101 protein-coding genes, 2 tRNA genes, 1 riboswitch and 1 other annotated feature (1 of these 105 cut by a window edge) are annotated in these 115,343 nt (G+C 62.2%); of the genes, 49 read left to right on the top strand and 54 right to left on the bottom strand.

The features are described 5' to 3' along the window. Positions 1–453, bottom strand: the 5' portion of a protein-coding gene (locus BM045_RS17255; protein ID WP_092185482.1) for an N-formylglutamate amidohydrolase. 318 nt of this gene lie to the left of the window's left edge; the window shows 453 of its 771 coding nt (coding positions 1–453); its start codon is at positions 451–453; its stop codon lies off the left edge, out of view. Positions 454–682: 229 nt separating this feature from the next. Continuing rightward, a complete protein-coding gene (gene ppk2, locus BM045_RS17250; protein ID WP_244523039.1) occupies positions 683–1,540 on the bottom strand; it encodes a polyphosphate kinase 2 in 858 nt (285 codons plus the stop codon). A 90-nt stretch (positions 1,541–1,630) separates the two neighbouring features. Between ppk2 and BM045_RS17245 the strand changes: the two genes are divergently transcribed. Next, on the top strand, positions 1,631–2,914 hold the full coding sequence (locus tag BM045_RS17245; protein ID WP_092185480.1) for an ATP-binding protein: 1,284 nt from the start codon (positions 1,631–1,633) through the stop codon (positions 2,912–2,914). Between the two features lie 202 nt (positions 2,915–3,116). On the opposite strand, the gene BM045_RS17240 is transcribed toward BM045_RS17245, so the two are convergent. After that, positions 3,117–3,701 carry a GcrA family cell cycle regulator gene (locus BM045_RS17240; RefSeq protein WP_092185565.1) on the bottom strand — a complete coding sequence of 195 codons (585 nt, stop codon included), beginning with the start codon at positions 3,699–3,701 and terminating at the stop codon, positions 3,117–3,119. A 363-nt stretch (positions 3,702–4,064) separates the two neighbouring features. On the opposite strand from BM045_RS17240, the gene BM045_RS17235 reads away from it, so the two are divergent. The 6 genes from BM045_RS17235 to BM045_RS17210 all read left to right on the top strand — a co-directional run bounded on the left by BM045_RS17235 (position 4,065) and on the right by BM045_RS17210 (position 11,352). Beyond that, entirely contained in the window at positions 4,065–5,270 is a 1,206-nt protein-coding gene (locus BM045_RS17235) for an aspartate aminotransferase family protein (RefSeq protein ID WP_092185478.1), read from the top strand. 120 nt (positions 5,271–5,390) lie between these two features. Further along, positions 5,391–6,323, top strand: coding sequence for an ornithine carbamoyltransferase (gene argF, locus BM045_RS17230; protein ID WP_092185476.1), 933 nt, complete (start codon positions 5,391–5,393; stop codon positions 6,321–6,323). A gap of 116 nt (positions 6,324–6,439) precedes the next feature. Continuing rightward, on the top strand, positions 6,440–7,462 hold the full coding sequence (locus tag BM045_RS17225; protein ID WP_244523038.1) for an Hsp33 family molecular chaperone: 1,023 nt from the start codon (positions 6,440–6,442) through the stop codon (positions 7,460–7,462). Positions 7,463–7,598: 136 nt separating this feature from the next. Beyond that, on the top strand, positions 7,599–8,309 hold the full coding sequence (locus BM045_RS17220; protein ID WP_170848561.1) for a helix-turn-helix transcriptional regulator: 711 nt from the start codon (positions 7,599–7,601) through the stop codon (positions 8,307–8,309). Positions 8,310–8,527: 218 nt separating this feature from the next. Next, on the top strand, positions 8,528–10,372 hold the full coding sequence (locus BM045_RS17215) for a glycosyltransferase family 2 protein (RefSeq protein ID WP_092185470.1): 1,845 nt from the start codon (positions 8,528–8,530) through the stop codon (positions 10,370–10,372). A gap of 92 nt (positions 10,373–10,464) precedes the next feature. After that, positions 10,465–11,352, top strand: coding sequence for a siderophore-interacting protein (locus BM045_RS17210; RefSeq protein WP_092185468.1), 888 nt, complete (start codon positions 10,465–10,467; stop codon positions 11,350–11,352). Here the strand turns inward: BM045_RS17210 and BM045_RS17205 are convergent, their stop codons facing one another. Together BM045_RS17205 and BM045_RS17200 are read right to left on the bottom strand one after the other, a co-directional pair. After that, on the bottom strand, positions 11,353–13,251 hold the full coding sequence (locus BM045_RS17205) for a diguanylate cyclase (protein ID WP_139198830.1): 1,899 nt from the start codon (positions 13,249–13,251) through the stop codon (positions 11,353–11,355). It lies immediately after the preceding gene. Positions 13,252–13,366: 115 nt separating this feature from the next. Beyond that, complete coding sequence (locus tag BM045_RS17200) at positions 13,367–14,989, bottom strand: ABC-F family ATP-binding cassette domain-containing protein (RefSeq protein ID WP_092185464.1); 1,623 nt, start codon at positions 14,987–14,989, stop codon at positions 13,367–13,369. Positions 14,990–15,258: 269 nt separating this feature from the next. Between BM045_RS17200 and ytfQ the strand changes: the two genes are divergently transcribed. The 10 genes from ytfQ (at position 15,259) to mce (ending at position 29,276) form a co-directional block, all read left to right on the top strand. Beyond that, positions 15,259–16,185 carry a galactofuranose ABC transporter, galactofuranose-binding protein YtfQ gene (ytfQ, locus tag BM045_RS17195; RefSeq protein WP_280139486.1) on the top strand — a complete coding sequence of 309 codons (927 nt, stop codon included), beginning with the start codon at positions 15,259–15,261 and terminating at the stop codon, positions 16,183–16,185. Between the two features lie 258 nt (positions 16,186–16,443). Further along, on the top strand, positions 16,444–17,961 hold the full coding sequence (locus tag BM045_RS17190) for a sugar ABC transporter ATP-binding protein (protein ID WP_092185462.1): 1,518 nt from the start codon (positions 16,444–16,446) through the stop codon (positions 17,959–17,961). Beyond that, entirely contained in the window at positions 17,958–18,962 is a 1,005-nt protein-coding gene (locus BM045_RS17185) for an ABC transporter permease (protein ID WP_092185460.1), read from the top strand. Before BM045_RS17190 ends, BM045_RS17185 begins: the two co-directional genes overlap by 4 nt. Further along, positions 18,959–19,936 (top strand): galactofuranose ABC transporter, permease protein YjfF, encoded by a 978-nt coding sequence (yjfF, locus tag BM045_RS17180; protein ID WP_092185458.1) that lies wholly within the window; start codon positions 18,959–18,961, stop codon positions 19,934–19,936. The genes BM045_RS17185 and yjfF overlap by 4 nt, the downstream gene beginning before the upstream one ends. Before the next feature lies 1 nt (position 19,937). Beyond that, positions 19,938–20,678 (top strand): FadR/GntR family transcriptional regulator, encoded by a 741-nt coding sequence (locus BM045_RS17175; RefSeq protein ID WP_092185456.1) that lies wholly within the window; start codon positions 19,938–19,940, stop codon positions 20,676–20,678. A 48-nt stretch (positions 20,679–20,726) separates the two neighbouring features. Next, on the top strand, positions 20,727–23,126 hold the full coding sequence (treY, locus tag BM045_RS17170) for a malto-oligosyltrehalose synthase (protein WP_092185454.1): 2,400 nt from the start codon (positions 20,727–20,729) through the stop codon (positions 23,124–23,126). 69 nt (positions 23,127–23,195) lie between these two features. Next, entirely contained in the window at positions 23,196–24,728 is a 1,533-nt protein-coding gene (locus BM045_RS17165) for an acyl-CoA carboxylase subunit beta (RefSeq protein WP_092185452.1), read from the top strand. Positions 24,729–24,739: 11 nt separating this feature from the next. Beyond that, positions 24,740–26,755, top strand: a complete 2,016-nt coding sequence (locus tag BM045_RS17160) for an acetyl-CoA carboxylase biotin carboxylase subunit (RefSeq protein ID WP_092185450.1) — start codon at positions 24,740–24,742, stop codon at positions 26,753–26,755. Further along, a complete protein-coding gene (gene scpA / locus BM045_RS17155) occupies positions 26,752–28,869 on the top strand; it encodes a methylmalonyl-CoA mutase (protein ID WP_210185037.1) in 2,118 nt (705 codons plus the stop codon). The genes BM045_RS17160 and scpA overlap by 4 nt, the downstream gene beginning before the upstream one ends. Further along, complete coding sequence (gene mce / locus BM045_RS17150) at positions 28,866–29,276, top strand: methylmalonyl-CoA epimerase (RefSeq protein WP_092185446.1); 411 nt, start codon at positions 28,866–28,868, stop codon at positions 29,274–29,276. The genes scpA and mce overlap by 4 nt, the downstream gene beginning before the upstream one ends. Here the strand turns inward: mce and BM045_RS17145 are convergent. The 5 genes from BM045_RS17145 to BM045_RS17120 all read right to left on the bottom strand — a co-directional run bounded on the left by BM045_RS17145 (position 29,273) and on the right by BM045_RS17120 (position 36,317). Beyond that, positions 29,273–31,903 carry an AAA family ATPase gene (locus BM045_RS17145; RefSeq protein ID WP_092185445.1) on the bottom strand — a complete coding sequence of 877 codons (2,631 nt, stop codon included), beginning with the start codon at positions 31,901–31,903 and terminating at the stop codon, positions 29,273–29,275. The two genes, mce and BM045_RS17145, sit on opposite strands and share 4 nt — an antisense overlap. Further along, complete coding sequence (locus tag BM045_RS17140; RefSeq protein WP_092185443.1) at positions 31,900–33,024, bottom strand: metallophosphoesterase family protein; 1,125 nt, start codon at positions 33,022–33,024, stop codon at positions 31,900–31,902. Before BM045_RS17140 ends, BM045_RS17145 begins: the two co-directional genes overlap by 4 nt. Before the next feature lie 56 nt (positions 33,025–33,080). Beyond that, positions 33,081–33,677 carry a DUF6969 family protein gene (locus tag BM045_RS17135; RefSeq protein ID WP_092185441.1) on the bottom strand — a complete coding sequence of 199 codons (597 nt, stop codon included), beginning with the start codon at positions 33,675–33,677 and terminating at the stop codon, positions 33,081–33,083. 437 nt (positions 33,678–34,114) lie between these two features. Next, a complete protein-coding gene (locus BM045_RS17125; RefSeq protein ID WP_092185439.1) occupies positions 34,115–35,326 on the bottom strand; it encodes a YeeE/YedE family protein in 1,212 nt (403 codons plus the stop codon). Positions 35,327–35,399: 73 nt separating this feature from the next. Continuing rightward, positions 35,400–36,317: a sulfurtransferase gene (locus BM045_RS17120; RefSeq protein ID WP_092185561.1), complete on the bottom strand. Its 918-nt coding sequence runs from the start codon at positions 36,315–36,317 to the stop codon at positions 35,400–35,402. A gap of 217 nt (positions 36,318–36,534) precedes the next feature. Here BM045_RS17120 and BM045_RS17115 point away from each other — a divergent pair, with 217 nt between their 5' ends. Both BM045_RS17115 and BM045_RS17110 read left to right on the top strand, forming a co-directional pair. Next, complete coding sequence (locus tag BM045_RS17115) at positions 36,535–36,945, top strand: TlpA family protein disulfide reductase (protein ID WP_092185437.1); 411 nt, start codon at positions 36,535–36,537, stop codon at positions 36,943–36,945. A gap of 5 nt (positions 36,946–36,950) precedes the next feature. Next, positions 36,951–37,673 (top strand): cytochrome c biogenesis CcdA family protein, encoded by a 723-nt coding sequence (locus BM045_RS17110; RefSeq protein ID WP_092185435.1) that lies wholly within the window; start codon positions 36,951–36,953, stop codon positions 37,671–37,673. 11 nt (positions 37,674–37,684) lie between these two features. Here BM045_RS17110 and BM045_RS17105 read toward each other — a convergent pair whose 3' ends face one another. The 5 genes from BM045_RS17105 to BM045_RS17085 all read right to left on the bottom strand — a co-directional run bounded on the left by BM045_RS17105 (position 37,685) and on the right by BM045_RS17085 (position 45,002). Further along, a complete protein-coding gene (locus BM045_RS17105) occupies positions 37,685–38,512 on the bottom strand; it encodes a carbohydrate ABC transporter permease (RefSeq protein ID WP_092185559.1) in 828 nt (275 codons plus the stop codon). Positions 38,513–38,574: 62 nt separating this feature from the next. Then, positions 38,575–39,453: a carbohydrate ABC transporter permease gene (locus BM045_RS17100; RefSeq protein WP_092185433.1), complete on the bottom strand. Its 879-nt coding sequence runs from the start codon at positions 39,451–39,453 to the stop codon at positions 38,575–38,577. Positions 39,454–39,512: 59 nt separating this feature from the next. After that, positions 39,513–40,790, bottom strand: coding sequence for a type 2 periplasmic-binding domain-containing protein (locus tag BM045_RS17095; RefSeq protein ID WP_092185431.1), 1,278 nt, complete (start codon positions 40,788–40,790; stop codon positions 39,513–39,515). Positions 40,791–40,962: 172 nt separating this feature from the next. Beyond that, complete coding sequence (gene ugpC / locus BM045_RS17090; RefSeq protein ID WP_092185429.1) at positions 40,963–42,048, bottom strand: ABC transporter ATP-binding protein; 1,086 nt, start codon at positions 42,046–42,048, stop codon at positions 40,963–40,965. Between the two features lie 164 nt (positions 42,049–42,212). Further along, complete coding sequence (locus BM045_RS17085) at positions 42,213–45,002, bottom strand: sugar-binding domain-containing protein (protein ID WP_092185427.1); 2,790 nt, start codon at positions 45,000–45,002, stop codon at positions 42,213–42,215. Between the two features lie 140 nt (positions 45,003–45,142). Here BM045_RS17085 and BM045_RS17080 point away from each other — a divergent pair, with 140 nt between their 5' ends. After that, positions 45,143–46,165: a LacI family DNA-binding transcriptional regulator gene (locus tag BM045_RS17080; protein WP_139198829.1), complete on the top strand. Its 1,023-nt coding sequence runs from the start codon at positions 45,143–45,145 to the stop codon at positions 46,163–46,165. Positions 46,166–46,168: 3 nt separating this feature from the next. On the opposite strand, the gene BM045_RS17075 is transcribed toward BM045_RS17080, so the two are convergent. Continuing rightward, on the bottom strand, positions 46,169–47,176 hold the full coding sequence (locus BM045_RS17075) for a LacI family DNA-binding transcriptional regulator (protein WP_092185423.1): 1,008 nt from the start codon (positions 47,174–47,176) through the stop codon (positions 46,169–46,171). A gap of 180 nt (positions 47,177–47,356) precedes the next feature. Next, positions 47,357–47,412 (top strand) — a sequence feature (sul1 is cis-regulatory element that is thought to sense ions involved in sulfur or methionine metabolism; They are found in Alphaproteobacteria). A gap of 61 nt (positions 47,413–47,473) precedes the next feature. Here BM045_RS17075 and BM045_RS17070 point away from each other — a divergent pair. Beyond that, entirely contained in the window at positions 47,474–48,934 is a 1,461-nt protein-coding gene (locus tag BM045_RS17070) for a SulP family inorganic anion transporter (protein ID WP_092185421.1), read from the top strand. Positions 48,935–48,936: 2 nt separating this feature from the next. On the opposite strand, the gene BM045_RS17065 is transcribed toward BM045_RS17070, so the two are convergent. The 3 genes from BM045_RS17065 to BM045_RS17055 all read right to left on the bottom strand — a co-directional run bounded on the left by BM045_RS17065 (position 48,937) and on the right by BM045_RS17055 (position 51,517). Continuing rightward, positions 48,937–50,166 carry a flavin-containing monooxygenase gene (locus BM045_RS17065; protein WP_092185419.1) on the bottom strand — a complete coding sequence of 410 codons (1,230 nt, stop codon included), beginning with the start codon at positions 50,164–50,166 and terminating at the stop codon, positions 48,937–48,939. A 260-nt stretch (positions 50,167–50,426) separates the two neighbouring features. Then, a complete protein-coding gene (locus BM045_RS17060; RefSeq protein WP_092185417.1) occupies positions 50,427–51,098 on the bottom strand; it encodes a DUF1028 domain-containing protein in 672 nt (223 codons plus the stop codon). A gap of 5 nt (positions 51,099–51,103) precedes the next feature. After that, positions 51,104–51,517, bottom strand: coding sequence for a RidA family protein (locus tag BM045_RS17055; protein ID WP_092185415.1), 414 nt, complete (start codon positions 51,515–51,517; stop codon positions 51,104–51,106). Between the two features lie 201 nt (positions 51,518–51,718). On the opposite strand from BM045_RS17055, the gene argE reads away from it, so the two are divergent. From argE to BM045_RS17025, 6 genes are all read left to right on the top strand, one after another. After that, a complete protein-coding gene (argE, locus tag BM045_RS17050) occupies positions 51,719–52,879 on the top strand; it encodes an acetylornithine deacetylase (RefSeq protein ID WP_092185413.1) in 1,161 nt (386 codons plus the stop codon). A 178-nt stretch (positions 52,880–53,057) separates the two neighbouring features. Next, positions 53,058–55,433, top strand: coding sequence for a beta-glucosidase (locus tag BM045_RS17045; RefSeq protein WP_244523037.1), 2,376 nt, complete (start codon positions 53,058–53,060; stop codon positions 55,431–55,433). A gap of 122 nt (positions 55,434–55,555) precedes the next feature. Beyond that, positions 55,556–56,623, top strand: a complete 1,068-nt coding sequence (locus BM045_RS17040; protein WP_092185411.1) for an ABC transporter substrate-binding protein — start codon at positions 55,556–55,558, stop codon at positions 56,621–56,623. 59 nt (positions 56,624–56,682) lie between these two features. Further along, the gene (locus tag BM045_RS17035) at positions 56,683–58,452 is read left to right on the top strand and encodes an ABC transporter permease subunit (protein WP_244523036.1); all 1,770 of its coding nucleotides are present in this window, start codon (positions 56,683–56,685) and stop codon (positions 58,450–58,452) included. A 30-nt stretch (positions 58,453–58,482) separates the two neighbouring features. After that, entirely contained in the window at positions 58,483–59,544 is a 1,062-nt protein-coding gene (locus BM045_RS17030; protein WP_348271258.1) for an ABC transporter ATP-binding protein, read from the top strand. A 124-nt stretch (positions 59,545–59,668) separates the two neighbouring features. Beyond that, entirely contained in the window at positions 59,669–60,601 is a 933-nt protein-coding gene (locus tag BM045_RS17025; protein ID WP_092185407.1) for a LysR substrate-binding domain-containing protein, read from the top strand. 15 nt (positions 60,602–60,616) lie between these two features. Here BM045_RS17025 and BM045_RS17020 read toward each other — a convergent pair whose 3' ends face one another. The 3 genes from BM045_RS17020 to BM045_RS18995 form a co-directional block, all read right to left on the bottom strand. Next, entirely contained in the window at positions 60,617–61,141 is a 525-nt protein-coding gene (locus BM045_RS17020; RefSeq protein ID WP_092185405.1) for a hypothetical protein, read from the bottom strand. A gap of 26 nt (positions 61,142–61,167) precedes the next feature. After that, a complete protein-coding gene (locus BM045_RS17015; RefSeq protein ID WP_092185403.1) occupies positions 61,168–61,926 on the bottom strand; it encodes a hypothetical protein in 759 nt (252 codons plus the stop codon). 248 nt (positions 61,927–62,174) lie between these two features. Continuing rightward, entirely contained in the window at positions 62,175–62,519 is a 345-nt protein-coding gene (locus BM045_RS18995) for an SH3 domain-containing protein (RefSeq protein WP_170848560.1), read from the bottom strand. A gap of 181 nt (positions 62,520–62,700) precedes the next feature. Here BM045_RS18995 and BM045_RS17005 point away from each other — a divergent pair, with 181 nt between their 5' ends. Together BM045_RS17005 and BM045_RS17000 are read left to right on the top strand one after the other, a co-directional pair. Beyond that, a complete protein-coding gene (locus BM045_RS17005; RefSeq protein WP_244523035.1) occupies positions 62,701–63,384 on the top strand; it encodes a Crp/Fnr family transcriptional regulator in 684 nt (227 codons plus the stop codon). Next, positions 63,384–65,204 carry an adenylate/guanylate cyclase domain-containing protein gene (locus tag BM045_RS17000; RefSeq protein ID WP_092185399.1) on the top strand — a complete coding sequence of 607 codons (1,821 nt, stop codon included), beginning with the start codon at positions 63,384–63,386 and terminating at the stop codon, positions 65,202–65,204. The genes BM045_RS17005 and BM045_RS17000 overlap by 1 nt, the downstream gene beginning before the upstream one ends. Here BM045_RS17000 and BM045_RS16995 read toward each other — a convergent pair. After that, positions 65,194–65,832 (bottom strand): FecR family protein, encoded by a 639-nt coding sequence (locus tag BM045_RS16995; RefSeq protein WP_170848559.1) that lies wholly within the window; start codon positions 65,830–65,832, stop codon positions 65,194–65,196. The genes BM045_RS17000 and BM045_RS16995 overlap by 11 nt on opposite strands. Positions 65,833–65,995: 163 nt before the next feature. On the opposite strand from BM045_RS16995, the gene BM045_RS18990 reads away from it, so the two are divergent. Beyond that, a complete protein-coding gene (locus BM045_RS18990) occupies positions 65,996–66,298 on the top strand; it encodes an SH3 domain-containing protein (protein WP_170848558.1) in 303 nt (100 codons plus the stop codon). Between the two features lie 50 nt (positions 66,299–66,348). Then, on the top strand, positions 66,349–67,326 hold the full coding sequence (locus tag BM045_RS16985) for a tetratricopeptide repeat protein (protein ID WP_092185395.1): 978 nt from the start codon (positions 66,349–66,351) through the stop codon (positions 67,324–67,326). A gap of 35 nt (positions 67,327–67,361) precedes the next feature. On the opposite strand, the gene BM045_RS16980 is transcribed toward BM045_RS16985, so the two are convergent. The 3 genes from BM045_RS16980 to BM045_RS16970 all read right to left on the bottom strand — a co-directional run bounded on the left by BM045_RS16980 (position 67,362) and on the right by BM045_RS16970 (position 68,797). Next, the gene (locus BM045_RS16980) at positions 67,362–68,261 is read right to left on the bottom strand and encodes a tetratricopeptide repeat protein (RefSeq protein WP_092185393.1); all 900 of its coding nucleotides are present in this window, start codon (positions 68,259–68,261) and stop codon (positions 67,362–67,364) included. A 24-nt stretch (positions 68,262–68,285) separates the two neighbouring features. Continuing rightward, entirely contained in the window at positions 68,286–68,507 is a 222-nt protein-coding gene (locus BM045_RS16975; protein WP_092185391.1) for a hypothetical protein, read from the bottom strand. 216 nt (positions 68,508–68,723) lie between these two features. After that, positions 68,724–68,797: transfer RNA gene (locus BM045_RS16970), tRNA-Gly, on the bottom strand. Positions 68,798–69,670: 873 nt separating this feature from the next. Between BM045_RS16970 and BM045_RS16965 the strand changes: the two genes are divergently transcribed. After that, positions 69,671–70,798, top strand: a complete 1,128-nt coding sequence (locus tag BM045_RS16965) for an SGNH/GDSL hydrolase family protein (RefSeq protein WP_139198828.1) — start codon at positions 69,671–69,673, stop codon at positions 70,796–70,798. Further along, complete coding sequence (locus BM045_RS16960; protein WP_092185388.1) at positions 70,795–71,607, top strand: GDSL-type esterase/lipase family protein; 813 nt, start codon at positions 70,795–70,797, stop codon at positions 71,605–71,607. Before BM045_RS16965 ends, BM045_RS16960 begins: the two co-directional genes overlap by 4 nt. Positions 71,608–71,852: 245 nt before the next feature. Here BM045_RS16960 and BM045_RS16955 read toward each other — a convergent pair whose 3' ends face one another. The 13 genes from BM045_RS16955 to BM045_RS19210 form a co-directional block, all read right to left on the bottom strand. Further along, positions 71,853–72,152, bottom strand: a complete 300-nt coding sequence (locus BM045_RS16955) for a hypothetical protein (RefSeq protein ID WP_092185386.1) — start codon at positions 72,150–72,152, stop codon at positions 71,853–71,855. A 6-nt stretch (positions 72,153–72,158) separates the two neighbouring features. Continuing rightward, positions 72,159–72,758 (bottom strand): LbetaH domain-containing protein, encoded by a 600-nt coding sequence (locus BM045_RS16950; protein ID WP_139198827.1) that lies wholly within the window; start codon positions 72,756–72,758, stop codon positions 72,159–72,161. A gap of 25 nt (positions 72,759–72,783) precedes the next feature. Continuing rightward, positions 72,784–73,875: a glycosyltransferase gene (locus tag BM045_RS16945; RefSeq protein ID WP_092185384.1), complete on the bottom strand. Its 1,092-nt coding sequence runs from the start codon at positions 73,873–73,875 to the stop codon at positions 72,784–72,786. A gap of 3 nt (positions 73,876–73,878) precedes the next feature. Beyond that, positions 73,879–74,424 (bottom strand): acyltransferase, encoded by a 546-nt coding sequence (locus BM045_RS16940; RefSeq protein ID WP_092185382.1) that lies wholly within the window; start codon positions 74,422–74,424, stop codon positions 73,879–73,881. A 2-nt stretch (positions 74,425–74,426) separates the two neighbouring features. Further along, the gene (locus BM045_RS16935) at positions 74,427–75,488 is read right to left on the bottom strand and encodes a glycosyltransferase (protein ID WP_092185380.1); all 1,062 of its coding nucleotides are present in this window, start codon (positions 75,486–75,488) and stop codon (positions 74,427–74,429) included. A gap of 3 nt (positions 75,489–75,491) precedes the next feature. Next, positions 75,492–76,010, bottom strand: coding sequence for an acyltransferase (locus tag BM045_RS16930; RefSeq protein WP_092185547.1), 519 nt, complete (start codon positions 76,008–76,010; stop codon positions 75,492–75,494). A gap of 2 nt (positions 76,011–76,012) precedes the next feature. Next, entirely contained in the window at positions 76,013–77,464 is a 1,452-nt protein-coding gene (gene wzy, locus BM045_RS16925; protein ID WP_092185378.1) for an O-antigen polysaccharide polymerase Wzy, read from the bottom strand. Then, positions 77,461–78,954 (bottom strand): oligosaccharide flippase family protein, encoded by a 1,494-nt coding sequence (locus BM045_RS16920; protein ID WP_092185376.1) that lies wholly within the window; start codon positions 78,952–78,954, stop codon positions 77,461–77,463. The genes wzy and BM045_RS16920 overlap by 4 nt, the downstream gene beginning before the upstream one ends. A 92-nt stretch (positions 78,955–79,046) precedes the next feature. Further along, positions 79,047–80,303, bottom strand: a complete 1,257-nt coding sequence (locus tag BM045_RS16915) for a WcaI family glycosyltransferase (RefSeq protein WP_092185373.1) — start codon at positions 80,301–80,303, stop codon at positions 79,047–79,049. Then, positions 80,300–81,250, bottom strand: coding sequence for a GDP-L-fucose synthase (locus BM045_RS16910; protein ID WP_092185371.1), 951 nt, complete (start codon positions 81,248–81,250; stop codon positions 80,300–80,302). Before BM045_RS16910 ends, BM045_RS16915 begins: the two co-directional genes overlap by 4 nt. 51 nt (positions 81,251–81,301) lie before the next feature. After that, positions 81,302–82,423 (bottom strand): GDP-mannose 4,6-dehydratase, encoded by a 1,122-nt coding sequence (gene gmd, locus BM045_RS16905; RefSeq protein ID WP_092185369.1) that lies wholly within the window; start codon positions 82,421–82,423, stop codon positions 81,302–81,304. A gap of 212 nt (positions 82,424–82,635) precedes the next feature. Beyond that, positions 82,636–83,754, bottom strand: a complete 1,119-nt coding sequence (locus BM045_RS16900) for a tyrosine-type recombinase/integrase (protein WP_092185367.1) — start codon at positions 83,752–83,754, stop codon at positions 82,636–82,638. Continuing rightward, positions 83,747–83,968: an XRE family transcriptional regulator gene (locus tag BM045_RS19210; protein ID WP_244523045.1), complete on the bottom strand. Its 222-nt coding sequence runs from the start codon at positions 83,966–83,968 to the stop codon at positions 83,747–83,749. Before BM045_RS19210 ends, BM045_RS16900 begins: the two co-directional genes overlap by 8 nt. A gap of 229 nt (positions 83,969–84,197) precedes the next feature. Between BM045_RS19210 and BM045_RS16890 the strand changes: the two genes are divergently transcribed. The 3 genes from BM045_RS16890 to BM045_RS16880 all read left to right on the top strand — a co-directional run bounded on the left by BM045_RS16890 (position 84,198) and on the right by BM045_RS16880 (position 87,492). Further along, a complete protein-coding gene (locus BM045_RS16890; RefSeq protein ID WP_092185365.1) occupies positions 84,198–84,506 on the top strand; it encodes a DUF2293 domain-containing protein in 309 nt (102 codons plus the stop codon). 1,875 nt (positions 84,507–86,381) lie between these two features. Further along, positions 86,382–86,648, top strand: a complete 267-nt coding sequence (locus BM045_RS16885) for a hypothetical protein (protein WP_139198826.1) — start codon at positions 86,382–86,384, stop codon at positions 86,646–86,648. A gap of 76 nt (positions 86,649–86,724) precedes the next feature. After that, complete coding sequence (locus tag BM045_RS16880; RefSeq protein WP_092185361.1) at positions 86,725–87,492, top strand: hypothetical protein; 768 nt, start codon at positions 86,725–86,727, stop codon at positions 87,490–87,492. A gap of 19 nt (positions 87,493–87,511) precedes the next feature. Here the strand turns inward: BM045_RS16880 and BM045_RS16875 are convergent, their stop codons facing one another. From BM045_RS16875 to BM045_RS16850, 6 genes are all read right to left on the bottom strand, one after another. Then, a complete protein-coding gene (locus tag BM045_RS16875) occupies positions 87,512–88,228 on the bottom strand; it encodes a hypothetical protein (protein WP_092185359.1) in 717 nt (238 codons plus the stop codon). Further along, entirely contained in the window at positions 88,228–88,452 is a 225-nt protein-coding gene (locus BM045_RS16870; RefSeq protein WP_092185357.1) for a hypothetical protein, read from the bottom strand. The genes BM045_RS16875 and BM045_RS16870 overlap by 1 nt, the downstream gene beginning before the upstream one ends. An 88-nt stretch (positions 88,453–88,540) precedes the next feature. Continuing rightward, positions 88,541–88,942, bottom strand: coding sequence for a helix-turn-helix transcriptional regulator (locus BM045_RS16865; RefSeq protein ID WP_092185355.1), 402 nt, complete (start codon positions 88,940–88,942; stop codon positions 88,541–88,543). A gap of 264 nt (positions 88,943–89,206) precedes the next feature. Continuing rightward, positions 89,207–89,731, bottom strand: coding sequence for a hypothetical protein (locus BM045_RS16860; protein WP_139198825.1), 525 nt, complete (start codon positions 89,729–89,731; stop codon positions 89,207–89,209). Positions 89,732–90,071: 340 nt separating this feature from the next. After that, positions 90,072–90,147, bottom strand: a tRNA-Phe gene (locus BM045_RS16855). A gap of 240 nt (positions 90,148–90,387) precedes the next feature. Continuing rightward, positions 90,388–91,500, bottom strand: coding sequence for a 2'-deoxycytidine 5'-triphosphate deaminase (locus tag BM045_RS16850; RefSeq protein WP_092185351.1), 1,113 nt, complete (start codon positions 91,498–91,500; stop codon positions 90,388–90,390). Positions 91,501–91,576: 76 nt separating this feature from the next. After that, a riboswitch (SAM riboswitch) is annotated at positions 91,577–91,652 on the top strand. A gap of 40 nt (positions 91,653–91,692) precedes the next feature. Here BM045_RS16850 and metZ point away from each other — a divergent pair. Both metZ and BM045_RS16840 read left to right on the top strand, forming a co-directional pair. Beyond that, positions 91,693–92,901, top strand: coding sequence for an O-succinylhomoserine sulfhydrylase (gene metZ, locus BM045_RS16845; protein ID WP_092185349.1), 1,209 nt, complete (start codon positions 91,693–91,695; stop codon positions 92,899–92,901). Continuing rightward, complete coding sequence (locus BM045_RS16840; protein ID WP_092185347.1) at positions 92,901–93,734, top strand: transporter substrate-binding domain-containing protein; 834 nt, start codon at positions 92,901–92,903, stop codon at positions 93,732–93,734. The genes metZ and BM045_RS16840 overlap by 1 nt, the downstream gene beginning before the upstream one ends. Positions 93,735–93,814: 80 nt before the next feature. Here BM045_RS16840 and BM045_RS16835 read toward each other — a convergent pair whose 3' ends face one another. Further along, a complete protein-coding gene (locus BM045_RS16835) occupies positions 93,815–94,228 on the bottom strand; it encodes a tellurite resistance TerB family protein (protein WP_092185543.1) in 414 nt (137 codons plus the stop codon). 136 nt (positions 94,229–94,364) lie between these two features. Here BM045_RS16835 and BM045_RS16830 point away from each other — a divergent pair, with 136 nt between their 5' ends. Continuing rightward, entirely contained in the window at positions 94,365–96,008 is a 1,644-nt protein-coding gene (locus BM045_RS16830) for a lysine--tRNA ligase (RefSeq protein WP_244523034.1), read from the top strand. Here BM045_RS16830 and aac(6') read toward each other — a convergent pair. Beyond that, positions 96,005–96,451, bottom strand: coding sequence for an aminoglycoside 6'-N-acetyltransferase (gene aac(6'), locus BM045_RS16825; protein ID WP_092185539.1), 447 nt, complete (start codon positions 96,449–96,451; stop codon positions 96,005–96,007). The genes BM045_RS16830 and aac(6') overlap by 4 nt on opposite strands. Further along, positions 96,448–97,083 carry a S24 family peptidase gene (locus BM045_RS16820; protein WP_092185345.1) on the bottom strand — a complete coding sequence of 212 codons (636 nt, stop codon included), beginning with the start codon at positions 97,081–97,083 and terminating at the stop codon, positions 96,448–96,450. The genes aac(6') and BM045_RS16820 overlap by 4 nt, the downstream gene beginning before the upstream one ends. Before the next feature lie 131 nt (positions 97,084–97,214). On the opposite strand from BM045_RS16820, the gene BM045_RS16815 reads away from it, so the two are divergent. Both BM045_RS16815 and BM045_RS16810 read left to right on the top strand, forming a co-directional pair. Then, entirely contained in the window at positions 97,215–97,571 is a 357-nt protein-coding gene (locus BM045_RS16815; protein ID WP_092185343.1) for a DUF952 domain-containing protein, read from the top strand. Beyond that, positions 97,568–98,680, top strand: coding sequence for a quinone-dependent dihydroorotate dehydrogenase (locus tag BM045_RS16810; protein WP_092185341.1), 1,113 nt, complete (start codon positions 97,568–97,570; stop codon positions 98,678–98,680). The genes BM045_RS16815 and BM045_RS16810 overlap by 4 nt, the downstream gene beginning before the upstream one ends. On the opposite strand, the gene BM045_RS16805 is transcribed toward BM045_RS16810, so the two are convergent. Continuing rightward, positions 98,677–99,348 (bottom strand): response regulator, encoded by a 672-nt coding sequence (locus BM045_RS16805; protein ID WP_092185339.1) that lies wholly within the window; start codon positions 99,346–99,348, stop codon positions 98,677–98,679. The two genes, BM045_RS16810 and BM045_RS16805, sit on opposite strands and share 4 nt — an antisense overlap. A gap of 212 nt (positions 99,349–99,560) precedes the next feature. On the opposite strand from BM045_RS16805, the gene BM045_RS16800 reads away from it, so the two are divergent. From BM045_RS16800 to BM045_RS16785, 4 genes are all read left to right on the top strand, one after another. After that, positions 99,561–103,142, top strand: coding sequence for an SEL1-like repeat protein (locus BM045_RS16800; RefSeq protein ID WP_092185337.1), 3,582 nt, complete (start codon positions 99,561–99,563; stop codon positions 103,140–103,142). A 143-nt stretch (positions 103,143–103,285) separates the two neighbouring features. Next, positions 103,286–104,212, top strand: coding sequence for a sulfite exporter TauE/SafE family protein (locus BM045_RS16795; protein WP_092185335.1), 927 nt, complete (start codon positions 103,286–103,288; stop codon positions 104,210–104,212). A gap of 68 nt (positions 104,213–104,280) precedes the next feature. After that, positions 104,281–105,003 carry a TIGR02186 family protein gene (locus BM045_RS16790; RefSeq protein ID WP_092185333.1) on the top strand — a complete coding sequence of 241 codons (723 nt, stop codon included), beginning with the start codon at positions 104,281–104,283 and terminating at the stop codon, positions 105,001–105,003. Between the two features lie 135 nt (positions 105,004–105,138). Then, a complete protein-coding gene (locus BM045_RS16785) occupies positions 105,139–106,431 on the top strand; it encodes a rhodanese-like domain-containing protein (RefSeq protein ID WP_170848556.1) in 1,293 nt (430 codons plus the stop codon). 15 nt (positions 106,432–106,446) lie between these two features. On the opposite strand, the gene pdeM is transcribed toward BM045_RS16785, so the two are convergent. Both pdeM and BM045_RS16775 read right to left on the bottom strand, forming a co-directional pair. Then, a complete protein-coding gene (gene pdeM / locus BM045_RS16780; protein WP_092185329.1) occupies positions 106,447–107,154 on the bottom strand; it encodes a ligase-associated DNA damage response endonuclease PdeM in 708 nt (235 codons plus the stop codon). After that, positions 107,135–109,624 (bottom strand): ligase-associated DNA damage response DEXH box helicase, encoded by a 2,490-nt coding sequence (locus BM045_RS16775; RefSeq protein WP_244523033.1) that lies wholly within the window; start codon positions 109,622–109,624, stop codon positions 107,135–107,137. Before BM045_RS16775 ends, pdeM begins: the two co-directional genes overlap by 20 nt. A gap of 88 nt (positions 109,625–109,712) precedes the next feature. Between BM045_RS16775 and BM045_RS16770 the strand changes: the two genes are divergently transcribed. Further along, positions 109,713–110,003 carry a DUF6460 domain-containing protein gene (locus tag BM045_RS16770; RefSeq protein ID WP_092185325.1) on the top strand — a complete coding sequence of 97 codons (291 nt, stop codon included), beginning with the start codon at positions 109,713–109,715 and terminating at the stop codon, positions 110,001–110,003. Continuing rightward, entirely contained in the window at positions 110,003–110,671 is a 669-nt protein-coding gene (locus tag BM045_RS16765) for a nucleoside/nucleotide kinase family protein (RefSeq protein WP_092185323.1), read from the top strand. The genes BM045_RS16770 and BM045_RS16765 overlap by 1 nt, the downstream gene beginning before the upstream one ends. Positions 110,672–110,673: 2 nt before the next feature. Here BM045_RS16765 and BM045_RS16760 read toward each other — a convergent pair whose 3' ends face one another. After that, positions 110,674–112,296, bottom strand: coding sequence for a hybrid sensor histidine kinase/response regulator (locus tag BM045_RS16760; RefSeq protein WP_092185321.1), 1,623 nt, complete (start codon positions 112,294–112,296; stop codon positions 110,674–110,676). 173 nt (positions 112,297–112,469) lie between these two features. Between BM045_RS16760 and mscL the strand changes: the two genes are divergently transcribed. Beyond that, complete coding sequence (gene mscL / locus BM045_RS16755; protein WP_092185319.1) at positions 112,470–112,907, top strand: large conductance mechanosensitive channel protein MscL; 438 nt, start codon at positions 112,470–112,472, stop codon at positions 112,905–112,907. 228 nt (positions 112,908–113,135) lie between these two features. After that, positions 113,136–113,768, top strand: a complete 633-nt coding sequence (locus BM045_RS16750; protein ID WP_170848555.1) for a response regulator transcription factor — start codon at positions 113,136–113,138, stop codon at positions 113,766–113,768. Between the two features lie 12 nt (positions 113,769–113,780). Here BM045_RS16750 and BM045_RS16745 read toward each other — a convergent pair whose 3' ends face one another. Together BM045_RS16745 and BM045_RS16740 are read right to left on the bottom strand one after the other, a co-directional pair. Next, a complete protein-coding gene (locus BM045_RS16745; RefSeq protein WP_092185317.1) occupies positions 113,781–114,584 on the bottom strand; it encodes a hypothetical protein in 804 nt (267 codons plus the stop codon). Positions 114,585–114,595: 11 nt separating this feature from the next. Then, complete coding sequence (locus BM045_RS16740) at positions 114,596–115,159, bottom strand: hypothetical protein (RefSeq protein ID WP_092185316.1); 564 nt, start codon at positions 115,157–115,159, stop codon at positions 114,596–114,598. Positions 115,160–115,343 lie beyond the last annotated feature (184 nt).

Raw genomic sequence — 115,343 nt, 5'->3', positions numbered from 1 at the left:
CGGGGTGAAGGAATGCATGCAGACCAGGATCGTCTCGCGGCCGGCATGGCGGCGCGCCTCGAGCAGCGTCTCGATGGAGGCGTGATAGGGGCGATGGAAGCGGTCGATGCGGTACTGCCGCTCGTCACCATCGAGATTTTCATTGGCGGCAATGCGCGTGGCCTCCGACAGCGTCCAGATCAGGTCCGGCGCGTCATGGGCGCGATTGCAGTCGATGATCAGCCGGGAAACGGTCGATTGCACCAGGGGCGCATCGAGCAGTTCCGACAGGGTGCGGCTCACGGCCAGTGCGCCGGGGTCCCAGGCAATGTGGCTGAGGCGCTCGATCTGGTTGAGGCCGAGGTCGCCATATTTGGCGGGAATCCGGTTGCTGGCATGGTCGCAGACAATGACGAAGGGCGATTGCCCCCGCGCATTGGAAACCAGCACCGCCTTTTGACCGCTAACGTCCAACTTGGCCCCTGCGCAGCAATTGTCGCTTTTGTAACAGTAGTTTCACATTGGCATGGGGTGTCAATGGGGAGGTGGCGAAGACGAGTCTTTGTCGGGATACCCCCACCTACCCTCCCCCTGATAGGGGGAGGAACCGATCCAGTTTGAGGCACATTTTGCCCAACCACCGCGCGGATTCCTCCCCCTTTTCAGGGGGAGGCTAGGTGGGGGTATTCTTGCTTGCCGCCGATCACTCCGCCTTCTGCAGCTTCATAAAATCCGCCGCACTCAGCGTAATTTTCGGATCGATCTCGCCAATGGCCTTGCCGTCCTTGCCCGCAAACTCCAGCCGATCCAGCACGGTCTGGATGACGTTAATCCGGCCGCGGCGCTTATCATTGGCGCGGATTACCGTCCAGGGCGCATGCGGCTTGTCGGTGCGTTTCAGCATCTCGTCGCGCGCTTCGCTATAGGCGTCCCACTTGTTGAGCGCCTCGAGGTCGATCGGCGACAGCTTCCAGACTTTCAGCGGATCATGCCGCCGGTCGTGGAAGCGCTTGAGCTGCATTTCCTGGCCGATCGACAGCCAGAATTTGAACAGATGGATGCCGTCCTTGGTGATGCGCTTTTCGAATTCCGGCGCCTCTTCGAGGAAATGCTCGGTCTGCTCGGGCGTACAGAAGCCCATAACGCGCTCGACGCCGGCGCGGTTATACCAGGAGCGGTCGAACAGCACGGTTTCCCCGGCCGCCGGCATCCAGTCGACATAGCGCTGGAAATACCATTGCGTGCTTTCCCGATCGTTGGGCTTGGGCAGGGCGGCGATCAGATTGTAGCGGGGATTGAGGTTTTCCAGATAGGTCTTGATCGTGCCGCCCTTGCCGGCGGCATCGCGCCCCTCGAACACCACCATGATGCGCTCGCCGCTCTTGGCGAGATGAGCCTGCAGCAGCACCAATTGCTTTTGCAAAGCCAGCATATGGGCTTCATAGATGTCGCTATCGAGCTTATCCTCATAAGGGTAGCCGCCCGAAGCCATGGCGTGTTTCTTGATCGCCTTGGGCAGTTCGGGATTGTCGAGGTCAAAGCCGTCGAGAGGGTCGGTCACTGGTGTCGCTCCATTGTCATCTTCACCGTGCTATGAAGGCGCCCTTGCGCGCAAGGGGCGTCGCAACTGGCTGATTCACAGAAAAAAAACATGGACGAGCCGCAGTTCCAGCAGCCGATATCCCCTTTTGCGGTGGCTGCTGCGCGCCTGGTCGCCCAGGCCGGTCTTCTGTCAGGCCTGTTCGGCGTCTTTGCGGCGCTGGTGCTGTTTGGTGAATTGAGCCCCATTGCCGCTGTGGTCAGTTTCCTGGTCGTGCTGGCAGGCGTCTCCATGCTTCCGTCGCCGACCATCACCGTGACGCGCACTGTCGAAATCGCCCCGCCGCCGCCGGTCAATGACGATATCGCAGTGTTTGCCGTCGCCGATGCGCTGGCCGATCCCTGTCTTGTGCTCGATCGCCGCAGCGTCGTGCTGCATGCCAATGCCGCAGCCGGTCGGCAGTTCCCCTCGGTAACGCGTGGCAATCCGCTGACCTTTGCCATGCGCAATCCGCAACTGGTCGAGGCCGTCGATCACGCCATGCGCTCGGGCACGGTGCGGACCATCGAACTGCATGAGACCATACCGTCCGAGACCTGGGAGAAGGTCGTGCTGTCGCCGCTGCGCCATCGCGGCGAGGACTGGCTGGGCGACGAGGATCGCCAATTGCTGGTGACCTTCCAGAGCCTCACCGAACTCAAACGCGTCGATGCGCTGCGCAGCGACTTCATCGCCAATGCCAGCCATGAAATGCGCACGCCTTTGGCCTCGCTGATGGGCTTTATCGACACGCTGCTCGGCCCGGCGGCCAAGGACACGGCAGCGCGCGAGAAATTCCTTCTCATCATGCGCGGCCAGGCCGAGCGGATGAGCAAACTGATCGACGATATGCTGAGCCTTTCGCGCATTGAAATGCACCAGCATGTGCGCCCCACCGGCCGTATCGAACTGGCGGGCCTGCTGCGCGAAGTGCGCGAGGGCCTGTCGGTCCAGGCCAAGGCGGCTGATCTTGAAATCCGCATGACGCTGTTCGACGGCCCCAGCACCACGACCGGCGATCGCGGGCAGATGTATGAAGTCTTCGAAAACCTCGTCGAAAACGCCATCAAATACGGCGCCGGCGGCAAGACCATCGAGATCGACCTGGCCCCCTCCAGCCGCCCCGGCTACCAGCATCAGGTGACCGTGGTCGACCACGGCCCCGGCGTCGAGCCCGAACACGTGCCGCGGCTGACCGAACGCTTCTATCGCATCGACGCCGACGCCAGCCGCAAGAAAAAAGGCACCGGCCTCGGCTTGGCCATCGTCAAGCACATCGTCAACCGCCATCGCGGCCAACTGGCGATCAAGAGCAAGCCGGGCGAGGGCATGCGGGTGGATGTGTTCTTGCCGTAAGGCTTGAGCCTATGGCACTTTTGTTTGAGTGCCCCTCCTAACTCTCGGCTGTCACCCATCACCCCCACCTCACTCCCTCCCCACAAGGGGGAGGGAAGTCCGTCCCGTGCCTGTGGCAAGATCTGAGATAACCGCGACTCTGTCCAAAACAAAAAAGGGCGCCTCGCGGGCGCCCTTTTCTGATTCCGATGCTGCCGTAAAATCAGCGGCGCTTCTTGTCGACCTGGTGATAGGCGCGACGGGAGTGGAAATCGCAGTAGGGGCCGCTTTCGAGGCTGTGCTGGCCGCAGAAGTAGAAATCCTTGGTCAGCGGGTCGCCGATCGGCCACTTGCAGGTGGCTTCGGTGAGCTGCAGCAGGTTGAGGCGCTTGTCCTCGGGGATGAACAGCTCGGCTGCGGCGGGGGCCACATAGAGCTCGGCATCCATCTGCGGGTCCATGGCCAGCGCGGTGGCGCCGATCGACTGTGGCCGCGAGGCCTGCATGGTCGGACGCGCCATTTTGGCCGCGCCACCCGACATCGACGCGGACGACGAGACGCCGGCCGAAGGGCTGGCGACGCGGCGCGGGGCCGGGCGTGCTGCCGGACGGGCGCGGGGTGCCGAATTGGTGGGCTTGGCCCGGGCTGAAAGCTTGAGGCGGTGAACCTTGCCGATCACGGCATTGCGGGTCACGCCTTCGCCGAGTTCGCCGGCAATCTGGCTGGCGCTGAGCCCTTCCATCCAGAGCTTCTTAAGGGTCTCGACGCGCTCGTCAGTCCAGCCCGCCGGTTGTGCTCCTGAAACCATCGTCAAAACAGAATCCTTCATTGCGCCGCCAAATGGCCATGGCAGCCGTCAAACGCTAGGCGTCGTATGCTTGATGGGTCCGCCACACGAGATGTCGTGTTTCCCAATAACTGAGAGGATACGCTATCGGTGGAATCAGGATCAAGAGTCGGGGGCGACTTTCCCCGTATATTCACTGGTTAAAATTGCCTTAACGACTTGCTGAGTCAAATCAGGCACTTGCCCCGTGATCATTGACTTATATCGCAAAAACGGCCTTACTCAGGCAGGTAAACGCGCTGCGCAACGAGCGCGTTTTTGATTTTTGTGGCGCTATTGTCACGTTCACCCGCCACGCTGTTTTCAGCCCCTATAGATAAGGAAATGACCATGTCTGCGCTCTACGGCACCTATGCCCGGTCCGATCTCGCTTTCGAGCGGGGCGAAGGCATGCGCCTGTATGACCAGCAGGGCCGAGATTATCTCGATTTCCATTCCGGCATTGCCGTCAACGCGCTCGGCCATGGCGACGCGCATATCGTCTCGGCGCTGAAATCTGCCGCCGACAAGGTCTGGCACACCAGTAACGTCTTCACCATTCCCGAGCAGGAGCGGCTGGGCCAGCGGCTTGTCGATGCGACCTTTGCCGATAGCGTGTTTTTCACCAATTCCGGCGCCGAGGCGCTCGAATGCGCCATCAAGACCGCGCGGCATTATTTCTGGGCCAAGGGCGAAGTCGATCGCTACGAGATCATTGCCTTTACCGGCTCTTTCCATGGCCGCACCATGGGCACGATCGCGGCCGGCGGTAACCCCAGCTATCTCGAAGGCTTTGGCCCGCCGATGCAGGGCTTCAAGCATACCGCGCCCGGCGACCTCGAAGCCGTCAAGGCGCTGATCGGCAAGCAGACCTGCGCCATTCTGATCGAAACCGTGCAGGGCGAGGGCGGCGTGACAGCGATGACGCCTGAATTCATGCAGGGCCTGCGCGCGCTCTGTGACGAACATGGCATGCTGCTAATCCTTGACGAAGTGCAATGCGGCTATGGCCGCACCGGCCGCTTCTTTGCTTTCGAATGGAGTGGCATCACCCCCGATATCGTTGCAGTGGCCAAGGCCATCGGCGGCGGCTTTCCGCTCGGCGCCTGCCTCGCCAAGGGCGATGTCGCCGCCTCCATGGTCCCCGGCACGCATGGTTCGACCTATGGCGGCAATCCGCTGGCCACGGCCGTCGGCAACGCTGTGCTGGATCGCATCCTGGCACCCGGCTTCATCGATCACGTCAACCAGATGGGCCAGAAGCTCGCCTGGCACCTGCAGCAGCTGGCGCAGAAATATCCTGACTATGTGCTGGAACTGCGCGGCAAGGGTCTCCTCGCCGGCATCAAGATCACCCCGCCGGTGCGCGATTTCGTGTCGCGGCTGCGCGACGACCACCGCCTGCTGGCCATTGGCGCCGGTGACAATGTGCTGCGGCTGATCCCGCCGCTGATCGTCACCGAAGCCGATATCGAGGAAGCCGTCGCCAAACTCGGCGCGGCCTTCGAGGCGATCGAGGCCGAGACGGCTTCGGTTCCAGCGGTCGACTGACATGGCTTTGAGCGTGCGTTATTTCGGGCGCCGACGACGCGGTCTGTTCCCTCCGCCCCGGTAGGGTGGCAGGCTATTTTAGCACGCATCATTCCATAGCGTCACAAAGGAACCCGGATCATGACTTCGACCGGCACCCCACGGCATTTTCTATCGATCGACGACTTCGACTACACCACCCTGCGCGGCATGCTCGACACGGCTGCATCGCTGAAAGCGCGTCTCAAGGACGGCGACCGGCCGCAGCCGCTCAAGGACAAGGTCCTGGCGATGATCTTCGAGCGCCAGTCGACCCGCACCCGCGTGTCCTTCGACGTCGGCATGCGCCAACTCGGCGGCGAGACCATCATGCTCTCCGGCCAGGAAATGCAGCTGTCGCGTGAAGAGACGCTGGAAGACACCGCCAAGGTGATGAGCCGCTATGTCGATGCCATCATGATCCGTATCCTCAGCCATGCCGACCTGCTCGAACTGGCTGAAGGCGCCACCGTGCCGGTGATCAACGGCCTGACCCGCCGGGCGCATCCCTGCCAGATCATGGCCGACCTCCAGACCTTCGAAGAGCACCGCGGCAATATCAAGGGTGCCAAGGTGGCCTGGGTTGGCGACAGCAACAATGTGCTGCACTCCTGGGTCAATGCCGCCGAAGTGTTCGGTTGCGACCTGACCATTGCCGTGCCCGATGAATATAGCCCCGAGAAGGACCTGATGCTGGACATCCAGCGCGCCGGTTCGCGGGTCAAACTGATCGAAGATCCGCGCGAGGCCGTGGAAGGCGCCGATCTCGTCATCACCGATACCTGGGTGTCGATGGGCGACGTCGATGCCGCCGAGCGCCGCCGGGTCTTGAAACCCTATCAGGTCAACACCAATTTGATGGCCTTGGCGGATAAAAACGCCCTCTTCATGCACTGCCTACCCGCCCATCGCGGCGACGAGGTGACCGACGAGGTAATCGACGGTCCCCAGTCGGTGGTGTTCGACGAGGCCGAAAATCGCCTGCATGCCCAAAAAGCCATCCTGTGCTGGGCCTTCGGCGTCGACGTGAATTAGACGTTTCGACTGCAGCTGCTGTGATACCATTGCTGCGTCGCTTCCCTTGAGGGGAGGCGACGCAGTAGTCTTTCCGGCGCCCGAAGGATCGGCCCACCGAAAGCCACGTGACCACAATGACGACGGATAGCACGACCATGACCGAGAACCTGATGAATGCCCTCGGGCTCGACCGGCCGGAAAGCGGCGATGATACCGTCGTGCCGTTTACGCTGGACAAGCTCGATACCCGCGGCCGCAGCGTGCGGCTGGGCGAGGCGCTCGATACGATTCTGTCCCGCCACAATTATCCCGCCCCCGTCGCGCGCCTGCTCGGCGAAGCGGTGGTTCTGGCCGCGCTGATCGGCTCCTCGCTCAAATTCGAGGGCAAGTTCATCATGCAGACCCAGACCGATGGTCCGGTGAACCTGATCGTCGTCGATTTCGACGCGCCCGATGGCTTGCGCGGCTATGCCCGTTTCGACCGCGAAGCGCTGGTCAAGGCCGCCGAAGAGGGTCGCACCAGGCCCAGCCAATTGCTCGGCAAGGGGCATCTGGCCATGACCATCGACCAGGGCCCGCACACCGAGCGCTACCAGGGTATTGTCGCGCTGGAAGGCAATTCGCTCGAAGAGGTCGCGCATACCTATTTCATGCAGTCCGAGCAAATCCCGACCCAGGTGCGCCTGGCCGTCGCCGAGTTCACCAAGAAGGGCGATCATCGCCCGCATTGGCGCGCCGGTGGCGTGTTGATCCAGCATCTGCCCGAGCACGGCATCTCGCATATGAAGGACCTGCCGGGGGACGGCAATTTCGACAATCCCAATACCGCCGACCCCGATTTCATCGAGGCGGATGGCTGGAACGAGGCCAAGGTGCATCTGTCGACGCTCGACGATCTCGAACTGGCCGATCCGGACCTGACCTCCGAACGCCTGCTGTTCCGGCTCTATCACGAGACCGGGGTGCGGGTGTTCGCGCCCATGCCGATGGTCGAGCGCTGCTCCTGCTCGGCCGATCGCATCGAAGACATGCTGGGCACCAATTTCACTGCCGAAGACCGCGAGGAAATGGCTGTCGACGGCGAGATCGAAGTTGTCTGCGAGTTCTGCTCGACCGCCTATCACTTCAATCCGCATCAATTTGACGCCAAGCACTAGCGACATTGCTGTCGTGCTGAAACGGTCGCCATCGGGCGGCCGTTTCAGTTTAAAGTACGAATCCGTACATTGGCGCCCTTGCATGTGACGCCGAAATTGACCAGTGGTGGGATATGAAATCTGGTGGGGGGACAAGGTGAACGCCAATCTTAAAGCGATCATCGAAACGATCCAGCAGCAGACCAGCACGCGCGGTATTCTGGAAATTTTTCAGGACGCTATCGGCAGTTACGGCTTCCGCAGCTTTTTCATTTCCGGCCTGCCCGACGCCAATATGGATATCAGCGACGCCGTCCTGCTGTTTGGCGGCAATATCGCCTGGTACGAGCACTACGTCAAAATGGGCTATATGCGCTACGACTACATAGCGCGCCACTGCATGACCACCAGCATGCCCTTCGACTGGGATGAAGCGCCTTACGATCCGGTCACCGAGCCTGAAATGCACAAGCTCAAGATCGAGGCCGCAGAGCACGGCCTGACCGGTGGGCTTTGCATTCCCATCCATATCGAAGGCGCGCTTGAAGGCGGGGTGTCCCTCGTCGGTGATCCGAAGGGCCTCGACGAGCAGCAGCGGCTCGAACTGCATATGCTGGCGCTCTACACCTATGGCCAGTTGCGCTATCTCAACCGCCAGCCCGAACCGGACCGCATCATCACCGAGCGCGAGGGCGAAGTGCTCAAATGGGTGGCGGCGGGCAAGACTGCGTCGGAGATCGCCGAAATCACCGGCTTGAGCGCACGGACAATCAACCAGCATTGCGAGAATGCGCAGAAGCGTCTCGGCACCAGTAATCGCGTGCAGACTGTCGTCGAAGCTGTCCGTCGCAAGCTTATCGTCCTCTGAAACAACAAAATACAATTACTTCCCAATAAGTAATTATACGAATAAGGTATAGCGTGCCTTGTTGGGCAGTATCGTTGTTGTTGAGGGGCAATATGATGACTGTGCTTGGCTTTGCTGCGTTCGTGTATGGTGCTAACTGTCGGTCGTTTCATAATATTTTCTGCAAGACTTCATCAGGATCGACTGCGCCGGATTTATGCTGACGCGGGAGCGGTCCGATGTCGCACGCACTCGATCTGGTCAAGGCCATCCTGGCAGGCGCTCCCGAAGAAAGGGCGCTGAACGTCCTCGAAACAGCGCTGCTGCGCGAGGTCGATGTCCTGCTCTATTGCGCCACCGCGCTGGGCATGCACCCGACGGTGGTGATGCAGCGCGCCGCGGCGTGGGCCGGTTACAGCTTCTATGACCGCGTGCCCGATAGCCTGCAGGGTGAGATGGAGCCGACCCGGCTCGAAGGGCTGGCGTCGGTGCGGCTGCTGCGCCTGCGACTGCCCGATTGCGAAATGGCGTTCACGGCGCCCGATTTCTTCGACCTGATCCGGCTCAGGAAGCGCCTGCTCAGCAAGCCCCATCTGCGCCATCTGGTCTGCATCGTCCCCGAGGCGGCCCTGCGCGATTACCTCGTTACCGCGGCCAGCCCGGCGCTGATCGATGCAGCGCGACAAAACCTGGCGCGGCGCTGGCCCTTCGCCACGGCGCAACTCGAACTGACCAGGCCGGCGCGGCAAAGCTTCGTCGCCGCCATCATCCTGCTGGTCGCGTTGGTGCTGACGGCACCGCATTTCGCCCAGCTTCTGCTTCTGCCGGTGACCATGGTGCTGCTGCTGGCTCCGGCGGCAATCCGTCTGGCCGCAGCCTTTGAACCGCTGCCTGCGCCGACAAGGCTGGTGCGGCCGGTTGATGAAGAGCTGCCGGTCTATTCCGTGCTGATCCCGCTGCGTAACGAGGCCGCCATGGTCAGCCAGCTGTTTGCGGCGATGCGGGCGCTGGACTATCCGGAAGACCGATTGGACATTAAATTTGTCGTCGAAGCCGCCTCGCTTGATACCATTGCCGCCGTGCGGCGGCATCTGGGCGAGCCGCGCTTCTCGCTGGTCAGCGTGCCCGATGCGGCGCCGCGCACCAAGCCCAAGGCGCTCGATTTTGCCCTGCCGCTGTGCCTGGGCGAACATGTCGTGGTGTTTGACGCCGAAGACATTCCCGACCCCGACCAGCTCTGGAAAGCCGCCGTGCGCTTTCGCGATGCGCCGGAGCTGGTCTGCCTGCAGGCGCAATTGGTGATCGACAATGGCCGCGCCAGTTGGCTGACGGCGCAATTTGCCGGCGAATATGCCGGCCTGTTCTCGGTGCTCTTGCCGGCCCTGGCGCGCTGGCGCCTACCCATGCCGCTCGGCGGTACCTCCAACCACTTTCGCCTTGAGGCTTTGCGTCAGCTGGGTGGTTGGGACGCCTTCAACGTCACCGAAGATGCCGACCTCGGCACGCGGTTGGCACGGCGGCGGCTACGCGTGGATGTGCTGGAATCGCACACACTCGAACATGCGCCGACCAAACTGGCACCTTGGCTCGGCCAGCGCACGCGCTGGATGAAGGGCTGGATGCAGACCTTTATCGTGCACAATCGTGATCCCGGCACCTTGCTGAAGGAAATGGGCTGGCCGGGCTTTCTCGCCTTCCAGACGCTGGTGCTGGGGATGATCGTCGCCCCGGTATTGCATTGCGCCTTCCTCGCGACACTCACCTGGCGCATCGCCGCCGGAGCCGGCCTGGTCGATGGCTCGCTATGGACCGTCTTCTATCTCGCCATGCTGGCCCTGGGTTATGGCAGCGCGCTGGCCATGACGGTCAGAGGACTGACCCGGCTGGGCCATCTCCATCTGCTGTCGCGGCAGGTCTTCCTGCCGCTCTATTGGCTGCTGATTGGTCTCGCCACGCTGCGGGCTCTGCGCGAACTGGTGTACAAGCCCTTCTACTGGTTCAAGACTCCGCACCAGCCAGCCGTGCCTGCTCTGGCGGCCAGGCGCATCGCCGGCCGGCGGCTCGGCTGGCTGCGCGGCTCATAACTTGACTAAACCGGTCAGGAAATATAGCACGCAGCAATAGGCCGGGCTGCCCGTTACCGGCCCTGCCATCGTGTCTGCGCAGCGGAGTTAGCATGAGCCGGATGTTCCACGAAGCCAGGGTGCTGTCGCGTCAGCAACTGACCCCGGGCATGCTGCGGCTGACCTTGGGCGGGGCAGGGCTCTCCGAGCTCACCACCACCGGCATCGGCGACGAATATCTGCGGCTGTTCTTCCCCAATGAAAAGACCGGCAAGCTGCACCTGCCGGTGATCACCGACAATGGCCGCTGGACCTATCCCGACGGACAGGACGCCATCCGCTGCTCGACCTATACCGTGCGCCGCTACCGCGCCGACCCGGTCGAGATCGACGTGGATTTCGTCATTCACGAGGGTGGCCTGGCCTGCGCCTGGGCGCTGGATGCCAAGGTCGGCGACACGGTCACCATCAACCGCCCGCGTGGACTCTATAGCCGCCCGGCGGATGCGCTCTGGCAATTGCTGGTCTGCGATGCCACCGGTCTGCCGGCCCTGTCGCGCATTCTCGAACAGACCCCGCGCCACATCGAAAGCCGAATGTTTGTCGAAGTGGCGTCTGCCGAAGACGAGCTGGTGCTGCCGCATCATCCGGCAGCCAAAGTGACCTGGCTGCACAAGAGCGGCAACGGCGTGGCGCCGAGCCGCATGGGCGAAGTGGTCGGCGCGGTGCCGCTGCCCAGGACGCCCGGCTATATCTGGGTGGCCGGTGAGCAGAAGGTGGTGCGGTCAATTCGCAAATTCGTCCGCCAGGAGCTGCGATTGCCGCCCGAGCGCTACGAGCTGGTCGGCTACTGGACCGCCAATGGCGCCGATTGGGATGCCAAATGGGCGGCGCTAGATCCAGCCATCAAGGCGCAGATCGCTGCCGGCTGGAATTCGGGACGCGACGCGGAAGTGGTGCGCGACGAATATGAGGACGTGCTGGAAAAGTTCGGCCTCTAGCTAATCGGCATATTTGCTCTGCTTGGCGCGCACCCGCGTGCCATAGACCCGGTCGCGGCCCGCAGCCTTGGCGCTATACAGCGCTTCGTCGGCGGTCTGGATCAGCTCGCCCACACTGCGATGCAGGTTGTCGGGCATGTAAGTGGCCACGCCAACGCTGGCGGTGAGAATGCCGCGCTCGGTGCCCTTGTGCGGCAGGCGGGCATCGGCCAGCGACTTGCGGAACATCTCGGCCACGAGATAAGCGCCGTCCTCGTCGGTGCCAGGAAGGATGGCGGCAAATTCTTCGCCGCCATAGCGCACCGCCATGTCGGCCGAACGCTTGAGGCTTTTCTGCAGGTGCTTGGCCACCAGCTTGAGGCATTCATCGCCCGACGGATGGCCATATTCGTCATTATAGGCCTTGAAACGATCGACATCGATCAGCAGCAGGCTCATCGGTGTGCCCGCACGCGCGCTGCGCGTGATCTCGGCATCCATGGCATTGTCGAAAGCGCGGCGGTTGAGCAGGCCGGTCAGGCTGTCGGTGCGCACCAGATGCTTGAGCTGGTCGGTAGCCGATTGCAGCTCGACCTCGGCCTGCTTGATGCGGGTCACATCGGTCACCACCACCAAGGTCTTGCCCTCGGTGGTTGGTCGCGTGCGGACCTGCAGCCAGCGGCCATCGAACAGGTTGACCTCTTCCTCGCTCTCGCGATGCAGGTTCTCGACAATCCGCTCGATCCAGCCGTCCGGCGATTGCCTGGGGGCGCTGACCTGCTCGCCGCTCTCGATCACCGCTTCGAGGATATCGCGCATATGCGCGCCGGGCCGGCGCAGCTCGCCAGTGTAAGGAAAGCAGGCGCGATACTGCTCGTTGCAAAATTCGATGCGGCCTTCGCTGTCGAACATGGCCAGGCCATCGCTCATTTCGGTCAGGGCATAGGAGAGCGTATTGCGGCTGTCGATCAGGTCCTGGCGCAATTGCTTGTCGTCGGTGATGTCGCGCGTCACCCCGGCAATGCCGATCATCTCGCCGCTGGCATTGAGCAGGGGCACTTTGGCCGTGGTGAACCAGCGCATGCGGCCCTGGTTATCGGGCAGGTTTTCCTCGCGCTCGAGTTGCGGCTCGCCAGTGGCAATGATCTGCTGTTCGAGGTCGAACAGGGTCTGGGCGCGCTCGGGCGTCGTCAGGTCGAAATCGGTCTTGCCGATCATGTCCTGCGGATTGGCAAAGCCGTTGAAGGCTGCGACGGCCCGGTTGACCACGGCAAAGCGGCTGTGGCGATCCTTGACATAGGTATAGTCCGGCGCCTGGTTCATCGCGGCCAGCAGCAGGTCGCGCTCGGCCGCCAGCCGCCGCGCCTGCATCACCACGAGGCCGCCGATGATGGTGCCGATCAGGTTCAACAGGCCGGTGGGCAGGATGTAATTGACGAAACTATCGAGCCGCGACGGCGCCGGCACGGCAAAGATGACGGAGCCGATCATCAGCGCCACGGCGAGCCCGAGTGTCAGCACCTGCCGGGCCGACGTATCGCGCCGGCGAAACAGCAGGCGCCAGATCAGGCCGAGCATGATGGAGCCAGCCATCAGCAGCAGGCCGGCAATCATGCCCGCGCCGGCCATATGCACGCGCCAGCTCATCGCCAATGCACTGGTGAGGAGGGCCGCCAGCGGGCCGCCACAGAAGGCGGCAATGGCCAGCAGCGACAGGCGCAGGTCGATGAAATAGCCATTGTCGATTTCGGCGGCCATCAGCATGGAGGCAATGGCGCCCAGACCCATGGCGAGACCAAACAGGGCACTGCGGACGACGCCGGGCACGCTGCGCAGCCAGTAGCGCGCATGCCCCCATCCGAGCACGAACAGAGCAACGACGGCGAGGTTGCCGGCCAGCATCTGCCACGGTGACGTCACGATGCCTCCATAGGCCAGTCAGGGAGAGATCCCCCTTAGGGTATACCACCTAAGAGTTTGTCATTCCTGAATCGCCCACGGGCATTGCCACCCATTGCGGCAACACTTGGCTCAGCTAGCTGCGGAGGCCAGGCGCTTCCTGCCCGGTCGACTGCACATATTCGGTATAGCCGCCGCCATAGACATGCACGCCCTCGGGCGTCAGCTCCAGCACGCGATTGCTGAGCGCCGCGAGGAAATGGCGATCATGGCTGACGAACAGCATGGTGCCCTCATAGGCGCTGAGCGCGGTGATCAGCATTTCCTTGGTGGCGATGTCGAGATGGTTGGTCGGCTCGTCGAGCACCAGAAAGTTCGGCGGATCGAACAGCATCATGGCCATGACCAGCCGCGCCTTTTCGCCACCCGACAGCACGCGGCACTTCTTCTCGATATCGTCGCCGGTGAAGCCGAAGGCCCCCGCCAACGCCCGCAGCGGCGCCTGGCCCGCCTGCGGGAACGAGCTCTCAAGCTGCTGGAATACCGTCAGATCGCCTTCCAGCACGTCCATTGCATGCTGGGCGAAATAGGCCATCTTGACCGAAGGCCCGCGGCTCACCGTGCCGGCATCGGGATCGGCCGTGCCGGTCACCAGCTTGAGCAGCGTCGACTTGCCGGCGCCATTGACGCCCATGATGCACCAGCGCTCCTTGCGCCGCACATGAAAGTCCAGCCCGTCATAGATCGACCGGCTGCCATAGCTCTTGGACACACCCTTGAGCAGGGCAACATCCTCGCCCGAACGCGGCGCCTGGCGGAATTCGAATTCCACCGTCTGGCGGCGCTTGGGCGGCTCGACGCGGTCGATCTTGTCGAGCTTCTTCACCCGGCTCTGCACCTGCGCGGCATGGCTGGCGCGCGCCTTGAAGCGGGCGATGAAGTCCAGCTCCTTGGCCAGCATCGCCTGCTGCCGCTCGAACTGCGCCTGCTGGTTCTTCTCGGCAATGGCGCGCTGCTGCTGGTAGAATTCGTAGTTGCCCGAATAGGTGGTCAATGAACCCGCGTCGATCTCGACGATCTTGGTGCAGATGCGGTTCATGAATTCGCGGTCATGGCTGGTCATGAACAGCGCGCCGGAATAATTCTGCAGGAAGTCTTCCAGCCAGATCAGGCTTTCGAGGTCGAGATGGTTGCTCGGCTCGTCGAGCAGCAGCGCATCGGGGCGCATGAGCAGGATGCGGGCCAAGGCCACGCGCATCTTCCAGCCGCCCGACAGCTTGCCAACATCGCCGTCCATCATCTCCTGCGAGAAGCCGAGGCCATCCAGCACTTCGCGGGCGCGGCCATCCAGCGAATAGCCGTCGAGCTCCTCGAACTGGTGCTGCACCTCGCCATAGCGCTCGATGATGGCGTCCATTTCGTCGGCCTTGTCGGGATCGCCCATGTCGGCTTCGAGCGCCCGCATTTCGGTGATCAGCGCCGAGACCGGGCCGGCGCCATCCATCACTTCGGCCACGACGCTGCGGCCTTCCATTTCGCCGACATCCTGGCTGAAATAGCCAATGGTCAAGCCGCGCTCCATCGAGACCTGGCCTTCGTCGGGCTGCTCCTCGCCAGTGATCATGCGGAACAAGGTGGTCTTGCCGGCGCCATTGGGACCGACCAGACCGATCTTTTCGCCCTTCTGCAACACGGCCGATGCGTCGATGAAGACGATCTGCTTGCCGTTCTGTTTGCCGATGCTTTCGAGACGGATCATGCGCGTAAAACCCTTTGCGCCAACGGGGCGCCATTTGCCCGCCCCTAAAGCATCCGGGGCGCGAAGGCGCAAGCGCTGCGGCGACACAGGACCTATGCTTTCACCCAAGAGGGAGCGCCGTACGGCGCCGTTTTTCGCTATTTACATATAATAGTACTTTATGTAGCGTCCCCTTATTGCCGACGGTGAACACGCCGCGGCGATCACATTGGGAGGACATCGTGACCATCATTTCCAAGCTTGCCATCGCGGCAAGCCTCGCTACCGCTTTGACATCTGTCGCCGTAGCCCAGGACAATCTCAACGGCCTCGTCGTGGGCTTTTCCCAGATCGGTTCGGAATCCGGCTGGCGCGCTGCCGAAACCTCGGTGACCAAGCAGCAGGCCGAGGAACGCGGCATCGACCTCAAGTTTGCCGATGCCCAGCAGAAGCAGGAAAACCAGATCAAGGCGATCCGCGGCTTCATCGCCCAGGGCGTCGACGCCATCCTCGTGGCCCCCGTGGTCGCCACCGGCTGGGAAGACGTGCTCACCGAAGCCAAGGAAGCCGAAATCCCCGTCATGCTGCTCGACCGCGGCGTTGATGCGCCGGAAGACCTTTATCTGACTTCGGTCGCCTCCGATCAGGTGCTCGAAGGCCGCGTGGCCGGCGAATGGCTGGTCAAGGAAGTCGGCGATGCCGATTGCAAGATCGTCGAGCTGCAGGGCACCGTCGGCTCGACCCCGGCGATCAACCGCAAGCAGGGTTTCGAAGAAGCCATTGCCGGCCATGCCAACCTGACCATCGCCCGCAGCCAGACCGGTGATTTCACCCGCGCCAAGGGCAAGGAAGTCATGGAAGGCTTCATCAAGGCCGAAAACGGCGGCGCCGATATCTGCGCGGTCTATGCCCACAATGACGACATGGCCGTAGGCGCCATCCAGGCCATCAAGGACGCCGGTCTCAAGCCCGGCACCGACATCAAGGTGGTTTCGATCGACGGCGTGCCGGATATCTTTGCCGCCATGGTCGCCGGCGAAGCCAATGCCACCGTGGAACTGACCCCCAACATGGCCGGTCCCGCCTTCGATGCCCTCTCGGCCTTCCTCGCCGATGGCACCGCACCCGAAAAGTTCATCATCACCGAGTCCAAGCTCTATACCCCGGCCGACAATCCGCAGGGCGAATACGACACCCGCAAGGGCCTGGGCTACTAAGACTCGGACGATAACCACCTCTCCCAACGGAGGGCTGGGGAGGGGTAGTTTGGCGTCCACCAAACCACCCCTCCCTCGATCCTCACTTAAGGGAAGTGACAGTTTATCTGAGATGCTTTCGCACCCACGATGTCATCCCGGCCTTGAGCCGGGATCCATCCCGAGATCGTGCCACAGCCGCAAGGTGGTTCGATCTGGCGGCAGGGTGACATCGTGGGTGTGGGGCCATCAGTTAGAAAAGACGACAGGGAGTTAGGCATGGCCGATGATCACTACGTGCTCGAAGCACGCGGCGTGATGAAGATTTTCGGCAATCATGTCGCGCTCGACAACGTCGATTTCGGCCTCAAAGCCGGCGAAGTGCATGCCCTGCTCGGCGAAAATGGCGCCGGCAAATCCACCCTGATCAAAATCCTGACCGGTGCCTACCAGCCCGATGGCGGCGGCATCTATGTCGATGGCCAGCAAGTCTCGCTCGACAATCCCCTCCATGCCCAGACCTTCGGCATCGGCACGGTCTATCAGGAGGTCAATCTGCTGCCCAATCGCTCGGTGGCGGAAAACCTCTTCCTCGGTCACCAGCCGCTACGCTGGGGCTTTGTCGACTTCCGCAAGATGGAGGCCGACGCCAAGACCATCCTCGCCAAATATGACCTGCATATCGATCCATCCAGCGAACTCGGCACCCATTCGGTCGCCGTGCAGCAGATCGTCGCGATCGCCCGCGCCGTGCAGCTCTCGGGCAAGGTGCTGATCCTTGACGAACCCACGGCCAGCCTTGATCGCAACGAGGTCGAACGCCTGTTCGAAGTGGTGCGCGGCCTCAAGGCGCGCGGCCTTGCCATCATCTTCATCACCCATTTCCTCGACCAGGTCTTTGCCATTTCCGACCGCGTCACCGTGCTGCGCAACGGCAAGCTGATCGACACCCGCCCACTTGATGCCTTGAGCCGCACCGACGTGGTGCGCCTGATGCTGGGCAAGGACATTGCCTTTTCCGGCGCCACTGATGTCGAGCCCAGCGAGACGCCCAACGAAGTGCTGCTCACCTTCAAGGGCTATGGCCGCAAGCGCAGCGTGCTGCCGTTTGACCTGACCATCCACAAGGGCGAAGTGGTCGGCGTCGCGGGCCTGCTCGGCTCGGGGCGCACCGAAGTCGCTCGCATCATGTTCGGCGCCGATCCGGCCGATCAGGGCACCGTCTCGGTCAATGGCCAGCCCAGCGCCATCCGCAAGACCACCGACGCCATCAAGCATGGCTTCGGCTTCTGCCCCGAGGACCGCAAGGCCGAAGGCATTCTCGGCGACCTATCGGTGCGCGAAAACATCGTCATCGCGCTGCAGGGCAAGCTCGGCTGGTTCAAGGCGCTCAACCGCGACGAACAGCTCGAGATTGCCGGGCGCTTTGGCGAGGCCATGGATATCCGTGCCGCCTCGCTCGACATGCCGGTGAAACTCCTCTCCGGCGGCAACCAGCAGAAGGTCATCCTGTCGCGCTGGCTGGCCACCGATCCGGCCTTTCTCATTCTCGACGAGCCGACCCGCGGCATCGACGTCGGCGCCCATGCCGAAATCGTCCGCACCATCAACCGCCTGCGCGACGAGGGCATGGCCATGCTGGTCATTTCCTCCGAGCTCGACGAAGTGGTGGCCTATTCCTCCCGTATCGTCGTGATGCGCGACCGCGAAATGGTCGCCGAACTGCGCGGCAAGAACATCAATCCCGGCGTCATCGTCCAGGCGATCGCCAATAACCCCGACGAGGCTGTCGCATGAAGCGGCTCCATCTCGAACGCCTCGCCAATCCGCAGCTGCTGGCTCTAGCCGCCGTGCTGCTGATCAACTGGGCGCTGTTCCCCAATTTCTTCCGTATCACCTGGCAGGACGGGAGGCTGTTCGGCAGCGCCATCGACGTGCTCAACCGCGGCGCGCCGGTGGCTATCCTCGCCATCGGCATGACCGGCGTCATCGCCACCAAGGGCGTCGATCTTTCGGTCGGCGCCATCATGGCAGTCTGCGGCGCGGTGGCGGCGACCATGGTCGTGGCCGGTTATCCGACCCCGGTGGCCGTCATCGCCGCGCTTGCCGTGGGCCTGGCCTGCGGATTGTGGAACGGCTTTCTCGTCGCCGTGCTGGATATCCAGCCGATCATCGCCACCCTCGTCCTGATGGTGGCCGGTCGCGGCATCGCCCAGCTGATCACCGAGGGCTATATCGTCACCTTCAACGATCCCGCCCTGATCTTTATCGGCACCGGCTCGGTGCTGGGCTTTCCCATGGCGGCAGTGATCGCCCTGGTGCTGATGATCCTCGTGACCCTCGTGGTCAAGCGCACCGCCATTGGCCTGTTCATCCAGGCCATCGGCGTCAATCGCGCCGCCGCCTCGCTGGCCGGCATCCATAGCCGCATGCTGCTGATGCTGGTCTATGCCACCAGTGGCTTCTGCGCCGCCATTGCCGGCATTATCGTCGCTGCCGATATTCGCGGCGCCGATGCCAACAATTCCGGCCTCTGGCTCGAACTCGACGCCATCCTCGCCGTGGTCATCGGCGGCACTTCGCTGCTCGGCGGAAAGTTCTCCATCCCGCTGGCCGTGGTCGGCGCCATCATCATCCAGGCGATGAACACCGGCATTCTGGTCTCGGGCTTCCGGCCCGAATTCAACCTCATCGTCAAGGCCGGCATGATCATCCTGATCCTCATGCTGCAAAGCCCGCTGCTCGGCCACGCCGCCGGCTTCTTCAAGCGCGACAACAAGCGGGTGGTCTCCAAATGAAGCGTAGTCTCCGCCCGCTGGCCGCCACTGCCGTCATCTTCATCATCGCCTATGCGCTGAGTGTCTTCCAGTTTCCGGGCATGCTCTCGACCCGCGTGCTCGGCAATTTCCTCACCGACAATGCCTTCCTCGGCATTGCCGCCGTCGGCATGACCTTCGTCATCATCTCGGGCGGCATCGACCTCTCGGTCGGCGCGGTGATCGGCTTCACCGGCGTCTTGGTGGCCGTTTTGATCTCCTGGCTGGGCTTTCACCCGCTGGTCGCCTTCGTCATCGCGCTCGGAGTCGCGGCCCTGTTTGGCGCGGCCATGGGCCTGACCATCCATTATTTGCAGGTGCCGAGCTTCATCGTGACGCTGGCCGGCATGTTCCTCGCCCGCGGCGGTGCCTCGGTCATCACCCAGGATTCCGTGCCGATCAACCACGAGTTCTACGGCATGATTTCCGACCTGATCATCCGCCTGCCCGGCGGTGGCCGGCTCAGCTTCATCGGCCTGCTGATGGTCTTCATTTTCCTCGTCGGCGCTCTGCTGGCGCACCGCACCCGCTTTGGTTCCTATGTCTATGCCCTGGGCGGCAATCCCATCTCGGCCTCGCTGATGGGCGTGCCCGTGGCGCGCACCACGGTGCAGATTTACATGCTGTCGAGCACACTTGCCGCATTGTCGGGCATCGTCTTTTCGCTCTACACCTCGGCCGGTTATCCGCTGGCGGCGGTGGGCGTCGAGCTCGATGCCATCAGCGCGGTGGTGATCGGCGGAACCCTGCTTACCGGCGGCTATGGCTTCGTGCTCGGCACTTTCGTCGGCGTCATGCTGCTGGGCCTCGTACAGACCTACATCATCTTCGACGGCACGCTGTCGAGCTGGTGGACCAAGATCGTCATCGGCGTGCTGCTCTTCCTGTTCATCGTCCTGCAACGCATCATTTTTGCCGCCTCCGCCCCCGGAGAAGAGAAGCCCGAGAAAGCCTAGTATGATCGAAGCCGGCAGCCTTATTCGCTCCCTTTCCGGGCGACCCGCTGCGCGCAATTTCCATACCTTCGTGATCAACGAAATCGGTCTGGGCATTGTCACCGGCAAGTTTGCCGTCGGCTCGATCCTGGCCAGCGACGCGGTGATGATGGAGACCTATGGCGTCTCCCGCACCGTGCTGCGCGAGGCGCTAAAAACCCTCGAAGCCAAAGGCCTGGTCGAAGCCCGTCCCAAGGTCGGCACCCGCGTCTCGCCCACCAGCCGCTGGAGCCTGTTTGATCCGCAAGTTCTCTCCTGGCACTATTACGCCAAGCCCGACCGGCGCTTTTACGAAAGCCTGTTCGACACCCGCCGGGCCCTCGAAACCCGCGCGGCGGCCTTGGCAGCACAGCGCCGCACGGCGGAAAACATCCGCGTCATGAAATATTGGCTGCACCAGATGGACTCGGCCAATGGCGATCTGGAAAACCACGGCATTGCCGCGCTGGAAATCCACCGCACCCTGGCCGACACATCGGGCAATCCGATGATGCGCTCGGTCACCGGCATTGTCGAACTGACGCTGGCCCTGGCGCTGCGCGAGTCCGGCAAGGCCGGCGCTGAACCCTATCTGCGCGCCTCGCTCGACACGCTGACCTCGCTGGTCCAGGCGATCGGCGAGCTGGATTCCAACGCGGCGACGCGCTGTGTCGAACAGGTCATCGATCTCGATCAGGCTTGTGCGATGATGGCGCTAAGCTAGCAAACCAGCCCTGCCGGAACGAAGCGCCGCGCCTGTCGTTGCGCTGGCATGTCCAGCACCCCAAGCTTCCGCGCCACCTATCGTCTCCAGCTCAACCGGGATTTCACCTTCGCCCATGCAGAGGCGCTGATCCCCTATCTCAGCGATCTCGGCATCAGCCACGTCTACCTCTCGCCCATCCTGATGGCGCGACCGGGCAGCACGCATGGCTATGACACGGTGGACCATGCAAGGATCAATCCAGAGCTCGGCAATCTGGCTGCATTCCGTAGTCTTGCAGCACGAATGCAGGCTGCAAACATGGGTTTGCTTGTCGATTTCGTCCCCAATCACATGGGCGTCGGCGGCGCGCATAATGGGCTTTGGCTCGACGTGCTCAAGCACGGTCAGGACAGCAAATATGCCGAGTGGTTCGACATCGACTGGAGCAGAAAGCTGCTCGTCCCCTTCCTCGGTAAGACCTATGCCGAAGCCTTGGCCGCCGGCGACATCGTGCTCAAATCCGACAGCGACGGCTTCGCCATCTGGGCCAACGACAACGAAAAACTGCCCCTCCGCCCCGAAGATGAGCGGACTTTGAACGATCATTACGGCACCCCGGAAGCCGCCATCGCGGCCCTCACAGGCTCCGCTCTCGACGCCCTGATCCAACGCCAGCATTGGCGCCTGGCCCATCACGCTGTGGCCGCCGACGAGATCAACTACCGGCGTTTTTTCATCAATTCCGACCTCGGCGGCATTCGCATCGACCGTCCGGATGTGTTCGATCATGCGCATCAACTGATCTTCCAGCTGGTCGAGGAAGGCCTGATCCAGGGCCTGCGCATCGATCATGTCGACGGCCTGCTCGATCCCAAGGGCTATGTCGAAACCCTGCAGGCCAAGACGCCCAGGCCGATCTATCTGCTGATCGAGAAAATCCTCGCGCCTCATGAGCGCCTGCGGCCCGATTGGCCGGTCGATGGTACCACCGGCTATGAATTCGGCGCCCAACTGACCCGATTGCTGGTGCCCGCGACAGCCGAGACGGCGCTCAGCGCGACCTACGAAGACTTCGTCGGTCCGGTGCTGGCGCCGCAGGATCAGGAATATCTCTGCAAACTCAGGGTGATGGACAATGAATTGGCGGCCGAACTGTCGGCGCTCGCCAAGCATCTGTCGGCCGTGGCCTGGTCGCATGGCGAAACGCACGACCTCACCGAAAACGGCCTGCGCAAGGCGATCCGCGAAGTCATCGCCCATCTGACCGTCTATCGCACCTATATCGACGACAGCGGCGCCACGCCCCGCGATCGCCGTGAAATCGGCCTCGCGCTCGCCAAGGCCCGCCGCGCCAAGCCGCATTTCACCCCGGCGCTGTTCGACTTCATCGAGGAATTGCTCGGTGGTCATCTTGGCGCCGAATATGACCCGCGGCTGATCCGCACCGCCATTGGCAAATTCCAGCAATATTCCGGTCCGGTCATGGCCAAGGGACTGGAAGACACGGCGCTCTATCGCCACCACCGCCTGATCGCGCTCAACGAAGTCGGCGCCCATCCCGAGCGTTTCTCCATCAGCGTCGCCGCCTTCCAAGACGCCAACCAGCGGCGCCTTGCCGATAGCCCCGACGCCATGCTGACTACTTCCACGCATGACACCAAGCGCGGTGAAGACCTGCGCGCCATTGTCGGCGCCATTGCTGAGCATCCGGCGGAGTGGGACCGCGCCGTCAAAGCCTGGCGCGACATGTTGCCGGCCGAAGCCATCCACGCCAATGACCTCTACCTGTTTTTCCAGCTCCTGCTCGGCGGCTGGCCGGCCTTTGGCGAACCCGAAGACTTTGCCACCCGCATCAAGGGCGCCATGGAAAAATCCCTGCGCGAGGCCCGCGAGCACACGGACTGGGGCGTCAACAACACCGGTTACGAAAGCCGCGTCGCCGACTTCATCGATGCGGCGCTAAGCAATTCCGCCTTCATGGCCCGCTTCCAGCAGGACCGCGAACCCTTCCTCGCAACCGGCCTGCGCAAGGGCCTGGTTCAGGCTGCGCTCAAGCTGACCGTGCCGGGCATGCCCGATACCTATCGCGGCGCCGAGGACTGGGAGCAAAGCTTCGTCGACCCCGACAACCGCCGCCCGGTGGATTTCGTCGCATTGGCGCAGCGCCTTGCTAATCCGCAGGGCTCGCGCGACGACAAGCTGATCCTGACGCAAAAACTGCTGCAGCTCCGCCAGCGCTTCCCGGACCTCTTCGCCCGCGGCAGCTGCCAACCGCTCGACGCCGCCCCCGGCACGATCGCTTTCCAGCGAGAATATGGCGGCAACGCCCTGCTGGTCGTGGCCAATCTGGCGGCCAACGGTCCCATGACTCTGCCGCCAAACCTTGGCGACTGGACCGATGTACTGGCCGATACCAATGGCTCTGACGCACTGCGCACGCTGTTTGTCGGATACCGCCAGAACTAACGCTTTGGCACCTTGGAATATGCGCGCTGGTGTGGTCGGATCGCTGCCGACCACCGGACAAGTATTGCCATGCAGAAAATCATCGCCGAACTCGAAGACAAGCGCGCCCAGGCGCGGCTCGGCGGTGGCCAGAAACGCATCGACACCCAGCATGGCAAAGGCAAGCTGACGGCGCGAGAACGGCTCGACGTGCTGCTCGATCCAGGTTCTTTCGAAGAATACGACATGTTCGTCACCCATCGCGCGGTGGATTTCGGCATGGCCGATACCATCATCCCCGGCGATGGCGTCGTCACCGGCTGGGGCACGATCGAAGGCCGGCTGGTCTACGTGTTTTCGCAAGATTTCACCGTGTTCGGCGGCTCGCTCAGCGAAACCCATGCCAAGAAAATCTGCAAGATCATGGACCTGGCGCTGCAGAATGGCGCGCCGGTGATCGGGCTCAATGATAGCGGGGGCGCCCGCATCCAGGAGGGCGTCGCCTCGCTTGGCGGCTATGCCGATGTGTTCTGGCGCAATGTGCAGGCCTCCGGCGCCGTGCCGCAGATTTCTGTAATCATGGGCCCCTGCGCCGGCGGAGCGGTCTATTCGCCCGCGATGACCGACTTCATCTATATGGTCAAAGACACGAGCTACATGTTCGTCACCGGGCCGGATGTGGTGAAGACAGTCACCAATGAAAGCGTCACCCAGGAAGAACTCGGGGGCGCCTCGACGCACACGAAAATCTCCTCAGTGGCCGATGCCGCCTTCGACAATGACATCGAGACCCTGCTCGAAGTGCGGCGCCTGTTCGCCTATCTGCCGCTGGCCGCCGGGCAGAAGCCGCCGCGCCTGCCGACGCTTGATCCGGTCGACCGCCGCGATGACAGCCTCGACACCATCATCCCCGACAGCGCCAGCAAGCCCTATGACATGCGCGAGGTGGTGGAAAAGGTGGCCGACGAGGGCGAGTTCCTCGAAATCCAGAAGGACCACGCCGGCAATATCCTCTGCGGCTTTATCCGGCTCGACGGCCACACCGTCGGCGTCGTCGCCAACCAGCCGCTGGTGCTGGCCGGCTGTCTCGACATCAATGCCTCAAAGAAAGCCGCGCGCTTCATCCGCTTCTGCGACAGCTTTGAAATCCCCATCCTGACCTTTGTCGACGTGCCCGGCTTCCTGCCCGGCGTGGCGCAGGAATATGGCGGTATCATCAAGCATGGCGCCAAGCTGCTGTTCGCCTATGCCGAAGCCACCGTGCCGCTAGTCACCGTCATCACGCGCAAGGCCTATGGCGGCGCCTATGACGTGATGGCGAGCAAGCATATCAAGGCCGACGTCAACTACGCCTGGCCCTCGGCCGAAATCGCCGTGATGGGGGCCAAGGGCGCCACGGAAATCCTCTACCGCTCCGAACTGGGCGACAAGGACAAGATCGCCCAGCGCACCGCCGATTACGAAGCGCGGTTTGCCAATCCCTTTGTCGCGGCGGAGCGCGGCTTCATCGACGACGTGATCATGCCGCATGGCACGCGGCGCCGGGTGATCCGGGCGTTCTCGACGCTGCGCCACAAGAGCGTGCAAATGCCCAAGAAGAAGCACGACAATATTCCGCTGTGAGGAGAGATAGCGTGATCACCAAACTCCTCATCGCCAATCGCGGCGAGATTGCCTGTCGAGTCATCAAGACGGCCAGGAAAATGGGCATTGCCACCGTAGCGGTCTATTCCGACGCCGACCGCGAGGCGCTGCATGTGCGGATGGCTGACGAGGCGGTGCATATTGGGGCGCCGCCGGCCAAGGATTCCTATCTGCAGATCGACAGGATCATTGCGGCCTGCCAGCAGACTGGGGCGCAGGCGGTGCATCCGGGCTATGGTTTTCTCAGCGAAAACTCCAAGTTTGCCGAGGCGCTGGAGGCGGCCGGGATCATTTTTGTCGGCCCGCCGGTCAAAGCCATCGAGGCGATGGGCGACAAGATCACGTCCAAGAAGTTGGCGGCGGCGGCCGGTGTATCGACCGTGCCTGGCCACATGGGGCTGATTGCCGATGCCGACGAGGCGGTGAAAATCAGCCAGTCGGTCGGCTATCCGGTGATGATCAAGGCCTCGGCGGGCGGTGGCGGCAAGGGTATGCGCATTGCCTGGAACGATGCCGAGGCGCGCGAGGGTTTCGAGCGCAGCAAGTCCGAGGCCGCATCCAGCTTTGGCGATGATCGCATCTTCATCGAGAAATTCGTCACCGAGCCGCGCCATATCGAGATCCAGCTGATCGGCGACCAGCACGGCAACGTGCTCTATCTCAACGAGCGCGAATGCTCGATCCAGCGCCGCAACCAGAAGGTCATCGAGGAGGCGCCGAGCCCCTTTCTGGATGAAGCCACCCGCAAAGCCATGGGCGAGCAGTCGGTCGCGCTGGCCAAGGCGGTTGGCTATACCTCGGCCGGCACGGTGGAATTCATCGTCGACGGCGAGCGCAATTTCTATTTCCTCGAGATGAATACGCGGCTGCAAGTGGAACATCCGGTGACCGAGTTGATCACCGGGCTGGACCTGGTGGAGCTGATGCTGCGTGTCGCCAATGGCGAAAAACTGGCGCTGACGCAGGCCGAGGTGCAGCGAAAGGGCTGGGCCATCGAGAGCCGGCTTTATGCCGAGGACCCTTATCGCAATTTCCTGCCCTCGACCGGCCGGCTGAGCCGCTACCGGCCGCCGGCGGAAAGCGCGTCCGAAAAGCTGGCCGTGCGCAATGACACTGGCGTCTTCGAAGGCGGCGAGATTTCCACCTTCTACGATCCGATGATCGCAAAGCTCTGCACTTGGGCACCGACGCGGCTCGAGGCGATCGACGCCATGGCTGAGGCGCTGGATAGTTTTGAAGTAGAAGGCGTCGGCAACAACCTGCCGTTCCTCTCGACCGTGATGGACCAGGACCGCTTCCGCGAAGGGCAGCTGACCACCGGCTATATCGCCGAGGAATTTCCCGAGGGCTTTTCCGGCGCCGAATTGCCGCGCGGCCGGCTGATCGAGGTGGCCTCGGCCGCCGCGATGATGCGGTTGGTGCAGGAGGATCGCAAGGGTCTCGTGGCGCATGCGCCGCTGGTCTCGACCTCAGAACTCTATGGCGAATATGTCGTGGTGATCGCGGGCGAACATATCCCAGTGACCCTGCATCGGCTCGATCCGGCTGGGCGTTGGGAACTGAACCTGTTCGACACCGCGCTCACCGCTCAGGGTTTTGCCTGGCAGCCGGGTGAGACTCTGGCCAGCGTGACCTGGTCGACCGGCGAGACCTCGGTGCTCAAGGTCAATGCCACGACGGCCGGCTTCCGCATCCGCTATCGCGGCGCCGATCTCAAGGTCATGGTGGTCCGGCCGCATGTCGCGGCCTTGCTGGGGCATATGCCGGTGAAAGTGCCGCCCGACATGAGCCGCTTCCTGCTTTGCCCCATGCCGGGGCAGGTGGTGCGGATCGATGTCAGCGAAGGCGATGTGGTGGAGGATGGCCAGACGCTGGCCATTGTCGAAGCCATGAAGATGGAAAATGTGCTGAAGGCCGAAAAGCGCGCTCGCGTGAGCAAGGTGCATGCCGTGGCTGGCGCCGTGCTGGCGGTGGATGCGGTGATCCTCGAATTCGAGGCGGTGTGATGAGCAACAGCTTCGCCCATTGGGCCAAACTGGCCCAAAAGGAACTCCGCGACACGCCCCTGTCATCGCTCGACCGCGACTATGGCGGCATCCCGGTCAAACCCGTCTACTTCGGCGAGGGCGCGGCAACCCCCGGCGTGGAACCCTTCACCCGCGGCGTGCGGGCGACCATGTATGCCAACCGGCCCTGGACGATCCGGCAATATGCCGGCTTCTCGACGGCGCGGGAAAGCAATGCCTTCTATCGGCAGGCTCTGGAAAAGGGGCAGAAGGGCCTCTCGGTTGCCTTCGATCTGGCGACCCATCGGGGCTATGACAGCGACCATCCCCGCGTCATCGGCGATGTCGGCAAGGCGGGTGTGGCGATCGACTCTGTCGAAGACATGAAAGTGCTGTTCGACGGCATTCCGCTCGATCAGATGAGCGTCTCGATGACCATGAATGGCGCGGTGATCCCGGTGCTGGCCATGTTCATCGTCGCGGCGGAAGAGCAGGGCGTCAGCCAGGACAAGCTCGACGGCACCATCCAGAACGACATCCTCAAGGAGTTCATGGTCCGCAACACCTATATCTACCCGCCCGAGCCGAGCATGCGCATCGTCGGCGACATCATCGCCCATACCGCGCGGCATATGCCGAAATTCAACTCGATCTCCATCTCGGGCTATCACATGCACGAGGCCGGGGCGACGGCGGTGCAGGAGCTGGCCTATACGCTGGCCGATGGCATGGAATATGTCCGCGCTGCACAGGCGCGCGGGCTCGATATCGATGTCTTTGCCGGGCGGCTGAGCTTCTTTTTCGGCATTGGCATGAACTTCTTTTTGGAAGTCTCCAAGCTCCGCGCGGCGCGTCAGCTGTGGAGCGAGATCATGACCGGGCTGGGCGCAAAGGATGCGCGCAGCAAAATGCTCCGCACCCATTGCCAGACCTCGGGCGTCTCGCTGACCGAGCAGGACCCGCACAACAATATCGTCCGCACCACCATCGAGGCTTTGGCCGCGACGCTGGGCGGGACGCAGAGCCTCCACACCAACAGCTTCGACGAAGCCATCGCGCTGCCGACTGAATTTTCCAGCCGCATTGCACGCAATACGCAGCTGATCCTCCAGCATGAAAGCCGCATCACCGACGTGGTCGATCCGCTGGGCGGCTCATACTATGTCGAGGCGCTGACGGCGCAACTTGTGGCGGAAGCCAAGGCGCTGATCGGTGAGGCCGAACTGGCCGGTGGCATGACCCGGGCAGTGCAGTCCGGCGGGCCCAAGCTCGAGATCGAAAAGGCGGCGGCGCAGCGCCAGGCGCGGGTCGATCGCGGCGAGGATGTCATTGTCGGCGTCAATCGCTACCGGCTCGATGTGGAAGACCCAATCGAAGTGCGCGACATCGACAATGCGAAAGTGCGGCTGGAACAGGTGGCACAATTGCAGCGCATCCGCGCCAGCCGCGACGAGGCCAAATGCCAGTCCATGCTGTCGGCCTTGCGCGAATATGCGGCCAAGGACGAGGGCAATCTGCTCGAGGCGGCCATCGAAGCCGCCCGGGCGCGGGCGACCCTGGGCGAGATTTCCTCGGCCATGGAAGACGTCTTTGGCCGCCATGCGGCGATCACCCGCGTCATCTCCGGCGTCTATGCGGATGGTTACGGCGACGATCCGGAATTTGTCGCCATCGCTGGGCGGATCGAGAGCTTCAAGGCGGCCCGGGGCCGCGCGCCGTCGATCTTCATCGCCAAGATGGGGCAGGACGGTCACGACCGCGGCGCCAAGGTGATCGCCTCGGCCTTCGCCGATCTCGGCTTCACCGTCCATATGGGCGACCTGTTCGAGACGGCGCCGGAAGTGGCGGCGCATGTCGATGCGCTCAAGGTCGATGCGGTGGGCGTCTCCTCGCTGGCGGCGGGGCACAAGACGCTGGTGCCGGAATTGATCCATGCATTGTGGGATCGCGAATTGGGCGACGTGACCGTCATCGTCGGCGGCGTCATTCCCGAGCAGGATTATGACTTCCTCTATGATGCGGGTGTCGCCGGGATTTTCGGTCCCGGCACCAATGTGCTGAGCGCCGCCTTTTCGGTGCTTAACGAGATCGAGGGAAGGCTCTCCAATCGATGATCGGCCGCCTCAATCACATCGCCATCGCCGTGCCGGATTTGGCCACAGCTGCCGCGAAATATCGCGACCTGCTGGGTGCCCATGTCGGCCAGCCAATCGTCTTGCCCGAGCATGGGGTGACGGTGGTGTTCATCGACACCGGCAATTCCAAGGTGGAACTGCTGGAGCCGCTGGGCGCGGGCTCGCCGATTGCGGTTTTCCTGGCCAAGAACCCGGCAGGCGGCATGCATCACATCTGCTTTGAAGTGCCCGACATTCTTGCCGCCGCAGCGATGCTGACCGCCAGCGGCGCGCGGGTGCTGGGCGATGGAAAGCCCAAGACCGGGGCGCATGGGCTGCCGGTGCTGTTCCTGCATCCCAAGGACTTTGACGGCACGCTGATCGAGCTGGAGCAGGTGGCCAGCTAAGCCGTCGGCGTCCACGGTTGCATCTGCAGCACATTGCCGCCGAGCTTCGCAAAGGCGCGCTGGCGGCAGGAGAAGACCAGGATTTGCTGCTCGCGCGCCTGCTGGTGCAGCGCATTGAACATGCGCTCGATGCGGTCGTCGTCGGAATAGACCAGAGCATCGTCGAGGATCACCGGCGCCGGCCGGCCATCGCGGGCCAGCAGACTGGCAAAGGCCAGTCGGGTCAGCACTGATAGCTGCTCGCGCATGCCGCCGCTGAGGCGCTCGACCTGTTCGTCCAGCCCGTTGCGCCGCACCGATTGCAGCAGCAGGGTGTCTTCGTCGAACTGGATGGAAATGTCGTCGAACAGCAGGCCGAGCAGCGGCAGCAATTCGCTGACCACGGGCTTGAGATAGAGGTCCCGCGCCGACGAGCGGGCAGCAATGAGGCCAGCGCGGAGCCTTGTCAGCACGGCGACTTCGCTTTCGAACCGCGCCACATCGGCACTGGCCTTGGCCAAGGCCTCGTTGGTCTCCTGCCAGACCTCCTCCACTGCGCTATCGGCGCGGGCGGTGATATTGCCATTGAGATCGGCCAGCGTGACGCGCAATTGGCCCGCCTCCTGATCGGCCGCCGCTGCCACCGAGCGCAACCTGCGCAATGTGGCTTCGGCCGCCACCAGATCATGCGCTTTTGGTCGAAGCGCAGCGGCATGGGCTTCGGCGGCAGCGTGTGCCTGTTGTAGGCGTATGCGTGCCTCGGTCAGCGCCGCCTGACGGGCGCCACGTTCGGCCACTGGCCCAAGTTGGCTGTCGAGCGTCGCGATCTCGGCCACAATGACAGCGAGCCGCGCTTCGGCTGCCACGGCCGCCGTGGTGGCCTGTGCCAAGGCCGGCTGTCGCTCGCGGGCAAGGTTTCGTGCCATGTCGATAGTTTGGGCCAGCGTGGCATGAACCACGCGCAATGCGGCCGGATCGCCCTTGAGTACAAGGTCCACCGCACCGAGATCACCCCAGCGGGCAATCTCGGCCTGCAGCGCGGCAAGACCTTGCGGTGCCAGATCGGCGAGCCTTTGGCGGGCCAGATCGAGCGCAGCAGATTTTTGCTGTGCTTCCGCCTGCCGCTGTAGCGCAGCAGCCAAGCTCTCGACGCCAAGCGCGTCCAGCAATTTGTCACGCTTGCCAATCGCCTGCTCGATACCGCGATCGGCTTCAGCCGGACGGTTGGACCGCAGCGTCAGCGCACCAACGCCGGCGATATCCAGCCGCAAGGAATGCGCAAAGCCCACATCGGCACCACCGTCCACAGGCACGCCGCCTGCGGTAATCGTGCCCTCGCCGCCGGCCGCATAGTCCATCCGCAGCGTCGGCAGTGTCGCCTCCTGCGCCGCCCGCAGGCGCACGAGGTCCAGCTCAACCGTCTGCAATTGCGCAATTGCCGCCGGGGCAATGATGAGCACCGCCAAGGCTGCTTCCGCCTGCTCGACGCTGAGCCGCGCCGCCTCGGCTCGCTCAAGCTGACCGCGCAATTGCGCCAGCCTGTCCGCCGCATCCCGCGCCTGCATGGCGGCATCGAGGCGGGTCAGCAGCGCCCGATGCTCGCGCTCCTCGGTCTCGGCCGTCGTTACCGCGGCCAAAGCCTGATCGCTCTCCGCCGCCGCCATGGCCCGCTGGCTCACGGCCTGGTCGCGCCGCGTCTGCGTCTCGACCCGCTGCTGCGCTAGTCTTCCCGCCTGCTCCAGCGCCGCGGTGAACCCAGCCAGATCAGTGGCGGCTTTCTCCGCGTGATGCCGCGCCAATGTCGCCTCGGCTTCTGCCGCCTTCAGCGCCTCGCTATGACTTTTGGCCGCTTCGAAGGCAGCTTCGGCCGCCGCAATCGCATCCTTGCGCCCCTTCTGCTCGTCCGGCTGTTCCAGCTCGGTCAACCGCATGCGGGCCACCCGGCGCTTGTCCAGCGCCTCACGCAAAGTGGTGACTTCGCTCGCCAGCCGCACCTCGTCCGACGCCAGCCGATCGCGCTCCTCAATCGCCCCGGCATAGCGCCCGCCCGCCTTGGGGCGCAGCGTCGCCGTCACCAGCTTGAACAATTCCTCCTCGCAGGCGCTCAGAATTTCCGCCATGCGGCGGCCGCCGGTCAGTGCTTCGACTTCGCCCTGCACGGACGACAGCAGCGTTTCGCGCACGCGCTTGTCGCTTTCCTCGTCGCCCTTGCTGCGCTGTTCGATGCCGGTCATGCCCTGCCGCACCCAGAGCAGGCCGGCCGGCCCGGCCGAGCCGCCGCGGGTCAATTCGCCGATGAAAGCCTCGGCCTCGTCGGCCTGGGCAATTAGCCGCCCCGTACCGAGATCGCGCACCTCCGCTCTTTTGCCGGTGTAAAACTGCTTGGTCAGCCGAAACTGCCCGTCCGCCGCGGCAATATCGGCCTCGACCAGCGGATTGCCGCCGCTATAGGGTTTTAGCAGCTGTACGCTCTTGCCGGCGCTGGTATGCGGCTGAAAGAACAGCGCATGCAGCGCCTCGAAGGCGGTGGATTTGCCATGTTCATTGGCCGCCGTCAGCACATTGACGCCGTCGCCAATGCCCTCGATGGCCACGCCATGCCCACCGAAACGCTTGACGTTATGCAGCCGCAGCGCGGTGAGCTTCATGGCGCAATGGCCTCGCAATAGGTGAACAACCGCACCAGCGCCGCATTGGCTATCTCGCGTTCGGCCTCGGAGCGCGCAGCATCCTGGCTCTCCAGCAGCAGCGCATTGGCTGCATCGCGCAAGGCGCCGCTGCGATCGATCCGGTCGAGATCGGCCGCATCGGCATCGGTGGCCAGCCCGTCGGCGTTCACTTCGAGATGGGCAAAGTCGGGCGCGATCTGGTCGAGCGCCGCCAGCAGGGCCGTGCGCGCCGGCAGTCGCGTCCGGCCATTGGCCATCACCCGAAGCAGGGTCTGGCGCCGATCAACCGCTATCGGCAACAGCGTCTCCAGTGCCATGACACCATCCTCGCCCGACAACAGCTCCAGCGACAGATCGCGCCAGGTAAAGCTCGCCGTCTCGACCGCGCTGACCTGCGGCGGCGCGCCGGCGCCATCCAGCGTCACGAGCAGCGCGCTGCCCGGCCGGTCATGCTTGAAGCGATCCGGCTCGGGTGTGCCGCTATACCAGGTGCGCTCATTGACGGCGATCTGGCCATGCCAGTCGCCCAGCGCCAGATAGTCGAGTCCGGCCAGCGTGGCGCGATTGGGCGCGATGACGTCGGACGCCGCCGTATCCTCGGAAAACTGCTGGATCGCGCCATGGGCGAGGCCGATACGCAGCGTGCCCTCCGGCGTTGCCGCGGAACTCATCCAGTCGGTCAAATCGCGCCCCGGCCGCCGCGCGGTGCAGGGCGCCGGCAACACGGTGATATCAGGCGCAAGGTCGATCGGCGCCGTCGTCACCGCCAGCACCACATTGGCTGGCGCCGCGGCCCGTGCCGCGTCCCAGAGTTGATCGGCCAGCAGGCTGTCGTGATTGCCCGGCAGCATGATCCAGGTCAGGCTGGCATGCCGCCCCATTTCCGCCAGCGCCTGGCGCAGGATGGCCGGGGTCGGCGTTTCGGTATCGAATGTGTCGCCGGCCAGCAGAATGGTGTTGGCACCATTGGCAAGGGCCTGTGCCGCCAGCCTGCCGATGGCGCCGTGCCGCGCCTCGCGCAAGCGGCCACGCAGGTCGTCAGGGAAATTGCCGAAGCGCTTGCCGAGGTGCAAATCAGAGCTGTGCAGGAAACGAAACATGGCTTCACACAGAGCCCAGCGCGCGGGCAATTGCAACTGCATGAAGAGCGTATGCGCTAGCCTGCCCTAGCCGGTGCCCCAATCACCAGCGACGACATCACCTCAAATTCCCGGTTCTGCCGCATGGCATCCAGGTCCCCACCCACCGCATGCCCGGCAAGGGCCACATCGCGCTCGCGGATCAGCTGTTCGATCTCGGACTGGTATTGCGTCACGATGGCGGTCAGCCAGCGGTTGACCAGATAGCTCGGCTTGGCCAGCTGCATGTCGAAGCGCGGCAGCAGCGCAATCGTCGGCTCGGCATCGAGCCAGGCGTCGCCGACCACCCATTGGTTGACCGTGAACAGCCGGTGCAGCCTGCCATAGGCATCGACGCCAATGGCGATCAGGTGATGCACTGGACCCTGCGCGCCCGCGGGGCGGACGAAGCAGTGGAAGTGCCCGTGCTCGACGTCATCGGCCGGCGGCAGGTGGCAGTGGTAATACCACTGCCCACCGCTTTCTGGGTCGAACACGTCGCCGGGCGGATAGTGCTCCCAGGCGGTGACCGGCGCATCGCGCAGGGTTTCGCGCAGCACATTCTCGCCCGACTTGGCGAGCAGCCGCTCGCAAAACGCGGCTTCCTGCGTTGCCCGCTCGCGCTCTGCGTCCATGCCCGCCTCCTATTGCGCCCTTGCCGCGCAGGGATTGACCGCAGCACAGGGTGCACCCGCCGCACAAGGATTGGCCGCCGGGGCCGGTGCCGCAGCGGCACAGGGTGCGCCGGCTGCACAGGGGTTGGCAGCGGCGGCCGGAGCACCGGCGGCGCAAGGGTTTGCCGCGGCTGCGGGAGCACCCGCCGCGCAAGGATTGCTCGCTGCGCAGGGATTGGCCGGCGCCGATGCAGCGCAGGGATTGCCCGCGGCACAGGGGTTGCCTGCAGCGCAGGGGTTGGCTGCCCCGCAAGGGTTAGCAGCCGCGCAAGGGTTGGCCGCAGCAGCAGCGGCGGGAACCGGTGCCGGCGCGCGGGCCGCGCTGGTCACGTGGTCGGCGGCGACGGCGGCAGTGGCGACGAGGGCGGCAGCGCCGAACAGTAGCGTATTACGAGCGCTCATTTGGACTTGAACCCATCGAGACCGAACAGGGGACGGGCGAAAATACCGCCGAGGCTGCCGACGAAAGCCGCGGCGAACCACAGCCAGCCATGCACGCTGCCCGAGGCAATGCCCGAGAACAGCGCGCCGATATTGCAGCCAAAGCTGAGGCGTGCGCCATAGCCCATCAGCACGCCGCCAATCGCCGCGGCGACCAGCGACAGCAGTGGCAGTGCTGCCTTGGGGGCGAACTTGCCGGCCAGACCTGCCGCAAGCGCCGCGCCAAGGATCAGGCCGAAATCCATCACCGAGGTGGAGTCTTCAAGCACGCTGGCCTGCAGGGCCTGGGCCTGGGCTGGCCAGGTCCAGAATTCCCAGCTGGCCACGGGCACGCCGACGGCCTGGGCGATCTTGGCGCCCCAGAGGCCAAAACCATAGGTGATCGACCAGGGATGGCCGGCCACCAGCAGCGTCAGGATATTGAGCCCGGCCAGCGCCAGACCGGCGCCGATCAGTGGCCAGGGACCACGCAAAAAGCGCGTCCAGCCGCGATTGGCTGGGGTCTTGATCACTTCGAGACTGCCATGCGAGCGGCGTTCCACAAAGATGGTGATGGCAGCCACCGCAGCGAGACCGGCGAAGGTCACGACCAGGGCCAGCGGCACGCCGAGGCTGGTGCCGAGGCTGATTGCCGGCAGCGATGGCTGGGTCAGCCAAAAAGGCAGGTGCGCCGTGCCCAGCAGGGCACCGATGATGAAGAAGGCCAGCGTCACTAGCATGCGGCTGCTGCCGCCACCAACGGTGAACAGCGTGCCCGAACCGCAACCGCCGCCCAGCTGCATCCCGAGCCCGAACAGCGCCGCGCCGAACAAGACTGAGACACCAACCGGGGCCGTCGCTCCAGCCAGCGGCATGCCGAAGGGATTGCCCAGCGTCAGCAGCGGAATAAAGGCCAGTGCGGCGACGCCGATCATCAGCATCTGTGCGCGCATGGCATGGCCGCGCTGTTCGACGACAAACCGCCGCCAGCCGCCGGTGAAACCGAAGGAGGCATGATAAAGCGTCAGGCCCATCAGGCTGCCGATCAGGAACAGCGCCGCCTGTCGCAGGTCGACCAACTGCCAGATGGAGAAGGTGCCCAAAGCCAGCGCCAGGCTGGCGAACCAGACCGGGCCGTGATCGAAGGGAATGGGGGCCGGACGCAATTGGCCCGCGGTCGTATCAGTCATCAAATGCCTCGATAAAACGAACTTGCCCGGACTCGACGCCCGGGCAAGCTTCACAATGGGTATTTCAGATCAATCAGTTGGTGACAACCGGGCGGCTCGGATCCGAGGTCCAGTCGGACATCGAACCATCATAGAGGCGCACATTCGGCAGGCCTTCGACTTCCGACAGGCCGAACCAGGCGATGGAAGCGAGGTGGCCGGTGTTGCAGAAGGAGATGAAGCCTTCGCTGTCATTGACGCCGGCAGCCTTGGCCAGCTGGGCGATGACGTCGGCGCTGGCGAAAGCCGGCTTTTCGGCATCATAGAACTTGTCGAAGTTGATGTTGACCGCCGACGGGATGTGGCCCAGCGCCTGAACGGTATTGGTCTTTTCCTGGCCGATGAACTGGGCCACCGAACGGGCGTCGATCAGGTTCACGTCATTGGCGATGGCTTCGTTGACTTCAGCAACTTCAGCGCGCAGTTCCGGGCGGAAGGCGGCGTCAAAGGTCGCGGCAACCGGGGTCACGGCATCGGTCGAGAGTTCGCCATTGGCCTTGGTCCAGGCCGCATAGCCGCCGTCGAGGATCGAGACATTGTCAAAGCCATAGACCTTGAAGGTCCAGTAGACACGGGTGGCGCCACCGAAGTCGGAAGCATTGGCGCCGCCGGTCAGGATCACGACATGGCTGTCATTGGAAACCCCGAGGCCGGAAACCAGCTTTTCGATAGCGTCTTCGGTAGGCAGCAGGCCGGGGACATCGCCGACCTTGGCGCGCCAGCCCGAAGCGGCATAGGGGGCAGCAACGGCGCCGGGGACGTGGCCGGCGGCATAGAGATCGCCGGCATCGGTCGCGTCGCGGATGTCGAGCACGACCAGGCTTGGGTTGCCGAGATGGTCCTTGAGCCAGGCGCTATCGACCAGCGGCTGCTCGGTGAGGCGCTCGGCATGGGCAGCGCCGGTGAACAGCAGTGCGGCGGCCATGGCGGCGCCAGCGAGGGTGAGACGCATGGAAAACTCCTTGAGATGCGGCTTACGGAAGGTGGCGCATAATTGCATGTCGCGGCGCAAAGCGCGGCCCAAGGACTTCCAAACCCGTGCGCGCCATTAGAAAATCTATCTAATGGGTCGAGATTGAGCCGAAGGATTGTTCTCATGCCCGGCTGGGCAGGTCGCGGCCCAGGGACGATACTGCGGCCACCCCGAGATTTCCCGACCCGAATTGACCATGACCCTGATCCTCCGTCTCCTCGTTGCTTTCGCACTCGCCGTCCTGCCGCTTTCCGGCTTTGCGCAGGAGGCCGCCACCGAACAGGCTGCGCCGCGCGCCGCGGTGATCGATTTCCAGAGCGAGGCGCAGGTCAATGAGCTGGCGGCGGCCGGCAAGACGGTGGTGTTCTTCTATGCGGCCTGGTGCCCCAATTGCCGCGCCACCATTACCGAGCTCAATGCCCGCTTCGACGAGGTCGACCCGGACCTGACGCTGGTGATTGCCGACTATGACAAGGAAGCCGCCCTCAAGGGCAAGTTCGGCGTGACCTATCAGGACACGTTCGTTTTGCTCGATGCGCAGGGCAATGGCGTCAAATCCTGGAACAGCGGCGGCGTTGACGGCCTCAACAGCAATAGCGCCAGCTAACAGATATGCTCGTCACCATTGGCTTTGCCTTCCTCGCCGGCATCATCACGGTGCTGTCGCCCTGCGTGCTGCCGCTGCTCCCGGTCATTCTCGGCTCCGCCGCGCAAGAGGGCAGGGCGCGCCCGATCGGGCTGATCGTCGGCTTTGTTGCATCCTTCACCCTGGCCACTTTGGCGCTGAGCTACCTAGTCCGCGCGCTCGGCGTGCCGCCCGATCTCAATCGCCTGCTGGCCGGTACGGTGCTGATCCTGCTCGGTCTCGTGCTGGCCCTGCCGCCACTGCATCGCGGCTTCGAGCGCCTGGCAGGCAACCTCGCGAGCAGGCTGCCGGTGCCGCAGAATGGTTCGGGCTTTGGCGGCGGGCTGGCGATTGGCGCTGGCCTGGGTCTCGCCTGGAGCCCCTGCGTCGGGCCGATCATGGCCTCGGTCATTACCCTGGCGCTTAACCAGCAGGTCGATGCCGGTGCGCTGGCGGTGACCCTGGCCTTCTCACTCGGCACGGCCCTGCCGATGGCCGCCATCATGCTCGGCGGCCGCCAGCTGGTGCGCCGGCTCGGCTGGTTCCAGCAAAACGCCAGCGGCATCCAGCAGGTGCTTGGCGCCATCCTGGTGCTGACAGGCCTCGCCATCTTCTTTGGCTGGGACCGTCAGATCCAGATCCTGCTGCTCACCTGGTTCCCCGATTGGGAACTGGCGCTGACCGGCTGGGAACCGCGTCCCAGCCTCTAGAGCGTTGGGCCTTAGCCCTTGACCCCGGCCGACAGCATGATGGCCTGGGTGACGCGGCGCTGGAAGATCAGGTAGAGCACGGCAACCAGCAAAGCAGCGAGGATAGCAGCAGCCAGTTCGCGGGCATATTGCACGCCAAAGGCGTCGTTGACCTGGGTGATGCCGACGGCCACGTTCATCATCTCGGGCTTCGACACCGCGAGGAACGGCCAGAGGAAGTTGTTCCAGGCGCCGATGAAGGTGACGATAGCCAGAGCCGTGGTGACGCCCCAGTTCATCGGTAGGTAAATGCGCGAGAAGATGCGCCATTCGCTGGCCGAATCCATCTTGGCGGCTTCGCGATATTCCTTGGGCACCGAGTCAAAGAAGTTCTTGTAGACGATGATCACCACCGGGTGGATCAGCTGGGGCAGGATGACGCCCATCCAGTTGTTGATCAGCTGCAACTGCGCCATCAGGATGAAGTGGTTGACGATCAGCGCGGTCAGCGGAACCATGAAACTGGCCAGGATCAGGTACCACAGCACCAGCCGGCCCGGAAACCGCAGCTGCGACAGCGCATAGGCGGTCAGCGCCGAAGTGGCCAGCGTGATGGCGGTGACGCCCAGCGAGGTGATCAGCGAGTTGATGTACCAGCGGCCGATCATCGTATTGACCAGCACCTGCCAATAGGCCTCGATCGTCCAGGTGCGCGGCAGGAATTCCACCGTCTTGGCGATCACCTGCGACTCGGGCTTGAGCGAGGTGATGACGCCCCAATAGATCGGGAAAGCCCAGAGCACGGCGAAGATGACCGTGATCAGCGTCAGGATCAGTCCACCGATATCGAGCGCCTTCATGGTCCGCATTTTGGCTGGCGCCTGCGTAGCAGCGAGGTCGGGATTGCGGCTTTCAGCGACGCTCATTTTTCACCTCGGGCACGAAGGAACTGGAACTGCAGGACGGAGAAGACGATGACGATGACAAACAGCGCCACCGAGACGGCCGCGGCATAGCCGCCTTCGTTCTTCTGGAAGGCCTGGTTGTAGATATATTGCACCAGCACCATCGAAGGGTCGGGTCGCCCGCCCTGCACGAAGAGATAGACCTGGTCGAAAATCTTGAGCTGCAGGATCAGCTGGATGGTCAGCACCAGCGCCGTCACCGGCCAGATCAGTGGCCAGGTGATGCGGCGGAAAATGGTCCAGCGGCTGGCATTGTCGAGCGCTGCGGCTTCATAGATATCGGTCGAGATCGAGCGCAGGCCGGACAGGAACAGCAGGATATTGAAGCCGCAGGTCCACCAGATGGTGACAAAGGCCACGGCCGGCATGAACATCCACTGCGTGCGGAACACCGGCGTTGCCTCGCCGAAAATCCAGGTCAGCGGATACTGCATGATGCCGAACTGCAGATTGAACATCCAGTTCCAGATGCGATAGACCACCGACACCGGCAGGATATAGGGCAGGAAGAACATCGCCAGAATAATGCTCTGCTGCCAGCCCTTGAGGCGCGACACCATCATGGCGATGGCCAGGCCGATCAGGGTATTGGGGATCACCGTCAGCGCGACGAAATAGGCGGTATTGCGCACCGAGGTCCAGAAGCGCCGGTCGTCGAACATCTCGACATAATTCTCGATGCCGATCCACTTGCCCGGCCCGATCAGCGGCGCATCGGTGAAGCTGAGCAGCACCATCTGCACGGTCGGCCACAGGAACAGCACGCCATAGATCAAGACGAATGGCAGTACGAAGAGGAGCGCGACTGCCGTCTCGCGTGAATGATTCCTAAGCATGGTGTTCCCGCCTCAAAGAATGGGTCCGGCGGGCCATACCGCCGGACCTTTGATCGTTATTAGTCGGCCTGGTCCTGCAGGTCGGCCTTCATCTCGTCGATGGCTTCCTGGGCACCCAGCTCGCCGTTCATGGCGGGGCTGATATAGTTGGCCACGGCGTCGTAGACAGGCGAAGCCACGCCAGCGAGAACCGACTTCGGATCGAACACGGCCGTGTCAGCCAGCACCGAATAGGTGGCGTTGGGCTGCATGGTCTTGAACTCTTCGCTTTCGCGAGTCGGGGTATAGGCCGGGATATGGCCGGCATTGGCCCAGGCGAGCGAGTTCTTGTTCATCCAGGAGATGACTTCCAGAACGGCAGCCTTCTTCTCGGGGGTCATTTCTTTGCCGACATTGTTCGGAATGGCAAAGCCATGCGAGTCAGCCCAGGTGGCGGGATGGTCAAAGAAGGTCGGGACAGCGACAGCGCCCCATTCAAAGCCCAGCTCGCCCTTGGCAGCGAGGTCAGCCATGGTGGGGACTTCCCACACGCCATTGAGGTGGAGAGCCGATTCACCCGAGGTGAACAGGGCAACCGAGCCTTCATATTCGGTCAGGGCAGGGGCGTAGCCGCCTTCAACCCAGCTGGCCATGGTCTCGACGGCCTTGACGGCCTTCGGGATGCTTTCATCAGGGAAGAAGGTGCCGTCTTCAGCGAGGAAGGTGCCGTCCTGCTGGCCGAACAGCGAGTAGAACACGCGCCATGGGGTACCGTCGCCCGAGGTCTGCAGCGACAGCGGATATTCCGAGCCGGCCTTCAGCTTTTCGAGAGCAGCGGTGAAGTTCTCGGCGCCATCGAGGCCGGTCGGCAGGCCATTCGCATCGAGCAGACCAGCTTCAGCCAGCTTGTCCTTGTTGTAGTAGAGGATGATCGAGTGGATATCGAACGGCACGGCATACTGCGCGCCTTCGCTCTGGCCGGCTTCCCAGTTGGCCGGGGCGAACACGTCGCCGCTGAGGCCGACGCTGCTGAGGTCTTCGGCGCTGATCGGGGCCAGGGCTCCCGAGGCAACCCCGAGTGGCACGCGCGACAGGTGATAGGTCATGACGTCAGGACCTTCGCCGATGGCGGCCGAGGTCTGCACCTTGGTGTAGAACGGGGTGCCCCATTCGAGCGTCGTCGGCTGGATCGTGATCTCGCCAGCATGTTCGGTGTTGAACTGCTCGATCAGCGCCTTCATGCGGACGCCGTCACCACCGCTCAGAAAGTCCCACCAGACCACGTCTTCCGCAGCCTGCGCAGCGCCAATCGACAGCAATGCGGTCGACAGCATGGCGATCTTGAAAAAAGTCTTCACGTTCGTCCTCCCTTGGGGGTTGTCCCCAGCGCCATTCCTCGGCATTGCGGCTCGCCGGCGATGCGATCCGCGCCAGTGTTCAGATCACTGCTGGAGCAGTGCTGAATTCCTCTGAGGGGCTCACCATTGCGGTGTGGCGCTTGTCGCGCTCTGTCCCGATATTGCGATGCCGCTAGACGGCGGCGTGAAATGCCTTGCCGGCCGCGTCGAAGACGATGGCGGCATTGCCGTCGAGCGCGATGCTGACATTGTCGCCGGGCTGGATCGTCGAGATGCCCTCGTCCTCGGCCACGAGGATCGTGCCGTCGAGCAGCTTGGTATAGACCAGCGTGCGTTCGCCCAGGCGCTCGATCACATCGGCGACGCCCTTGATGCCCGTGCCGTCATGGGTGATGCGCGCCGCTTCGGCACGAATGCCCAGCGTCAGGTTGCCTGTCGGCAGGCCGGCCACTGGCACGGCCGTCTGCACCGGCTGCTGGCCCGCGAAGGTGATGGCGGCCTTGCCACCCACATCGCTGACTGCGGCCACCGGCACGAAATTCATCGCTGGCGAGCCGACGAAGCTGGCGACGAACCGCGTTGCCGGTCGAGCATAGATTTCCATCGGCGTACCGATCTGCTCGATCTTCTTGTTGTTCATCACCACGATGCGCGTGGCCAGCGTCATGGCTTCGATCTGGTCATGGGTGACGAAGATCATCGTCGCCTTGATGCGATTGTGCAGCTGCGCCAGCTCGAGCCGGGTGCGGACGCGCAGGCCGGCGTCGAGGTTGGACAGCGGCTCGTCGAGCAGGAATGCCTTGGGGTCGCGCACGATGGCGCGGCCGATGGCGACGCGCTGGCGCTGGCCACCCGAAAGCTGGGCCGGCTTGCGATCGAGCAGCTGGGTGATTTCGAGCATGCGGGCCGCGTCTTCCACCCGGCGGGTGATTTCGGCCTTGGGTGTCTTCACGTTCTCCAGGCCGAACGACATGTTGTCGCGCACCGTCATATGCGGATAGAGCGCATAATTCTGGAACACCATGGCGACGCCGCGCTGGTTGGGCGGCAATTGGTCGACGCGCTCGCCGCCAATGAAGATTTCGCCGTCATTGCACTCTTCAAGGCCGGCGATCATGCGCAGCAGGGTGGACTTGCCGCAGCCCGATGGTCCGAGGAAGACAATGAACTCGCCCGACTGGATATGCATGGACACCTTGTCCAGCACGCTCACGGCGCCATAGGACTTGCTGACCTCTTTGAGGACGATATCGGACATTGCTTCTCCTCTGCCGGGCCCTGGCCCTGACGTCTCGGAGGGGGTGGCTCTGCGGCCCTTTCCCCTCCATTTATATTACTATTCAGATTATTAGATCGGCTAAGTCAATCCAAATCAACAAAATACGATAACAATCACATTTTATGATATGGTTGTGACGGCGATCATCCCTTCGGACCGTCGACGGGCAATTCGCCCGCCGTCACCACCAGGGCATCGAACAGGGCCGCGGCGACCGGATCAGCACCCGGCGCTTCATTGGTCAGCCGGAAGGTCGTGGCCACCACGCCGCCACGCCCAACCTGCCGCTCGGCAATCAGCGCGCCGGGCTTGTGGCACCAGCCTACAACAAGGCCGGCCTTGACCGTGCTGCCATATTCCCAGGTGCGGAAGCCGGTCAGCACGTGATGCGGCACCACATTGTCATAGGAGAGGTCGAGCAGCGGACCGCCCGGCAGATCGGCAAAAGCGCCTTCGCGACGGATCCAGGAGAAGCCGGCAATCCAGTCGCCCCGCCAGATATTGCTGTCGCGATCGACCAGGCCCATGCCGGGCAATTGCTGGTCGATGCCGACCGGCAGGTTGCGCTCATCGGCAATCATGGCGCGATAGGGTGCCTCGCCGGCCGGAATATCGACGCGCAGATTACGGTGGGTTTTGACCGAACCATCGGCCAGCACCAGATATTTGCGGCCAGATTCGCGCATCGCCTCGATATCGCCGGCATCCAGCGCATGCACGACGACGATATCGGCCGCCGCGGCATCGACCACCTGATAGCCGAGGCCGGAGACAAAGCTCGCGAGCTTGGCATCGGGAGCGGCCAGCTTGGGCAGGCCCTGGCTCTTGCGCAGGGCAAACAGCGAAATCGCGATGGAATTGCGGGCCAGCACCGTGCCGCCCTGCTGCAGGGTGAAGTCGATATGCAGGGTGCGATTGCTGTCGGTCTGCGGCAGGACAAACGCCTGGCGGCCAAGATCGACCGTCGTTACATAGGAGGTGGCGGGGACCGCGACGCGACCCGACACATCGCCGGACCACACCAGTTCAGCCCCTGCGCCAATCTCGGCGCCGCCAGTGGCGACGGCCAGCGCCACGCCCAATGTCTCGCCCGATTTGGCGGCATAGCGTTCGGGCTTGGGCACGATGACGATATCGGCGTTGATCTGGCCGAACACATCATGGAAGACGCGCGGATTGCGCTTGATATCCATCAGCCCATTGGCTTCCCAATGCACATCGGTCAGCTCGGTGATGACATAGCCCATGATCGAGTCATGGGCGCGCATCACCTCGATCTCATATTTGAGATTGTTGAACTGGTACCACTGCACCGCAGTGATGAAGCTGGCGAAATCGCCGAAGGTTTTGCTCAGGTTCAGCGCCTGGAAGCGCCGCTCGATGCCATGCGGCAGCGCAACGCCATCGCCCCAGCTGGCGCCGGTCTCGAACCAGAAAGGCTCACTGCCATCCGCTTCGCGCAGCTTGGCCGGATCGGGCAGGCCCCAGACGCCGAATTCGGAAACGATCAGCGGTTCGTCGCCGAGCCGCTCGGCATCGCCCAGCGTCGAATAGGTCCAGTCGGCACCGGCTGCGAACTGGGCGGTGATGTCGTCCCATTCCTGGCGGCGTTCGGGCACCGAGCGGTAATAGTGATAGTCGTTGAGGTCGGTCTTGACGTGAAAATTGGGGAAGCAGGCCGAATTGTCGACCACCATACGGCTGGGGTCGAGGGCCTTGAGCCAATCATAGGTGTCCTTGAGCCACTGGCGATGGTCGGCATTCTCGACCGTGCGCGTGCCCCAGTCCTCGTTGATAATGGTCCAGCAGACGATCGACGGATGATTGCCGTCGCGGCGCAAAATGCCTTCCATCGTATCGCGCAGGCGCTGCGCCGACTTCTCGGTCATGATTTGGACGTTGGGAATTTCGGTCCAGACCAGCAGGCCAAAGCGGTCCGCAACGTCGTGGTAGCGCGGGTCCGGCACCTTGATGTGGCAGCGCAGCGTATTGAGCCCGAGATGCTTGGCCTTGCGGGCCTGATCTTCGAGGAACTCCAGTGATGGCGGGGTGCAGATGCCGTCCGGATAATAGTCCTGGTCGAGCGCGGCGCGCATATAGACCGGCTTGCCATTGAGCAGGATCTTGCCGTCGCGCGTTTCCACCGTGCGGAAGCCGAAGGCCTCGACATGGCTATCGACGACCTTGCCATCGGCCACAATAGAAACCACCAGCGTGTAGAGGTTCGGCTCTTCGATCGACCAGAGCTTTGGCGCGGCGACCGAAAGGCTGGCGGTATCCTTGCCGGTCAGGGGCAGGGTGGTTTCGGCCACGACCGTGCCATCGGCGGCGCGGATTTCAATGCGTGCCTCTTGCCCGGCAGCACTGGTTTCCAGCACGGCGGAGAACTGGCCATCCATGCCGGCGGTGATGGCGACATGCTCGACATGGCGGGTGTCGCGCGCCTCGAGCGTCACCGACTGCCAGATGCCGCCGAGCGGGCCATACCAGCTCTGCTTGCCATGCGGCGTCTCGGCAAAGGGATAGTCGGGGTACAGCGTATGGTCGCCGGTCGGCAGCACGACACGGACTTCCACCTCGTTCTCGGCCTTGAGCAGCGCCTTGGGTAGTACGAATTCGAACGGCAGATAGCCGCCTTCATGGCTGCCAACGACCTGGCCGTTGACGCTGACTTCGGAGAAATAGCTGACGGCGCCGAACTTGATCGCCACTTCCTGCTCGGACCAGTTCTGGGGCAGGGTAAAGCTGCGCTTGTAGACGGCGCTGCCGCTGGCATCGACCAGGTCGGCGAATTCGGCCTGCCATGGATTGGGCACCTGCGCTTCGCGCCAGGCGCCGTTCTCGTGGCTGAACTGCCAGACGCCATCCAGCGACTGATGGTGACGAGCACCCGATTCTACCGTGCCGCCCTGCGTCAGATCTGGCTGCGCCATTCCGTGCCCTCCCAAGCAATATTAGTTATATATTTATCACCATAGGGCGGGCGCTGGACGATGGCAAGTGGGGATCATCTGGTGACGTCAATGCCAACAGTGTGCTAACCGATAGTGACGGATCGGGAGCTGGTTACAGGGTGGAAAAACGCGCAACCATGGTGGACGTGGCCGAGCTGGCCGGCGTGTCCCAGGCCACCGTCTCCCTGGTGCTCAACGGCGTCGCCAATGCCCGCATTTCCCGCGCAACACGGCGCCGCGTGCTGGAATCGGCCGAGGCGCTGAACTACCGCCGCGGCAAGGCCCATCCGGTCCCCGAGGGCCGCCAGCGCGTCATAGGCCTCTTCCTCGACGAAGTCTCGACCACCCCCTTCGCCGCCCAGTTCATCGAAGGCGCCCGCGACGAAGCCGCGCTGCAGGATGTCTCGGTCGCCGTCTTCTGCACCCGCTCCGACCCGGCGCTGGAGCAGGCGGCCATCGATCTGCTGGTCGCGCAAAAGACCATCGGCATTGTCTATGCCTCGCTGATGACCCGGCAAGTCACTGTCCCCGAAGCCTTTTCTGAACTGCCGCTGGTGTTGCTCAATTGCTTTGAGAAGAAGCTCCGCTATCCCTCCGTCGTGCCCGGCGACGTCGTCGGCGGCTATACCGCCACCCGCGCTTTGCTCAAGGCCGGCCATCGCCGCATCGCCCATATGGCCGGCGAGTATTTCGTCGAAGCCGCCGTCGATCGTGAGAAAGGCTATCGCCAGGCCATGGCTGAAGCCGGTGTCGCCATTGACGAAGACCTCGTCCAGCAGGGCGGCTGGAGCATTCGCGCCGGCCGCGAACGGGCCGCGGCGCTGCTGGCGCTGCCCAATCCGCCCACGGCCATTTTCTGCTTCAACGACCGCATGGCCATCGGGTGCTATGAGGCCGCCCGCAAGCTGGGCATGGCCATCCCGCAGGACCTCTCCATCATGGGCTTCGACAATGAAGACCTCGCCGCCAATATGGATCCGCCGCTCTCGACAGTCATCCTGCCGCACGACGAAATGGCCCGCTGGGCGGTGGCCGAATTGCTCGACAGCTATAGCGGTGCCGATCAGGACGAGCGGCTGCAAAAGGTCAAATTCGAATGCGAACTGGTCGAGCGCGACTCCATCGCCGCCTTGCGCGAGTAGAGCCTAGGCCCTTGGTGCCGCTACCGAATCCCGCTCGACCAGCGGGCATTCCAGCTTGACCAGCGGATAGCGCCGCCCGTTTGGCGAGACCTCGTCCAGCTGCTCGACGATCCAGTGCCCCATGGCCCGATGCGGCAGGATGGAGGTGGTCAGCCGCGGATGCAGATGCCGCGAGATTTCCTCATCATCATAGCCCACCACCGACATGTCGGTGGGGATGCGCAGCCCAGCTTCCTTCAGTGCCTCATAGCAGCCGATGGCCGTCCGGTCGTTCTGGCAGAAGATCGCCGTCGGCGGTTCGGCCAGCTCCAGCAGCCGGCGCGTCGCCTCATAGCCGGCACTGGCCGACCAATTGCCCTCGATCACCAGCGCCGGATCATAGGGAATGTCGGCGGTGGCCAGCGCCCGGCGATAACCCTTGAGCCGGTCCTGCGCCGCCTCCATCCAGATTTCCCCGGTAATGGTGGCAATGCGCCTATGGCCCTTGTCGATCAGATGCCGCGTGCTGCGCTGCCCGCCGGCAATCTCGCTCGGCACGACGGCCGGAAAGCCCTGGTCCGGCGTATAGCAATTGAGCAGCAGCACCGGGATATCCAGCGACCGCAGCTGCGCCGGCAGCTCCACTTCGCGGGTGAAGATCGTCATATAGACCAGCGCCGAAACGCGCTGTTCGACAAAGGTGCGGATCAGCTCGGCTTCCAGTTCGGCATCGCTATGCGTCTGCGCCACCAGCACCAGGTCGCCCGCCGGTCGCGACGCCTGCGTCACCCCCTCGATCGCCACCATGGCCTCGGGACTGGTGGCCAGTTGATCAACCACAAAGCCGATCCGCCGTCCCGCGCTCAGCATGGTCAGCGGCTGCGTCACCGGCGGCACCAGATAACCCAACCGCCGCGCCGCCTCGAACACCCTCTGCTTGGTCTCGGTCGACAGCTTGATCCCCGGCGCATGGTTGAGCACGAAAGACACCGTCGCCTGCGAACAGCCAGCCTCGCGCGCCACGTCGGTCATCGTCACCCGCCGCCCACCCCCGCGCTTCGCTTTTAAAACTGCCGTATCCACCGCAATGCCAGCCCCAGATTGCCTCTCGTCAATTAATACCGATGAGCAGATATTATCAAGTATTACCGACGCGGGTCGATTTTCGTGGCTAGGCGCTTCTGCACGGCCGTTCTATAGCTGACCCATTCGACAGGACCCGGTGAAAATCCGGGTGGCTATTCCGGCCGCCAATCCGCCGGACCGCGCAAATGCTGCACGTATCGCGTGACCTTCTAAGGCCCGGCGTGTATTGCGAGACTCCAAGACATGCAACTCTCCTCCCTCCGCCGCGACTGGGCCGCCAACCCCACGCGCGAACTGCTCGCCGGTGCCGTCGCCACCTTCGCGCTGATCCCCGAAGTGATCGCCTTTGCCTTTGTGGCGGGCGTCGATCCGCAGGTCGGGCTGTTTGCCTCCTTCATCATCGGCATTGTCATTGCCTTTGCTGGCGGGCGCCCGGCAATGATCTCGGCTGCCGCCGGCTCGGTGGCGCTGGTCGCGGCGCCTCTGGTGCATAGCCACGGTCTGCCCTATCTGCTGGCCGCCGGCGTACTGGCCGGTCTGCTGCAGATCCTGTTCGGCATTCTGCGTCTGGGCGTTTTGATGCGCTTCGTCTCGAAATCCGTCCGTACCGGCTTCGTCAACGCGCTGGCCATCCTGATCTTCTGGGCCCAGATGCCGCATATCATCGGCGGCTCCTGGCTGACCTATGCCGTGCTGGCGGCAGGCCTCGTGGTGATTTACCTGGTGCCGCGGCTGACCACGGCCATCCCATCTCCGCTGGTCTGCATCCTCGTACTGACCATTGCCTGCGTTGCCTTCAACCTGCCGGTGGAGCGGGTTGCCGACCTTGGCCGCCTGCCGGAGTCGCTGCCGTTTTTCAGCTGGCCGTCGGTGCCGCTGACCCTTGAAACGCTGATGATCATTGCCGGTCCGGCCGTCGCCATCGCCATGGTTGGTCTACTCGAATCCATGATGACCGCCAGCGTCGTCGACGATTTGACCGACACCACCAGCTCGAAAAACCGTGAATGCTCCGGCCTCGGCGTCGCCAATGTAGCCTCGAGCCTGTTTGGCGGCATCGCCGGCTGCGGCATGATTGGCCAGACCGTGAGCAATGTGAAATACGGCGGTCGCGGCCGGCTCTCGACGCTGTTCGCCGGGGCGTTCCTGCTGATCCTGATGGTGGCGCTCAAGCCTTGGGTATCGCAGGTGCCGGTGGCGGCGCTGGTCGCCATCATGGTCATGGTGTCGATCGACACCTTCGACTGGTCATCGCTGCGCACGGTGGTGGTGCATCCCAAGATGTCGAGCGCAGTGATGCTGCTGACCGTGCTGGTCACCGTGTTGACCTCGAATCTGGCGCTGGGCGTAGCCATTGGCGTGGTCTTGAGCGGCGTGTTCTTCGCCTTCAAGGTTGCGCGCCTGCTGCAGGTCGAGACCACGCGGGACGAGGGTGGCGCCGCCATCACCTATCGCGTTTCGGGCCAGGTGTTCTTCGCCTCGGCCGACGCCTTTATCGACGCTTTCGACATCTCTGCCGCCGAAGGAATGTCGGTGGAGATCGATGTCAGCCAGGCCCATTTCTGGGACATCACGGCGGTTGGAGCGCTGGACAAGGTGGTCCAGCGCTACCGTGCGCATAAAATTGAGGTTCGCGTCACCGGCCTCAATGCCGCCAGTACCACGCTGATCGACCGGCTGGAGGCCAATGGCGCGGCGAGCTGATGCTAGGCCTGGCTGCGGCCGGCAATATGGCCGGCCAGATAGTCGGCGTCGTGCCAGACGCCCCAGATGAAGGGTGAGGCGCGGCGGGTCAGCCAGGGCAGGCCGAGGAAATAAAGGCCCGGCACGGAAGTGACGCCCTTGTCATGCACCGGGCGGCCCTTGTCGTCGAGCGCATCGAGTTTGAGCCACGAGAAGTCCACGGCATAGCCGGTGGCCCAGACGATGGAGGTGATACCGGCCTCGGCCAGGTTGAGCGAGAGGATCGGATCGGTGATGCAGATGGAGTCCGGCGTCACCTTGCGCGCTTCGGGCTCTTCCGGCAGGTCGAGACCCTTGGCAGCGATATAGGCATCGGCCTCGTCGAGCACCGAGAGGTAGTTGGCGTCGCCCTTGTCGAGGTTATCGACGAGGTCGGGGGCGACCGTCATCACGCCATCGGCAAAGCCCTGGGTGCGACCGAGCAACATCATGCCGCGCGAGGCGAATTCGCGGAAATCCACGGTGTGGCCGCCGCGGGCGCCGCTGACCGAAATGGTGACATGTTCCATTCCGGGGCCGCGCGTCGTGGCGTCCCAATGGCCAAGCACGCCGAGCCACCAGCAGAAATCCTTGCCGCGATAGGCACGCGGCGGCCGCTCGTGCGGGCCGACCGCGAGATAGACCTGGCGGCCGGAGCGTAGCAGTTCGTCGGCAATCTGCGCACCGGATGAGCCGGCGCCGACAACGAGAACAGCGCCTTCGGGCAGCTGGGCGGGATTGCGATAATGGTTAGAGTGGATCTGGTGGATGCCGGCAGATTCAGGCACCACCGCCGGAATGATCGGGCGCTGGAATGGGCCGGTCGCGGCGACGACATTATTGGCCTCGATGACGCCTTCGGAGGTTTCGACGCGGAAGCCGCCATCGGCCTTGGGCTCGACCGACTTGACCTCGACGCCGCAGCGGATCGGCGAATTGATCTGCTGGGCATAGGCCTCGAAATATTGCACCAGGCGATCCTTGGACGCGAAGCCATCGGGATCGACATCGTCAAAGGTCAGGCCGGGGAAGCGGTCGTGCCAGGCCGGGCCATTAGCGACAAGCGAGTCCCAGCGCGCCGTGCGCCAGCTTTCGGCGATGCGGCTGCGCTCGAGCACCAAATGGCTGACGCCGCGCTTGCCCAGATGCTCGCTCATCGCCAGTCCGGCCTGGCCGCCGCCAACCACGAGTGTATCGACCGTTTCAACTGACATGAGGCTCATCTTTCAGATTGCGTGACATGGCGCAGCAGAGGCGCGTTGCCCTTGGTTTAGGGGAGGGGGGCAAACGCGAAAATTATGATTTATTGCGGCTTGGATTAGCCTGCCCCTAACCGGCTGGCTGATCGAAAAGGCGTTCCATTAGAACGCACTAGCGCCCTGACCAATCGGGAGGAAATGTCAGGGCGCCAGTGCTGGGCATGCTGGGACGAAACGGCGCAAAGGACGGAGGGACGCATCCTTCGCGGCCCTGATCATTCGTCGCCGGGCACGCCGTAGCTTGGTGCGCGGGTGGGATCTTCCGCCCGCTGCACATAGGCGGAAGCCTGGGGCTGATAGACCATCCAGGCGGCGCGCAAATCCTCGATCGGCGTATCGGACCAGTCGATCCGTAGATCGACCAGCGGCCAGCTCAGGCGGTCAGCGACCTTGATCCCGGCCGAATAGACCGGACCCGCTTCGCCGCCGGCGGCAAGGCCGGCTTCCAGCGCCAGCATCAGCCGTTCGGCGAGGTCGCCGGTCGAGGCTTCGAAGGCCGCGACCATGGCGGCCGGGATCTGGTCGGACGAAAGGAGATTGCCACCGGCGGCACAGTCCGTGCCCATGACCGAGCCCCAGACGCCGAGCACCTGCTTGCCGGAATGCAGTGCCACGCCGCCATGGCGATCCACCACCAAGAGCTGGCGATAGTCGATATGGTCCTGGTTGGCGATCACCTCGGTCAGCGCCTCCTGAGCTGTCCGGCCACTTTCGAGGCGGTCGAGCAGCAGAGGTCCGAGCGCCGGATCGGTGACATTCTGGCTGGCCACGGCGCCGACGCCGGCCCGCACATGGGCGCAGCGCGCCGCCACGGCCGGCGAGGACGAGGAGACGACCATGCCGAACTGGCCGGTGCGGGCGCAGCGGCCGATGAGCGAGAAGGTCATGCCAACTAGTCCGGGATGACGGCGGTGGCGTCGATCTCGACCAGCCATTCGGGGCGGGCCAGGGCGGTGACGACCACGCCGGTCGAGACCGGATAGACGCCCTTGATATATTCGCCCATGGTCTTGTAGACGGCCTCGCGGTGGCGCACGTCGGTCAGATAGACGACGACCTTGCAGACATGCTCCATCTGGCCGCCGCATTCTTCGACCAGCTGCTTGATATTCTGCATCACCTTATGGGTCTGTTCGACCGGATCGTGGCTCTCGATATTCTTGCCGCCATCGAGCTCCTGCGGGCACTGGCCGCGCAGGAAAATCGTCGTGCCGCGGGCGACCACGGCCTGCGACAGGTCATTATCCAGTTTCTGCTCGGGATAGGTTTCCTTGGTGTTGAACTTGCGGTGACGAAGGTGAGCCATCTCGGTGTCCTCTGGAATGCATGGCCTGTGGCCAATTGACCGCAATATCGCTGAGCCGCGACCGGGCGAATATCAGCGATTGCCTCATCGCTGATTAGGTTTGGCCTAAGCTTGCCGCTCAGCCATGGGTAGAAAACTGCGAATGGGCGGGTGCGCGCTGCGCTGCTACATCCTGGCCAGACCCTGCCCTGGACGACACAGATGACCCGCACCCTTAAAATTCTCGAACGTCTGATCGCCTTTCCCACGGTGAGCAAAAGCTCCAACCGGGCGTTGATCGCCTATGTGACCGGCCTGCTCGACGAGGCCGGGATTGCCTGGGAACTGGCCGAGAGCGAAGACGGCATGCGGACCAACCTCTTTGCCACCGTGGGGCCACGCGACCGCGGCGGGGTAATGTTGTCGGGCCATACCGACGTGGTGCCGGCGGCGGGGCAGGTCTGGTCGCGCGATCCTTTTGCGCTGCATGTGGAGGGTGGGCTCTGCTACGGCCGCGGCACGGCGGATATGAAGGGCTTTGTCGCTGCGGCTATCGCCATGGCGCTCGAGGCCAGCAAGCGGGAGCTGAAGACACCGCTGCATCTGGCACTCTCCTATGACGAGGAGATCGGCTGCGTCGGTGTGCGGCGGTTGCTGGATGTGTTGCGGGACCGCAATCCGCTGCCAGCCTTTTGCATCGTCGGCGAACCGACGGGTATGCAGATCGCCACCGGGCACAAGGGCAAGGTGGCGCTGCATGCGACCTGCCACGGTCATGCCGGGCATTCGGCGCTGGCGCCCAAGGCACTCAATGCTCTTCATATGGGCGCCGATTTTCTCGGCGTGCTGCGGCACGAGCAAGCGCGGCTGGCGACGGATGGCGCGCAAGATGGCGCCTATGATGTGCCCTATAGCACAGTGCATGTCGGGGTGATGCGGGGCGGCGAGGCGCTCAATATCGTGCCGGATCGTTGCGATATCGACTTCGAAATCCGCAATCTGGCGGAAGATGATCCCAAAGTCATCCTGGCGCGGATCGCCGAAGGTGCAGAGGCAGTCGTCGCGCCATGGCGTGTGGATTTCCCGCAGGCGGCGATCGAGATCGCAGAGGTCAATGCCTATCCGGGGCTCGATACCGAGCAGAACAGTCCACTGGTGCGGCTCATGCAATCGATCCTCGGGCCGCAGAGTTGGACCACCAAGGTCGCTTTCGGCACAGAGGCAGGATTATTCAGTGACGAGTTGGGCATTCCCGCGGTGATCTGCGGGCCGGGGCATATGGATCAGGGCCACAAGCCAGACGAGTTCATCGCGCTCGACCAGCTCGCGGCCTGCGACGCCATGCTGGCACGGCTGCTGGATCGGCTGGAAAACGGCATCTGATTGACGCAGCCTGCTTAAATTTGGTGCAGACGAGGCATCGGTTCGGATTTTCTGAAGCCACGGCACGAGAAACTCTAATTCTCTTTCTGCCGTCCTATTCGATATACCACAAATTAGGCACTGGCGCCCGCTGCGCAACAAACGTGCTGAGGGCCAGATTGGCCGGACGAGGAATGCAATGGACGTCAATCCGGGTTTGATCGCTGGTGCTTTCGATGGGCTGATTGGCGCCATGACTCTGGATGAAAAGATCCAGCTCGTCTCGGGCCGGCACATGTGGAAGACCGCCGCCATCGAGCGCCTGGACATTCCCTCCATTGTCATGACCGACGGCACCTATGGCGTGCGCTATTCGGTCGACCAGATCGACGGCGACCAGCCCGGCGGCCAGGATTTTGCGGCCTTCCTGTCGGTGGTCAACCAGAAGGCCAATGGCGTCGAGATCGCCTTCGGCACGATCAACTCCGCCACCTGCTTCCCCAATGGTTCGAGCGTTGCCTGTTCCTGGGACCTGGAACTGCTGCGTGAAATGGGCGATGCGCTGGGCCTTGAATGCCAGGAATATGGCGTCGGCCTGCTGCTCGGACCGGGCATCAATATCCGCCGCACGCCGCTCGGCGGCCGCAGCTATGAATATTATTCCGAAGATCCGATGCTGACCGGCGATCTGGCCGCGGCGCTGATCAATGGTTTGCAGGGGCAGGGCGTTGGCGCTTCGCTCAAGCATTTTGCCGCCAATAATTCCGAGATCGAACGCACCAGCATGGACTCGCTGGTCGAGGAGCGCGCCCTGCGCGAGATCTACCTGCGCAGCTTCGAGCGCGCCATTGCCCAGAGCCGTCCCTGGACGGTGATGACCTCATACAATGTGCTGAACGGCGTGCAGGCTTCGGAAAGCCCGTGGCTGCTGAGCACCGTGCTGCGCGACGACTGGGGCTATGATGGCCTCGTGGTGTCCGACTGGCACGGCATCAAGGATCGGGCGGCTTCATTGACCGCCGGCAACGATTTGGACATGCCCGAGAGCGGTAAGCGCAAGCAGGATCTGCGCGCGGCGATCGACGCCGGCGACGTTTCTGTCGATGTGCTCGACACCTCCTGCCGCCGCGTGCTGGAACTGGTGCGCCAGGCGCTGGCCGGCGCACGCAAGGGCGTGACCTTTGATCGTGCCAAGCACCATGCGCTGGCCCGCAAGATTGCCGGCGAATCCATCGTCTTGCTCAAAAATGACGGCATCCTGCCGATCGATCCGCAGGCCAGCCTCAAGGTCGTGGTGATCGGCGCAGGAGCCGAGGAACCGGTGATCCAGGGTTCGGGCTGCGCCACCACGACGCCGACGCAGGTCGATGCGCCCTTGGCAGAAATCCGCAAGCTTGCAGGTAGCAATCTGGTGTTTAGCTGCCATCAAGGCTTCAGCGATGACCTGTCGCTGGCCGCCGATCTGGCCGAAGAAGCCGTTCATGCCGCCCGGTCTGCTGATCTGGTGCTGATCTTTGGCAGCACGGAAGTCGGCTATGACGGTGAGGGTTCGGATCGCCGCAACCTGTCGCTGGCACCGGGCCAGGATGGGCTGATCGCCGAGATTGCGCAGATCAATTCGCGCACCGTGGTGGTGCTGTCCAATCCCGATGCCATCACCATGCCGTGGCTCGATGATGTTGCGGCCGTAGTGGAAACCTTCTTCTCCGGCCAGGGCATGGGCGGTGGCGTCGCCGATGTGTTGTTCGGCGTGGTCAATCCGTCGGGCAAGCTGACGGTAACCTTCCCCAAAAAGCTCGGCGATGTGCCCGGCTTCCTGAGCTATCCCGGCGAAAACCGCCGCCACGTCTATAGCGAAGGCATTTTCGTCGGCTATCGCGGCTATGACGCGCGCGACACCGAGCCGTTATTCCCCTTCGGCTTTGGCCTGAGCTACACCCAGTTCGCCTATAGCGACGTCACGCTCGACAAGGCCGAATTGCGCCCGGGCGAGACGGTCGCCGTCAGCTTCACGGTGACCAATACCGGCACCCGCGCCGGCAAGGAAATCGCCCAGGTCTATGTCGAGCGGCACGATGCGCGCCATGTGACGCCGCCGCGCGAGCTCAAGGGCTTTGCCAAGGTTGCGTTGCAGCCGGGTGAAAGCAAGATCGTGACGGTCTCCATCCCGGTCGATGACCTGCGGGTCTATGATGCCGGGCTTGGCCGCTGGGTGCTCGACAATGGCGCGTTGACGCTGCATGTCGGCGCCTCGTCGCGTGACCTCAAGCTCGCCGCGACGGCCACCTGCGTTGCGAGCGAAGGGCGTTATCGTCCGATCCAGCGCGATACGCAGCCGATCTTCATGCTCAACAATCCACCGGCGCGCCGCGTCTTCCGCGAGTTCCTACAGGCTCGCCTCGCTATCGCCGAAGGCGAAGCCGAGGACATGCTGGAGCATTGTGCCAATTCTTTCATCGGCCTGTTCACCACCTTCGAGCGTCGCTTCCGCATCCAGTTCACGGAAGCCGATATTGCCCAGGTGCTGGCCGACATCGACCGTGCCGTGGCCGAGGACGCCAAGTCCAATGCCTGAGCGGGTCCAAACCAATTCTCAGTCCGGCGATGCGCAGCGCCGGGCCAGGAAGTCGAAGGCATCGCGCAATGCCGCCGACATCTGACTGAAACCTCGTTTGCTATTGTTCCTGGAGGGAACGGATGACCAAACTGAACATGAACCGTCGCACGCTGCTCAAGTCCAGCGCCGGCGCTGCCATTGCCCTGGCCGCCCCCGCCATCTTCACGCGCCCGGCTTTCGCCGCTGACGCGCTGACCATCGGCGACACCGGTGGCCCTTATGCGGAAGCCTTCCGCCTGGCCTTCTACGACCCCTTCGAGGCCGAAACCGGCATCCGCATCAACAATATCGTGCTGAGCCCCGATCCGGTGCCGCAGTATCAGATGCTGGTCGACACCAGCTACTACCTGATGGACGTCAGCGTCATGACGCCCGAGCACATCGATCGCCTCAACCGCGAAGGTGACTATTTCGAGCCGCTGAACCTGCCCAATATCAACCCGGCCGACTTTGTCGGCGGTGCGATCACCGACAAGTTCGCCGCCGTCTACATGTTTGCCATCTCGCTCGGCTATCGTACCGACACGCTTGGTGAAAACGCGCCCAAGTCCTGGGCCGATTTCTGGAACACGACCGCCTTCCCGGGTCGCCGTTCGCTGTATCGCAGCCCGATCACCACGATGGAAATTGCGCTGCTGGCCGATGGCGTCGCGATCGACGAGCTCTACCCGCTCGACATCGACCGTGCTTTCGCCAGCCTCGACAAGATCAAGAGCGAAATCGCCGTCTGGTGGACGAGCGGTGCCCAGGGCACCCAGCTGCTGCAGAATGGCGAAGTCGACATGCTCAACATCTGGAACACCCGTGCCCAGACCGCCATCAACGATGGCGCTCCGGCTGCGATCTCCTGGGTTGAAGGCCACTACAACCTCGGCGGCTGGACCATTCCCAAGGGCTCGCCCAAGGCTGACATGGCCCGCAAGTTCATCGAGTACACGCTCGATCCGCAGCGTCAGGCCAAGTACACCGAAATTCTGGCCGTCTCGCCGACCCACCTCAAGGGCTATGACTTCGTTGCCGAAGACAAGCGCGGCAACCTGCCGACCGCCCCGGGCCATATCGAAAAGCTGCGTCCGCTCGACAACGCCTATTGGGGCGAAAATCTCAATGCTGTCACCGAGCGCTTCGAAGCCTGGCTGCTGAGCTAATCTGACCCCTTTGGACCGGGCGCTTCCCCCGGCGCCCGGTCCATTTTCAAGGAATTCCGATGGCCGACACGACCTCTCCGCTGCCCATGCGCCAGGCCACCGGGCCGACGGACAAACGGCGTTTCTCGCTCGACAGCATCAGCCTCGCCGCACCCGGCGGGCTGTTCCTGATCGTCATGCTGGCCATCCCGACCCTGTCGCTGATCGGCCTGAGCTTCCAGAACATGGATGGCGCCTTCTCGCTCTCGGTCTATGAGCAGATGTTCGGCGCCAAGATCTATGTCGACGTTTTGCTTAATACCTTCGGCATCGGCTTCCAGGCGACTGTGCTCTGCCTGCTGTTCGGCTATCCGGTGGCCTATTGGTTGTCGCGGCTAGAAGATCGTCCGCGGCGCTTGGCCATGTGGTTCGTGCTGCTGCCGTTCTGGACCGGCGCCCTGCTCAAGAATTTCTCCTGGATCGTGCTGCTGGCGCGCAATGGCATCGTCAATTCCGTGCTGCAGTCGATGGGCATGGAGGCTCCGGCCGACCTGCTGTATCAGCGCGCCACGGTGATCTTTGCCGTCGCTCATACCATGATGCCGCTGGCCATCATGACCATGCTGCCCTCGATGCTTTCGGTCGATCGCACGCTGGTGCCGGCCTCGCGCACGCTCGGCGCCAAGCCGATGCAGTCCTTCTGGCGCGTGTTCTTCCCGCTCTCCATGCCGGGCGCCACCGCCGCGGGCCTTTTGGTCTTCGTCAGCTCGATCGGCTTTTTCGTCACCCCGCAATTGCTGGGCGGCCCGCGCGACACGGTGATCGGACAATTGCTGATCACCCAGGTGACGCAGATGCTCAATTGGCGGTTGGCCGGCGCCATCGCCACCATGCTGCTCGCCGTGACGCTGATCTTCTGCCTGGTCTATGACCGCCTGTTCGGCATTTCCTCGGTCACCGGCGGCACCTCTGCGAAAATCTCGACCGGCCCGGCTCGCGATTTCGGCAACCGTGTCATCGCGCTGGTCGCCTATATCGTCACGGCAATTTCCGAGGCTTTTGCAAAGGTGCTCGGCGGCTATCGCTTCGGCTGGCTGCTGCCCGCCATGGCCGTCATCACCATGCTGGTGCTGCTGGTGCCGGTGGTGGCTTTCATCCCGATGGCTTTCGGGGAATCCAGCTTCCTGCAATTCCCGCCGACCGGCCTGTCGATGCGCTGGATGGAGACCTATTTCACCTCGCCGATCTGGATCGATGCGACCATCCGCTCCTTCTACATCGCTTTGGCCTGCGCCGTGCTGACCGGCCTGATCGCGGGCATGGGCGGCTATGGCGTGGCGCGCAGCACCGGCAAGCTCGGCGGCGTCGCTTTCATGGGCTTCATGCTGCCGATGATCGTGCCCAATATCGTTATCGCCGTCTCGCTGGCCTATTTCTTCGCCAATATCGGCCTGCTGGCGACCGACATCGGCATTATCCTTGGCCATGTCGTCGTGTCGCTGCCCGTGGTGTTCATCATCGTCCTGACCACCTTCAAGGCGCATGACTGGCGGCTCGACCAGGCGGCTTCGACGCTGGGCGCCAACCGCTTCCAGGTGCTGCGCCACATCACCTTGCCTCTATGCAAGGGCGGGCTGGTGGCCGGTTTCCTGTTTGGCTTCCTGCACTCCTTCGACGAGCTGACCATTGCCATGTTCGTCGGCGGTGGCCTGCGCCAGACCCTGCCCAAGCAGATGTGGGACGACGTGATCCTCTCCGTTAGCCCGACCCTTGCCGCAGCCTCCCTCGTGGTTCTCCTCGTAGTAACCGTCCTTTTCGTCCTCGCCGAAGTTGCGCGCCCGCGCGCCTGATCGAGAGAACCCGCAAAGCAGATGACCAACATGTCCCAGACCGCAACCGAAGCCGTGACCGGCACCAAGCTTTCGATCAACCAGCTCGGCAAGACCTATGGCAAGACGGTTGCACTGCAGCCGGTGAGCCTCGAGGTCCGCACCGGCGAATTGCTGACCTTGCTCGGGCCCTCCGGGTCAGGCAAGACTACGCTGCTGCAGCTGATCAGCGGGCTCGTCGACGCCACAACCGGCCGGTTGATCATCGACGGCGTCGACCAGACCGATGCGCCGGTGCATCAGCGCGATATCGGCGTGGTGTTCCAGAGCTATGCGCTTTTTCCACATCTGACGGTGCGCGAGAATATCGCCTTCCCGCTGCAGATGCGCGGCACGCCGGCCGACCAGATCAAGAGCCGCGTCGATGACGCGCTGGCCATGGTGGGTTTGGCCCATGCGGCCGACCGTTCGCCGCGCGCGCTGTCGGGTGGCCAGCAGCAGCGCGTGGCGCTGGCGCGGTGCCTGGTTTACCGGCCCAGCGTCATCCTGATGGACGAGCCGCTTGGTGCTCTCGATCGCAAGCTGCGCGAAGTGATGCAGGACGAGATCAAGCGCATTCACCGCGAGACCGGCGCCACGATCATTTTCGTGACCCACGACCAGGAAGAGGCGCTGGCCCTGTCGGACCGCATCTGCCTGATGAACAATGGCCAGATCGAGCAGATCGGCACGCCGCGCGAAATGTACGAAAAGCCGGCTTCGGTCTTTGTCGCCGACTTCATCGGCGAGTCCAATATCTTCAAGGGCGCCATGGAAAACGGCCAGCTGGCGACGGAAGTTGGATCGCTGCCGGTACAGGCGGCAACATCGGCGGACACCTCGGCCGTGATGGTTCGCCCCGAGGACATCATCCTCAATGGCAGCGAGCCCTGGGCGCTCGACGGTACGGTGATCGAGAGCACCTATGCCGGCTCCGACACCCGCGTCACCATTGCGCTCAAGGGCGACAAGATGGTGATTGTGCGCCGCCCGGCGCAGATGGACGACCTGGCCCGTGGCCTTGCCGTCAAGGTGAGCTGGAAGCCCGAACACGCGTGCTACCTCGACAACTAGGCTCGCGACTTTGGTCTCGCGATCAGCCGATCGCGGGACCGATCCCTTTACCACCTGAGCGGTGCCCGACTTGACTATGCAACCCCATCGGAACAAACAAAGGGGAAGCACTTGGTCTGGGGCAATGCCGCTAAGATTTACGCTAAGGCAGTTGGAATATTTCGTTGCCGTCGGTGAAGCCGGCAGCATCGCCAAGGCCGCCGAACAGGTCAATGTTTCCCCACCCTCCATTTCGGCGTCGATCGCCCAGCTGGAAGCCGAGTTCGGCATCCAGCTGTTCGTGCGCCGGCATAGCCATGGCCTGTCGCTGACCGCGGGGGGCAGGGTGTTCCTCAAGGAGGCCGCGCGGCTGCTCAGCGATGCCGATGCGCTGCATGATGTGGCCAGCGACATTTCGAGTGTGGTGCGCGGGCCGCTGGCCATCGGGTGCCTGCTGACTTTCGCGCAGATCGTGTTGCCCTCGCTGCGGCACAAGTTCGAGGCGACCTATCCGGACGTGCGAATCCGCCAGTTCGAATTCAACCAGGGCCGGCTGTTCGACATGCTGCACCAGGGCGAGATCGACCTAGCGCTGACCTATGATCTCGAACTGTCGCAGGACGTCGATTTCGAGCCGCTGCTGCAATTGCCGGCCTATGTCATGCTGCCTGTCGATCATCCGCTGTCGAGCCGCAGCTCGGTGGTGCCCGAGGAGCTGGTGCAGGAGCCTATGGTCCTGCTCGACCTGCCCTACAGCCGGGAATATTTCCTCTCGGCCTTTGACCAGAAGGGCCTGCGCCCGCGCATCGCCGAGCGGACCGGCGATATCGCTGTGATGCGCTCCATGGTGGCCAATGGCTTTGGCTACGGCATTGCCAATATGCGGCCGCTCAACAACCTTTCGCCCGATGGCAAGCCGCTGAGCTTTGTCGCGCTCGAAGGGCTGCGGCCGCTGGCCATGGGCGTGGCCCTGCCGCATGCCGAGCATCGTACCCAGACGGTGACCGCCTTCATCGAGCACTGCCGCCGCTTCGTTACCGAGCCGGGCCTGTTCGGCACCGTGGTGCCGAACAGCTAGAGCTGGCGGCAGGCCTCAGTATTCGGCCGGCAGGCAGAACTGCGGCAGCAATTGGCTGAGCAGGAACTGCTTGTCGTCGCGGCCGGAGTCGAGGGAGAAGCCCTCGTCGAAATTCTCGTCGCCGCAGCTGGTCGACATCCAGATCGAGCCGCGTCGTTCGAGATCGACCAGCACATTGCCGCCCGAGCGCGTGCTGACATAGACGCCGCCGCCATCGCATTCGACACCGCACCACATCTCATTGCCATCGGCCATGCAGGGGCCGACCGCCTGGCCTTGCGTGCCGTCACGCATAGTGGCCTCGAGACGGAACACATATTGCTCGGGACCGATATCGGACTGCGCCATGAAGGTGACGGCGAGGTCCATGGCCACCACCTGCTGGTCGGGATGGGCGGCCATGTGTTTCGCGTCATAGGCGCGAGACCAGCAATTGGTGGCGCCATCGCTGGCGGCGACAAAGGAATCGAGTTCGCCGGCCATGACGCTGAGCGAGAACAGGGCGAAGGCGGTGCTGAGGAAGAGGGACTTGCGGTGCATGATGGTCTCCTGATGGTCGAATTTAATCAGAGTGTGCCGACCTGGGCGAGATAATCGGCGCGAACGCGGGCGCCGACGCCGCTGGATTCGGTGTTCATTGCCTCAAGCATGGTCAGCAGCGTCGTGCAAAGTTCGGGATTGGCGGCGTCGAGCATTGCGATGGCCTGGAGGCCCGTCTGGCTGGCGCCGGCTTCGACCGTCTTTTCCGCGATCAGCTTCCAATCGGCTTCGCTGGCCGGCTCGCGCGTCACGGGAGCGTCGTGGCCGCCTTTGGCCGCAGCCAGCAGCAGCACGATCTGCGCCATCACCAGGTCTTCATACTTGGCCGCGGCGGGCGTGCCCTCGAACACGCCCGGACCGCTGACAACGAAACCACCGCAGGCGGCTGCGCCCTCGCCATCCATCACAGCCTGCTGCAGAGCGATCGAGGCAGTCATCACCGATGTCAGGGCTTCATCGCTGGCGCTGGTCAGGTGCACGGCATATTTCTGGCGCAGCTCCAGCATATGCGTCGCCACCATGCCCTCGACATTGCCGCCACTGGCCACCGTGGTCTCGACCTGGGTGACGAAGCCGCTGAAATCCTCGGGGAAATTGGCTTTGAGGAAGCCGAACAGTTCTGGCGCGATGGTCATCATCTCGGCTTCGGTGGCGCTGACGGCGGGGGCCGCTTCCTGCGCCGTGGCTGCCAGCGGCAAAGCCAGAGCCAGTGCGGCAATGCCGCCCAAAAGCGCCGCGATCAAAGTCTTGCGGGAAAAGCCGAGGGTGAAGCGCGTATTTGCCATTTGTGAAGTCCTTGATCTGTTGCCGACCGCCCTGTGCGTCGGTTGCTGACCACAATCTGCGTCGTTTGGTGTGGCCGCGCTGTTCCGCAGGAAACAGGCCAGCTTTTCTCCGTACTGGCCATGCGGCCAAACTAGGAGCAGGGCAGGCGAGGGACATCGAACAGACGTTCGACCTGGCAGGCCAAAAGCAGGAACACCCTGCCGTTGACCGGCAGGGTGTTCTGATCTGTTGATGGCTGAGAAGAGGCTTAGTAGCCGCCGCTGGCGGGCTTGTTGTAGGACGGAGCATTGTAGTGCACGGGCGCATTGTAATGGGCCGGGGCGCTGTAGTTGGCGCAATAGTTGCCGTCGGTGGTCACATAGCGCTGGGCAACCCAGCCCCAACGGCCATTCCACTGCACGCGATACCAGCCGTTGCTGACGTAATCGAGCTGGATGCTGGCGCAATGCGGAATGCTGCCGATCTTGGCATAATAGGCGCCGGCGCCGTCGCGAAAGTTGACCCCACCGGTGGTCCAGCCCGGGCCTGCGGCCATGCTGGCCGTGGTGGTTGCGACGATGACGGCGGCGGCGAAAGCGATACGTTTGAACATGGTGAAATCCCTTTGTCGGTTTCCAGATCGCCCTCTGCGATCCGATGTATGGACAATGGGCCCTGGCTGGCCGGCCCGCAGTTCCCTGGGGAACACGCTTGCAGAGCGTTGAATAATCGGCCAATTCTGCTGCTCGCAGCGAAAGGCTTGGAGTTCCGGCATGGCGCCCGTCAGGACAGGAGTGGCGTTCTGGAGATCCTTTGCGATCTTTGAAGGCTTCGAAGCCGAGGCCGTCGCCATGCTCGACAGCATGGCCATGTCGCGCCGCTGGGTCGCCAGCGAAAGCATTTTCCAGCGCGGCGACGACGGCGACTATATCGTCGTGGTCACCGAGGGGCGCATCAAGCTGTCGCTGCTCACCGCATCGGGCCGCGAGCTGACGCTGCGCTATGCCGAAGCGGGCGATATCCTGGGCGAACTATCACTGCTCGATGGCGCGCCGCGCTCGGCCGATGCCACGGCTGCTGCCGCGACCGAAGCGCTGATCCTGATGCGGCATGATTTCGAACGCCTGCAGACGCGGTTTCCGCAGACGGCGACATCGCTGATCCGGTACCTGGTGCAGCGGCTGCGCGACACCACTGACCAGCTCGAATCCATCGCCCTGTTCGAGATCGAGGCGCGGTTGGCGCGTTTCCTGCTGCTGACCATCCGGCAGTATTTTGGCGACGACCTGCCGGACCATCCGCAATTGCGGCTCGACCTGAGCCAGACCGAACTGGCCGGCGTGCTCGGCGCCAGCCGGCCCAAGGTCAATCGCGCCATCGTGGCGCTGGAGGAGATCGGAGCCATCACGCGCGCCGGCCCGGTGCTGACCTGCGATCTCGAGCAGCTGGCGCTGATCGCCGAACCCGGAGCGGCGTGATGCTCGACTGGTGGCGCGGCCTGCCCATGCTGGTAGCGGCATCCGTCGCCATGCTGGGCGCCGCGCTGATTGTGCTGCTGCCCGACGATGCCGCGCCATGGCGCGAGACGGGTTTGGACCGGCTGGTCGGCTTGATGCCGCTGCCCAGCTCGGACGAGATAGTGGTCGTCGATATCGGCGCAGGATGGAGCCGTTCGCAGACGGCCCGGCTGATGACCACGATCGCTGATGCCAAGCCCAAGGCCGTGGCGCTCGATATCGTGCTCAGCGCCGATTGCGCCGTCAGCGCCACCAACCAGACCCTAGCCATGGCCATCGCCAAGGTTCCCACCACGCTGGGTTTCCTGCTAGCTAGCGGCGACGGCCAGCCACGGCCACCAGCCAATATCGCCGCCAGCCAAGGCCTCGCCCTGCCGCTGATCTGGCAGGCGCCCGGTGCCGAACATGCCTGTCCGAGCTTCGAGAGCGCCGCAGCCGGCAGCGCCGCCGCCTCGCTGGCCGGTGGCATGGACGCGATCATTCGCGAAGCCCCGGCACTGGTGGTGGTTGGCGACAGCGCATATCTCGGTCTGGCCGCCGATGTGGTGCGGCTCGCCAAGGGCTCGGGTTCGCCACTGATTGGCGGTGATCCGGCATGGTTGCGCATCTTTGGTGCACCGGTGGAAATCGGGCCTTCGGCCAGCTTGCGTTTCCAGCCGGGATCGCCGGCGCAATGGCAGACGCGGACCGTTGCGGCCGCGACGCTGCTGGACGATGAAACGGTCGCGCAGCGCCTAACTGATAAACTGGTGTTTGTGGGCAGCAGCGCCCCTGGGGCTGGCGCCCTGCGCGCTACCGCCACCAGCCCGGTGCACCCCTCCGTGCATATCCACGCCGATCTTGCGGCTGGACTATTGGCCGGTCGCCTGCCGCTACGGCATGGCAATGCCAATGCTATTGAGGCGGGCGTTGCGCTGTTGGGCGGGCTCGGGGTGGGCGTTGTCGGCATAGTACTCGCGCCGCTGTTTGCCGGCATGGTGATCATTGGCTTGGTGCTCGCCTGGCTCGCCACGACCACCGGCTACGTGCTGCAAACCGGCGGATTGCTCGATCCGATCGAGCCAGCAACGATCCTTGTTCTGGCAGGCCTGGCGGCCATCCTGACGCAAGCCGCGCGGACGCGCCGCGCCGAGACGGCAATGCGGCGCCGGATCGGACAATTGCTGCCGCCGGACGTTGTCGCCCGCTTCGTGCGCGAACCAAATCTGCTGCGGCTGGAGGGTGAGGAGCGCCAGGTTACCGCGCTGTTCACCGATATCGAGGGCTTTACCCAGTCGCTGCAGGGCGTCGAGCCGCGCCGCTTTGTCGGCATTCTCGACGCCTATTTCTCCGGCATGACCCGCATCGTGCTGGCGCATGGCGGGATGATCGACAAGCTGGTGGGCGATGCCATGCATGCGCTGTTCAATGCCCCGGCCGACCTCGATAATCATGTCGACAAGGCCATTGCTTGTGCTGTGGAGATGCAGGTGTTTGCCGAGGCTTTCCGGCTGCAGCCCGACATGCAGGCGCTGAATTTTGGCCGCACCCGCATCGGCATCGAGACCGGCATGGTGATCCTGGGTGACGTGGGTGCCGCCGACAAGATCGACTATACGGCGCATGGCCCGGCCATCAACATGGCGGCGCGGCTCGAAGAGGCCAACAAGGCGCTGGGTAGCAGCATCTGCATTGGCCCCGGCGCCGCAGCGCTGGCGACCACGAAGCTCGTCGCCGCCGGAACGATCGATATCCGCGGCTTCGGTTCGGTCGCCGTCTACAATCCCGCGGCTAGCGCGTAACTCTGACGCTGGCAAAAGCCTCGGCAATGCGGGCATCACCCCATTCGACCACCGGACCGGGCGCCGCGCCTTCGGCTGCGAATTCCACGCCTTCACCGCCACTCAGAATGCGCGCTTCGCCCCCGCCGGTGACCGACACCGAGCCATGATCGACGAACACCGAGAACTTGCCCTTGGTCGGACCGGCAAAGAACCGCGTGCCGCGCACGCCGATCTGGCCGAAGGCGGTGAGGATGGTGATATCGGTAGGCGGCAGCTCGGATGGCCGGTCGAACAGCATGGCGCCGCCCAGGGAGATCGTGCCGCCCTGATCGACGATGAACTGATCGATGGTCAGTTCGCTGCTGGCGCCGAGATTGATCTTGGTGCGGTCATCGAGCAGCAGCAGGGCAAAACCATCCTCGCGCGTCATCACCCGGTCGTCGATCATCAGCGGATCGTCGGGCGATAGATCAAGGGTGGTCGTCTCGCGTTCGAGGGCGACCGAACCGTCGATCGACACGACCTTGCCGACCGGCACAGTTGCGAAAGCCGGCGAAACGAGTGCGCCTGCGCCGGCCAGTCCCATCAGGGCCAAGAGGCGCCGTCGCGCCAGGATCGGCTGTTGCAGCAGGTTGAGGATCGTCATTGGGCATCCCTCCAGTGCGTCGGCGGAGCGGCGGGCCTGCGGCCCGATCTGCGCGACGCACAATCCATGCCGGGCCATTCGTGACCTCGCATCGAACAGACGTTCGATGCTGCCCAATCTACGATGGATAGGATGCCGGCATTGTAACTTGAGGGACAAGGCAATGCTTCAGAAATCCATTCTCGCGCTGGCACTCGTGACAGCCATGACCACCGCCTCGCTGGCCGCCAGCACCGGCTGGACCACCGGCAGCATCAACTTCCGCGACGGCCCGGGCACCTATTACGCCAAGCTCGGCACCATCGCCCGCTGCGTGCAGGTGAGCTACGACCAGGTCCAGGACGGCTGGTATCGCGTGCAGTGGAACGGCCGTTGGGGCTGGGTCGCCGCCCGCTACATCACCGCCGATGCCGGCTATTGCGGCAGCGGTGGCGGCTATAGCAAGCCGGCCCCAAGCGCTTATTGATCGCGCCTAACTGAGGCCGGCGCCGCCGGACCAGAGCGGAGGACTTTGTCATGCTGACCAACCGGCTTTCCATCAAGACGGCATTGCTTTTGGCCGGACTGTCCCTTGCCCTGCCGGCGGTGGCGGCTGATCCCGCGGCGCTCTGCGACCAGCTGGCCGCGAGCCCGGTGGATGCGGCCCGGCCCGATAGCGTTCCGGGCGTGCCCTTTGGCGACATCGTCGTCGCCGATGCCGAAACGGCCTGCCGCGCCGCCTGGGCGGCCGATAACCAGCAGCCGCGCATGGCCTACCAGCTGGCCCGCGTGCTCAACCAGGATGGCCGCACCGAAGAGGCCATGGCGCTGTATCAGGCAGCCGTCGACGGCGGCTATGTCGAAGCCGGCGTCGGCCTAGGCCAGACCATCACCGATATTGCCTATGCCAAGGCCGTGGCGCTCAACCAGCAGGCAGCCGAAGCCGGCAGCTTCAACGCCATGTTCAATCTCGGCGTATTTGCCCGCGACGATGATGACGATGGCGCGGCGGCCATCGCCCGCTTCGAACAGGCCGCGGCGCTGGGCGATGCCGAGGCGGCCTATAATATCGGCGTCCTCTATGACGAAGGCGAGTTGGTAGTGCGCGATGCCCAACAGGCCGCGCGCTATTACGAACAGGCCATCGCCGGCGATTTCAGCTGGGCCAAGATCAACCTCGGCTATCTGCTGCTCGAAGGCACGGTCGATGATGCCGAACGGGCGAGAGCGCTGGAGCTGTTTCGCTCGGCTGCCATTGATGACGCCGACATCAATGCCGGGTTGCAGCTCGGCCTGATGCTGCAGGATGGTAGTGCCGCCGAGCAGGACGAGAGCGAGACGCTGGTCATCGCGGCGTTGCGGGACCGCGATATGGAACTGGCGCGCTGGCTGCAGCAGGAGGCCACCGGCCTCTCAGAGCGCAATCTGGCCGCCATCAAGACCGAGATCGCCGCGACGGGCGACGGCATGGATGCCGATGCATTGGCAAGGCTGCGGGCCTATTACGCCCGCTGAACAGAAAGGGCGCGGATGAACCGCACCTTTTGCTTTTACGAATTGGCGATCATCTCGAGCACCTGCTGCGCATCGACATTGCCCAGCGCGGCGGCGCGAGCCAGCAATTCTGCCGCCATGTCGATATCCTGCGCCACGCCACGCCCTTCGAGATAAAGCCCGGCGAGATTGAGCATCGACTGTTCGCTGCCCTGCTCGATGGCCGCCCAATAGAGATCGACAGCCGCGACCGGATCAACCGCCGTGCCAATGCCCTGCTCATTATACCAGGCCAGCTCGTGCAGGCCTTCGGCATCGCCATAATGCGCGGCGAGGCGCAGCAGACGGGCCGATTCCACGTCGTCCTTGGCGACACCGACACCCTCGAAATACATCTGTCCCAGCGTGGTCGCGGCCGGGCCAAAGCCCTCATCGGCCGCAAATTGCAGTAGCCCCAGCGCCGTCTCCGCATCGGCATCATCATCAATGCCGGCGCCATTGATCAGGCTGATCGCCACGGCATGAAACGCCGGCACGAAATCAGCCTCGGCGGCGGTCATCAACAGGTCGAAGCCGAGATCGGCATCGCGGGCCACGCCCTCGCCATTGCTGAGCAGCACGCCGGCCACATAGAGGCCGAGCGGTACGTCATGTTCCGCCGCAGGCTTGGCAAAGGCATAGGCTTCGTCGAACTGGCCGGCAGCATAATAGGCCCGCGCCATCCAGGCCGCGACACGAATGTCGTTCTCGCCGCTGCCCAGTGCGGTGGTGCAGGCATCGACCGTGCGCTCAAGGTCGATCTCGTTGACCTGAAGCCCGGTGGTTTCAAACCCTACCTCGAACGGGCTGGCCGCTTGGGCTGCACAGGCTTGTTCGAGGGCGTTGAGCGGCGCTGCCGAAGCTGAGGCCGTGGCAGCAAGGAGCAGGCCGACGGCGAAAAAGCTGGTGCGGATCATTTTGCCCTCCAGGCATAGGGTGGTTCAGGCTGCTGCAACGGTAGCGTCGACGGCGACATGGCGGGGGGCAAGATCGGCATGGCCGCGGCTGACGCGCCAGTCCGTGCACTGGGCCGGCTGGGCCTCAAGGCGGCAATCGGTGACGCGATTGGCCGACACCTCGGTTTGCGGCAGGGCCGGCAGATTGGCATGGGCGAAGCTGGTCGAGGCGGCGAGAACGAGAAGGGCGAGTGCGGTGCGGATCATCTTGAGCTCCTGTAGTGCTCGGTTGCGATGACCCTGTTGTAGATGGAGCTCGGGGGCGAGGCTGTTCCGCAGGAAACAAGGGGCGGAGCGCACAGCGTGGATGCCAATAAGCATGCCCATATCGGATTGGCTGAAGGTATACCTGTAGCGCAAAAGGCCAAGTTTGCCTTGGCGAGGAAGCGGCGCACTCGTCTGATATGGTTGGGATTAGGAGGCTGGAGCGGGTGAAGGGAATCGAACCCTCGTCGTAAGCTTGGGAAGCTTCTGCTCTACCATTGAGCTACACCCGCCTGCGTTTCGAGTGATGCGGGAAATCGCGCGGTGCGTCAAGGACGCCGGATGGTTTCCGCAATGGAAGCTCGCGAAACTCCGTAATTGTTGGGTATGGGTGAGAGAGCGACAACTTCTACGGAATGTGGAAGGTTGTTCCCATGCTTTGGATATGCCGGACGTTTTTTTCGCGGCCACCGTCTGACATGCATCGAGTAGCAAACCACACATTGCCGGCCTCATGGGCAGCTACGCACTTTCAGAAAACTGCGATGCTGCATTGGTCCGTTAGGGCAGGGACTTAGGAAATTTATCAACAGTGCGCGAAAAAATGAGTCATCTCATCAGGCGACGCTGTCAAATTCCCTAAATAGCTGGAGACCATGAAGAAAAATGGTGCCCGGGACCGGAGTACGAAAGGGAATAGGAAACAGATGCTTAGGCTGAGGTGGGACCAGTTTAGTCGGTGCACTTTATTGGCCTTTTTACAAACGCTGTCCCACCGATTATTCAGGCATCGCTGTTTAGTTCTCTAGGTTTTGGTCCTAGACCTTATATGTGTCTCGACATGCGTCAGTCGTCCTGGCCGTCGGAGGCTTCTCTTTCGGCAGCTCACGGCGCAAGTTTGCACATGCTGCGTCACCACTGCTCAGTCATATCGCGTTAGAGGCTGTCACGAAGGCTGCCATTAGCGAGGATCCCGGCGTCCGATAGCTAGGCTTCATCGGCACACCGCTCACAAAACCAGTCGCATCCACGAGATGGGGCGGGCGCCTCGGATCTACACGGCGTCGTTGCTTAGGCTGCACCTATCTCGTTGATACGCGCTTAGATCGCCGCTTGCTTGCATGGACACCGAAGCTATATTGGACCTGCTTTTATAGGGGTGCCACGTGTCCAGGACTGTCTTTGCACTGACCTTTTTCTTGTTGAGTTGCGTCGCTTCTAGCGCAGTCGAATGGACCACCGTTACTGTTTCAATAACAGAAGTAACGGTGAACGGGCAGGTGGTGTCCGCCATACCGTCAGGAACACAGATAGTTGTCGAGGATTGCTTCTCAAACAAGTGCTTCGTTGAATGGGATGGCATCGCCGGCATCATCCTTTCAGACGGTTTGATGACAGACATCAATGGCGCATCGGTTGCGGTGAAAGACGCGCGCAACGTGCAGTTTCTTAATGCGCAAAATCGGCCCAAGGTCAGCAATAATGTTGCAGCTTGGGGAGACAGTCTAACACTCGGACAGAACGTCGGGGAAGGGAACGACTATCCTACTCAAGCGTCCAAGCTGTTTGATGATGTTACTGAGGTCGCTAACCTGGGCATAGGCGGACAAACCTCGACGCAGATCGCAGCTCGAAGTGGTGCGCCACTTCTCGTTACCGTATTGGGGGACAAAATACCTGCGAACGGCACAGCCGTGATCGTCACGAAGAACGTAAATCTCCTGATGGCAGGTGGCAAAAATACGGGCTCAATGGAGGGTACTCTTTGCGCCGTTCAAGGGACTATGACGACTGACAGCGGGGGGAATTGGTCGTTTTCGCCCAGCAGTCCTGGGGTAGAAGTGTCGTGCTCGGGAAGCCAAAGGTTCGATAGCAGTCTGAGCAAGGAAATGCGTCCCCGGATTACGTGGTTCTGGATGGGACGCAACATGGCCGACAACGGCCATGACATTGCCGAGGACATCGCGGGCGCTGTTGCGGCGCTCGGGCATGACAGATTCTTGGTCGGAGGCCTATTTGCAGGACGTGGCGGAAAGTCGAGCTTCTACGAGTCCGTTAACGAGCAACTGAAGGCCCAGTACGAAGGGCAATTCATAGATATTTTCGCGGCGCTCGTAACACTTGGCGGGGATGGCTCCGAAGAGGACAAAGCAGATATCGCCGATGGTTTTCTCCCTCGGTCCATCTTTCAGGGCGACGGCGTCCATCTTACCGCAAAGGGATATGCCATAGTTGCCCAGGCATTTTACGAGGCAACCATTGCAAACGAGATGGTGCTGCCTTCTGCCCCATGAGCGGCTGCGTGTCCTGGTCTTCTGTGACTTCGGAGCATCAAGTTTTGAAGAGAAGTCGTCTGGCGCTACTTACGGCGGTTTTTCTCGTCGCGTCTGCCGCCGAGGCGGTTGCACAGCTAGCGCCGTGTGACCCTACGGATGTCAAAATTGCGACGACGCCGATTTTCTCTCAGCGCCCTGCCAATTTCCGCCTTTTCCTTCAAAAGGAAGGACTGATCACCGAAAGCGCGGACGTAGTCCTTCTCGGAGACTCAATTTTGAATCGCTGGCCAGGGGACCAGGTACAGCGATTGTTCCCAGGAGCTACCATTCTCAACTTGGGTATTGAGGGGGATACCGTCCAGAATCTCCTCTGGCGCCTCTCAAATTCGAGAATTCAGGATGTAAGACCACCTCAGACGGCGGTTGTAATGATCGGTATCAACAATTTGCTGGATGGTGTGTCTGCCTGCGCTGTTGCAGCGGGAACAGAAGCTGTGCTGAAAAATATTCGTATGAAGTGGCCATCGACAGAAATTCTACACTTAGAGGTTCTTCCGAGCGGTCCCGGCTTCATGAGGCGCTACTCTGATCTTCAAAATCTCAATAAAGAGGTATCGACGTTTGTTGCAGGCATGAGCAATGCTCGTAGCTTTGTAGCAGACGCTTCCCTGACCTGCGGCCCCCCTGCTGCCCCTAATCCAGTCGGGCGCCATTTGCCGTTTTGGCCATTTCTCTCGAATTGCAAAAATTTCTTACCCGACAACCTCCATCCATCGCCGGAAGGCTACCGGGTGCTGACTAGCATATTGCTTTCCGCTATGTACTAACTGACGGCATTGCGCCAGCACCCTCGCATAAAGTGATGGCATGACACACGTGCCCCTAGGGCCTTAACGGTCCTCTTATGTCAACAGCCCCTGTTAGGTGACCTTTGCAGAGCCGGTGAGGACCCGGTAGGCCATAAGAGTTTCGCAATGACTTGGTCGGCGCTGGTGAGAAGTTGATACGTCTTGGAGGATAGCCAGGTCACGCACTTGGTCATCGTCTTCTGGTCGAGACCATGCTTCTTCGCTCAATACCATCGGCGTTGGACGGTCAGCCAAGCTAACGTGAAGCCTACCGGCAGAGCCAATGTGCTTAAGCCGTCCGCCAGGCTGTCAAGAAAATCCACCCTTTGAACCGATAGATAGTCGAATAACGAATCCAGTATCTCGTTAGCTAGTTGCAGTGCTGCTGTTATCGAAAGAGCAACGAGCGGGCGGCGGAACATAAGTGAGGAGATGGCATAAATTGTAAGGCCAAGCAAAAGGTGAAGTTGCGCTGGCGACCATCCGGCGGCCTCCAGTGGTATCATCTTGAGGTCATGCCACATGCTATTTCAAATCGCTGGCACAGGCCAAGCTCGGTCGCGAATATATCTTGCGGGGTTGCCCGCATGGACGGTCCAGGCGGGCAGGTTTTTGACAGTAACAGCGCATGCGCCGAGAACTGCGCCCTCTTCTAAGGTAACGCCGGGCCCCACGAATGCATTGGTCGCGACCCAAGCGTAGCGCCCAATATGGATAGGTCGAGTAAACAACTGGAACGCTGGATCATCAATGTCATGGGTACCACTAACGAGGTGGGCAAACTGCGAAACGATGGCATAGTCGCCTATAGTGATCTTGCCTTGGCAGTAGCAGTTGACGTTCCATCCGATTACGGCATGGTCACCCATTTCCAGATTTGGTGGGTACCATATCCTGGCGCTGCCATAGACCCTCGCCCCCTTGCCCAGCTTTGCGCCGAAGAGGATCAGTAGCAGGCGCCGCCAAGGATGCAGAGGGGGTGGTGTCCAGGCCGCAAGGACTGACCAGGTCAGATTCCAGACCATGCGAAAAAGCCGATGGCGTAGGGAAAAGGACGGGCCACCCTTAAGGCCTATCCTCCCTGAAGAATCAAGAATATCGGAAGGCTGATCAGATTTCCGGCCGGTCATCAACGGTCACTCCAGGCTAAGTTGCTTATCTGCGGGGACCAAGGATTCGGTCGTATTCGCTGAGCATGGAGCAGGCGATATTGCTCCAGAGGTAACGCTGGGCATAGGTCTGCGCTGCGGCGGAACGCTCGGCAAATTCGGCATCGTCCATGGCCAGTGCCCGCGTCATCACGGCCGGGAAATCGCTGAAATCCGTGTTCATGCGCAGGGCGATATCGTCGGCGAAGAGTTCGGGCAGGTTGCACTGGTCGGTCAGGATCGGCACACAGCCATGCTGGATGGCCTCGAGCACGGCCATGGGCAGGCCTTCGCTGAGCGATGGCAGGATGAAAAAGCGCGCGCTACTGAAGGCCGCGCTCTTGGCTTCGCCGTAGAGCGAGCCGACGAAATCCACGCCCGCCACAGCAAGGCGTGTGACCTCGGCCTCATATGCCGCATCGCCCCAGCCGGCTATGGTCAGGTTCCCTCCGATGGCAGCGGGCAGGTCGGACCAGGCCTGCATCAATTCGAGCACCTGCTTTTTCTGGTGCAGGCGCCCCAGATAGAGCACGCCCTGGCGCGGCGTTGGGCTGGCTGGAACGGGCGTATCGGAAATGCCGTTGGGCAGAGTGAAGGTGCGGCTCTCTATCCCCGGCATATAGGCGAGGACGGCTTCGCGTTCCGAGGCGCTGAGAGCATGGACATGAGCTCGTGCAAGCATGGGACGTTCGAAAAGGGTCGAATGCACGGTCTTGACGAGGCGGCTGCGCGAGAGAATCCATGGGTCGAGCATGCCATGAGGCGAGACCACGACCGGTACGCCGCGCAATGCGCTGACCGCGCCATAGATCGAGGCAGCGGACCAGATGCCATTGATGTGCACGATATCGGGCTTAAGCGCCGCAATGGTAGAGAAAGCATCGAAGGCAAAGCCATAGGGACCATGCTTGAGGGCATGGGGGCGCACATCCACGCCCTGCCAGGCGGCACGATCGGCCTCGAAGAATTCGTCGGCGCCGCCGACGATGGCAACCTCGGCACCAAGGGCAGCCGTTGCCGATGCGAGGCCGGCCACGGCCGTATAAAGACCGCCGGCAGATCGCGACAGCGAGGTCGAATAATGGACGATCCTGACCATGGCCTACTTCTTGTCCCGGAAAGCGCCATCGCTGGTCGCCAGCGCGCGCCAGCGCTCCGCGCGCTCGGAGATCGTACCAATGACCTGGCCCGGATTGCCGACGACGATGGAATCATCGGCGATCTTACCGCGCACCACGCTGCCGGCGCCGATGATGACATTGTCTCCGATGGTGGTGCCCGGTAGCAGGATCACGTTCATGCCGATAAAGACATTGTCGCCTATGGTGATCGGGCGCTTGACGCCGATATCGGTTTCCGGAGCCTCGCCGAGTGTCCGCAGGGCAGTGGTCACCGAATAGTCATGGGTAAGCAGGATGACATATTTGGAAAGGACAGCGCGATCGCCGATGGTCACCAGATTGAGGTCGTCGAAGCGCGCCTTGCTGGAAATATAGCGCGGCTTGCCCCTGGTCTGCAGACCATACCGGCGCAGAAGCCACGTGTAGACATCCATATAGCGCCGCGCATCGACCAGTTCGACCGGAAGCAGGACGATGCGCAGCACGTGCAGTGCCAGGCGCGAAAAGCCTCTCTTGAGAAGTCCCATGCTCACCCAGCCATCACTGAACGGAAAATGTCGATATAGTTGTCGGCAACGGCGGAGCCGGTCATGGCGTCTGTCCGGCTCTTTGCAAATTTGAGGTAGCTTGCGGCGGAGAGGTCATCGAGGGCCCGCTCGATCATCGCCGCAGCGACCTCCGCATCACCGCGATCTGGCACGTAGAAGGGATAGTCGGTGCCCAGGAGGTCCTGATGCTCGCGGATATCGGACGCCACGATGGGAACGCCCGATACAGTGCCCTCGAGCAAGGCATTGGGCAGACCTTCGTGATGGCTGAGGCTGACCAGCAGGGCCGCCTTGGCGAGGAAAGGCATGACGCTTTTCTGGAAGCCGAGCAATTGCACGCGGTCGGATACGCCGGCCCTTGCGGTGATGGCTTCAATCTTGCCGCGCAAGCTGCCGTCGCCGACGAGCTGGAAGGTGAGGTCCGGCCGCCGTACGGCTACGATCGCGAAGGCTTCGGCCAGGACGAGCGCATTTTTCTGCGGCTCCAGACGGCCGATATGGAGCACTGTCCGCGATGGCTCGGCCGCAGTGGGAGCAGGCGCCCCGAAAGGCACGATATTGTTGGCGACGAAGCGCTTGCCGCGGGCGCCATTGGCAGCCCACAGGGCATCGCCGGAAGCCGAATTGGCGACGATGGCATCGGCATAACGCCCCAGCTTCAGCCGCACCCAATAGCGCAACTCGTTGGGATAGCTGGAATCGCGCTCGGTCATGACCCATTTGGAACCGCGGCTGAGCAGGCGGATAAAGAAACTATAGATGTCGCTGGAATGGAGCCAGGACATCAGAATGTCGGGCCCGATCTTCTTGACCTGGTCGGCCGCGCGCATCATGCCACGAATGTCGTAGTTGGACTTGACCGGGATATCGAGGATCTCGATGCGGTCGGTCTTGAGCAGATGATCGTGGATGCCCTTGTGGAAGCGGATGAGGTGCAGTTCCACATCGTCGCGCTTCTGAAGTTCATTGAGCAGATAGATGCATTGCCGCTGCGCCCCGCCATCGGAGAAGCCCGGGATCATGAAACAGATCTTGAGTGTCATCGCCTACCCCTGCGCCCTCTGGGCCTCGTAAAACTCCCGCTTGGCCTCATCGCTGAGATGTTTGGTCATCTTGCCCCGTTCGACGACCTTGGCCTCGTAGGCATCGAGTGACTTGATCACCCGCGCTGGCACGCCTACAGCGACGCTGTTGTCGGGAATGTCACGGCTGACCACGGCCCCGGCCCCGATAACCACATTGCTACCAATGGTAACGCCTGGCAGGACCACGCAGCCGAAGCCCATATAGACATTGTCGCCGACAGTGATGCCCTTGACGATGTCGAGATCGGGCAGCTTGTCGCGGAACACCCAGACGCCGCCATCATGGGTTTCAAAGCGCGTGGCAGTGGCGCTCACATGATTACCGATGGTCACCAGATAGGGCTCGGTGCTGAAGCTGACATTGATCAGCCGGCAATCTTTGCCGACCCTAACTCCGATAGAGCGAGCATAACCAACAGGATCCGTACGGCGATGGATGAGCGATGTGATGCGCTTGGCGAGACTAGAAATGGAAGGCATCTTCACCCCCTACTTGACGTGGTTTCGACTGGTAGTACGAAAGTTTCGACAGCAGGAATTGGCTTTCTGGTTACAAGGCGGTATCCCCACAGCAGCAACGCTGCCCACGCCAACATTCGTACTGGAAAATCGAGCGAATAGCGTGGTAATTCCGCCATTAGCGCGAGCGTCATCAAGTATATGATGATGGCAGTAGTTGATTTTGGGTTCAGCGTTGCATAGCGACGCACCCTGGCAACAAAACAACCAACAAAAAACATGGCGATTGGGACGCCGAATATGCCAAAATCGAGATAGATGTCGGAAATAGTATTGGTGCCCAAGCTCCAAGTGGCGTTTGGGCCAAGAACAACATAAGTTAAGACGTCTGTGGAGGTCGTAAATAGTTGGCTTCCGTCCAGCAAAAAGCCGCGGACGAAGGGAAAAATTCCCGAAAATCCTACTAGCTTGTAGAATCCATAGCCATAATCAAATACATCTGGGACAGCAGCAAAACTCGCTCGAGCGGCAATGGTTGTAAAATTGAAGCTGCTATCTTCGGCATTTTTGCTCGACGAAATTTCATATGCTTCTGATATTCCATCCAACGAGAAGTCAGGAGACATTCGAATTATTTCAATTACGTTGTAAAAAGAAAGGCCTACAAAAATTAGGCCAAAAAGAACGTTACGTCCGGCATGGACGCGGTATGTCAACATGCCTCCTACTGCAGCGATGGCTAGGAGTAGGAAACTGTTGCGATCGCCGAAGGACAGAATACGCACCGTCCAGTATAATGTCAGGCCAATGGAAATCCAGAGTGGAAGCGAGATCTTCCGCTTCTGAACTAAATTGGCGATGGTCGTACCGATAGTGATCATGCCTAGGATCATGATAATCGTAGTCACGCCTTCCGCGAGAACGCCGCCGGATGTAGTGCCGGTGTACCTACCCTCGCCGTCGCTACGCCAGCCTGACAGCTGATATAGCGAAATAAGTCCGGCCAGGCCGGCCATAGTCACAACCGGCAAGTTACTATAGTTGAAATTCGGCTTCATCGTTATTTGGGTGGGCAAATTCTGGACGGATTTTAGTCCTATTCTAAATGCAACTATACCTATCGTTGCGGCTATTATTGCAGAGTTGCTCTCATCAACGAAGGTGTTGGTGAATACCGTGCTCCTCGCAATTTCATTCAAGGACAGAACATGTAATTGGTATGGATAATAGTACAATATGTAGTAAAACACATAGAATAGGAGTTCTATAGTGAAATACGTGGGAATTCCTTCTGCAATTATAGTTGGCTTCTGAATTGCTTCCCAAAATATGTAGTAGAATACGATGAGGCAGCTCCATGCCACCGCGGGTGAAAGTCCCTTAGGCATGCCATAAAAACTGGCGATCAATAGCAAGATCAGCACAGTTTGCACGAAGGTACTAAGGCCGCGCGATACAATGTTTCTCGACTTCATGACGTTGCCCGCGGTAAAGGTTTGCGGAAGCTCATGATACTGACACGCGTTTCGTGCGGCAGGAGCACGAGACCGATGGCAGCCAGAACAGCCCCGCCCACGATCGCGTAAGCAACCAGGGCAACCCAGTTGTCGGCTTGGATCATCTCGCCCAGCGCATAGCAGCAGGCAAGTACAAGCGTCGTGGCCGCATAGGTGAGGACTAGACTGCGGCTGATACCGCCCTCGAGGCGCAAGACGAGCATCGGAAAGGCGATGCTCGCGATGGCGCGGCCGACGATTATGCCTGCAAACAGCATGAGAATGTCTTGCGTCAGCGTATAGGCGAGGGCAGCGACGGCCAGACTGGCAATTGTCGACACCATACCAACTATGGCGCGCGCACGAACCTTGAGGGCTGCGTCCAGGATTTGCGCATCGCAGCGGATCAGGGCGAGTTGGACAAAAGCCAAGACCATTGCGACATTGATAGGATCGCCCATATAGCTTGCTTCACCGGCCCACAGCACCACGAAGCTGCGGTTAAAGAGTAGGATGCCACCGCCGACGATCATGGCTATAACGAGATTCAACGATCGTGCCTGGGCAATCGCGGACCGCACGGCAGTACCATCTTTCATCCCCATGGAGCGGCCGAGGCTGGGCATGAACACGCTGGTCGTCAACAAGCAGACCGACAGGCCGAACTGGGCAACATAGGCGGTAAAGGAATAGTCGGACACCGCGACAGCACCCACAAGGGCGCTGAGCAGGATGATCTCGCTCGACATCAGCAGGCGCTGCACATATGACCAGATTAACAACCAGCCGCTGAACTTTGCTAGCCGCACGGCATCGGCCTTGGCCGGCTTTCTAAGGCCCCACCACGAAATGGTACGACGGGCGATCAGCCAAGTGGCGAGCCCGCCCAAGACGGCCGTCGCCAGGACGACAAAGGCAATACCCGGCACGCCATAGCCCATCCAGGATGCGGCCAGCATGCCCATATTGCTGACGATAACCACGAGGGTTGCCACCGACATGGCCCAATAGCCCTGGTTGACCCCCAGCAGCACCGAAGTCGGAATGCTGACCAGTCCGGTCAGCACCACATTGGCCGATAGGATCACCCCGACCCAACGGGTCGTATCGCTTTCCTCCGGCCCGAGGCCATTGATCAGCGAGGGGAGAAAATAGGTCAGAACAACGGAAATGAGGATTAGGATGGGCAGCCAGATCAACCACACGGCGATTGCGGCACCGACCTCGCGCTGCTTGGCAGCGTCGTCATTGTCGGCTGATTTCTGGGCAAGCACCCACTTCAACGCCTGTGGCGTACCGCCATCGGCTGCGGTGGCAACGTCGAAAAAGCGCTGGCAGGATTTCCAGATGCCGAAACCGGTCGCGCCTAGCGCACCAAGCAGCAGCGGATTGATGAAAAACCCGATCACCGCCTGAGTGATGAAATTGAGATAGAACGTCGCAAGATTGAGTTTGATCGGACTTGCCATTTAGCGGGCAGCCTTGGGCATGGCGCAGACGCCCCCTAGGGGCAAGAGGCAACGCCAAACCGGACGTGAAGCGAAAGTCGGCAGGCGGACGCTCATGATTCGGCGGTTCCGGTGGCGGGCTGGGTCGCTGAAGACGCCTTGTGCAGACGCTTCTCGAGCCCGGCCATGATAGCGCGCTTAGACCAGCGCTGTTCGGCGCGCTGGCGAGCTGCCTTGCCATAGGCAGTACTGAGCGCGGAATCATCGAGCAGCGTCGCGATGGCGCCGGACAATGCTTTTCCGTCTTCGGGCGCCACGATCAGGCCACAGCCCTCGACTTCGTCGTAGAGGCCGGTACCCTGAAGGGCAGTGGCGACGACCGGGCGACCTGACGCCAGCATGTTGGTGAGCTTGCTCGGCAGGACCAGATCGGCAGCCCCGGCGATCTGTGGCAGGAGATGGATGCTGGCCAGGCCCAGCAGGTCGCTGAGGCGTTCCTTGGGCTGCAGGCCGTGGAAACGGACATTGCCCAGGTCAGCAGCCTGGGCCTCGAGATTGGCGCGGTTGGGGCCCTCGCCGCAGACGACAAAGGTTAGGTCAGTGCGGTGCTTGAGGCGACGAGCAGCGTCGACCACGATCTCAATGCCCTGCTTGTTGGCAATATTGCCCGAATAGAGCGCGACATGGTGAGTCGTTATGTTCCATTCTGTGCGATAGGTCGAGGGTGCAGCAAGCGGACGGATGACGTCGAGATCGCTCCAGTTGCGGAACTCGAGGACGCGGTCGCCAGATACGCCCTTCTCGATAAGCTTGGCGCACATCTGGGGCGAAATACTGCTAACCGTATCGAACTGGCGGAGCAGGCGGAGCTCGAATTTTTCAGCGGTGCGACCGACGCCGCTGTCCTTGTTGAGAAGGCCGGTGACGAAAGCGGCTTCTACCTCGAAATCTTGGATATGCAGCCAAGAGCGCGCACCTGACGCCCGGGCAGCAAGAGCCGCGACGGGCGCGGCAATCAGCGATGGGGCGATAGTAATTACCACATCCGGACGCCAGGTCAGCGCGCGCCAGAGCATTGGAAAGAACGTGGAAGCGGCAAAGCTGGAATGATGGAGCAGCCGCTTGAGGCCTGAGGGTTGTTTGGGAATGTAATGAGGCGCACGAGTGACGTCGACGCCTTCTTCGATGCTTCGCCCATAAGTAAGCGCGCTATGACCTTCCATGATCTTCCAGGCCGGATAATACGGCCGACCGGCAATGACCTGGACCTCATGCCCCATCCCGGCCAAGGCTTCCGCCATGCCGGTGGTGTAGACGGCTATGCCAATCTTTTCGGGGGCGTAGTTGAGACCCAGAATCAGAAGCTTCATGCTGCCGAAGCCTTTACCTGGTTGTCGAGGAACCACTGATAGGTTTCGGTGATGCCCTCTTCAAGGGCGACCCTCGGCTTCCAACCCATGGACCGCAGCTTGTCTGCACTCATCAGCTTGCGCGGGGTGCCGTCCGGCTTGGACAGATCGTGCACGATCTCGCCGGTAAAGCCGACGACGTCGCAGACGATCTGGGTCAGTTCGAGAATGGTTACATCTTCGCCGGAACCGACATTGACATGCTCGTGGTCGGAATAGTTCTTCAGCAGGAACACCAGCGCATCGGCGCAGTCATCGGCATGCAGGAACTCGCGGCGCGGTGTTCCTGTGCCCCAGACCGTGATCGATGAAGCGCCACTGACCTTGGCCTCATGCGCCTTGCGAATGATCGCTGGCATGACATGGCTTGAGGTCAGGTCGAAATTGTCGCCGGGACCATAAAGATTGGTCGGCATGGCACTGATGTAGTCGCGCCCATATTGCTTGCGATAGGCCTGCGCCAGCTTGATGCCGGCGATCTTGGCGATCGCATACCACTCGTTGGTCGGCTCGAGAGAGCCGGTGAGCAGGCTGTCCTCGGTGATCGGCTGGTCAGCAAACTTGGGGTAGATGCAGGACGAGCCGAGGAAGAGGAACTTCTCGACGTCATTGGCATGGGCGGAGGCGACGATATTCGCCTCGATCATCAGGTTATCATAGAGGAATTCTGCCGGGCGCGTGTCATTGGCCAGGATGCCGCCGACCTTGGCTGCCGCCATGACGATCGCGTCGGGCTTGGCATCGGCTAGGAAGGCTTCTACTTCAGCCTGGCGCATCAGGTCCACGACATCTCGGCCGGCGGTGATAACCTCACAGCCCTCACCAGCCAGTCGCCGCACAACGGCGCTGCCAACCATGCCACGATGGCCGGCAACCCAGACGCGCTTTCTATTCAGGTCATAAGTCATGTTGTCGTCTCGAACTCGCGGAACAGGATAAGGCTTGTGGCGAGCCGCCCGTCAGCCTTCGAAGCTGACGGGAAGATCCAGGCCGTGCGACTTGAGCAGGGCAAAGCGGCGGGCCGCCTTGTGGTCGGCGGCGACCATTTCCCGGCACATTTCCTGCGCAGTGATTTCGGGCACCCAGCCGAGCTTCTGCTTGGCCTTGCTCGGATCGCCGAGTAGGGTTTCCACTTCGGCCGGGCGGAAGTACTTCGGGTCGATACGGACGATGATATCACCTACCTTGACGTTGGGCGCCAGATCGCCCTCGATCTTGGCGACCTTGCCAACCTCATCCACGCCCGAGCCTGAGAACTCAATAGTGACGCCCAGCTCGGCGGCCGACCAAGAGATGAACTCGCGCACCGAATATTGCACGCCGGTCGCGATGACAAAATCGTCAGCCACATCCTGCTGCAGCATCATCCACTGCATGCGGACATAGTCCTTGGCGTGGCCCCAGTCGCGCAGGGAGTCGATATTGCCCATGTAGAGGCAGGATTCGAGACCCAGAGCGATATTGGACAGGCCGCGGGTGATCTTGCGCGTGACGAAGGTTTCGCCACGGCGCGGGCTCTCATGGTTGAACAAGATGCCGTTGCAGGCATACATGCCATAGGCCTCGCGGTAGTTCACCGTGATCCAGTAGGCGTAAAGCTTGGCCACGGCGTAGGGCGAGCGGGGATAGAATGGGGTGGTTTCCTTCTGCGGCGTTTCCTGCACCAAGCCGTAAAGCTCGGACGTTGACGCCTGGTAGAAGCGGGTTTTCTTCTCAAGGCCAAGGAAGCGGATGGCTTCGAGCAGGCGCAGCGCACCGGTGCCGTCAACGTCAGCAGTATACTCAGGGGCTTCGAACGACACGGCCACATGCGACTGAGCGCCGAGATTGTAGACCTCGTCCGGCTCGATATCGCGGATCAGGCGGGTCAGATTGGACGTGTCGGACAGATCGCCATAGTGCAGCTTCATCTGGGCATTGCCGACGTGCTGGTCCTGATACAGGTGGTCGATGCGCTGGGTGTTGAACAGCGAAGCACGGCGCTTGATGCCGTGCACTTCATAGCCCTTTTCCAGCAGAAGCTCGGTCAGATACGAACCGTCTTGGCCAGTGATACCAGTAATTAGAGCCTTCTTAGTCATCGCTACCCCAAGCACTCATCTTCGACGCGAGCACTTGTTACAATTAAAGCGATCCAAGGGGAACCCGCCAACAGCCCTTCACCATCAAATGGTTAGCGGTATCAAGACGCCAAGGTCATTGTGAATGCTGGACTTCTTGAAGCGAGTTGAATGAAAATTGCATGGGGTCCATGCATGCTCACAACGTCACCACGGCGAAAAACGCAACTGCACTACTTAGAACTCGGTTGATTTTGGTGCGAACGTGTCTGGACATCCCACGTTTCTCCAGTTTGCGCAAAAGCCTGCCCAGCAAGCTTCCTTTGGTTAGCTGCTCTCGTATATCTGTCGACTTCTTTCAGCGTCGTGTGCCCGGTGATGGCCATAATCTGGTGACCGCTACGGTCATTTTCGGCCAGACGGCGGGCGGCCGCCTTACGCAGTCCGTGCGCCGAGCAATGGTTCAGGCCGGCCTCATCGCAGCGGTCCCGAAACCAATTGCCAAACCCTGCGACGGTGAAAGGCTTGCCGAAGGCATTGATCAAAAAGGTTTCGTCACCGAGTTGGGATGCATCAAGGATCGCCTGCAATTCGGCTACGATCGGAATTTCCAGATAGATAGGCTTACGGTCCTTGTTCTTCTGCTGCGTGAAGTGGAGCCACCCATCATTGACATGCTTGGGTCCGAACAACACCACGTCGCTACGGCGCTGGCTAGTGTGCAGCAACAGTGCCATTGCCAGGCGCGCCTTGGTACCGACCGGATGACGCGCTTCAAACTGGGCGACTTCCGCGTCCGTCCAAGAATGGAAACCGTCGCCAATCGCCTCAAGGTAAGGGACATCCTTCGCAGGGTTGCGCTCCGCCAGCTCGACACCTGGCAACACTGCCCATGCGAACACCGCGCGCAACGCCTTCACACGGGCGTTCGCAGCCTCGGGCTTTTCCGCTCGCAAATCCCGGATGCGGCGGACATGTTTCGTCTCCATAAGCCGATAGGGCTTGTTGCCGTCAACGTCAGCTATATGTCCCAGGATCAGCCGGCGTACACGCTGCGTGCTGGCACTCAGACGCTTGAATTCTGCGGATTCAAAATATCGGAGAAATAGCCAGACCAACGTGTCACCGTTCTGACTGACCGACAGCTTTTGCTTGACCTGCGGGGCTTCGCCGGCGGCGGCACGTCGATATTCCATGAGAAAGGCCTCGCTGCCAGGCTTCTCAAGCAAACGTACCTTTGGCCAGCCGCGCTTACGAAAGTATACGCGGACATTGCCATGTCTGTCGGTGTCTTCGACGGTGTGCTTCAGCGTGATCTCGCCGTTGCCGTCCGCTAGACGGAACTTAGCCATATGCTGCGTCCCAAGGGTTTTCAGTCCCCTTGGCCGGCAGCTCGTCGAACGCGAGATCCAATGCTACGGCATCCCAGATGGTACGTGTGTTTGCCATTTTCGGCTTCGGCATACGTCCATCGGCGACCATCTCATCAAAGAGACTCGCACTGATCCCTATGTAAGCAGCGGCCGCAGTGCGTGATAACCCGCGTGGCCGTACACCAGGCGGCAATAGGGATGGCTTTTCAGTGGCAGTTACGTTCAACAAGGCCGCGTATCCTTAGTCGGCAAGCTCAGAGTGAGTTCTGACTTTTCTAAGTGCGCTATAGCGATCGCGAATTGGGGTTGCAGAGGATCTGTGTAATTTTTTTAAAATATTTTGCTCAATGAGAAAGGGGGCGGCTGTCGTCACACTTTTTGCAGATTACTGTGGCGCTTGAGCTCGTGGGTGAGGCCGGCAACTGACAACGCGTTTTACAAAAAGGGCAGTCGGAAGGCATATCCGCAAGCACCATCCTGGCTGTCCGGAGTTCGCTGTTGAGTACATCGCTGAAAAGATAGTTGATAGGGACTGGGAAGAGATGTCACTTGGCGCGGCGGTTGGTACAACCATGCAAGGTATCATTCGCCACGCGATGACCGACTATGACAACCTCTTGCTTGCCGGCGTCGAGAGAGTTGAAGCGCGCAGGCGCGTGCAGAAGAGAGTAAACGCCTTGCTTGACGTATGGTCTAGACCGCGCACCGAAGATCCCAACGACACCAAATAGGCAAGGCTGGTGCAAGGCGCGTTCTTTTCCTCGATAGGCATTTGCCGCCTAGTTCAAGTCTCACCGTTGTCGACGACGACGCCGTGGCGTTCGGGAAGGAGCAGTTGCCCGATCTTACTAAGCTCACCAATAATAGGCCGCGATCTAGCTAGTCCCAGGTCAGTTCGAATGTGGAGGTTTGGACACCAGGGCGTGGTCGGGATGAGAGCCATCCCATTTCGACATTGGTAATTTTCTAGGACTTCGTCGACCACTGGTGATGCAGAAGGGACGAACCGCCCGGCTAGACGGCGCCATACCCGAACGCAGCCATACCTAACCGTGAGTATCCTAGACAGGACCTCGAGTGAACCGGGGCGGGCGTTCGTAACTTACGATAATTCGCCGTCACCGATGAGGTAAAACCGACGGTCACCAAAGTCCGATTTTCCTTAATATATATAATTCTTAATGGGTGTTTATATACTTAGGAAACGCGGACTTTTCTGCCCGTCGCTTTCTCTCGGTAAAACAAGGGGTTAGCTCTCGCGGTCAAAAAGGTGGCGCCAAGTGTGAAAACCCTCGTTTCGAGAGCCTTTTTTTGGCGCCATAAAGTGTCCATCTCCGGTCTCGCCAGACGGATGACAGGCACCAAAATCGAAGCTGAACCCGCGACATCAGTGGCAGAAATTTTCATCGTTAATTGGGTTATCGGAGTTGGGACAGTGTCGGTGCTGGTCCACGCCGGTTTTATTTGCCGTGAGATCTGAATAGACGCGTGATGAGCCGCGTTCATCCGAGCTTCGCATGTTTGCGCTCGCTATTCGACCGTCTATGTCTTTAATGAGCTAACGGCCTCAGACGCTCTAGGACGTGCGTCACTACATGGGTAATTCCAGCGGCATGCTCTCTCTAGATGCCTCGTTCTGCGTCATGACGGGGACGTATTGGTGTCAGACCTGGCTTGAGCTGCATAGGATTGACAGGGGCGCTGCTGGGCAGGTGTTTCGACACTTTGTGAGAAGATGTAAGCGGTCCGGGTCGGAGAGTCTCAGTGAGCACCGTAATCGATTTACCGGAGTGGGCGTCTGTGAGTTTGATCTGTAAAGCCAGAATGACGTATTTCTGCAAAAACAGGTTTACGGCCTCAAACTGATTACAGATGTAACACTCTGGAAGGGGCACCGCATATTTCTTTGCGGTGAGTGAGATGTAGCCGACATATTTCCGCGGTCACGGCAGACCAAATTTCGAGTTCTGGGATATATCACCGCAAGCTAGTCTGCGTTGAGTTTTACATCTGCGATCAGAGCAAGGCTGCCGTCATACGCTGCACTGACCTTGGTCAGCCTCGGCGTGTCTAGTGGCTCTAACGATTTCAACGGTGGGTATGTCCGAGCCTAAACCGCTGAGCGGCTTTCCCGAACAGTTCGTCGGACCCAATGTGTGCAAGAAAGGGGTATCGCTGGAACATCAGCGGTGCCGGCGTGATCCCCAACCCTCTCATCTGGGAGTCTCAGTACGGTTGGGCGTTGAAAAGAGCATGGTCGGTGTAACCTTCAAAGTCGAAGACCAAGAACCCCCGACCGCCTCGGCGCCCGGGTTGTCGCGCACCCAGAAGGCGGCATTCGTGTGGCACTCATTGGGGAGTGGCTGCCATCGACCATCCGTAGTGCTGACCTTGATGCCAGGCACTACTGCAGCCTCAGGCATCCGCTTGAACAGGTCGTCGCCGAGTCGAGCGAGGCCTTTGCCATCCTTGACGGATAGCATCGCAGCCCTCGCGGCATCAACCGCCGCTCCAGTTTTGTTCACGGACACAATCTATGTTGGGGTGTGAGGGCTTTTCTTCTCGTTGGCGCCACGTATATTCCCCGAACTTCTTGGGGGATGAAAATGGGTAAGAAGCGCTGTCCAGACTGCGGCGGGATGATGTCTGACTCTGGGCTATTCTCATGCAGCCATTGCCGGAAATCTGACCCGGACGTAACCGAACGATCACGGTGGGAAATTCAAATTACCGCAGAGCAACAAGCCTTGTTGGGAACAGCTACCTGCGCCGCGGTCGTTTTTGGCTTCTTCTTCAACGGCGTCATAGGAGCCCTGATCGGCCTGCTCTTCGTCGGCATCCTCTTAATTATGATTGTCGTCAGTCAACTGTAGTAACGGCGACAAGTGCGTTGTCTAAGGTTGAGGCAGTCTGTCGCTCGGCTAATTTTCCGAGGTGGATGAGGAGCCGATGATGGAAGGGTTTCGAAGTGCCTACCTTACTATCGCCGAGGCTCGTGCCCGCATCGAAGAGCTTGTAGCTTTGTCGAAATCATACTGGGCGGAGAAGCCTGGAGCTTTTGGCACTACAAGAGACGACGCTTTCCCAGGCAAGCTTGTCCACATTTTCACAATTCAGCGACAACTCCCCGATCGATGCCACACAATAGTGTCTGGCATCCTTCAGGATCTTCGTCACGCCCTCGATCAGGCAGCTTCGGCGTCAGTCTTCGCACTCACTGGGGAAGATCGCCGCGATACGCATTTTCCTTTGGCGCGCACCCAAGCAGATTTCCAGCGGCTTCGTCCTAAGTTGGAAACCATTCAACACGTCGATGTGGTGGATACTATCGCGCGTCACCGTCCGTTCGGCGATAGCAACCCGTTGCTTTACGCCCTAACGCTCGCGAACCAATCGAAGCATCGCAGGCTTATCGAGGCAACGACACATCTAAGCCAGCGATCCTGTTTCATGTCCGGCGATCTGACTAAAGGGGAAATCCGTATGATTGTCCCGACGGTTGATACTCCAAGGGGCGATTTTGCCGTACTCGCCTTATCCGATGAGGCGGTAAACGCCGTAGTGACTGAAGCCTCTATGATGCTCATTATCGCCTTCGCACGAGATGTAGATGGTCTTGCGGGAATGCCCGCGCCGGACACTATGCTCACTCTATCAAGCGAAGTGGAGTTGATTGTGCAGGACATCGAGGCCGCAACAAGGAGCGTGGCTTGCTAGTCGGTGAGCCATCAAAGGTTTAGTTCGCAGCGATCCGGTGGATGGTCGATCGACAGTTCTGCGACGGTAGCGCCAGCCAGAAATGCTCCCACGTAGCGTACTGGCCCGCAAGATCTGCGAACCGCGGGTCAGTTCGCGTCGTCGTCGTTCCGTCCGGGCCATAAAAGATAACGGTGTCGTCCTCAAGGTCTGCGCCGACCTCGTATTCGGTGCCGTCCTTAGCCATGTCGGAATAATTAAACCCGGTGAGGAACTGCTGGCTGCCGCCACCGGCAGGAAAGAACCCGATGTCGAGCGATGTGCTCTTCCACACCCAGTGAAGAGCGCCGTCTGTGGTGATGTAAGACGGACTGCCAAGGGTCAGTGTCTTTGTGATGGCCATCGTCATATTGCCACCGTCCGCACCGGGCCCAAACGAAATCCGCGCCCTGATCTTTGTGACGAGGCGCCCCAAGTCCAACACGCTATAAGCCGCCGTCACGCCGCTAGGGTTGTTCGTTGCGTGAACAGGCGCATCCGGTGCTATGAGCTTCTTGCCAGAAATGACCGCCCGTACCCGCGACCCACCCGCGGACGCAGTCTGGTTCAGTTGCTGCCAAGTGTGGCCGGAACCGGAGACCCCGATCGCGCCATCGACACGGTCGAAATCATCCCAACTCCATGCCTTGACGCCAGGCCGGCACCCCCCACCTGCGATGGGAGTCGAACTGATTGCGACACGTGCCGCGCCCAGCATTAGATGAACCCCAGGCGCAGAGAGACACCGGCTGCCGTGTAGGTGCCGGCACCACGACTGATGGCCGCGACATAGATCGAGCGGTTCGCATCGGCGGCACGTAGCCCCAGGCCAATGCTCCTGAGCGTTGCCACATGGCAGCCGCCCAGATCGACAAAGTCGGCAGCGGCGACGGGCACGATGCCCAGAATGTGAGCAGCGTCAGCATCGGTGACCGAGACCAAGGAGTTTTCGGGGCTGAGCGAAACGTTGGCGTCGAGGAAAACCAGATCGAACCCCAGGCCGAGATCATCCGTGAGAGTCTACGACAGGCTAGCGCCCGAAGATGGAGCGTAAGGCTGAACGGGATCGAGTGGTCACGGCCGGATCAGCATTTCCAGATGCCGCACGGATTTCCTCGATCCAGGCAATCTCGTTTCGAGTTACAATCGTACCGATAATCTCCCGAAAAGCTCGCATTGAAGTGTCGTCGGCAGACTGTTCGAGGGCTTTCAGCAGAAGCTTGCGCGGGTCTACATCAAGCGCAGCCGCCAGGGCAGGGACACGATCGAACGGGAGGCGTGCAGCTCCGTTTTTGATCTGCGCGAGCATGTTGGGATTTATGAACCCCGCCTCAGAAGCAATCGTCGCCTGTGTCTTCAGATACTGCAGTTCTAAAATTCGCTTTTGTAGGAACAGAGTTAGACTTGTGTTCTCGTATGGCCTTTGCGGCATTCTTAGAATTCTCATCGCTGCATATTGTACTTGATGTATAGCGACGAGGCATAGGGAACGTCGTTGTTACTCTAGGTTCACCAGACTGCGCGGGCTTCGCCCTTGCGGGACGCCTTTGGCGTCCCCGTTTTGGTATGTTTTATGTATCCGCCATAGAATACAACTGCGGCCTATCCTAGGGAGGGCCACAGTTAAAATGCTATGCGATGGCGCAGACTACTAACTGTCCTCGCTTCGCGAGCAACAGCGTTGCAATTCCTGAGATCAAGGACGCCAGAATTCGTCAGGCGCCACCCAATATTCGAAATTTATCACGTCCGTCAGTGATTTGCTAGTGTACCTGGCTATTCCATGATCGTCATGGACCTCTTTAACATCAGCGTTACCCGGTGGGACTAAATCTCTCCAGATCCGGTCGGCCCATTCATCAAATTTTGCTAGCTGCCGCCGCCGTTCGTCACCTTCGACATCCCAGAGGCGCACCAGTCCGTGCCAGTGAATGTTGACCGTGGCCTTCTCAGGGACATAGGTGCAGAACAGCCGCTGATCATGGTTAGAAGCCCATTTTCGGCCGATGAGCTTACGCTGCATCCGCGCATCCCACGCTTTGAGTTTTTCCCTTGCAGCCAGGATTTGTCTATCTGCCTGGCCTCTCAGGGGCGACTTCGTAGCAGCGTTGTTGAAGGTCAGAGTGACGAAGCGGTCCCATTTCCACTGCGACACCCATTGAACCCATTCCTCTGCAACCTTTTCGGGTTTGTTGAGGGGGGAATATGTGAATTGTTTCATAGCCATACCTCGTAAAACAAGATTCTGTAGCGGTATGGCAAGTGAGCTGTTCGCCTACGCAGGCCCGGTCTAGGGCGCGCGTTTGCGCCAGAACTGCTGGGGCGAGAGGTTGCTGCTGCTACTCGGTGTGATGACGTCAACGGCGGCGAGTCAACCAGGGTCGGCAATAGCAGGCTTGGCGCAGCAGTGTGATAGGCGTTTCGATGCTTTGGGTGTCTGTCTCGAAAAGCTCGAAAGAGGCCCGTTAACGGCCGAATAGTCCCACTTTTTCGACGTCTCGGGATCAGTGGGACAAAAGCAGCTGTTAAGCCGCTGAAAACGCTGCATCTGAAAAGAATGATGGTGCCCGGGACCGGAATCGAACCAGTGACACGCGGATTTTCAATCCGCTGCTCTACCAACTGAGCTACCCGGGCAACGGGGCGGATCAACCGCCCGGCTTCAAGCCATGGGCCTTATAGGGGATGGGTTTTTGCCGCGCAAGCGGGAAAAGGGCTTGTGGATAAGGAGTTTGAATTAGCCGCGCTGATGGCCGGAATACGGCGCGTCTGAGGGCTATCCGGCGTCCCCCGATCGTTCACCATGTGCTAGCCAAAGGGTGGCCAGATCGGGTCATTGCGTGAAAAAAATCGGGGATTCCGGACGCCGTTGCTGTTCTAAGCCACAAACGGCTTGAAATGCTTCGACAGTTTCAGTGTCTGTGCCTGGTAGTTCGACCCCAGCGCCGTGCCATAGAGCCGGTCTGGCGCTTCGGCGAGGCGTTCGTAGATCAGGCGGCCGATGGTCTGGCCGTGGCCGAGCAGGAACGGCACTTCGCGGCTGCGCACTTCGAGCACGGCGCGGCTGCCGGTGCCGCCGGCGGGCGAGTGGCCGAAGCCGGGATCAAAGAACCCGGCGTAATGCACGCGGAATTCGCCGACCAGCGGATCGAAGGGCACCATTTCGGCGGCATGGGTCGGCGGCACATGCACGGCTTCGTCGCTGACCAGGATATAGAATTCGTCGGGGTCAAGGATCAGCTCCTCGCGGCCACGCTTGAACAGCGGATCCCAGAAGTCGAGCACGTCGAGCGCCGCCTTCTTGTCGACATCGACCACGGCCGTATGGCGGCGCGAGCGAAAGCCGATCAGGCCGTTGCGGTCGGTGCCCTTGAGGTCGATGGAGAGGGCTACGCCTTCGCCGACCGGCACGTCATTGTCGAACACCAAGGTGTCGGATGCATGCAGCGCTTGATGCTCGGCGACCGTGAGGCGATTGTCGCCGGAGCGGAAGCGCATTTGGCTGAGGCGCGAGCCGGTGCGCACCAGCACCGGGAAGGTGCGGGGGCTGACTTCGAGATAGAGTGGGCCGCGATAGCCATTTGGCATCTGGTCGAAGCCGCGCGCCCGGTCGCCGATGACGCGGGTGAAGACGTCGAGCCGGCCGGTGGAACTCTTGGGATTGGCGGAGGCGCTGACAGCCTCGGGCAAGTCGAGGCTTTCCTGCAGCGGCACCAGATAGACACAGCCGCGCTCCAGTACGGCGCCCCGGGTCAGATCGATCTCATGCAGTTTCAGCGCTTCGATGCGCTCGGCCACCGAATGGCTTGGGCCGGGCAGGAAGCTTGAGCGCACGCGAAAGGCCACGTCGCCCAAGCGCAGGTCGAGGCTGGCGGGCTGCACCTGGTCCTCGTCGAACGGCCGCGTGGCCGCGATGGAGCCCTCTTTATGCAGCATCTCGATCAGCCGCGCCGGGAACACGCCCTGCGGCCAGGTCTGTTGCTTGTCCATGCTGTCGCGTTTCCCGATAAACCTGATGTTCCCTACCAACCCCGGCAATTGACGCCAACTGGCAATTGGCTTTAGATCACAGTCCAGTGGTGATTTGGCCGGTCGCTTGCAGCCACTTAAAACAAGTTGCTAAAGACCGTTATGGAACCGGCCGCCACACGCGTGCCGGTTTTTTGTTTGAAGGCTCTGCCCATGTCCCGCGAAAACAATCCCCTGCTTGATCCAAAACGGCTCGGCGCCGCGACCCAGATGGTGCATGGCGGTGGCAGACGTACCGATTTCAACGAGACCAGCGAAGCGATCTTCCTCAACTCGGGCTATTCCTATCCGAGCTCGGAACATGCCGAACTGCTGTTCCAGGGCAAGTTTCCCGGCGCGCATAACTATTCGCGCTTCGCCAATCCGACCGTCGACATGTTCCAGGACCGCATGGCGCTGATCGAGGGCGCCGAAGCGGCGCGTGGCTTTGCCTCGGGCATGGCAGCGGTCACTAATGCGGTGATGAGCCAGGTGCGCGCCGGCGATCATATTGTTGCCGCCCAGGCGCTGTTCGGCGGCTGCCGCTATGTAGTGGAAGACTATGCGCCACGCTTTGGCGTGGAATCGACGCTGGTCGATGGCCGCGATCCCGAGAACTTTGCCCGCGCCATGCGGCCCAATACCAAGGTCGTCTTCATCGAGACGCCGACCAATCCGACGCTTGAACTGGTCGATATCGCAGCCGTGGCCGAGATCGCCCATGCGCATGGCGCCAAGCTGATCGTGGACAATGTGTTTTCGACGGCGCTCTACCAGAAGCCGCTGCAGCTGGGCGCTGATCTGGTGACCTATTCGGCCACCAAGCATATCGACGGGCAGGGCAGGGTACTTGGCGGCATCGTGCTCGGCTCCAAAGCGCTGATCGAAGCTGACGTGCACACCTTCCTGCGCCAGACTGGCGCGACGCTGAGCGCCTTCAATGCCTGGGTGCTGCTCAAGGGGCTAGAGACCTATGAGCTGCGCATCCGGCAGATGACCGACAGCGCCGAAAAGGTGGTGGAGGCCTTGGCCGGTCATCCCAAGGTCAACCGGGTGATCTATCCGCATCATCCGAGCCATCCGCAGTATGCGCTGGCCAAGCGGCAGATGACGCGGGGCTCAACGCTGCTGGCTATCGAGCTCAAGGGCGGCCAGGAAGCGGCGTTTACGCTTTCGGACAGCCTGGCGGTGATCCTGATTTCCAACAATCTGGGCGATGCCAAGTCGCTGATCACCCATCCGCGGACGACGACGCATGCACGGCTGACCGAGGAAGTGCGGCTGGAGACCGGGGTGACGCCGGGCCTGCTGCGGCTGTCGGTCGGGCTGGAATCGCCCGACGATCTGATTGCCGATCTGATGTATGGGCTGGATCAGGTTTAATGGTTCGCGCGGCTGGGGCGAAGGTCCGGCGTTACCTGGCGAGCGGGGGCCTTGCTCTCCTCGCCATGCCGGCCTTTGCGCAAACGCTGCCGTACCATGCCGATCCATCCGCCCGTGAAATCCTGCCCGGCAGCAATGCCGTGCCGGCCATCCGGTTTCTGACCACGGCGGATTTCCCGCCGTTCAATTTCCGCGACAGTTCCGGCGAGCTGATCGGCTTCAATGTCGATCTGGCCAAGCGCATTTGCGCCGAGGTCAATGTGGCCTGCACCATCCAGGCCTGGCCCTGGGAGCAAGCAGCCAATGCGCTGGGCGACAATCAGGGCGACGCGCTGATCGCTGGGCTCGCCATGTCGGACGAGACCGGCGCGACGTTCGATTTTTCGTCGACCTATCTGGCGCTGCCGGGACGCTTCGTCACCCGCGCCGGCGATATCGGCCTGTTCGATGCCAATAGCCTGGGTGGCAAGATGGTGGCCGTCCGCGCCGGTTCGACGCATGAGAGCTTCCTCAAGCGCTACCTGCCCGAGGCGAGTCTACTGCCCTTCGACATCGAGGCCGATGCGCTGGTAGCCGTGCGCGACGGCAAGGCCGACAGCTTCTTTGGCGACGCCATGCGGGCCTCGTTCTGGCTCAACGACAATCTCGATTGCTGCGGCTTTGCCGGCGAGGCCTATTTCCGGCCGCAGCTGTTCGGCGAAGGCCTCGCCGTTGCCGTGCCAGCCGGCAAGGATGCGGTGCGCCATGCTATTGACTGGGCGCTGGTGCGCCTCAAGGACAATGGCGCGCTGGACGAGCTGTACCTGCGCTGGTTCCCGGTGGGGTTTTACTAGCTTCGAGCCGGCCGCAGGCAAATTCGCTCCGGCGGAGCGAATTTAGGCGAGAAGACCATGAGGGCATGCCCGAATGGCAGTTACACCGGCATGCGGCGGTGCCGCGCCCGTGCCGCCGTTTCGATCGCAGCAGTGGTCAGCCGGTCGAGGTCGAGCTTGTCGCGCAGCAGTTCGAGGAAGCGCAGCTCTTCCTGCTCAAGATAGAGATCGACCGAGGTGATTTCCACGGCGACTGCATAGGCCGTGTCCTGCAGCTTTTTGGGAAGGGCAGCGATGGCATCGTCCATCACCTGGTCCAGCCCGCCCGGGCCATTGAGCTTGTCGGCGCAGGCATTGGCCACGGCCGCCAGCCGCTCCCGGTCAAAGCCCTCGAACACCGGCAGCCGGCCGATCAGCGCCTGGATGCGCACCAGTTCCTTGTCGGTCATGGCGCTGTCCGAGGAAGCGGCAACCAGCATCAGGTGGATCAGCGCGTCATGGGCGGTCGTGGGCATCAGGCTCTTCCCGTTTTTCTTTGCCTCGATAGCTAGGCGCGCCGTGTTCGCTTGGCAAGCGCAGCGGCAAAAAGTTGACGCGACGCGTGGGGGATGCAACACACCGCACTCTCCCTATTTCGAAAGGCTCAACCCCTTGTCGTCCGCTCATTTGCCCCCTCTCGACCCAGCATTCTTCGACGCGGCCCAGACGGCCCGCGCCTGGCCGTTCGAGGAAGCGCGCAAACTGGTCAAGCGGCTGGAAAAGTCGGGCAAGCAGGAGGCCCTGTTCGAGACCGGCTACGGCCCCTCGGGCCTGCCCCATATCGGCACTTTCGGCGAAGTGGCCCGCACGACCATGGTGCGCACGGCCTTCCGCCTGCTGACCCGCGACGCGATCCCGACGCGGCTGATCTGCTTTTCCGACGACCTCGACGGCATGCGCAAGATCCCGGACAATGTGCCGTCCAAGGAGGCGATGGAGCCGCATCTGCAAAAGCCGCTGACCGCGGTGCCGGACCCGTGGACCAATGAGTTCAACAGCTTCGGCGACCACAACAACGCCATGCTGCGCCGCTTCCTCGATACCTTCGGCTTCGACTACGAATTCGCCAGCGCCACCGACTATTACAAGTCCGGCAAGTTCGACACCGTGCTGCGCCTCGCCGCCGAGCGCTATGACGACATCATGAAGGTGATGCTGCCGACGTTGGGTGCCGAGCGCCAGGCGACCTATTCGCCCTTCCTGCCGATCTCGCCGATTTCCGGTCGCGTGCTTTACGTGCCGATGAAGGAAGTCGATGCGGTCAATGGCACCATCACTTTTGCCGATGAAGACGGCCGCGACACCACCGTGCCGGTCACCGGCGGCCATGTGAAGATGCAGTGGAAGCCCGATTTCGGCATGCGCTGGGCCGCGCTGGGCGTCGATTTCGAAATGTTCGGCAAGGACCACCAGACCAATGCGCCGATCTACGACAAGATCTGCGAAATCCTCGGCGGCAAGGCCCCCGAGCACTATGTCTATGAGCTCTTCCTCGATAGCGAGGGCCAGAAGATCTCCAAGTCGAAGGGCAATGGCCTGACCATCGACGAATGGCTGACCTATGCCGGCAATGAGAGCCTCGGGCTCTACATGTTCCAGAAGCCGCGCACGGCCAAGCGGCTGCATTTCGATGTCATCCCGCGCGCGGTCGATGAATATTTCACCTTCGTCGCCGCCTACGAGCGCCAGACCGTCGCCGAACAGGTCGAGAACCCGGCCTTCCATGTGCATTTCGGCACGGTGCCGAAGGTCGACATGCCGGTCACCTTCGCGCTGCTGCTGAACCTGGCCACGGCGTCGAACCCTGAAACCCCCGAAGTGATGTGGGGCTATATTTCGGCCTATGCGCCGGGTGTCTCGCCACAGACGCATCCGCATCTCGATGCCCTGGTGGGCTATGCCATCCGCTATTTCCGCGATTTCGCCAAGAAGACTTATCGTGCGCCCGATGATGTCGAGCGCGCCGCGCTCGAAGCGCTGTCTGCTGCCTTCGCAGGGCTGCCGGCCGACGCCAACAGTGAGACCATCCAGAATGCCGCCCTCGACGTGGCCCGCACGGTCGAGCGCTACCAGGACCATGCCAAGAAGAGCCCAACGGGCGGTCCGGGCGTCTCGGGCGAATTCTTCCAGATGCTCTATCAGGTGCTGATCGGGCAGGAACGGGGCCCTCGCTTTGGCTCCTTTGCCGCGCTCTACGGTGTCGACAATACCCGCAAGCTGATTGCCGACGCGCTGGCTGGCAAGTTCCTCGCCTAGCTCAGGGGCTTCCTGAAAAACACCACGCGCCCGGTTTCCATGAAGCCGAGCGCGTGATGCATCCGATGGCTGTCGATATTGTCCAGCACGGCATCGGATGCAAATTCCGTGCAGCCCTGCTCACGACCCCAGTCTTCCACCGCCGCGACCAGTGAGCGGGCCACGCCGCTGCGGCGCGCCGATGGGATGACATAGATGCCTTCGAGAAAAGCCACCGGCGACGTCTCGCAGCCGTTGACATAGTCGCGTCTCAGACTGGCCTCGGCGAAGCCGACTGCAACTTGGTCCGCGTCGCGGGCAATCAGCGTCACGGTCTCGCCGGGCTCGCGCAGCAGCTGCGCGATTTCTTCGGCATGTTCATCGTCCCTGTCCCCGGGCCACAGCGCATTGCGCAGCGCCAGCCAGTCCGCCGCATCGGCCGGGGTGACCGCGGCGATGATCATTGGCTGGCCCAGATGATCCGCGCCACCCATTCGACATCGGCCAGATCGAGAATGCGTGGCGCATAGGCCGGGTTGATCGAATGCAGCTCGATCTGCTTGCCGGTCTGGCGATGCAGGATCTTGGCCATCACCTCGCCCTCACTGGTCTTGACCACGACGCGGTCGCCGCGGCGCACCTGCTCGGTGGGCGAGACGACGATGCGGTCGCCCTCGCGATAGAGCGGCACCATGGAATCCCCGGTGACCTCCAGCGCATAGATGCCGCCTTCGCCGGGGGCGGGCAGGGCGATCTCGTCCCAGCCCTGACCGGCCGGAAAGCCGGCGCTATCGAAGAAACCACCGGCACCGGCCTGTGCCAGACCAAGCAGCGGCACGCTGCGATTGGGCTGGTCCTGTTCCAGATAGACGCCGCTGCCGGCCAAAAATGTGCTGAAGCTCTCATTGGTGGCCTCGAGCACTTTGAAAATGCTCTCGGTAGATGGCCAGCGCTGGCGCCCTTCCTTGTTGACGCGCTTGGAGACATTGAAAGCCGTGGCATCAAGCCCGGCGAGCTTGGCCAGCGCCGACGCCGAAATGCCCTGCCGACGGGCAAGGGCATCTATGCCATCCCATACGGCGCGATGTGACAGCATGACAGACCTCCGTGCGAGGAAAGATATCTTAAGAGCGGAATTAAGTCCTAGTTTGTAGATGCTGCGGAGGGAGTTGTAAAGAGCTTCACGAGTGCTTGCGATCCCAGGTGCCCCCGACTAGGTTCGCCGCCATGAGCACAAGTGAATTCGTCTACAAGATCGCCACAGAGGCGGCTTATGCGCCCGCCCGCACTGCGTCCCATTTCCTTGGCATGCCGATCGACGCCAAGGATGGCTATATCCACTTCTCGAGCGCCGGGCAGTTGAGCGAGACATTGCGCCTGCATTTTGCCGGGCAAGATGGACTGGTGCTGCTGGCCGTGCGCAGTGCAGACCTGGGCGACGGGCTGGTTTGGGAGGCGTCGCGCGGTGGTGCGCTGTTCCCGCATCTTTATGGCGGACCATTGCCCATTTCCGCCGTCGCCTGGGAGGCGCCGCTCAGCGTTGCCACCGATGGCTCCTGCATTCTGCCCGAGGCTGTTCGATGATCTTTTCCGCCTTTTCGCCGCTGCTGCGCATTCCGGCCCTGTCCGGCCTGACGCGCGAGGCCTTGCTCAAGATGGATGCGGAGACCGCGCATGGCGCGACGATCACCGCGCTTCGCCTCGGCCTCGCGCCGGAGCAAAGCCATCCCGATGGCGCCGAACTACGCACCACGCTCTGTGGCCTCGATCTCAGCAATCCGATCGGCATGGCGGCCGGCTTTGACAAGAATGCCGAAGTGGCGCGGCCGCTGGCGTTGATGGGTTTCGGCATGGTGGAAATCGGCACGGTGACGCCGCGCCCGCAGGCCGGAAATCCCAAGCCGCGGCTGTTCCGCGTCGGCGCGGCCGAGGGCGTCATCAACCGCATGGGTTTCAACAATGAGGGCCATGACGCAGCCTTTGCGCGGCTCAAGGGCCTGCGCGTGCCGGCGGCGCTGGGCGTCAATATCGGCGCCAACAAGGCCAGCGAGGATTTCGTCGCCGATTATGTACTGGGCGTCAGCCGCTTTGCCGATCTGGCCGATTACCTGACCGTCAACGTCTCCTCGCCCAATACGCCAGGCCTGCGAAACCTCCAGGCCGACGAGGCGCTGCGGCGCCTGCTTGGTGAGGTGCTTGCCGCGCGCGCCAAGGCCAAGACGCGCGTGCCGGTCTTCCTCAAGATTGCGCCCGATCTCGATGAGGTGGCGCTCGATGCCATTGCCGCCGTGGTGCTGGCAACGGACCTCGATGGCTTGATCGTTTCCAACACCACCATCACCCGCGATGCGGTGACGGGTCTCGAAAATGCCAGTGAAACCGGCGGCCTCTCGGGCAAGCCGCTGTTCGATCTATCGACCCAGCGTCTGGCGCAGATGCGCCAGCGAGTCGGTGCCTTGCCGATCATCGGAGTGGGCGGCATCCATTCGCCGCAATCGGCCCTGGCCAAGATCCAAGCCGGCGCGAATGCCATCCAGCTCTATTCGGCCATGGTGTTCGGTGGGCTCGACATGCTCGACCGCCTCAAACGCGGCCTGGTTGCCGCGGTTCGTGCCGAGGGCAAGACCAATATTGCCGAACTGGTCGGCACCGAGGTGAACGACTGGGCGTCGGGCAAGGCGCGGCTGGCTTAAGCCTTTTCGGCGCCGATCGAAAACAGCGCCTCGAACTGCCCATCCTCGATGCGCGCGGCGGCAATCACCGCCTGCGTGCGGCTGTCGACGTCGAGCTTTTGCAGGATGGCTGAGACGTGGGCCTTAACCGTGGCTTCCGAAATGGTCAGCTCATAGGCGATCTGCTTGTTCATCAGCCCGTCGCTGAGCATCATCAGCACGCGCACCTGCTGCGGCGTCAGGGTCGATAGCCGGCGCATCAGCGCGGTGTGATCGTCATCGGCGCCGAGCATGGTTCCCTCGGGCACGAAGACCTCGCCGGACAGCACCGTCTCGATGGCGCGACGAATTTCTGTCGGCCCGACAGATTTGTGAAGATAGCCGGCGGCGCCCAATTCGAAGGCGCGGCGCACCACCGTATTGTCTTCCACCGCCGAAATGATCATTACGGGAATGTCTGGATATTGCGCGCGCAGCAGCAGGAGGCCGGAAAAGCCGCGCACGCCGGGCATGTTGAGGTCGAGCAACACCAGATCACAATCGCGATCGGCATCGAGCGCAGCGCTTAACCCATTGAGATCGCCAGCCTCTTCGACGCTGACCGTGGCATCGCCACCCGACAGGGTCTGCCGCAGGGCAGCACGGAACAGCGGGTGATCGTCGACGATGATGATGCGGCGGCGGGTCATGAAACAGCGTGCTCCTTTGAGCCTAGTCTATGGGCAATCCTCGCCCCTGAGTCGACCACTTCTTTCGTCCACCACAACAGCTTGGCGGGGCAGGGCGCGTTGCAGAATGCAGCGGCACTTAACCTGATCTTTACCATGTTTTCCCAAGAGTAAGCGCCACACCTTCGTGTTGAATCGCGAGGGGTCCGCCGCTTTATGACAGGGACTAGCCCATGGCCCGCGCCTACCCAAATCCGGACGCATCCGATCTGGCCCAGGAACCGCACCCCGGCGAATGGCAGGCCCTGCGCGGCGAACTCGTGGCGCTGCTCGATCAGGTCGAGGGGCGCTATGCCGATGTCGAGCGCGGCGAACCCGCGTTGAACGGCATTACCCGCCGCGTCCGCAACCTGCGTGACCAGGTTATCGGGCCGGAGCCTGCCGTTCGTCGCCGCGAGGCGCTGCAGACGGTCAAGCGCGCCGTCGACCGCTTCAGCGAGCGCGACGACGAGGTCCAGCACGAGCCGGAGCGTGATGCGCTTTCCAATGCCATTGCCGAAATTCGTGGTCGCCAGATGTCGGCGCCGGCTGCTGCTTTGGGTCGCCGCGCCAGCGACCAGCCCGAATTCCGCGAACTGACCTCGCTGGTCTCTGGCCTCTCGGGCCGCCTCGAACGCCTCGAGGGCGAACTCAAGCTGCAGCGCGCCAACAATGGCAGCGTCAGCGAAGTCGCCAGCCAGGTCGAACAGCTGACCCATGTCGTCGAACTGCTGGCGGGCGCCGTCGGCGAAACCGGCCAGGTCAAGCGCCTGGAATCCCAGATCGGCGCGCTGGCCGCGCTGATCGAAGGTGGCCCCAAGGTCGATCTGTCGGCGCTCAACAAGCGCCTCGACGATGTCTCGACCACCGTCGGCAAGCTGGCCGAACTGCAGGCTCAGCAGATGGAGCGCGAGATTGCGCGCGAAGATCGCCGCGCCAAGTCGCCTGACACCATCGCGCCCGCCATGCATGCCATCGAAGCCAGCGTGCGCAATGTCTATGACCGCATCGACTCCATCGAACGCAATGTCACCCTGTCCTCGGGCGATTTCGAACGCCTGACCGCTGAAATGGCCGCCTTCACCCAGGTGATGAAGGATAGCGATGTGGCCCCCGGCCGGCTGGTGGCCAAGGTCGACGCCCTGGCTGCACGCATCGGCGGCTTCGAGAATTCCAATGGCGATGTCGCCGGCCTCAAGCAGGATATCGCCTCGCTGCGCGATGCCGTGATGGCCAGCATGGAGCCGCGCTTCCTGCGTATTGAAAGCCAGATCGAAGCCCTCTCTGACCGCATGCCCGGCGACACCGGCCAGGTCGAGAACCAGCTCAAGCTGCTGATGGCCCGCATGGATGAGGCCGGCGACCAACTTAATGGCCTCGCCAAGCTCTATTCCGCCAATCAGCCCGATGCCGCTGGCATGGAGGCCATGGCGACACTGGTTGCCGAGCGCACCAGCGATGCCATCAGCCGCAAGGCGCCGGCCCCGGTCGCCATGTTTGGCGCCGATAGCCTCAAGAGCATTGAAGACCGCATTACCGGCCTGATCAAATCGGCCGGAAAGACGCCAGATTATGAAGCGCTGGCCGATCTGGTCGCCGAGCGCACCTCCGAGGCCTTCGCGCGCTCCACGCCGCCGGCCCCTGCCGCAGGCATCAGCGAAGAAAGCATGGGCCAGTTCGAAAAGCGCATGTCGGCGCTGTTCAACACGGCCGGCAAGGATACGGCCGAGCGCCTGACCCGTCTCGAAGCCGTGCTGACCGCGGCGCAGGCCGAACGCCAGGCTGCGCCAGCTCCAGTGACCGCACCGCGTGCTGCTGCCGTCGCACCCAAGACGCCGACCGATGATGCCGTGCTGCAGGCGCTGTCGCAGGACGAAGATCCGGTCAACGATCGTTTCGATGCCATGCTATCGGCCCTCTCGGGTCCGCGCGCCCCGGCCAAAAGCGATATCATGCCCACCAATCCGGGCGATGACGCGCCGCTGGTCGATCCGGGGTTCAAGGACCAGGGTCCGGTGCGCTCCGCGCTTGAAGCCAAGGTCGGCATTCGTCCGCGTCCGCCTGTCGTTGAACAGCCTGTCGCGCCGCGTCCGGCTGCCACGACGCCTGCTTTTGATCCGACCACGGCCGAACGCCCGCCGCGTCCGCAGTCGAGCTTTGCCAAGGCGGAAAGCGATCCTTTCGCCGCCCTGGCTGCGCCCGCCGTGCCATCGGTGGAAGCCCCCGCCAGCGCCAGCAGCACCAGCACATTCGTCGCCGCCGCCCGCCGCGCCCAGCGTGCCCGCCAGGATGCAACGGCTCCTGCGGCTGCCTCCAGCAATTCGCTGATCGGTCGCGCCCTGTCGCGCGTCATGCCGGCCCAGGCTGCCGCAGCGCCGGCTGTTGATACGGCCGACATCGCCGAGCCAAAACTCGAGAAGCCCGCCAAGGCGCCCAAGCCGGTCAAGCAGAAGAAAGAAAAGCCGGCTCCGGTCGCGCCTGCCTTCGGCGACGCCGATGTTGATGCATCGGTCGCCGGCCAGAGCTTCTTGGCGCGGCACCGCCGTCCGCTGCTGCTGGCTGCCGTTTTGGTGGCAGTCTCCATGCTGGCGCTCAATCTCGTCATCCAGCGCTCGGGTGGCGACACGCCGGCGCCGGACGTTGCGCCGCCTGCCGCTGAAACTCCAACGGCACCGGCAGGTGATGACGTTTCGCTGGTTCGTCCGGAGCCCCGTATCATCGACATGATCGATGGCACGGCCACCGGCTCGATCAATCCCAATGCGCAGATGAGCTTCACCAAGCCCGTCACCGCCACGCCGATGCCGCCGACCCTGATGGCCGCCAACACCGGCCGCGCGGCGATCACCCCGGTCGACGTTCCGGCCGAGACCATGCCGGAAGTTACCGGCAGCATTTCGGCTGCCACGGCGCCCGTCACCTTCGACCTGCCGGCCGAAGCCGTCGGCCCGCTCGAACTGCGCCAAGCTGCCGCCAATGGCGATGCCAAGGCGCAGTTTGAAATCGGCGCCATCTATACCGAAGGCCGTGCCATCCCGCAGGATTATGCCGAAGCCGGCAAGTGGTATGAGCGCTCGGCGGCCCAGGGCTTCGTTCCTGCGCAATATCGTCTCGGCAATCTGTTCGAGGCCGGGCAGGGCGTCGAAAAGGACATCGAAGTCGCCAAGCTTTGGTACCAGCGCGCGGCCGAAGCCGGCAACCGCATGGCCATGCACAATCTCGCTGCGCTCTATGCCGGTGGGCTGCTGGGTGACCAGGAGTTCGAGACCGCCGCCGAATGGTTTGCCCAGGCCGCCGCCAAGGGCATGACCGACAGCCAGTTCAACCTCGGCATGCTCTTTGCCCGTGGTCTGGGCGTCGAGCAGGATTTCGCCCAGTCGTACAAGTGGTTCTCGCTGGCCGCCCGCAATGGCGACAAGGATGCCGCCCAGGCACGCGACGATATGGCCAAGTCGCTGACCGCAGAACAGGTCAGCACGGTCACCGCCGAGGTCAATGGCTGGAAGCCGGAAGCGCTTGATTTGGCGACCAATTTCGCCCCGCTCGGCACCTGGTCCAAGACCTTCGATCCGGGCGAAGTCATCACCACGCGCGATGTCGTCTCCAAGGTTCAGCTGGTGCTCAACAAGCTCGGCTTCGACGTCGGCACCGCCGATGGCGTGGCCGGCCCCAAGACGGCTGAGGCCATCAAGGCCTTCGAACGCGGCACAGGGATGAGTGAAAGCGGCACGATCAATCCGCGCCTGCTGGCCGTGCTGGGCAGCCAGCCGGTCTGACAAAAAACTGTCGTTTGACACCGCCTTCGGGCGGTTCTACGGCCCATTGCAAGGTTCCGCCGCAAGGCGGGACCTTTGACCTATTGTTGACGCACCGTGCTGTAAGGTCGGTTTGCGTCGTGGTGTCTTGAACGGATCCGGTCTTGCAGATCTATCTGCCGATCGCTGAAATGTCGGTGAACCTCTTTTTCCTCGTGGGGATTGGAGGGGCAGTCGGATTCCTGTCGGGCCTGTTCGGCGTCGGCGGCGGCTTCCTGTTGACTCCATTGCTTATTTTCTCCGGCGTCCCCGCTCCGGTGGCCGTGGCCTCGGTTACCGGCCAGGTCGTTGCCGCTTCGACCTCGGGTGCGCTGGCGCATTACCGGCGTGGGGCGATCGACCTGCATCTGGCGATGTATCTGGTGCTGTCCGGCGTGCTCGGGGCGTTTGGCGGCGTCGCCATGTTTTCCATTTTGCGCAATGCGGGCCAGCTCGATCTGGTTATCTCGCTGGGATTCCTCATTCTTCTGGGCTCGGTGGGCACGCTGATGTTGGTCGAGAGCACCCGCGCCATCCTCAAGCAGCGCAAGGGCGTGGTGGTGCGCGAGCGCCTGCCCAATCAGCACAACTGGATCCACGGCCTGCCACTACGGGTGCGGTTCAAGAAATCGCGCTTGTATATCAGTGTCTTACCGGTGCTTATCATTGGGCTGGCCATCGGCTTTGTCGGCTCGCTGTTGGGCATTGGCGGCGGCTTCATCATGGTGCCGGCACTGGTTTACCTGCTGCGCGTGCCGGGCAATGTAGTGATCGGCACTTCGCTGGCGCAGGTCGTGGCGATGATGGCGGCGACCACGATCCTGCATGCCGTACAGAGCCAAAGCGTTGATATCCTTTTGGCTTTTTGCCTGATGGTGGGTGGCACGGCCGGTGCGCAATTCGGTGCGTCGGCCGGCAAATACCTGCGCGGCGAACAGTTGCGTGGGCTGCTGGCGCTGCTGGTTCTGGCCGTCGCTATCCGCTTTGGCCTGTCGCTGGTGATCGCCCCGGCAGACCCCTTCTCGATGGCGGTGGTAGGAGGCATGCAGTGAGATTGCAGCCATCTTTCCACCTGCAAACACTGCGTTTGCTTGCATCTTTCTTCCTGTTTGCAGCCTGCATGATCGCGCCGGCGCAGGCGGCACGGCTGATTTCGCAGCTGTCCAACGACAGCGTCGAAATCACCTCGAGCTTCGATGGCGAGCGGATGAACTTCTTCGGCACCATCGTGCCCGACGCCGGCTCGACGGAGAAGACCGTCGCCGGTCCCTTCCATGTGGTGGTCGTGGTGCTCGGCCCGACGCAGAACCGCGTGGCGCGCGAAATGACCAACACTTTCGGCATCTGGCGCAACACCGGCCAGGTCGAGTTCGACAATTTCCCGAGCTATTTCCATGTGCTGTCGAGCGGGCGGCTCGGCGATATCACCGACATAACGACGCTGACCACCAATTACATCCTGCCCGAAAGCCATACCTTGGCGACCAGCAATACCGACTGGTGGAAGAGCGCGGTCTTCGGCCAGCAATTGGTGCGGCTGATGACCGAGCAGGGCCTGTTCGGTGTGCAGGAAAATGGCGTCAACTTCCTGTCGGACACGTTTTATTCGGCGCGCCTGACGCTGCCCAGCAATGCTCCGCCGGGCCCCTATATTGCGTTGACCTATGTGTTCAAGGATGGCGCGATCATTGCCCGCAAGTCGGAAGGCTTTGCCGTGCGCAAGATCGGCTTCGAGCGCTTCCTTGCGCTGGCCTCCACCCAGCAACCGCTGCTCTATGGCCTGGTCTGCGTGATCCTGGCGCTGTTCACCGGCTGGCTCGGCGGCGTGATCTTCAAGCGCTAGTAGTTGCCGGAATTTTCTGCAGGGCCGTGGCAAGAAAGAAAGTGATGTTGCTACGGACGCAACAAACGAAATCCCATGCGTTGTTAATGCCTACTAAATTGGTCGATTATCGGTCATCCACAGATGGAGGCCGAAATGACTGCAAGCCGTTCAACCACTAAGCCCCTCTTCCGCGCTGCCATGGCGGCACTGTCGCTTAATGCCCTTGCGCTGGGTACTGTGACGTGTGGACTGGCCCTGACGACGGTCGCGGCGCAGGCGCAAAGCCAGGCGTCGATCATCACGGGTCAGTCCGAATTCGAGGCGTTGATTGGCCAAGGAGCCAAGTTGATTGATGTGCGCTCGCCAGCCGCCTATGCTGAAGGCCATGTCGCCGGCGCCATAAATCTGCCCTGGCAGTCCCTTAACGTCTCGGAATCCGACGGCATCCGCAACGAATTCGCCAGCGATGCTGAGTTCGAACGCCTGCTGGGTGAAGCTGGTCTGTCCTATGACGATACCATTCTGATCTATGACACGACGGCTTTGCCGGGCCGTGCCTATGTCGCCTTCGTTTATGCCGGCTTTGACAATGTCCATGTGCTCGACGGCGGCATTGGCGTCTGGCAGGGGGCATTGAGCCAGGATGTGCCGCAGGTGGCGGCAACCACTTTTGCGCTCGACCGCAAGAACGATATCCGCGTCGACAAGGACTATGTGGCCAGCAAGGTCGGTGACGAATCCGCTGTCATCATCGACGGCCGTAACCTTGAAGCCTTCGAGGATGGCCATATCCCCGGCGCCCAGGCGCTGCCAGCCTCAAGCCTCTTGACCAGCACGGCCACTTTAAAGTCCCAGCCCGTGCTGCAGCGGCTGCTCGATTCCGCCGGCGTCAGCCAGGACCGCGAGGTGGTGTCCTATTGCGGCAGTGGCGTCGCCGCTGCCAATAACTATTTGGCGCTGCGCAACCAGGGCTATGACAATGTCGTGCTCTACGACGCCAGCTGGGACGAATGGAGCCGCGATCCCCGTGCGGGCCAGCAGGTCTCGCTCGCCAACTATACCTTCGAAGGCACGCCACTGGCGGGCAATGGCCCGGCCTTCCTCGACGAGGCCGCCGTCAAGGTGCTGGCAGCCGATCCCACTGCCGTCGTGCTCGATGTGCGCTCCCCGTCCGACTATGCCGCCGGCCATATTCCCGGTTCGGTCAATGTCTTCTGGGACGACACGTTCGATGGCGACCGTGTGCTGAAGTCTGTGGAGGAGCTGCAGGCGCTTTATACTGCGGCAGGTGTCACGCCGGACAAGCGCGTGGTGATCTTCACCCGCGGCGGGCTTCAGCTGTCGCATAGCTTCACCGTGCTCAACCTGCTCGGCTATGGCGATATCGACTTCTTCACCGGCAAGTTCGAAGGCTGGCAAAACGGCGCCTTCCGTCCCGCCGTCTAAGCTATCGGTGCGGGGTCAGCCCCGCACCAACCGCTTGGGGCTGACCGGATAAGTGCGGTCCTTGCCTAGCATGGTGACCTCCAGCGCCGGCCAGTGGAACAGACCCAGGAAGGCTGGGGAGAGGATGTTGATCGAGCCGGTGGAAGCGCCATAGGCGGGCAGGATCAGCAGGCGATTGTCATGCACGAAGCACGGCCGGCGGGTCGAGCGGCCGTCGATGTGGATATGCGCTGCCGGGTGTAAATGACCGGCCATCAGACCGTTAGCGCCCTTTTTGGGCTCATGCGTCAGCGTCAGGCCGCCAAGGTCCAGCTCGGGCAGGCAGGTGCCGCCGATGGCGTGGGGGGCCGGGTCGTGGTTGCCGGAGAGCCAGATGCAATCGACGAGATCGGTCAGCGCATCGAGCCGCATGCGGTCCGAATTGGTTAACAGACTGCTAGCATCGACGCGATGGAAACTGTCACCCAGCGAGACGAGCCGCTTGGCGCCGGTGCGACGGATATCGCTCTCGAGACGCGCCAGAGTCAGGCCGGTGTCATAGGGCGGCAGCATCTGCCCGCGGCGGGCAAAGCTGGCCATTTTTTCGAAATGCAGGTCGGCAACCAGCAGCGTTTCCTGCGCATGCCAATAGAGGCCGCCGGAGGGCAGGGGTTCGAAATTATGTCCGGCAAAGCGCAAGATCGGCGTCTCCGTGATCTCGGCTTTATATAGGGTCTGACCCAAGAGCTTCCCGCATCAATTCATCGGCAGCATCCGCCATAGCTGATTCGCGGCCTTCCCCGAAAATCGGCTCCTTGCCGATATCTAGGAGGATGGGGACGGCGAGCGGCGAGACGCGCTCCAGCGGCTTGTGCTCGATATGCTCACGGATGCGGCGCAGCATGTCGCCGAGGCGCTCGATATCGAGCAGGCCGCGGGCGGCGTCGCGGCGGGTGGCCTGGATCAGGATGTGATCGGGCTCGTGCTGGTAGAGCACGTCATAGATCAGGTCCGACGACATGGTGATCTGCCGGCCAGTCTTTTCCTTGCCCGGATGACGCCGTTCGATCAGGCCGGAAATGATGGCGCAGTTGCGGAAGGTGCGCTTCATCAGGGCGGAGTCATCGAGCCAGTCTTCGAGATCATCGCCCAGCATGTCTTCGGAGAACAGCTCATCCAGCGACAGCCGCTCGGAGCGGATCAGCGCCGAGAGATCGCCCAGGCCCCAGATAGCCAGGGCATATTCGCTGGCGACGAAGCCGAGCGGGCGGGCGCGGGCGCGTTCGAGGCGGCGGGTCAGCAGCATCCCCAGGGTCTGGTGGGCGAGGCGGCCTTCGAAGGGGTAGCAGACCAAATAGTTCTGGGTGCCGCGCGGGAAGGTTTCGACCAAGAGGCTATCGCGCCGCGGCAGGACGGAGACGTCGCGCTGCAGGCGCAGCCAGTCGCTGACCTGGTCGGGGAGTTTTTTCCACTCATCGGGACTGTCGAGGATCAGTCGCACCCGATCTGCGAGATAGGTGGATAATGGAAAGCGACCGCCCATATAGCTGGGGATTTTCGGATTGGCCGACTGGGCGCGCGAGACGAAAGCCTCATTGTCCTTGAGGCCCTCGAAGGCGACGATTTCGCCGCCGAAGATGAAGGTATCGCCGGGCAGCAGCGTGCCGAAGAAATACTCTTCCATCTCGCCCAGCACCCGACCACCGGCACCGATTGGGCTTTTGCTCTGGCCTTTCTTGAAGCCACGCGAGCGGATCAGCCGGACCCGCACCATGGGCTCTTCGATAATGGTGCCGATGTTGAGCCTGTATTGCTGCACCACCTGCGGATTGGCGACGCGCCACAACCCGTCTTCGGTGCGCTTCAGCCGCGCATAGCGCTCATAGGCGCGCAGGGCATAGCCGCCGGTGGCAACGAAATCGACCACCCGCTCGAACTGTTCCCAGGGCAGGTCGCGATAGGGCCAGGCGCGGCGCACCTCGTCATAGAGGTTCAGCGCATCGAAAGGCGCGGCGCAGGCCATGCCCAGCACATGCTGGGCCAGTACGTCATAGCCACCATTGACCGGGTCTTCGCTGTCCTGGTGGTTTTCGGCCACGGCCTCCAGCGCCGCTTCGCATTCGAGCACTTCAAAGCGGTTGGACGGCACCAGCATGGCCTTGGAGGGCTCGTCGAGCCGGTGATTGGCGCGGCCGATGCGCTGCAGCATGCGCGATGAGCCCTTGGGCGCGCCGACCTGCACCACGAGATCGACATCGCCCCAGTCGATGCCGAGGTCGAGCGTCGAGGTGCAGACCACGGCCTTGAGCTCACCCGCCACCATGGCGCTTTCCACCTTGCGGCGCTGTTCGACCGAGAGCGAACCGTGATGCAAGGCGATCGGCAGCATGTCGTCATTCACCGCCCAGAGGCCCTGGAACAGCAATTCGGCCTGGCTGCGGGTGTTGACGAACAGCAGGGTGGTGCGGTGCTGCTTGATGACCTCGTAGAGGTCGGCATGGGCGTAATTGGCCGAATGGCCGGCCCAGGGCAGGCGCTGTTCGGTTTCGAGGATTTCCAGCACCGGCGGCGCGCCGCCCGTGGTGGTGAGGAGATGGGTTTCGCGCAGCGTGGGCTGGGCGATCCAGTCGCGCAGCAGGTCGGGCCGCGCCACCGTGGCGCTGAGGGCGGTGATCTGGAGGTTTGGCGCCAGCTTGGCAATGCGCGCCAAGGCGAGCGACAGCAGTTCGCCGCGCTTGGAGGTGACCAGAGCATGCAGCTCGTCGAGCACGATGCGCTTGAGCGAGCCGAACAGGATTTCGGCCTGCGGATGGCTGATCAGCAGGGCCAGCTGTTCGGGCGTGGTGAGCAGGATATGCGGCGGTTTGGTCCTCTGCCGCGCCCGCTTGCTGGCCGGGGTATCGCCGGTGCGGGTCTCGGCACTGATCCTGAGGCCCATTTCGAGGATGGGCGCATTGAGATTGCGCTGCACGTCGACGGCCAGCGCCTTGAGCGGGGAGATGTAGAGGGTGTGGAGGCCGTCGAACTTGCCGTCGACCAGATCGACCAGCGTGGGCAGGAAACCGGCCAGGGTCTTGCCGGCGCCGGTCGGGGCGATCAGCAGGGCCGATGCGCCCGCCTGCCAGCTGGCGAGGACGTCGAGCTGGTGCTGGCGGGGGGACCAGCCCTTGCCGGCGAACCAGTCCTCGATGATGGGGGGGAGGGCGGTGGTCACGCGCAAATCTGGCAAGTCACACCTTCTTCAAATCACATTTGACCCTATATGATCCCCAAGCCATCACAACAGGCGCGGAGGACTAGCCATGAGCGATCAACCCGAGACCCAGCCGCGCCGTTCCGCGCTGGAGCGCTTCTTTGGCGGGCATCCGCTCAATGTGGTGCTGAAGCTCGCCTTCATCTCGCTGCTGGTCGGGCTGACCATGGCCTTCTTCGGCGTCAATCCGCAGAGCGTCATTCGCGGCGCGATCGAGGTCGTTCGTGAAACCTTCCGCGATGGCGCCGGCATGTTCCGCAGCATTTTCGGCTATATCATCACCGGCGCCGTGCTGGTGGTGCCGATCTGGCTGCTGATCCGCCTCAGCAAGGCGCGCTGATGGACCGGCTGCAACTGACGCCGCATCAGGCCCTGTCGCGGCTGGTGCCGCATATTCTGGAGCTGGCCAGCAAGGCGCATGGCCAACGCATTGCTATTGGCCTGGCCGGTGGGCCGGGCACGGGGAAATCCACGCTGGCTGCCGAGCTGGTGACGACGCTGGACATGACACATCCGGGCATTGCCGCGCTGGTGCCGATGGACGGCTTCCACATGAAGCATGCCAAGCTCGAGGCCATGGGGCAGGTCGATTACAAGGGCGCGCCGCATACCTTCGAGGGCGCCGACTTCGTCAGCTTCCTGCATCACCTCAAGCATGCCAAGGACCCGGTCAGCGGACCGGGCTATTCGCGCAAGATCGAGGATACGGTCGAGAATGCCTTCACCGTGCAGCCCGAGGCGAAGATCCTGATTGTCGAGGGCAACTACCTGCTGCTGACCGAGGGGCCATGGGCCGGGGTGAAGCCGCTGCTCGATTATGCGGTGTTTATCGATGTGGACCGGGAGCTGGTCAAGGCGCGGCTGCTGAAGCGCCATGGCGAAGAGGGGCTGTTCACCGAGGAGCGGAACCGGGCGCATATCGAGCGCAATGATCTGCCGAATTACGATCTGGTGGTGCAGTCGCAGGATCGGGCGGATGTGGTGATCGAGATGGATGTGGCGGGGTAGAACTACCCCACCCGTTTCGCCGGGCTGCGGCTCTGGTTGGCCAGTCCCGAAATTGTCGCGCGCAAAGCTGCCGGCTTCACCGGTTTGGTCACCACGGCAATGCCGCGTTCCTCGGCCAGCGTCCGCACCTGCGGGCTGCGGTCGGCGGTGACCAGGGCGGCGGGGAGATGGCCGCCCAGATTGTGGCGCAGCCACTCGATGGCATCGAGGCCCGAGGTCTGGTCGAGGTGATAGTCCATCAACACGAGGTCCGGATACCAGCCCTCCAGCAAGCGTTCGCGGTCGATCTGTTTCAGCGATAGCGCCGAGCGAACGTCGCAGCCCCAGTGGCGTAGCAGGCCTTCCATGGCCTCGATGATGGCACTTTCATTGTCGACGCAGAGGATTTTGAGCCCCTGCATGCCGAAACTCGCTTCGGGTGGTGCCGCGCTGGCCTCGGTGGTGGCGCGAATGCCGCGCGTCGCCGGCAGGAATAGCGAAAAGCGCGAGCCGCGGCCTTCGACGCTATCGAGCTCCAGCGTCAGCCCGAGCCCGGTGACCAGGCGCTGCACGATGGAGAGGCCGAGGCCGAGGCCCTGCGCCATGCGGGCGCCGCGTTCGAGGCGCGAAAATTCGGCGAACAGCAGGCGGTGCTGGTCCTTGTTGAAGCCAATGCCGGTGTCGATCACGTCGAGCCGTATGCGATTGCCGCGCTTGCGCAAGCCGACCAGCACCTTGCCGCCGGGCGCGGTATATTTGATGGCATTGCTGACCAGGTTCTGCACGATGCGTCCGACCAGCGAGCGATCGACCATCACCGTGGCATCGCTGGCCATGATGCGCAGGGCAATATTGCGCTCGCGCGCCATCGGGCCGAATTCGACCTCGATCTTCTTGAGGATATCGCGGCCGGCCACCGGCGCCGGGATGGGTTTGAGCGCCCCGCTGTCGATTCGCGAAATATCGAGCAGCGCCCCCATGATGTCTTCGACGGCGGTGAGCGACGCCTCGATGGAATTGGCGAGATCGGCGAGGCCGGTCGATTTGGCGCGCTCGATCAGGGTGGAGGTATAGAGCCGGGCGGCGTTCAGCGGCTGCAGCAAGTCGTGGCTGGCGGCGGCGAGAAAGCGCGTCTTGTCGTGATTGGCGGCATCGGCCTTGGCGCGGGCAGTTTCGAGCTCGGCATTGACGCGCTTGAGGGCCGCGGTGCGCTCATCGACACGCTGTTCGAGCGAAAGGTTGGCGCCCTCCAGCGCTTTTTCCGCCCGCACCCGCGCGGTGACGTCGGAAAAGCTGATCACCAGTCCGCCATCGGGCAGGCGGGACGAGTGAAACTCCAGCGTCTGCCCGGCATTGCCGAGGCGCTGGGTGACGGTGGTTGGCGTGGCGGTGAGGAGGTTAATGCGCTCGATGGCGAGACGGGCGGCATCGCCGGGGCCGAAATCGCCGCGATCGCCGAGATAGAGCGCGATATCGAACAGCGGCGTGCCGCGCTTGACCAGCTCGTCGGGCAAGGCGAGCAGTTCATTGTAGCGGCTGTTGGAGGTGACGAGGCGCAGCCCGGCATCGAACACGGCAATGCCCTGGGGAATGTGGTCGATGGCCTGCCGCAGGCTGGCGGCGGCATCTAATGTCTGGGCGGGCATCGGGCAGTCCTGGGGCTTTGAGAGCGCGCCGGGACTATCCTCCCGCCGATAAAGCTGCGCAAGACCAACTCTCGGCCCATTGCAATTGTCTGTCCGGTAAGGCTTTGTTAACCCCCGCAGGTCGCGCGGCTCCCCCCAGGGAAGGGGCGGATATCAAGCAGAGAGGCTAGACTATGTTCAAGGAATTCAGAGACTTCGCCATCAAGGGCAATATGATCGATCTCGCCATCGGCGTAATCATCGGTGCGGCTTTCGGCGCCATCGTCTCGTCGATCGTCGATGACATCTTCATGCCGCTGATCGGCCTGATCATCGGCGGCATCGATTTTTCCAACCTCTTCGTCGTGCTGTCCAACCCCGGTGAAGTCGCCGTGCCGTCGCTGGCCGCCGCCAAGGCCGCCGGTGTCGCCACGCTCAATATCGGCCTCTTCATCAACGCCATCGTCAAATTCACCATCATCGCCTTCGTGCTGTTCCTGGTGGTCAAGGGCATCAATCGCCTGAAAAAGCAGGCTGCTGCCGAGCCGGTTGCTTCGACGCCGGCCCCGAGCAAGGAAGAAGTCCTGCTCACCGAAATCCGCGACGCCCTGCGCGCCACCCCGCGCGTCTAGGTCGTTCTACGGATTATTCCGTAGTTAAGATGAAAAGCCTTTGACACCTACGTACTAGGCATTTAAACCTAGTACGTAGGTGGTTCATCCTACGTGTTTTCCTTATCGGTCTGCAGGAACACCTAGCGCAAACTACCGTGGAGTGTCCGTGCCGAATCCATGAGCGATCTGCTTGTGGCTACAACTATATTTTTGACTTGAGCGAAACTTGCCAGGGGGATGGGCAGTATGAGCGACGAGGTCTATTATTCTTTTCTCAATCGGGATCGGCTGATCCACATTGTCGATGCGGATCTACCAACCTGCGAGGCGCTGAGCGTCTTGTTCCGCCTCGAAGGCTTCCAGACAGTGTTTTCCATCACTGTGGAGCAGTTCTTCATCAATCTCGAACGGCGCCGTCCGGACGCCTTTATCATCAACATGCGGCTGGCCGAAGAAAGTGGCCTCAGCCTGTTGCGCCGGGTCAAGGCGATGCGCACCGGTACGCCGGTGGTCATGCTGACCGAGGAGCCGCAACTGTCATCGGCGGTCACCGCGATGAAGCTGGGCGCCACGGACGTGGTCTCCAAGCCGATCGATACCGAAAACCTGCTCACCGTGATGCGCGACGCGTTGCGCCTCGACCTGCAACTTGATGGGCTGCACAATGGCCGCGGAAGGGTAGAAGTGCGCGGCTTCTCCCAGCTTACGCCGCGCGAACGGCAGGTGCTGCAGCTGATCACCAATGGCCAGTCCAACAAGGAAGCCGGCCGCGAACTGGGCATTTCCCCAAGGACCATCGAAGTGCATCGAGCGCGGGTCATGGAAAAACTCGGGGCGCGGAATACGGCGGATTTGATCCGGATTGTGCTGGCGAGTTGAGGGGAGGTCCCCTCAAAATAGATCCGCGAAGTCATAGGGCGTGCCGTGGACGTGGCCGCGGCGGGTGGCGATGGTGCCTTTGCGGTTGAGGACGTCGCCGCGCGCCTTGAGGGTGGATTTCTGGGCGCGCAGATAGGCGAGAACCAGCAGGTCAACGTCTTCGCCGGTCGTGGTGTCGCGCCACAGCGCGGCATTGCGATGGGCGTCCTTCCAGCCCCAAAAATTATCGTCGAGCCCGGCCAGCCAGTCGCAGACCAGATCGTCGGCCCGGCCGGTGCCGGCGGCGGTCTTGAAGGCTGAAACATCGGCAAAGCCGAGGTCCTTCATGCTGCCATTCTGGGTGACGACGTCGAAGAAGAACACCAGCTGCTGGCGGGTGCGGACCCCGCCATTGCGCGCGACGGCCCAGCTTTTGGCCAGGGTCTCGGCGCGTTCGGCCACGGCGCGGATGCGGTCGTCCTGCAGCTCGCGCAGCCGCGGCGAACCCATCAACTGCTGCAATTCCCGCCTTGGGTTCTGCAGCAATTTGCCATGCGACTGCCAGCCGCGCACGATAGAGAGGCCCTGCGGCGTCGCCGCGGTACAGGCGCGCCACATCGCCTTGCCGAATTCGGGCATATTGGCCATCACCACCGCTTCGCCCGCCTCGCGGATCATCGGCTGCAGCGAGTTCTGGCCGATATTCCACTGCAGCACGCCGCAGGAAATGCCCTGGCCGTCGAAATCGCCGGTGGCGCCAAGATAGGGCTTTTCGCCATTCTCGAAGCGCCCGACCAGGTCGGTGAGCAGCTTGATATCCTCGGCAGTGATGCTCATCGCAGCCTCCCCTAGAGCGCGTCGTCGATGACGCAGAAGCAGTTCGGAATGCGGTGGCCGTCCTTGCCCGGCCAATGTTCGTCGGCAAAGGCCTTCATCGCCTCGATCAAGGCGATCACCCGGGCACGGCTATCGGCATGGACGATGTCGCTCTGGCCATTGCGCAGGGCCGAGGTGGGGTGGATGCAGCCTTCCGAGGACAGGAAGCCCATGGCCGGATGGATCAGGATTTCCTCGCGCGTGCCGGTTTCGGTCAGCTCGATGCCGGGGCGCGGCTTGGTGCCAAAGTCCACCGCGCCCGGCGTATAGCCGACGGTGCGATATTTGGTGCCATGTTGCGTCCACAGCGGAAACCGGCCGGGCGCGATGCGGCGGTCATGGAGATTGCCCAGCGGCGTGCTGTCGCTCGGGCCCTTCTGTTCGGCCATGAAGCCATCCAGCCCATCCATACGCTCGCCATGGATATAGACCTGATAGGCGCCGATGGTGCGCTCGCGGCGGTCGTCGCCATTCTGGCGATGCTGAACCTGCTGGCGCACGATATGCAGCTCGAAGCCCTGTCCCCTGATCGGCATACCCTCCCTCCCATGCACTGTCGCGTGAAGCGCCAGCATGTCGCGCGCGGCAGGTCATGCGGAATGCGGGCCGGCTACCATTAGTATTGGTGGAGGGGCTGGGGTTTTACGGAGTGCGAGGTGGTGTTTGATCAGCAGGCATGGATGGGCCCGCGGAACAGGCGTGAACTTGACGATGTGATGG

Origin of the sequence: Devosia sp. YR412, from assembly GCF_900110945.1 — a bacterium.
In the GTDB taxonomy this organism is placed as follows: Bacteria; Pseudomonadota; Alphaproteobacteria; order Rhizobiales; family Devosiaceae; genus Devosia.
Note: the sequence above shows the minus strand (reverse complement) of the source record. Positions and strands in the feature narration are given on the sequence as shown.

What these genes read in the sequence shown, in the direction of transcription:
- BM045_RS16980 (WP_092185393.1), bottom strand. Translation starts at nt 68,261, where the DNA reads ATGATCCGCACCAGCTTTTTCGCCGTCGGCCTGCTCCTTGCTGCCACG.
- BM045_RS16975 (WP_092185391.1), bottom strand. Translation starts at nt 68,507, where the DNA reads ATGATCCGCACCGCACTCGCCCTTCTCGTTCTCGCCGCCTCGACCAGC.
- BM045_RS16790 (WP_092185333.1), top strand. Translation starts at nt 104,281, where the DNA reads ATGATCGCGCCGGCGCAGGCGGCACGGCTGATTTCGCAGCTGTCCAAC.
- BM045_RS16910 (WP_092185371.1), bottom strand. Translation starts at nt 81,250, where the DNA reads ATGACTTATGACCTGAATAGAAAGCGCGTCTGGGTTGCCGGCCATCGT.
- BM045_RS17120 (WP_092185561.1), bottom strand. Translation starts at nt 36,317, where the DNA reads ATGCGTCTCACCCTCGCTGGCGCCGCCATGGCCGCCGCACTGCTGTTC.
- BM045_RS17075 (WP_092185423.1), bottom strand. Translation starts at nt 47,176, where the DNA reads ATGACCGACGTGGCGCGCGAGGCTGGCTGTTCGCAGGCGACGGTGTCT.
- BM045_RS17190 (WP_092185462.1), top strand. Translation starts at nt 16,444, where the DNA reads ATGGCCGATGATCACTACGTGCTCGAAGCACGCGGCGTGATGAAGATT.
- BM045_RS16835 (WP_092185543.1), bottom strand. Translation starts at nt 94,228, where the DNA reads ATGCCCACGACCGCCCATGACGCGCTGATCCACCTGATGCTGGTTGCC.
- BM045_RS17000 (WP_092185399.1), top strand. Translation starts at nt 63,384, where the DNA reads ATGCTCGACTGGTGGCGCGGCCTGCCCATGCTGGTAGCGGCATCCGTC.
- BM045_RS16765 (WP_092185323.1), top strand. Translation starts at nt 110,003, where the DNA reads ATGGACCGGCTGCAACTGACGCCGCATCAGGCCCTGTCGCGGCTGGTG.
- BM045_RS17140 (WP_092185443.1), bottom strand. Translation starts at nt 33,024, where the DNA reads ATGTTTCGTTTCCTGCACAGCTCTGATTTGCACCTCGGCAAGCGCTTC.
- BM045_RS17145 (WP_092185445.1), bottom strand. Translation starts at nt 31,903, where the DNA reads ATGAAGCTCACCGCGCTGCGGCTGCATAACGTCAAGCGTTTCGGTGGG.
- BM045_RS17105 (WP_092185559.1), bottom strand. Translation starts at nt 38,512, where the DNA reads ATGAAGGCGCTCGATATCGGTGGACTGATCCTGACGCTGATCACGGTC.
- BM045_RS16900 (WP_092185367.1), bottom strand. Translation starts at nt 83,754, where the DNA reads ATGGCTAAGTTCCGTCTAGCGGACGGCAACGGCGAGATCACGCTGAAG.
- argF (WP_092185476.1), top strand. Translation starts at nt 5,391, where the DNA reads ATGACTTCGACCGGCACCCCACGGCATTTTCTATCGATCGACGACTTC.
- BM045_RS16745 (WP_092185317.1), bottom strand. Translation starts at nt 114,584, where the DNA reads ATGAGCATCACTGCCGAGGATATCAAGCTGCTCACCGACCTGGTCGGG.
- BM045_RS17070 (WP_092185421.1), top strand. Translation starts at nt 47,474, where the DNA reads ATGCAACTCTCCTCCCTCCGCCGCGACTGGGCCGCCAACCCCACGCGC.
- BM045_RS17115 (WP_092185437.1), top strand. Translation starts at nt 36,535, where the DNA reads ATGACCCTGATCCTCCGTCTCCTCGTTGCTTTCGCACTCGCCGTCCTG.
- BM045_RS16770 (WP_092185325.1), top strand. Translation starts at nt 109,713, where the DNA reads ATGAGCGATCAACCCGAGACCCAGCCGCGCCGTTCCGCGCTGGAGCGC.
- BM045_RS17215 (WP_092185470.1), top strand. Translation starts at nt 8,528, where the DNA reads ATGTCGCACGCACTCGATCTGGTCAAGGCCATCCTGGCAGGCGCTCCC.
- BM045_RS16760 (WP_092185321.1), bottom strand. Translation starts at nt 112,296, where the DNA reads ATGCCCGCCCAGACATTAGATGCCGCCGCCAGCCTGCGGCAGGCCATC.
- BM045_RS16820 (WP_092185345.1), bottom strand. Translation starts at nt 97,083, where the DNA reads ATGCTGTCACATCGCGCCGTATGGGATGGCATAGATGCCCTTGCCCGT.
- BM045_RS17025 (WP_092185407.1), top strand. Translation starts at nt 59,669, where the DNA reads ATGCCGCTAAGATTTACGCTAAGGCAGTTGGAATATTTCGTTGCCGTC.
- BM045_RS17200 (WP_092185464.1), bottom strand. Translation starts at nt 14,989, where the DNA reads ATGATCCGTCTCGAAAGCATCGGCAAACAGAACGGCAAGCAGATCGTC.
- BM045_RS17030 (WP_348271258.1), top strand. Translation starts at nt 58,483, where the DNA reads ATGTCCCAGACCGCAACCGAAGCCGTGACCGGCACCAAGCTTTCGATC.
- wzy (WP_092185378.1), bottom strand. Translation starts at nt 77,464, where the DNA reads ATGAAGTCGAGAAACATTGTATCGCGCGGCCTTAGTACCTTCGTGCAA.
- BM045_RS17015 (WP_092185403.1), bottom strand. Translation starts at nt 61,926, where the DNA reads ATGGCAAATACGCGCTTCACCCTCGGCTTTTCCCGCAAGACTTTGATC.
- argE (WP_092185413.1), top strand. Translation starts at nt 51,719, where the DNA reads ATGACCCGCACCCTTAAAATTCTCGAACGTCTGATCGCCTTTCCCACG.
- BM045_RS16810 (WP_092185341.1), top strand. Translation starts at nt 97,568, where the DNA reads ATGATCTTTTCCGCCTTTTCGCCGCTGCTGCGCATTCCGGCCCTGTCC.
- BM045_RS16950 (WP_139198827.1), bottom strand. Translation starts at nt 72,758, where the DNA reads ATGACCGGCCGGAAATCTGATCAGCCTTCCGATATTCTTGATTCTTCA.
- BM045_RS17065 (WP_092185419.1), bottom strand. Translation starts at nt 50,166, where the DNA reads ATGTCAGTTGAAACGGTCGATACACTCGTGGTTGGCGGCGGCCAGGCC.
- BM045_RS16785 (WP_170848556.1), top strand. Translation starts at nt 105,139, where the DNA reads ATGACTGCAAGCCGTTCAACCACTAAGCCCCTCTTCCGCGCTGCCATG.
- treY (WP_092185454.1), top strand. Translation starts at nt 20,727, where the DNA reads ATGTCCAGCACCCCAAGCTTCCGCGCCACCTATCGTCTCCAGCTCAAC.
- BM045_RS16815 (WP_092185343.1), top strand. Translation starts at nt 97,215, where the DNA reads ATGAGCACAAGTGAATTCGTCTACAAGATCGCCACAGAGGCGGCTTAT.
- metZ (WP_092185349.1), top strand. Translation starts at nt 91,693, where the DNA reads ATGTCCCGCGAAAACAATCCCCTGCTTGATCCAAAACGGCTCGGCGCC.
- BM045_RS17100 (WP_092185433.1), bottom strand. Translation starts at nt 39,453, where the DNA reads ATGCTTAGGAATCATTCACGCGAGACGGCAGTCGCGCTCCTCTTCGTA.
- BM045_RS17040 (WP_092185411.1), top strand. Translation starts at nt 55,556, where the DNA reads ATGACCAAACTGAACATGAACCGTCGCACGCTGCTCAAGTCCAGCGCC.
- BM045_RS16920 (WP_092185376.1), bottom strand. Translation starts at nt 78,954, where the DNA reads ATGGCAAGTCCGATCAAACTCAATCTTGCGACGTTCTATCTCAATTTC.
- ugpC (WP_092185429.1), bottom strand. Translation starts at nt 42,048, where the DNA reads ATGTCCGATATCGTCCTCAAAGAGGTCAGCAAGTCCTATGGCGCCGTG.
- BM045_RS16985 (WP_092185395.1), top strand. Translation starts at nt 66,349, where the DNA reads ATGCTGACCAACCGGCTTTCCATCAAGACGGCATTGCTTTTGGCCGGA.
- BM045_RS17060 (WP_092185417.1), bottom strand. Translation starts at nt 51,098, where the DNA reads ATGACCTTCTCGCTCATCGGCCGCTGCGCCCGCACCGGCCAGTTCGGC.
- BM045_RS17240 (WP_092185565.1), bottom strand. Translation starts at nt 3,701, where the DNA reads ATGGTTTCAGGAGCACAACCGGCGGGCTGGACTGACGAGCGCGTCGAG.
- BM045_RS16935 (WP_092185380.1), bottom strand. Translation starts at nt 75,488, where the DNA reads ATGACACTCAAGATCTGTTTCATGATCCCGGGCTTCTCCGATGGCGGG.
- BM045_RS16885 (WP_139198826.1), top strand. Translation starts at nt 86,382, where the DNA reads ATGGGTAAGAAGCGCTGTCCAGACTGCGGCGGGATGATGTCTGACTCT.
- BM045_RS17035 (WP_244523036.1), top strand. Translation starts at nt 56,683, where the DNA reads ATGGCCGACACGACCTCTCCGCTGCCCATGCGCCAGGCCACCGGGCCG.
- BM045_RS16960 (WP_092185388.1), top strand. Translation starts at nt 70,795, where the DNA reads ATGAGCGGCTGCGTGTCCTGGTCTTCTGTGACTTCGGAGCATCAAGTT.
- BM045_RS17235 (WP_092185478.1), top strand. Translation starts at nt 4,065, where the DNA reads ATGACCATGTCTGCGCTCTACGGCACCTATGCCCGGTCCGATCTCGCT.
- BM045_RS16750 (WP_170848555.1), top strand. Translation starts at nt 113,136, where the DNA reads ATGAGCGACGAGGTCTATTATTCTTTTCTCAATCGGGATCGGCTGATC.
- BM045_RS17175 (WP_092185456.1), top strand. Translation starts at nt 19,938, where the DNA reads ATGATCGAAGCCGGCAGCCTTATTCGCTCCCTTTCCGGGCGACCCGCT.
- BM045_RS16805 (WP_092185339.1), bottom strand. Translation starts at nt 99,348, where the DNA reads ATGACCCGCCGCCGCATCATCATCGTCGACGATCACCCGCTGTTCCGT.
- BM045_RS17085 (WP_092185427.1), bottom strand. Translation starts at nt 45,002, where the DNA reads ATGGCGCAGCCAGATCTGACGCAGGGCGGCACGGTAGAATCGGGTGCT.
- BM045_RS16940 (WP_092185382.1), bottom strand. Translation starts at nt 74,424, where the DNA reads ATGGGACTTCTCAAGAGAGGCTTTTCGCGCCTGGCACTGCACGTGCTG.
- mce (WP_092185446.1), top strand. Translation starts at nt 28,866, where the DNA reads ATGATCGGCCGCCTCAATCACATCGCCATCGCCGTGCCGGATTTGGCC.
- BM045_RS16955 (WP_092185386.1), bottom strand. Translation starts at nt 72,152, where the DNA reads ATGTGGCATGACCTCAAGATGATACCACTGGAGGCCGCCGGATGGTCG.
- BM045_RS16800 (WP_092185337.1), top strand. Translation starts at nt 99,561, where the DNA reads ATGGCCCGCGCCTACCCAAATCCGGACGCATCCGATCTGGCCCAGGAA.
- BM045_RS17135 (WP_092185441.1), bottom strand. Translation starts at nt 33,677, where the DNA reads ATGGACGCAGAGCGCGAGCGGGCAACGCAGGAAGCCGCGTTTTGCGAG.
- BM045_RS17165 (WP_092185452.1), top strand. Translation starts at nt 23,196, where the DNA reads ATGCAGAAAATCATCGCCGAACTCGAAGACAAGCGCGCCCAGGCGCGG.
- BM045_RS16865 (WP_092185355.1), bottom strand. Translation starts at nt 88,942, where the DNA reads ATGCCGCAAAGGCCATACGAGAACACAAGTCTAACTCTGTTCCTACAA.
- BM045_RS17055 (WP_092185415.1), bottom strand. Translation starts at nt 51,517, where the DNA reads ATGGCTCACCTTCGTCACCGCAAGTTCAACACCAAGGAAACCTATCCC.
- BM045_RS17020 (WP_092185405.1), bottom strand. Translation starts at nt 61,141, where the DNA reads ATGCACCGCAAGTCCCTCTTCCTCAGCACCGCCTTCGCCCTGTTCTCG.
- gmd (WP_092185369.1), bottom strand. Translation starts at nt 82,423, where the DNA reads ATGACTAAGAAGGCTCTAATTACTGGTATCACTGGCCAAGACGGTTCG.
- BM045_RS16995 (WP_170848559.1), bottom strand. Translation starts at nt 65,832, where the DNA reads ATGACGATCCTCAACCTGCTGCAACAGCCGATCCTGGCGCGACGGCGC.
- BM045_RS16860 (WP_139198825.1), bottom strand. Translation starts at nt 89,731, where the DNA reads ATGAAACAATTCACATATTCCCCCCTCAACAAACCCGAAAAGGTTGCA.
- BM045_RS16945 (WP_092185384.1), bottom strand. Translation starts at nt 73,875, where the DNA reads ATGGTCAGGATCGTCCATTATTCGACCTCGCTGTCGCGATCTGCCGGC.
- BM045_RS17225 (WP_244523038.1), top strand. Translation starts at nt 6,440, where the DNA reads ATGACGACGGATAGCACGACCATGACCGAGAACCTGATGAATGCCCTC.
- BM045_RS17210 (WP_092185468.1), top strand. Translation starts at nt 10,465, where the DNA reads ATGAGCCGGATGTTCCACGAAGCCAGGGTGCTGTCGCGTCAGCAACTG.
- BM045_RS18995 (WP_170848560.1), bottom strand. Translation starts at nt 62,519, where the DNA reads ATGTTCAAACGTATCGCTTTCGCCGCCGCCGTCATCGTCGCAACCACC.
- BM045_RS18990 (WP_170848558.1), top strand. Translation starts at nt 65,996, where the DNA reads ATGCTTCAGAAATCCATTCTCGCGCTGGCACTCGTGACAGCCATGACC.
- BM045_RS16875 (WP_092185359.1), bottom strand. Translation starts at nt 88,228, where the DNA reads ATGCTGGGCGCGGCACGTGTCGCAATCAGTTCGACTCCCATCGCAGGT.
- BM045_RS17185 (WP_092185460.1), top strand. Translation starts at nt 17,958, where the DNA reads ATGAAGCGGCTCCATCTCGAACGCCTCGCCAATCCGCAGCTGCTGGCT.
- BM045_RS16915 (WP_092185373.1), bottom strand. Translation starts at nt 80,303, where the DNA reads ATGAAGCTTCTGATTCTGGGTCTCAACTACGCCCCCGAAAAGATTGGC.
- BM045_RS17110 (WP_092185435.1), top strand. Translation starts at nt 36,951, where the DNA reads ATGCTCGTCACCATTGGCTTTGCCTTCCTCGCCGGCATCATCACGGTG.
- BM045_RS17245 (WP_092185480.1), top strand. Translation starts at nt 1,631, where the DNA reads ATGGACGAGCCGCAGTTCCAGCAGCCGATATCCCCTTTTGCGGTGGCT.
- BM045_RS16740 (WP_092185316.1), bottom strand. Translation starts at nt 115,159, where the DNA reads ATGCCGATCAGGGGACAGGGCTTCGAGCTGCATATCGTGCGCCAGCAG.
- BM045_RS16930 (WP_092185547.1), bottom strand. Translation starts at nt 76,010, where the DNA reads ATGCCTTCCATTTCTAGTCTCGCCAAGCGCATCACATCGCTCATCCAT.
- BM045_RS17125 (WP_092185439.1), bottom strand. Translation starts at nt 35,326, where the DNA reads ATGACTGATACGACCGCGGGCCAATTGCGTCCGGCCCCCATTCCCTTC.
- BM045_RS16880 (WP_092185361.1), top strand. Translation starts at nt 86,725, where the DNA reads ATGATGGAAGGGTTTCGAAGTGCCTACCTTACTATCGCCGAGGCTCGT.
- BM045_RS16840 (WP_092185347.1), top strand. Translation starts at nt 92,901, where the DNA reads ATGGTTCGCGCGGCTGGGGCGAAGGTCCGGCGTTACCTGGCGAGCGGG.
- yjfF (WP_092185458.1), top strand. Translation starts at nt 18,959, where the DNA reads ATGAAGCGTAGTCTCCGCCCGCTGGCCGCCACTGCCGTCATCTTCATC.
- BM045_RS17045 (WP_244523037.1), top strand. Translation starts at nt 53,058, where the DNA reads ATGGACGTCAATCCGGGTTTGATCGCTGGTGCTTTCGATGGGCTGATT.
- mscL (WP_092185319.1), top strand. Translation starts at nt 112,470, where the DNA reads ATGTTCAAGGAATTCAGAGACTTCGCCATCAAGGGCAATATGATCGAT.
- BM045_RS16850 (WP_092185351.1), bottom strand. Translation starts at nt 91,500, where the DNA reads ATGGACAAGCAACAGACCTGGCCGCAGGGCGTGTTCCCGGCGCGGCTG.